The following is a 113,509-nucleotide window of genomic DNA, read 5'->3' as shown; positions in this document are numbered from 1 at the left end:
TTGGTCTAGTAAACACTGCCTTATCATCGTCCACATCGATCTCAACCACATCGGAAACGAGTCCGCTTCCCAGCTTGCTTGCCAGTTTTGGCGTCAGGTCTTTCCCGATGGAAGTATGCCCCATCACGATGCCGTCCGGAGATTCATCGTTAATGACTGCAAGTGCTGCCTGGCCGTAACCCTCGGAAGTATACGTTGTTAAGTTGTCGTGAGCAACGGTAACCACCCTGTCTGCACCATGTTTGATCATTTCCTCTCCCTGTGCTTCCAGGTCGCCTGCCCCCAGTACGACACCTACAATTTCATCTGCATTTATCTTTTTCGCTGCTGCGATGGCTTCAAATGACACATTACGCAATTCGCCATCTCTTGATTCGCCTATAACCAATACTTTATTACTCACGTCTCCTTGCTCCTTTCTGTCAGCAAAATGAATCCAAATTATTTATCTATTTAGCTGTAATCGATTGCATAATCTTATAGTTTCCTAGTTTTTATACCTATTCCGGCAACCGTAGTTTCCGATCGATAACCGGTACCATAGAAACATACTGTGCAATCTAAGCGGGCGTTGTCCCTTTACAGCACTTTTTCGTCATTTTTAAGTATGGAAACCAGTTCCTGCACCTGCTCGGACGCATCACCTTCAAGCACTCTGCCCGCTTCTTTTTCAGGAGGCAGGAATATATCGATCGTTTTTGTTTTTGCTGCTACATCATCTTCATCCAGATCGAGATCATCGATTTCCAGCTCTTCCAGCGGTTTCTTCTTCGCTTTCATAATGCCCGGGAGAGACGGATAGCGCGGTTCATTCAGACCTTGCTGGCAGGTTACGAGCAGCGGCAGGCTTGTCTCCACAATTTCCACGTCACCCTCCACGTCTTTTTCTATCGTTACATTTTCACCTTCGATTTTCAAATCCGTAATAGTCGTGACATACGGGATTCCCAGGTATTCAGCGAGTCTCGGACCAACCTGGCCGCTTGCCTCATCAATCGCCACATTTCCGCCAAGAATGAGATCCGCTTCTTTGTCCTCAAAATAGGCTTCGAGAATTTTTGCCGTTGTAAAAGCATCTCCTTCTTCCAGGTCATCTTCAGTATTAATGAGAACCGCTTTATCCGCTCCCATAGCCAGGGCAGTGCGCAGCTGTTTTTCGGAATCCTCATCACCCACTGTGACAACGGTCACCTCGCCGCCATGGGCATCCCGCTGATTGATGGCTTCTTCCACGGCATACTCGTCATACGGGTTAATAATGAATTCTGCACCATCATCTTCTATCTCGCCATTGGATACATTTATTTTTTCCTCTGTATCAAAGGTTTTTTTCAATAATACATAAATATTCATGACATATCCTCCTATAAAACTACTGATCTTTGAAGTTAGGTTTGCGTTTTTCAATAAAGGCTTGTACGCCTTCTTTTGCATCCATGGAACCGAAAATCTCTGCAAATTCCCTTGCTTCTGACTGTACGCCTGCTTTAAACCGTTCCGTTTTTGCATACGGAATCAAGCGCATGACGCTGTTAATTGTAAGCTTGCTTTTAGCTGCAATTTTTTCTGCCAGATTCATAGCTTTTTCAAACACATCATTTTCTGCTGTAACATGGTTTGCCAAACCAAACTCATAGGCTTCCCTGCCGCTGATTGGTTCACCGGTCAGTATCATTTCATACGCTTTTTGTCTGCCAACATAATTTGGCAGTCTCTGTGTACCTGCAAATCCTGGAATAATTCCCAGATTTAATTCGGGCAGTCCCAGTTTAGCATTCTCTGTTACAATCCTTATATGACAGGCCATGGCCAGCTCAAGTCCACCGCCTAAGGCAGCACCATGAATCGCAGCAATGATCGGAACCGAAAAATGCTCCATGCGATCAAATAGCTGTTGACCTCTTTCTGCCAATGACTGGTAATCGGAAGCATTTTGCAGTGAAGTGAATTCTTTAATATCCGCTCCTGCAGAGAAAAAATTTCCATTTCCCTTAATAACCACTGCTTTTATATGCTCTTCTTTCTCTATATGGTCAAGCTGCTCTGCCAGGTCATGTAACAGAGTGGAGGAAAGTGCGTTTGCAGGCGGGCTTGTAATCGTTAAATAGGCAACGTTGTTATCAGTCTCATAAGCAATTGCACCCAAATTTTCATCTCCTATCGTAAATTATTATAGTAAACACTTTCATACAATTTCTATCATACAGAAAATCCTTTTGTTAATAAAGCATGAACCTCGGATGTCTGTTTGACAATATCATACTTGTGTCCCTGCATTACCCAGTTTGTTACAGTTTCATCCAGTGTGCCAAATATCATTTGCCTTACCAGCGGCAAGTTTAAGTTATTCTTATATAATCCCTGCTTTATTCCATCCCGGATTATTGAATCAATCACGGTTAAATACGGTTTCAGGACAGCATTTATTTTTGTCCTTAATTCCGGATTTGACTGCCTTAATTCCAGCTGGGTCAGAATTGCCAGATTATGATCATCAGACAGCTGTTTAAAATGCATATGGATTAATGTAAGCAGCTTTTCATTTGCATCTTTTTTCTCTGTAATGCTCTGGGAAATTTCCTGAATGAACTGGCCCATCTTTTCTTCAAAAACGGATACGAGAATATCTTCTTTATTTTTGAAATATAGATAGATCGTACCGTCGGCAACACCCGCCTGCTTTGCTATTTTGGATATTTGCGAGTTATGGTAACCGTTTTGGGCAATTACCACAACTGCTGCGTCGATAATTTGTTTATATTTCGGTTTATACTTTTTCATAATTTCTCCTTACATTACCCATGAACTGAATGAAGCATCATTCAGTTATCATTCTACTCGGACAGCATACTTATGTCAATAAAAAGCCTGTACCATTATATTTTAGAAAAACTCGCATTCGTTTATCCTTTTGTGAATGCGGCAATTTTTCTAACACTTAAAACTTAAAAGGATTTTAGTTTCCCCCAAAAGCATTAGAATAAGTAGCTCATTTCCCCGCCAAAACAATTCTCAATTTTATCGTGTAAAGAAAGCAGACATTATTATACCGGTTCTGTTGCCGATTTTTCTTTCTCTTCATCAACCAGCTGTCTTCTTAAAATTTTACCTACTGCTGTTTTTGGCAGTTCGCTCCTAAACTCATATAACCTTGGCACTTTAAATGCTGCGAGATTTTTTCTGCAGTATTCGTTTAATTCATCCTCACTTAAATCGTATCCTTCTTTCAATACAACGTATGCTTTCACGGTTTCCCCCCGGTAAGGATCAGGGATACCTGCAACTACAGCTTCTGCAATGCCCTCATGTTCATACAATACTTCTTCTACTTCCCTAGGATATATATTAAAACCGCCGGCAATAATCATATCCTTTTTCCTGTCAACAACATAAAAATACCCTTCTTCGTCCATGTAGCCCAGATCTCCGGTAAAAAACCAACCTTCCTTTAACACATTAGCGGTTTCTTCCTCATTGTTCCAATATCCTTTCATAATTTGAGGCCCTTTAACTGCAATTTCCCCCACTTCTCCAATCGGTGCTTCTTCACCAGTTTCCATATTATAGATTTTTGCGTCTGTATCCGGCCACGGGACACCAATGCTTCCATTTACTTTTTCCCCGCCCCATACAAAATTGGCATGTGTCACTGGAGAAGTCTCTGTTAAGCCATAACCTTCCACAAGTTTTCCGCCTGTCTTATATTCAAACTGCTGCTGTACCTCCACAGGCAATGGTGCAGAACCGCTTATACAGGCTCTAATGGAGGACAGGTCATATTTGTCCACATCCGGATGATTTATAATTCCAATATAAATTGTCGGTGCACCAGGAAACAGGGTTGGTTTCTGTTTGTGAATCGTTTTAAGTACTTCCTGGGCATCAAATTTTGGTACAAGTACCATTTTGGCACCATTCATAATGGACAAGTTCATTACTGTTGTCATTCCATATACGTGGAAAAATGGCAGCACACCTAAAACAACATCCTGGGAATCACTTTTTTCAAATAGCCATGCATCAGCCATTTGGACATTTGACACCAGGTTATAATGTGTAAGCATTACCCCTTTCGGATGGCCGGTAGTCCCCCCGGTATACTGAAGCAGTGCCAAATCCTCCTTCGCATCAACATCAGCCGGCGTATATCCATCAGATGTGTTATCAATTATTTTTTGCCAGACGTGGGTATCTTCTGATTCTTCAACTTTTACAACCATATTATATTGCTTTCTTTGAATAAATGGGTAGATCAGGTTTTTTGGAAAAGGCAAATAGTCCTTGATACCGGTTACAATTGTATGCCTGATATCTGTATTCTCTCTAACATTGGACACACGAGGCAATAATATATCAAGACATATGATAAAAGCTGCCCCCGAATCCTTCATCTGATATTCCAGTTCACGTTCCGTGTACAAAGGATTTGTCTGTACGACAACCCCTCCGGCCATTAAAGTTGCATAATAACTGATGACAGCCTGTGGACAATTCGGCAGCATCACGGCTACCCTGTCCCCTTTCTTCAAACCATGTGCCTGCATAAAATTGGCCATTCTTTTTGCCTGGGTAAAAAGTTCTGCAAAGGTCATATCCTTCCCCATAAAATGAAGCGCTTTCTTTTCCGGGTAGTGATCAGCACTTTCCTTTAAAAAAACATGCAGCGGCTTTTCCTCATAGGCAATGCTCGTAGCAATCTCTTCCGGATAGTGCTTAAGCCATAACCTTTCTTCTCCCATATTTTCTCCTCCTTTTTTACTAGGTTATATTCATTATAACGATAAATTGCTATTTTTTGAAATTTTAACTTTCTCTTTTGTAAATTTTTTATCCTATTATAGTAAAAATATGCTTACAGAAAATAAATAATCCCTACAACCACGAAAACAGCAGCGACTGCAAACAAAATTTTTGCCAAACGGTCCAAAACCATTTTCTTGTTCTCCTTTTCTATATATTTGCCCCGATGACAAAGGACAGGCCAATTGATATTACCATCGATATAAATCCTACAGCAGTGTTTCCCTTGCCGATTTCTTTATCCACGTTCAGCTTCGGGGTCAGAAATTCAAATATGAAATAGCCAAAAAGCAGCAGCAGAAAGCCGAAAGCTCCCCATCCAATATTTTGGATAAGTGTGTCATTTTGTTCAATCGAAAAGCGGAAAATGTTTGCTATCCCAAATATTTTCCCCCCAGTTGCCATAGCAACTGCAATATTGCCCTTTTTTATTTCTTCCCAGTTTTTATAGGTGGTGACGAGTTCAAAAATAGCCAGAAAGACAAGCGTACATAAAATAACAACACTATATCCTGCTGCAGTCTTTACTATGATATTCTCCCAAAAACCATCCATTATAAATTTCTCCTTCTTCAGAGAGCAGACTCCTTTGGCATTTACGCGTTCATTGCCCAAGTGGTTTGTCTGCCCCCTTTTTACCGGAGTTCCAGAATAGTTACTCCGCTTCCGCCTTCTCCCATGGATCCTGTTCTGCTTGAGGCAATACGCGGGTGATTTTTCACAAATTGCTGCACCCCTTTTTTCAATGCACCGGTGCCTTTGCCGTGAATAATGGAAACTTTGGCATAGCCGGCCAAAAGAGCATCATCCAAATACTTCTCCAGCCTGATCAAAGCTTCTTCATATCTTTCTCCACGCAAATCAAGTTCGGGGCGTACATGGTAATTTGATCCTTTCACAGTAGCAAGCGGTTTTTCCTTCACCTGTTTTTGCCCGCTGAGCAACTGAAGATCCTTGCGTTTCACTTTTACCTTCATAATGCCCACTTGCACTAAGTATTCGGTTTCGGAAACTTTCTCAAGTACTGTTCCTTTTTGATTTATCGTTAACAGCTTAATATCGTCTCCCGGTTGGAGCTCTTTCTTTTCAGCAGTGCTTGGTTCTTCCTTGTTCTTATCCTTATTCGAGAGATTCGGCTGCGCCTCCGACAGCATTTTTTTTGCAGCAATCCATTCATGCTCTTTTAATGCAGAATCTGTTTTCATCTGGCGGATTTCCGCTACAATTTCTTCCGCTTCTTCCCTTGCCTTTATCAATGCTTTTTCTGCTTTTTCTTCCGCTTTTTTATAAATATTTTCCTTTTTAGAATCTAATTCCTTCCATGCTTTATCTATTTCATGACGGAGTATTTCACTTTGCTCCAATATCCGGTGTGCTTCTTCATATTCCTTTTCTGCATCGATTTGTGCCTTTTCGAGGGAAGATATCATATTTTCCACACTTGTTGAATCCACGCCTATATGACTTTTGGCCCGGTTAATTACTTTATCTGACAACCCCAATCGTTTGGATATTTCAAAAGCATTGCTTCGTCCCGGTACACCAATTAATAAACGATATGTAGGCTGTAAGGTTTCAACGTTAAATTCTACTGAAGCATTAACCACTTTATCCCGATTATAGCCGTAAGCCTTCAGCTCCGGATAATGGGTTGTTGCAATCACACGGGCATCTTTTTCCATGACTTCATCCAAAATGGACATCGCCAGCGCAGCACCCTCTTGAGGGTCGGTTCCGGCACCAAGCTCATCAAATAATACAAGTGTACGGTGATCCACTTCCTTAAGTATAGATACAATGTTAGTCATATGGGAAGAAAAAGTACTTAAGTTCTGTTCAATTGATTGTTCATCTCCAATATCTGCAAAAACATGCTCAAACACAGCAAGTTCGCAACCATCCAGTGCCGGTATTTGCAAGCCCGACTGGGCCATGAGCGTACAAAGCCCCACCATTTTTAAAGTTACCGTTTTTCCGCCAGTATTTGGACCGGTAATGACAATAGAAGTGTAATCCTTCCCAATTTCAATATCATTGGGAACCACTTCATCCTCCGGGATCAACGGGTGTCTGGCTTGTTTCATCATAATGAACCCCTGGTCATTCATTTTTGGCATGGCTGCCTTCATTTCCCTTGCAAGTTTTGCTCTTGCGAACATAAAATCGATCTGCGCAAGTACACCAATATTCTCCATCAAAAAAGCTTCCTCAAGCGCAATATGTTCACTCAACTCCCGGAGGATGCGTTCGATTTCCTGCTTTTCTTTTAAAGTAGCTTCCTGCAGCTGATTGTTTAAATCCACTACTGCTCTAGGTTCCATGAACAGCGTTTGACCGGAAGCGGATTGGTCATGAACAATTCCGCCGATGGAAGTCCTGTATTCCTGTTTTACCGGAAGCACATAGCGATCATTACGGATGGTTATGATAGAATCTGAAAGCATATTGCTCTTTGTTTTGGTTACATTGTCCAGCTTTTCTCTTACCCGGCTTTCAAAAGTGCGGATGGAAGAACGGATGCCTCTCAGTTTTCCTGAAGCGCTGTCCATGACATGGCCATGGTCGTCTATACAGCTTTTAATCTGCTGTTCCAAATCACGGAGCGGGGTAATGCGTTCGACCAGTTCCTCCAAAATAGGGAACGGCTCCTCCAGTTTTTCAATAAAACTTTTTACCTGCCGGCCGCCATAAATGGTGTTTGCAACATCCAGACATTCATTCGTTGTCAGCACACCGCCAATCACGCTTCGTTTCAGACTTGTGCGTATATCACTAATCCCGCCAAGTGGGACAGCCTGATTCAGCCGAATGACCTGTACTGCTTCATCGGTTTCCTTTTGCAGGTGAATAACCGTCTTCAGTGAAACGGATGGTCTTATCTGTTTGACTAAATCCTTGCCAAGTGAAGTTTCCGCCTGGTTATTCAGTTGTTCTACGATTTTATGAAATTCAAGTGCAGTGAGGATCCGATCGTTCATTCATACTAACTCCTTTTGATCACGGATCATTATTTATTACGCTGGAAGTATTCCGACAATCTTTCTTTTGACCAGGTATTCATTACAGTATCTTTTTCAATCCAGCCTTTCCTGGCCGAACCGACACCATATTTCATGTGATCCAGCATTTGATAGTTATGTGCATCTGTATTTATCGCCAGTGCAATACCTTTTTCCTGTGCCTTGCGTGCCCACTCAGAAGCTAAGTCCAGCCTGTTGGGGTTGGCGTTAATTTCGAGCGCCGTGTTTGTTTCCTTTGCCTTATCAAGCAGCACATCCATATCCACCTTATATCCGTCCCGGCGCCCTATCAATCTTCCCGTCGGATGGGCGATCAGGGAAACGTACGGATTTTCCAGTGCCCTGTTTAACCTGTCCATAATGATATTTTCCGGCTGGCTGAAGCTGGAGTGAATTGCACCGATAACGAAATCCATCTCTTTTAAAAAGTCATCAGAAAAATCCAGGCTGCCATCAGGCAAAATATCCATCTCCACACCGGCAAAAATATGGATATCATCATAAGCCTCGTTTAACTTTGCAATCTCTTCCCGCTGATTCCTCAGCCGCTTTTCATCGAGTCCGTGAGCTACACGCAAATACTTTGAATGATCGGTAATAGCGATATATTCGTAGCCCTTTTCCCTGGCTGCGTTTACCATTTCCCTCAGCGATTGGGCTCCATCACTCCAAGTCGTATGCATGTGCAGGTCGCCTTTCATATCCGATAGACCTATCAGAGACTTTTTATTCTTAAAAGCATCCAATTCTCCGGAATCTTCCCTTACTTCAGGAGGTATATAATGCAGTCCGAAATGTTTAAAAAATGCCGTTTCATCCTGAAATGTGATCAGTTCATCCGTCTCTTCTATCTCTATGCCATATTCATTTATTTTTTCACCTTGTGACTTAGCCAGCTCCCGTAAAGCCACATTATGTTCCTTCGAGCCGGTAAAATGATGAAGTGTAGTAGCGAATTCTTCCTGATTTACGAGACGGAAATCCACATTGATGTCATATATCTCCTCGAGGATTACGGAAACCTTTGTTTCTCCACTTGCAATCACTTCTTTTATATTCTCCATCTCAAGCAGTGCATCCTTAACGGCTTCATGCTGATCTGTTGCAATAATAAAATCAATGTCCTTGATCGTTTCCCGCATTCTTCTTAAACTGCCTGCCAGGGAAAAATTGCGAACTTCCGGTATATCCTGTATAAAGCTTTCTATTTTCTCGGCAATTGGCAGCATGATTGCAATAGGCAGTCTTTCCGGACGCTTTCCGGCTGATTCAATTGCTTTTAAAATATTTTTGGACGTTTTCACACCAAAACCTTCCAGTTTTTGCACCTGCCCGTTTTCACATGCTGTTTTTAAGGTTTCCTGGTCTGTAACCCCAAGTTCCTGATAAAGCTTGGCTATCTTTTTTCCTCCAAGTCCCGGCAAGTCCAATAATGGAATTAATCCGGCAGGTACTTCTTTTTGCAGTTCTTTTAATGTTTCAGACGTACCAGTTTCCACATATTCATGAATGACTGTACTAGTTCCCTTGCCAATGCCTTTTATTTTCGTAAAATCCTCTATATCGGCTAAAGACCGTTCATCCTGTTCCAATCCATTCGCAGCTTTTCTGTATGCTGATATTTTAAATGGATTTTCTCCCTTGATTTCCAAATAAACCGCAATTTCTTCCAGCAGTTTAATTACATCTTTTTTGTTTACCGCCATTTGTACCACCTTCTTTTCCGGCTTTGCTGTTGATTTCAAGAAATAAAATTATTTAATAAAAGCTGTTTTGTGAATCAAGCCTTGGGCATAAGACTCAGCCGCTGAACATATTTGTTATATGGGTAAACCAGAGTTCCTGAATTTTATCTGAGAAATATGGGGTGTTTTCCAGCATAAATAGTGCTATTCCAGAACCATTAATCCAGTTTTGTATCGTCTCCAGAGGGGTTAGTGCCAATATATATAAAATAATAAACAATATTAAATAAACCTCGATAAAACCGAGAACAGAACCAAGAACCTTGTTTACCGAATTTATCAATGGCAGGGAAGCAACAAAATCCAGCATGGAAGCAATAATTTGCAGAATAATTTTTACAGCAAAAAAGATAATGGCAAAAGCAATCGCGTTATAAAATGCTGCTTCCAGCGGCAAAGCCTGCAGGAAATCTGCCCATGCACTCTCATCCGATAACTCGGGATAGGGAATCCATAATGAAATTCTGGAGCCTAATTCATCATAATACATTACCGCTGCAATAAAAGCTGCAATAAAGCCTAATAAATGAAACAGCTGAAGAATAAATCCCCGTTTCAGCCCCATTAAAAAACCAAATAATAATAAGATAATTAATATAAAATTAAACATGCGCCGCTATTCCTCTTTCTTTAACGAACCGAGCAATGTTGCATAGTCCTCTTTTAGTTTCAAATAATCATTCATCGTATTTACAGCTGTCAGTACAGCTAATCTTGTCGTATCAAGATGTCTGTTAGATTGACGTATCTCACTCATCTTTTGGTCAACGAGATCTGCAACCAGACGAACATGCTCCTCTGATTCATCTCCGACAATCGTATATGATTTATTATGTATTTCTACCGTGATGCGTGATTTCTCTTCTTTCGCCACGAGCTTTTCCTCCCCATACGAGAAAATGGTTCATCTTATATTAACACGAAGTAATGCATTTAGGAAACTGTTGAGACTACAAGATAAGACTAGTTTCATCCGTCGGCTGCTCGTGATCTGCTCCATTATTTTCGCGGGGAGTCCAACCATTCTGGTGATGTCGCACGGATTATCCGGCACTTTTGTTTAATCATGCTGGCCCATTCATAATAACAAGACATAACGTGCCGTGATTAATCACAAACTGAAGAGCAGGATCAATCAGAAAATAGTGGATTATCTTAAAACAATGAAACCCGCACCATATTATCGTGGTGCGGGAATTGCTGGGTGCAAATTAAGACCGAACATGGGCATGGTATTTATTCTTTACTGTTTCGATTATTTCACTGAATGAAGCTTCTACTTCTTCATCTTTCAATGTTTTCTCCGGATGCTGATATAAAAGGCTGTAGGCGATTGATTTTTTGCCGGACTCTATATTGTTTCCTTCATACACATCAAAGACCTGCACCTGTGTTACAAGGGGGGATCCAACCTCTTCAATTGTCTCTTTTACATTCCCTGCCAATACATCCTGATCCAAAATAAATGCTACATCCCTAATAATTGAAGGATACTTTGGTATTTGCCCATATTCAGGGTCACGGTCAACAATTTTTAAGACGGTATCCAGGTTTACATCGAAAAGATAAGTGTCTTTCAGATCCATATCCTTTTGCAATAATGGATGCAGCTGTCCGATAAAACCAATTGTCCGGTTATGGACCTTCAGTGCTGCAGATCTGCCCGGATGCATATCATCCAGTTTTACCTGTTTAAATTCAATTTGTATACCAAGGTGATCGAATAACCCCTCCATTAACCCTTTAACAACATAAAAATCCACTTCTTTACTTTCCTGCTGCCAAGGATGTGCCAGCCATTCTCCGCTGAGTACACCTGAAAGCCGCAAGCGCTCTTCCGGCTGATGCGTTAATGTTTCCTCTTCCGATACAAAAATACTGCCCAGTTCATAATAAGCCACATCATTTTGATTTCTTGCCTGGTTATAGGAAACGATTGATAACAGTTCAGGCAATAAACTTAGCCTCAAGTACTTATGATCCTCGCTCATTGGCTTTGCCAACTGGACGGGAGTTATATTTTCTTCATTCACTTCCGGACTGATCAAGCGTTTTATTTTTTTCTCATCTGTCAATGAATAGGTAATTGTTTCCATTAGTCCTGCACCTTGTAAATAACTTTTCACTTTCCGCTTCAGCAATTGAAATTCTGTCAATGTACCGGCTTGCGGAGTTCCATCAGGTAATGTAAATGGCAAATGATCATAGCCATAAATACGGGCTACTTCTTCAAGCATATCTTCAAAAATAGTTATATCCTGCCTTCTTGTAGGTGCATAAACAGTAAAATAATCCCCGTCCCGGTCAAAATGAAACCGCAGTTTATTTAAAATTTGAACGATATCTTCTGCAGAAATTTCGGTCCCCAGCCGCCTATTAATTTGAGATGTATTCATTTTAACTGTCTTTTCCGATTTATCCAGTTCATCAAACTCGGCCGCACCTGCGTATACTTTGCCATTAGCATATTTTTGAAATAATTGGCAAGCCCGGAGACCCGCTTCTTTCACACGGGCAGGATCAATTCCTTTTTCAAACCTTGTGCTGGACTCACTTCTAAGTCCTGTTTGTTTGACGGTCCTTCTTACTGCTGCAGGAGAAAATAATGCCGCTTCCAGAAGCACAGCAGTTGTTCCATCATGTACCTCTGTCTCAAATCCGCCCATGACACCGGCTAAAGCGACCGACTCCTTGCCATTTGTAATAACAAGGTTTTCTTCTGTCAGCACCCTTTCCTGCTCATCCAGTGTAACGATTTTTTCACCATCGCGTGCACGGCGTACAACAATTTTATCGGAGTGAAGCCGGTCATAATCAAATGCATGGAGCGGCTGGCCATATTCAAGGAGTACATAGTTGGTAATATCCACTACATTGTTAATCGGGCGAATCCCTGCTGCCATTAAATAATTGCTCATCCATAACGGGGAAGGCTTTATTTCCAGATCTTTAATAAGAAAAGCGGCATAATACGGAGTTAAATCCGGAGCCTCTACTTCCACTTTAACATGATCATTTGCATCTTCATCCAATGTGTTAACTTCTGCCTCAGGTAATTGTATTGGCTTGTCGAGAATCGCCGCTACTTCATAGGCAACTCCGATCATGGATAACGCATCTGCACGGTTAGGTGTTAAGTCAAACTCTAAAACTGCATCATCTAAATTCAAAAGCGGTTCTACGTTTTCGCCTACCTTGACGTCATCGGGAAATACATAAATCCCATCCTCCATACCCTTTGGTATGTATTTATCATCTGTACCCAACTCCTGCAGGGAACAAATCATGCCATTGGACTCAACGCCGCGCAGTTTTACTTTTTTTATCCTGAAATTTCCGGGTAGTACGGCTCCCGGCCTGGCTACTGCTACTTTCTGTCCTTTGGCAACATTGGGCGCACCGCAAATAATTTGCAGCTTTTCATCTCCGACATCTACCTGACAAAGACTTAATTTATCTGCATTTGGATGTTTTTCACAGGACTCCACATATCCAGTTACCACACCTTTGGTTTCCTGGGCAATATATTCAATCCCATCCACTTCGATCCCGGACTTTGTAATTTTTTCAGCTAACTCCTCTGTGCTGATACCGCTGATATCCACATAATTTTTCAGCCAGTTCAGTGAAACTAACATGATTCCTTTTCCTCCTCACGATTTTACGCTTGATGAAACTGTTTTAAAAACCGGATGTCATTTGTATAAAAATGACGAATATCTTCCACACCATATTTCAGCATAGCGATCCGATCCGGTCCCATTCCGAAAGCAAATCCGGTATATACATCAGGATCATATCCTGCCATGGATAACACATTCGGATGAACCATTCCGCCGCCTAAAATTTCAATCCAGCCGGTTTCTTTACAGACTGAGCAACCTTCACCCCTGCAAACTTTACAGGAAATATCCATTTCAACAGACGGTTCCGTGAAAGGAAAATAGCTTGGACGCAAGCGAATCTCACGGTCTTCCCCAAAAGTTTTTTTTGCAAATGTATTCAGTGTCCCTTTCAGGTCACTCATCCGGACATTCTTATCCACATATAATCCTTCGATTTGTGTGAACTGATGGGAATGAGTCGCATCATCTGTATCCCTTCTGTATACTTTTCCGGGACATATCATTTTCACGGGTTTTATTCCTTGATATTCCTGCATTGTTCTTGCCTGCACCGGAGAAGTATGTGTGCGCATTAACAATTCATTTGTAATATAAAATGTATCCTGCATATCCCTGGCAGGATGTCCTTTAGGCAGATTTAATGCCTCAAAATTAAAGTAATCGGTTTCTACCTCGGGCCCTTCTCTTACTTCATAACCCATACCGATAAAAAGGTCTTCAATCTCCTCAATAATTTGGGTGAGTAAATGCGGACCACCAACCTTAACCGGCCTTCCCGGCAGTGTAATATCGATCGCTTCATTTTGCAGCTGTTGTTCCATTTCCAGTTTTTCCAGGCTGGTCGTTTTTTCTTCTAAAGCTGCTGTGATTCCTTCTCTTACCTGGTTTGCCAATTCCCCAATAACCGGTCTTTCTTCCTTGCTGAGTTTGCCCATTCCACGCAACACTTGTGTTAGAGATCCTTTCTTGCCAAGAAAAGCAACTTTAATGGCTTGCAGTTCTTTCATGTCTTCCGCATTACTTATTTCTTCCAATGCATCCTTTTGAATTGTTTTCAGCTGTTCCTTCATGTTTCCATGCCTCCTTAATTTTGGACTGGGATGAGTTCGAAAATACAAAAAGCCCCGCTCCCAAAAAAGGGACGAGGCTATTATTTCGCGGTACCACCCTAATTGACACATACATACTTATACTGTGTCCAGCTTTCATTTGGATAACGGAATGTTTATTCCGGGTCACCTTTACTTGATATAACAAGGTCCAAGTGCCAGCTCCAGAGTGAAAGGACAACGCTACAACGGAAAGAAATGCTTTCAGTCCGGGGCATTTCCTCCCTTATTCCGTATATAAAACGCTATCCGCTCTTTCAAAGCGATCAATATATTACATATATTATAGATAACTTCTATTCAGCTTGCAACCATTTATTGTTTTAAATAGTACATAAGAATTCCTGCAGCTACACTCACGTTGAGGGATTCGGCTTTTCCGTATATCGGTATCCTGACAGTTTTATCCGCAGCTGCCAGCAGCGATTCCCTTACTCCTGCACCCTCATTCCCAACAATTAGTGCTGTCTTTTCAGGTACAGGAACAAAATTAAATTGTTCAGCTCCCTGAAGCGCTGTTGCCCATACCTGAAATTTTTTCTTCTTCAGTCTGATTATCTCGTCTTTTAGTTCTTGCTGGTAAACAGGTATATGAAATAAAGAACCCTGTGTCGCCCGAATTACCTTATCATTGTATATATCCACCGTATCTAATCCTGCAATAATACCCGCAAATCCGCAGGCATCAGCTGTGCGTATCATTGTACCCAGGTTCCCGGGGTCCTGAACAGCGTCGATTAACAAAATCTGGTTTCCTTCTATCTTCTGTACTTCTTTCATTGCCACTACCGCAGCAATTCCCTGCGGTGATTCCGTCCGGGATATTTGCCGAAAAACCTGTTCACTCACTTCCACGACCGGCAATCGATTACACCAATCAGGAAGCGCTACGGTATGTTGTATAATCACTTCTTTTATAATCCAGCAGCTGTTGAACGCTTCCTCTAATAAGTGGAATCCTTCAATAAGGAAGGTTTGATTTTCCATTCGTGTTTTTCGTTTGTGTAATTTTTTCCAGTTTTTCACCTTTTCATTTTTTAATGATGTAATCATTTGCTCCATCCTTCTTTAAGATTGTTCTATTATCATACATATTTCCGACTATACAGGTCAAACTATTGTCAACATAGCAGAAAAGGGTTTGTAATTCAGGTTTCATTCGCTTCATTGTACTTGTATGGGAAACTTTCTTTCCGGGAACCCCCATTTCTGTAAAAGCATAAAAGGAGTGAAAATAATGGATTTAAATTTACGTAAGGCTATTTTATCCAATATTGCTACCAATGACCAGGAACAACTGGAGGCCACGATCGTAGATGCGGTACAAGCAGGGGAAGAAAAAATGCTTCCCGGTCTAGGGGTGCTATTTGAACTAATATGGAAACAATCCAGTGAAGAGGATAGACAGGAAATGATTCAATCTTTGGAACAGGGTGTTAAACAAGCAGCGAGCGAGTAAAAAAACTCATTTTCCATAACCTGGGTTATGAAGGCAGAAAGCTGGGCTAAACAAATCATAACAGATTCAGCTCCAGACAGATTCAGCTCCAGGAATTGCTTCGCTTCACTGTTGGCAAATTCAGTATTCAGGAAACTTGACTCCAGTGGGGCGAGCTCCTTCACTATGGCAGCATGGCATTTTCTTGAGGAAATACAATAATTTTATAAAAGCCTTTATATACTCCGGATCAGAATAGTTGTTTATTAAATTATCCCAAGTATAAGAAAGTTATACCCGCGCCTTTCTCAAATTCATAAAAACCAACACCCTCTTCAGCTGCAAATTTTTCAGCAATAACAAAATAGGGCTTTTTACCTATTAACTAAACAAAATCATGTGAATTCATAGTATATCAGGTAATAACCCAGTCTAAAAGTATGATAGAATTTACTTAAATCACTATTTTATGTGTGTAACAGCTGCTTACAGAATTTGACTACCTAATTCTTAAGTGATATAAAATATGAGGATACTTTATTAATATGGAATTTTGCACAGCAAATACATATAATTGTAAAGTGGGGAATACTGAGAGAGGGGAAATAATATGGAAGAAGCAAAAAAAAGTACACCTAAAGGACTAATTGCAATTATTATTGCGGCAGTTGTTGTGATTGGCGGGGGTGCAGCAGCACTCATGCTGGTAAACGTTGGGGAGAAGGAAAAATATTTCCTGGCCGAAAAAAATACGGTGGAATTTATGGTGGAGTCATTTGAGAACCGATATGAACCAGAGATGAACTGGCTGGAGCATACGGAAGAAAATGTTACCGAATCAACAGTGGAAGTATCAGCAGAATACAATGATCCGGCTAGTCAGCCTGGTACGATGGGAATGGATCCGTCACAGCTTATTAACAACTCCACCCTTACGATTAAAGGTGCAACTGACATGGAAAATCAGGAAATGACAGCGGAAATCCTGGCCAATATTGCCGGTATGGAGATTGACGGTATTGAATTTTACTTAACATCTGACCGTATTTTATTTGGGCTGCCATTTCTGGAAGAAGCAATGCAATTAATGGATGAAGACTTTGGTCCATTAATGCATGAATTTGATCCTGAAAACTTTACAGGAGAAGAAACATTAGGTCTGGAATCGATATTTGATGGCACTGGCGGATTCCTTTCCGAAGAAGACCTGGAGCATTTCAAAGTAGAATACTTTGAAATGGTTTATGACGAACTACCCGACAGTGCTTTTTCGAGTGAAGAAGAAGCTACCCAGATTTTGGGAGAATCCGTGGATACTGAGAAAATAACTTTACATCTTAAAGAGGATGAAATAAAAAATATCTTTAGTCAAATATTGGCCAAAATGCAAGAGGATGAGAGATTAAAAGAAATATTGCGCGATCATTTTAATTCCCAATTATTTGCTGCTGATCCAATGATGGAGCAGCAAATCGATATGATAATGGAGGAGTTTAATTCAGGGCTGGCAGATGCAGAAGCAGATGTAGAAGAATTGTATATACCGGACGGATTAACATCTACACTGTGGCTTGAGAATGATCTTGTGAAAAAAAGAGACTTTGAATTTGCCATAGGTACATCCGAGGATGATTTGGTTGGACTGCATGTGGCAGGAGAACAGTTGCTTGATACTGCAAGCCAATCACTCGATTATAATTTCAGTTTTTCCGACCCGATTGACGAAGGCACTATGAATCTCTCAGGAGAATTTACTTCTGAAGATGATCAAATTGAAGATACGGTCACATTAAATATCGCTGATACAGTTCTATTAAACTATAATGGTTCAGAAACGCTGGAAGAAGATACGCGTAACTTTGAACGCACATTTTCCATTGAGGATGAATTCGGACCCGGCGGAAGTATCATCTGGTCCGGCGCCTCAACTTATGATAATGACCAGATGAACTCAGAGCACAATGTATCCTTTGACAGTCCGGAAATTGATCAGGACATGTTTGCTCTTTTTCTTACGATAGATTCACAAACTATTGATAGCATTGAAATCCCTGCAGCTGATGATGCAAGAGATTTAGGCAGTATGAATGCAGGAGAGCTTACGAACTATTTTGAAATGGAAGTAGCTCCACAATTCCAGCAATGGCTATTTGGAATTATGGCAGGAAGCGGGGACTTTGGATTATAATTTATAGATAGGAAGTGGTCGAATGCAGTTCGTCCGAAAACTTCAGTTATTTATTTTAAATAATGTAAAGCAGCTCCGGAGGAAGTGGCTATCACTTCCTCTTCTTTTGCTTTTTCCCATGGTTATCGTTGGGTTAATTGTTGTAATTACCCTCACTTTTTTTATCCAGGATGATCAGGAAACATTACATATTGGACTTGTTGACCTGGATAAAACAACGGAAACCCAATTGGTTGTGCAGCTAATGGAGGAAGCGTCACAGCTTGGAGAATACATGCAAATACATAGTATGTCAGAGCAAGCTGCAGAATCAGCTATTCAGAATGATTCGATCACTTCCTATATTATGCTGCCGGAAGAATTTACGAATAATTTATACCAGGGAAATTCTGTGGAAATGCCAATCATCGGGAATCCAAACCAGCCAATCCAAAGCTATATTATAAAAGAGTTAATCGATAGTGTCGCAAGGCATATCCGAACCTCTCAGGCAAACATACTGACGATCAATCATTATGCTGGAGAAATGGGCATGGACAGTGAAGCGAAAAGTGATCTTCTATTAGAACAGTTCCAGGAATTTGTATTTTATACCATTGGCAAAGACAAAATTTTGACCGAGAGAGAAATAGAAAATGCTGCCACTTCTCACCCTTTGCATTATTTCAGTATGTCAGGCTGGTTCATTATACTGACAATTTGGCTCATCGTCATTTACAGTTTTTTAATCAGAGAGGATACAGTAAAAATGAAGTGCCGGATGAAGCTTTATGGCGTAATGGAAATACAGCAAATTCTTGCCAGAATCTTTGTTACACTGTCGCTGAGCATTCTCTTTGCCGGCGTGCTGTTTTTATTGTTTCAAACATTATTGGAATGGGATCTGACAGCAGCCAATTACGGAAGAATAGCGCTTGTTTCCATATTGTACAGCCTTTCATTTCTTATCTCTTTATCTATTATAGAAGTACTTATTGCCTCACAGAAACTTCGAATGCTCTTTCAGGCATTATTTACCATTGTCGTTCTGCTCCTTAGTGGTGCTGTTTTGCCGGCAATATATTTTCCGCCTGCCATTCAAGGTCTGCTTGACTACATCTTTTCTGCAGAGGCATTTTACTGGCTGCAGGAGATCATTGTGCATCAGCGTTTTTATGCTGATTATATTCCTCTTTTGATAATGAGTTGTATAGGTTTTTTCATTTTACTCGGACTTTCCATTGGAAAGGAAGGACGTGAAAAATGATCTCCATATTAAAAATGCGGCTTTTACATTGGAAAAAACAAGTATTTTCTCTATTATTCTGGCTCCTTTTACCGATCATTGCTACCCTCTTCATCATCAATTTCACAAGTACTGTGCAGGAAGAAAGTGAAATTCCGGTTGGTGTGGTATTGGAAGAAGAGTCGCAACTTGCTAATGAATTGGTGGAGTCCATAAACGAAACAAATTTTATACGTGCAGAAGAAATGTCTGAAAAAGATGCACTGCATTCCCTGGAAACCCATGAGCTGGACAGCGTATTTATCATCAGGGAGGGTTATCAGGAACAAATAGTAAACGGCAGCAGAAATCGTTTGTTATTGAGCTATCAGTCTGATTTATCCTTCGCCTACACGCCGGTATCGGAAATGATTATTTCTTATGTTCAGCAGGATACCGGCAGGTCAAAGGCAGCTTATACGGTTATGGAATTGAGTGAAGGTTATCAGCAGAAAGATAATTGGACATGGGAAGAAGTAATAGCCAAAAGCAAGGAAATTGAAGAAGAAGAAAATTTATTGCAAAGTGTATTTTCCTTTTCAGGCGACGCTCCCGCTTCTGCCGATGAAAATGCGAGCCTGTTTGATCCATGGAGTCTTTGGATGATTTTCAGCATACTGGCTGCATTCCTGCTGTTTGACTGGTTAATAAAGGAAAGGAAAAACAATCTTTATCCGAGATTTATTTTCTTCCGTATTTCTTTTAAAATTTACTTAATACTGAATGCTTATATTTATACGCTATTATTTCTTGTATTTGATGTAGTTGCACTTTTCATGTTCCATATTTTTTTTGATGAAGAACTTAGCTGGCATTTCTTGTTTTCGCTGATTACTTATCGATTCATGCTGAATGCAGGGGTTTTTGCATTCACATTGCTTTTTAGAAATGTATCCCTGTTCTATACAGTATCCTTTGCACTCACATTGCTTAGTGCCATTATAAGCGGCGCTATATTGCCAGTAGAAGGATTAACGGACAGATTTTTCTGGATGGAATTGGTTAACCCGTTCAGTTCCTTTTTAAATGGGGAAATGAGCTTATTATGGTTTGTCATCTTTCTTATTTTCATTTTTATTTGGTTTTTCAGAAAGGAGAAGCAATATGCTTGAAGTGAATGCACTATCCAAAAAATATGGCAAAAAAACCATCCTGAATGAGATTAGCTTCCGTGTGGAAAAAGGCGAAATTATTGGTCTTGTTGGTGAAAACGGAGCAGGAAAATCCACATTGCTGAATATGATCGCCACACTGCAGCAGCCGACGGATGGGCATCTTGCCATAAATGGCCTTGATTATAAGAAACATTATAAATCATTGCGGAAGCTGATCGGCTATGTCCCGCAGGATATTGCTGTCTGGGAAGATTTTTCAGTAAAAGAAAATATGCTTTTTTTTGAAAAATTATCCTGGAAAAGAAAAACAAACGAAGAGTTGAGGAAGCTTTGCACGGATATGGAATTGGATAAGTGGGAAGTGCCGGTAAAAACTTTATCCGGCGGGATGAAGCGAAAATTAAATCTGGCAATCAGTCTTATTCATGACCCTGTTGTTTTATTGCTTGATGAACCAACTGTAGGGATTGACTTAAAGTCCAGAATGGAAATAGGGAACTACTTAAAGGATCAGGCTTTACAGAATGAAAAAATAATTGTTTACACCTCTCATGACATGGATGAAATCATCTCGCTTTGTGACCGGGTGCTTTGTATTGGTGAAGATCCATTTTATGACAATATCCTGAAGAAAGCCGGTAAAGAAATTGTCTCCTTTTAATAAAATACTATTGCTTCCGGGAGATTCTATTGTAAAATAGAATGTAGAGGAGAGGAACGATATGGAAATAAGAGATTTACAGCAATTCATTCAGCATCAGGCTACGTCTATTCTTTCAGGGAATGACAATAATTCGAATACCGGACGGTCTTCTATGATGGATTTAACTTTCCAGCAGCTATTACAGGACAAAATTAAACAGGCAAAAGCACTGCAAACACCGTCCACTCAAGAATATTTCATGTCTGCGATGAATATTCCGCATGCAGCGTACAAACCTGCAATTCAATCCGAGGGATATACAACTGATGTACGAGGGTCTTTTGATACATATATTCATGAAGCGGCCAGACAATATGACATCGATGAAAAGCTGATTCATGCTGTAATTAAAACAGAATCGAATTATAATTCACAAGCCAGAAGCCATGCCGGTGCCGAAGGGCTAATGCAGTTAATGCCGGCAACTGCCCGAGGGCTCGGGGTTACTAATTCCCTCGATCCGAAGCAAAACGTACATGGCGGGACTAAGTATTTAAAACAAATGCTGAATAGATATAACGGAAATCTGGAGCTTGCCCTTGCTGCATATAATGCAGGTCCCGGCAATGTTGACAAATATCAGGGAATCCCGCCTTTTCAAGAAACACAAAATTATGTAAAAAAAGTGATGGGCTCGTATTTGGCATAGTAATGAAATATTAAACCGATGAAGAAATTATTACTTTTCATCGGTTTTTTATTTTTCATTTGCCGCATTTAACGGAGATATATAGCAACAATTCAGTGGAAATCACCTCATTCGTTCACTCATCAGGACTATGAAGCAATGAACGCGGATGATTTTCATGCAATCGTTTACTCATCGGGGCTATGAAGCATGAACGCGGATGAATTTCATGCATTCGTTTACTCATCACGACTATGAGGCAATGAATGCGGATGATTTTCATGCATTCGTTCACTCATCAGGAGTATGAGACAATGAAAGCGGATGAATTTCAAGCATTCGTTTACTCATCAGGGCTATGAAGCTATGAACGCGGATGAATTTCGTGCATTCGTTCACTCATCAGGAGTATGAGGCAATGAACGCGGATGAATTTCATGCATTCGTTCACTCATCGGGAGTATGAGGCAATGAACGCGGATGAATTTCATGCATTCGTTCACTCATCAGGGCTTTGAAGCTATGAACGCGGAAGAATTCATGCATTCGTTTACTCATCGAACGGTATAGGTGTTAGAGGGGATGCTCCTGTTAATGAAAATCTGACAGTTCGCTTCATATTTCTTAACAGTCAACTGATATAAAAAATCCCCACCTATATATGTAAGGTTGAGGATTTTAAAGGTTAAGCCAATTGAATTTCTTTCACTGTCTCGCTGTCCAGCTTTTTAATTGCTTCCACAATGAGTTTAACGGCATTTTCAAAGTCATCACGATGCAAAATTGCTGCATGGGAATGAATATACCTTGTTGCAATGGTAATAGATAAAGATGGGACGCCGTTTGCAGTCAGGTGAATTGAGCCTGAGTCCGTTCCACCGCCGGCCATGGATGTAAACTGGTACGGAATGTTATTTTCGTCAGCAGTTTTAACGATAAAGTCACGTACCCCTTTATGGGAGATCATGGAAGCATCGTATAAGACCAGCTGCGGCCCCTTGCCGAGCTTGCTGTCTGCTTCATGATTGGAAATTCCAGGTGTGTCTCCGGCAATGCCGACATCCACCCCAAATCCAATATCCGGCTGGATTTTATGTGCAGAAGTACGGGCACCTCGCAAGCCGACTTCCTCCTGAATCGTTCCCACTCCATACACCACATTAGGATGATCTGCATTTTTCAGCTGTTTTAGAACCTCAATGGCGATAGCACATCCGATCCGGTTATCCCAAGCTTTGGCAAGCAGCATTTTTTCATTTTTCAGCTGACTGAATTCAAAATAAGGTACAATAGAGTCACCGGGTTTCACGCCAAAATCATGTGCTTCATCCTTGCTTGAAGCACCGATATCAATAAACATATCTTCTATTTTCACTGGTTTTTTACGCGCTTCAGCAGATAATATATGGGGCGGTTTAGAACCGATTACACCGGTCACATCCCCTTTGCTTCCCATGATGGTTACACGCTGAGCAAGCATGACCTGGCTCCACCATCCGCCGATCGTTTGGAAATAAACAAATCCCTTGTCATCAATTCTTGTTACCATAAAGCCAATTTCGTCCAAGTGTCCTGCTACCATAATTTTCGGACCATCGGGATTGCCTGCTTTTTTCCCAATTAAGCTGCCGAGATTATCTGTATATACCTCATCTGCATGTGGAGCAAGATATTTTTCCATCACACCTCTTGCTTCTTTCTCGTGCCCTGAAATTCCTTTAGCATCTGTTAAATCTTTGAGCATGGTCAATGTTTCGTCCATTTTTGCCATATACGAAAAAACCTCCTCTATTTTATCCCCTCTTAGTATACCGAATTTTTTCAGGAGTACAAAACATTTCTGTTCTAGTAGCCCTGTTTCTGCCGATTATAATTCACTTCATTTTTTTCATAATATGAATTTTTAATATCCGTCTCGGAAAAACTTAATAATTCGCCAAGCTGCAGATAACTTTCCATCATTTCTTCATATGTTGTTATATCCGGAACCTGATGAAACAGGGTGCATTTTTCAAATACAAGATTAAATTGTGCAGTGATAGATATTTCTCCAACCTGAAGTCGTGTGTTTTTATACTGATGACCAATTTCATTTCCGAGTGACAATAGGAAATGAATTCCGTCAACGTACTCCTCTAAAATAATATCTCTTTCACTTGGCTGCTTCATACTCCAGAATTTAAAGCATCTCGTTTCATTTGCCAGTTCTCCCAGTTCCACAAGCAATGCCAGATATTTTTCCTGAAAAACATCTTTATTATGTAAATCATTATTGGCTTCAATATAGTTGTCCAATTCGCGCTGCATATCATATAATGATGACCAGTCCAAGACATCTTCCCCCTTTTTCTTTTAAACGATTGTACCACAAACAACAATAAATTTGTGAAACCTTTACCTGAAAGTATACGTATGAGATATTATCACCATATTTTGCTGTTAACCGGCCGGATTTGGGGAATAAAAAACGTGCTCCCCCTATGTATTGTAATTCCGGGCATTTTCAGGTAACTTATTATAAATTTGAGCGTATAAGGGAGACATGTTCGCTATGCTTGTTATATTATTTCGGCTTCTTATCCTTATTGCAATAATACTGCTTGTTTATACATGGGTTCAATATTTACGGAACCCGGAAAGGCGCCTGCTGCTGGCGAAAAAAACGAATGAATTTTTCTTTGTGGATGAGCCTGGAAACAGTAAGAAAAATGTGCAGTTTGTTTACAAGGGTTGTCTTTTTGACGGGGAAAAATATCTGGGTACAACGGAAAATGCTTTTGAAGTGGTGGATATTCATGTTACGGTAAGAGACCACTTGGAGTTAAAAGGCTTTACCCGGGATGATTTATACTTCATGGAAAGTGAAATTCTGAAGCGTTACCCGCATGCAAAAATTGAATGGAAGCATCCGATCAATCAGCTGCTGATTACAAGTATAGAATAAATGAGTCTGTGACAAAACAATTTTAGTAAACAGAAACCCGAATATCCTTATACACTAAGCTTAAAATCCGCTCCGGAAATATACTACGCTTTCACCATTGGCATAAGTGCGACATCCGATCAATCTCCTTTGTCGTTTTCCCGGTGTCTGCTTTGACTCGGGCGGCTGGTAAGCCTCCTCGTGTGTATCGTGTTGCAATTATATCGGTAGGTGGTGCAGCAACCCTCGCAAGTAAAGATTGCTGACTCGTCTTTAGGGGTCTCACCGATGCCTTTGCTCCCGCTGGAGTCTACGTATATTTCCGGAGCTAATATGTCAGATTGTTCGTCTTTTTTATGCTTATCCAGTGTTCTATCTCAGCCTCTGATCCTACGTACTTACCTGGAAAAAATCATTCCATTTGATATACATTTCTTTTCTTCTGAGCACGAAAATGAGCGGCAGCAGGAAAAGCAAAAATAAAAAGATATAGAATGGTGTAAGATTGGAAATCCAGCCTCCTACGGATGTGTAGACAAAAGCTAAAGGTGCGTTTGACAACAGGGACATCCGCGTATAATCCTTAAAACCTGAAGTAATTTCAATTAAACATACTGATAAAAGATGAAAATGGATAAATGGTATAAGCCGGAGAACGGCAATTTGTGAGGTGGTAAAGGCTGTATTTTTGCCAATAATTTTCTGCTTCAGGTTTGTGAATTTTTGGAGCGACTTGGGCATCCACCGGATAATAAAGTAAAAAATAATGCTTGATAACGTGATACCAATCAGGGAATAAACTGTTCCTGCCACAGGACCGAACAAGATCCCTCCTGATATACAAATAAACACAACCGGAACAAATACGAGCGGTCTAACCAGGTGAAAAATAATGAATAAGAGCGGTGCCAATAAACCGCCTGTACTGATCACAGCAATCAGGTAATCACCAATATACTCCATCCCTTACCTCCTTTATGCTTCCATTCACTCTTTGCATTGGTACATGTATATGACAAGAGACGAGCTATTATGACATGAAATTAAACAAGTATGTAAGCAAGTATAATATTTAAAATAACGATCAGCGGCATACCAATTTTAAAAGAAGTGTGCTTTGTTTTATGTCGGTATTTCTTCATACCGGAAATAACACCGATGGCACCGCCTAAAAGTGCAAGCAGCCAGAAAGTACGCTCGGGAATGCGGTATTTTTTCTTTTCCGCCTTTCTCTTATCTACTCCCATTAAAATAAAGGCGAGTGCGTTAACTCCGATTATGTAGAAAAAAAGCATGGTTATATCATTATTCATTGGATTTTCCTCCTGGTTATGGCTGCGGCTTCATTCATACTGAAAATACTTATCACGGACATTTGGATTGATTATCAGATTGTTTTGTCCTTAAGCTTGCTTATAAGACATATCAAACACTTCACTGGTTAATTTTGTCCATGAGACCGTTTCTCAAAGACACTTCTTCCACTTAACCATCTGTTTTTGTCCTTGAGACTGCTTCTCAAAGACAATTCTGGCACTTTGCCGGCTATTTCGTCCTTGAGACTGCTTCTCAAAGACAATTCTTCTACTTAACCAGCTGTTTTTGTCTTTGAGATCGTTTTTCAAAGACATTTAAATTACTTATCTGTCCTGAAAGCCAGCTCAATTTTATCCATATGCATACTATATTTATTAATCTATCTCAAGTTTTTCACCAATAAAAAAGGCCAAATCCTTCACACGCTGTCCAGAATTTGGCCTTTTTTAATATGATATCCTATTTTAAAGCTTCTTTTGCTTTATCAGCCAGCTGAGCAAAGGCTTTTTCATCATTTATGGCAAGGTCAGAAAGCATTTTGCGGTTTACTTCAATGCCCGCCACTTTCAATCCATGCATTAACCGGCTGTATGACAAGTCATTCAGACGTGCTGCTGCATTGATACGTGTAATCCATAATTTACGGAAATCACGTTTTTTCTGTCTGCGGTCACGGTATGCATATTGACCTGATTTCATTACCTGCTGTTTTGCTGTTTTAAATAACGCTCTCTTTGAACCATAATAGCCTTTAGCCAGTTTAAGGACGCGTTTACGACGTTTGCGCGTTACTGTTCCACCTTTTACACGTGCCATAATAATTCCCTCCTAATACAAATCAAAAATCTGAAACCATTTATACGGTTTAATTTATTTATAAGGCATCATTGTTTTAATGCGTTTGAAGTCACCGGATGATACGACTGCACTTTTTCGCAGTTTGCGTTTCTGCTTTTGTGATTTATTTGCAAACATATGGCTTGTATACGCATGCGAACGTTTCAGTTTTCCGGTTCCTGTTTTTTTGAAGCGTTTTTGAGAACCTTTATGGGTCTTCATTTTAGGCATGTTGATTTCCTCCTTGTTAGCTTACATGTTTCCGGTAAATTATTTTTCTTTGTCTTTAGCTGGAGCAAGCATCATAAACATATTGCGGCCTTCCATTTTTGGTTTTGATTCTACCGTTGCAATATCTTTTACTTCTTCAGCAAAACGATCCAGCACTTCTCTGCCAAGATCCTTATGGGTGATAGCACGTCCGCGGAATCTTACCGCTGCCTTCACCTTATCCCCTTTGGCGAGAAATTTCCTTGCATTTTTCAGCTTTGTTTCAAAGTCATGGTCACCGATACCAGGAGTAAAACGCACTTCTTTTACACTGATTACTTTTTGTTTTTTACGTGCTTCTTTTTCTTTTTTCTGCTGTTCAAAACGATATTTTCCGTAATCCATAATGCGGCAAACAGGCGGTTTTGCATTAGGTGCCACCAGAACTAAATCCAATTCACGCTTACTGGCAATCTCCAATGCCTCCTGTTTGGATTTTACTCCAAGCTGATCCCCTGTAGAGTCAATAAGACGTACCTCTCTCGCACGAATCCTTTCGTTGACATTCATATCTTTGCTAATAGCCAAGCCACCTCCAAAAATTTTTAAATCTGATCATGACAAGTGATATTAAACCATTAAAAAAGCGGGCACACGAATGCACCCACATATCTCCATAGCAAAAAAATCAAAGATGTGTAACCAGCCAACTGCTCATCAGCGTTGATCAGGTGAGAAGCGGGTGCTTCTACTTGTCATTAGATCATTCAGTTTTATTAACCTATACATCATACCATGTGAGATATAGTATGTCAAATAGAACCTGTATTACATCACTTATTTTAACAATGACTTTTCCACTATTTCCTTTTTAATCATTGCTTCAAAGTCACCATATTCCAGAGTCTCTGTCTCTTTCTTTCCATAACGCCGGACATTGACCGCATTATCTTCCATTTCTTTATCCCCGAGCACCAGGGTAAACGGCACCTTCTGTGTCTGTGCCTCGCGGATTTTATAGCCAATCTTCTCATCCCGTTCATCCACTGACACACGGATTCCGGAAAACCGAAGCCGTTCCTCTACTTTTTTCGCATAGTCAAGATGGACTTTTGGTGAAACAGGAATGACTTTCACCTGAATTGGTGCAAGCCAGACAGGGAAAGCACCTTTATATTCTTCAATCAGAAAAGCTACGAATCTTTCCATGGTGGATACGACTCCACGGTGAATAACAACCGGCCTGTGTTCTTTTCCATCTTCTCCCACATAGGTTAAATCAAACTGATTCGGTAAATGGAAGTCCAGTTGAACTGTAGAAAGTGTTTCATCTTTGCCTAAAGCTGTTTTTACCTGGACATCCAGCTTCGGGCCATAAAATGCAGCCTCTCCATCTGCTTCCACATATTCAAGCTCCATATCTTCCATAGTTTCCTTCAGCATGGCCTGTGCTTTTTCCCACATTTCATCATTATTAACATACTTTTCCTTGTCTTCCGGATCACGGTACGACAACCGGAAGTAATAGTCATCGATTCCAAAATCTTCATACACCCGCTGAACAAGCTCCACAACCCGGATGAATTCTTCTTTAAGCTGATCCGGCCGGGCAAAAATATGAGCATCATTTAAAGTCATCGCCCGCACCCGCTGTAACCCGGCTAAGGCTCCGGACATTTCATAGCGGTGCATGGTGCCAAGCTCGGCAATCCGAACGGGAAGATTACGGTAGCTCCATAACTTATTTTTAAACACCATCATGTGATGCGGACAGTTCATCGGACGCAGTACAAGCTCCTCGTTATCCATTTCCATTGTAGGGAACATATCATCCTGATAGTGATCCCAGTGACCGCTTGTTTTGTAAAGATCCACATTTGCCAGTACTGGTGTATAGACATGGTCATATCCCAAACGTTCCTCAATGTCTACAATATATCTTTCAATTTGCCTTCTTATTGTCGCCCCTTTTGGGAGCCACATAGGCAGTCCCTGTCCAACTTCCTGGGAAACGGTGAAAATATCAAGTTCTTTTCCAAGCTTTCGGTGATCCCGCTCTTTTCTTTCTTCAAGGATTCGCAAATGTTCTTCAAGCTGTCCCTGTTTTTCGAAAGCTGTTCCGTAAATCCGCTGCAGCTGCTGGTTATCGCTGTCCCCTCTCCAATATGCACCCGAAATGCTCAACAGCTTGAATGCTTTTATTTTATTGGTGGAAGGAACGTGAATTCCGCGGCAAAGATCATAAAATTCGCCCTGTTCATAAATGGTGACCTGCTCATCCTCGGGAATCGCATCGATTAGTTCCTGTTTTAAATGATCATCTTTAAACATCTCTTTCGCCTCATTCCGGCCTACTTCCAGACGTTTAATTTCCAATGCTTCATCCACAATCTTTTTCATTTCTTTTTCAATTTCCGGTAAATCCTCCGGCGTAATTTTATGTTCCATATCCATATCATAATAGAAACCCTCTTCAATCACGGGGCCAACCCCAAACCGTACATCTTTGAACAGCCGCTTAATAGCTTGTGCCATCAAATGGGCAGTGGAGTGACGCATGATGTCGATGCCCTCTTCATTTTTGTAGGTGATGATCTCCAGCTTTCCGCCATGAGACAGCTGCCGCCTTAAATCAATTTGCTCACCGTTAAGTTTAATCGCCAGTGCCTGCTTCTTCAGCCCCGGTGAAATGCTCGCTGCAATGTCTTCTCCTGTAGTACCTGCGGGAAATTTTTTTTCTGCACCGTCAGGAAAAATAATAGTAATTTCTTCTGCCATAGTCTTCACTCCTCATTACAATAGTGACTTTGTGTTTATGTTATAAAAAAATTAAAAACGCCCATCCCTCTGCTTTATAGCAAAGGGACGAGCGTTGAGACGTCGTGGTTCCACCCAATTTTCCGCAAAATTAGCGGCTTCATCATCCTTTAACGCCGGATTCGCGCTGCTGTTTCATCACATTCCCCAGCAGGGTTCCAAGGTGGTAATTAATTGAAAATACAGGGAAGCTTCCAGCCTCGGCTTCCTTCTCTGGACTGTATGGACTCCAATCATTTTGTCCTTGTCATTACCTTTATTTGTTCATTAGTATATATAAAATGTATTATATCTTTAGATTTGAGGAAAATCAAGTCCTATTTTTGATCATTCATTATCTTATACGGAAAAGGGAAATGCTGAATATGTTCAAAAACAGCTTTTTCCTGGAAAATATTTATTATCGTTAATGTCTTTGGTTCGAAAGGATCATTTCCATAAATTCTAATTTTCTCCGGCGCCATGGCAATAAGCGGTGCCAGATTTAGTTCATTTTCATCCAATCCAAATATATACAGCGCTTCACTTTCCATTCGTTTTCTCAAATCCTTATCGGAGAGCCGCCTTCCATTTTCATTGAAAAATATAAAGGGATCACCTTGCAGCATATAGACAAGCGGAACAGAAGGTTCTTTTTTTGTGATATAATTACGCAGCATATTAACGAAGTCCTGATGCTCCTCTTCCCGCTTAAACTCATCAATGGCCAGACCTACATAATGTATGAGAAGTTCCTTAAAAGGATTCAGGCAAAACTTTACAATGGAATCAAAATGAACCGCAGTGGTATTTTTTATATTGGAAATAAACAAGGACTGGATTATTTCACTTGGATCTTTATTTTTCCGTATTTTCAAGCTGTCTTCATCTTCTCCGGAGAAAATCCAATGTGTCAGCTCCTGTATTCGTTCTTTCTCGATAGGGTTTGTATAATAATAGTATTCCCCAATAATGCCATCGATCATTTTCCCTAAACGAAATGCCAGAAAAACATCTACCATTGCTTTAGAAACTGCATCAAGAAATTCTTTCTGCGGCATCCTCTCCTCCATTTGTATTTGATTCCCCCAAGTGTCATCCGTTTTCCAATTTATTTCAAATTCCTTATGATAGTGAAAAATTTGCTCGCAAAAACGAATGACTTCTTTATCTGATTCAAAAAAAAACTTCAGCAATAATCATCACCCTCGCCCAACACCAAACTGTTACATTATATGGACAAAGGCCGGTAAAAATGAATAAACCGAAGAAACTAGTAAAAACTTTTGAAGCTAGAATGGAAAATTGTAATTCGTAAATTTTGATAGTCAACTTCAAAAATAAAATTAATCGCTTGCCGTTCCAACAAGCGATTTTCTAATTTTTTGCTAACATCATGATTAGCACTTTAATTCCCGCATCTCTTCACTGATCTCTTCGATTGTTGCCGAACAGCTTTACTTCCTTGCTGACCTGCCTGATCCGCTCAATAATCCGCCCTGCTTTTACAGTTTCAATCCCGCTTCTTGTAGAAGCAAGATGATCCTCCAGCTGCGCCAAGTTATAGTTGGAAGTAAAGAAAACCGGCAGCCCTTCCATCATCCGGTATTGTAATATAGAGCCTAGAATTTCATCTCTGAACCAGGAAGACTGCATTTCTGCTCCAATATCATCCAGCATCAGCACATCAGCCTTTTTAAAAAAATCTATTTTTTCATTGATGGAGTCATCTTTTAAAGAGGATTTCATTTCCCGGACAAATTCCGGCATATAGATAAGGGAAGAAGAAATATTCAACTCTTTTAATTTATTTGCCAAGGCACCGAGGAAATAAGTTTTCCCTACACCAAAGGGCCCAAAGAAATAAATTCCTTTACTCGGCAGTCCGGATTTACTCTCTTCTACAAAATGAATCAATTCCCTGATGGCTTCATTTCTCTGCGGATCTCTGCTGTCAATATCCCCCAGGCTCGCTTCCAGTATTTCCTTGGGCATGTACAAACTTTGCACGAGCTTTTGCTGCCTGCGTTTATTTTCTTCATCAATCCTGTTATGACATTTTTCATAGGATAAATGAATTTCCCCGCCATTCACTTCGAGAATCGGTGAATACCCCTGGATCATATTGATGCAAGTGCCAAAAGACTTACAGGCATTGCACTGTTTGGACTGGTTTTTAAATTCATATAGCTTAATCAGATTTTTTTCAATATCAGCATCTGTTAATTCCGGGTACAAAGACAGAAATTCCTTTATCTCTGGATCTTGCAGGATGTCCTGTTTGATCTTTATATAGTTCTCCTGAAAATTCCCGTTATTTTCCATCCATTTCCTTAGCGTAGATTGTACTGGCTTCATTAAAAATCATCCTTAACTGTTACTTTTCGTTCCCGCCGGAATATTGGCGCAGCAGTGCTTCTATTTCTTTTTGGTCCTCCATTACATTGCCGGTCCGATGTTCGGCTTCGGGCATTTTTTGTTTCTGCTTACGTTCTTTAAACCAATCAGGAACTACTTCTTTTGATGCCGGTTTTTTATAGTAGTTATTTTTTCCTGCTTTTTGGCCATTCCGGTATCTTTCTTTTTCTTTTTTGGCAAAGCGCATCGCCTCTTTGGCAGTAGTTATATTTGCTCTGGACCAATGGCTGGCAATTTTCTCCATATATGCTTTCGATAACCGCATATTGGACTGCAGCAATACATAATGGATAAGCACATTCATCACCGGAGAGGGAAGGCCCTGTGAAACCATGACTTCACGAATGACTCTCATGTCCTGTTCGGATGCCTGATTTCCTTTAGATAAGTCCTCCAGCAGCTGTTTCGGGGATATGGTTTCCAATTCATGTATCAGCTGCTCTTCTTTGGTGACAGATTTTTGTGCAGGCTTTTGAACCGTTGTTTGTTGTTTTTCTGTTAATTTAATTGTTTTCCCGTTATTTTTTGCTTTAAACAAATCATGGCAGGCTGCTTTGAACTCTTCTGTATGTAAAACGTTATCTTCCGTTAATGCCCATTGCAGTGATTTTTCGATTTCAAACAATTCCAGTTCATACAGCTGCATCATTTGCGCTATTAATTTTCGGTTTTCTTTTGATAGTACACGATGGGCAGGTATCATTCTTTGTTTTAACATCTGCTCCAGCCAGGAAAAATCAACCTGGATTTCTTCTTCTGCATTCTGAACCCTGTTTTCCGTAATCATTTCCGGAGGTGTTATGGGCTGTACCGTATCAAAAACATCATGGAAAGCAGCGGTAATTTCTCTTCCCCTGTCAGAAAGAGGTTTAGCAGAAAAATGCGCTTTTAGCCTGGAGAATTTGGTCTCCCCAATATGGTGATACAAAAGCTGGGTAAGCATGGCATCGGTAAAGAAAGCTTTTGTCCCAAAAGGCGGCTGCAATTCATAAATAAATATATTTTTGTTATCAGTCTTCTTCTCATATACACTTAATAATCCGATTCCCTCGAGCTTTACCCTTGTACGGTAAATTTCATCCAGAGGCATGTTTAAATAATTCATTAATGTGTGATGTCTCTGTAATTGTTGTTTTGTCTGCAAATCTATCTCATGAAGCAGCGTCTGATATAGCGTAACAGCCTTGCTTCCAATTAAGGGCTGATATAAATGGGTTAAAGATTGGGCATAATCCAATGGCAAATCTGTATTGATGGATACAAAATATCCGTCAATAGGTAATATTTTTCCAATTTCTTTCATTTTCTCTAGCCCCTTTTTTCATTTATGATTCATTTTTATCTGTTTTGATCAAATCCTTCAATTCATCAAGAAACACACTAATATCCTTAAACTGACGGTATACAGACGCAAACCGGACATAGGCAACTTCATCTACAGATGAAAGCCGGTCCATTACAATTTCCCCGACTTCTTTACTGTCCACTTCCGCATTTCCTCTGTTGCGTAATTCCTTTTCCGTGTCCAATGCAATTTCCTCAATCTTTTCCAGCGGCACCGGTCTTTTTTCACAGGCTCTGATTAAACCGCGAACCAGTTTTTCTCTGCTGAATTCCTGCCTTGTTCCATCTTTTTTTACTACAATTAAAGGGACTTCCTCTAATCTTTCAAACGTGGTAAAGCGAAATCCGCACGCTTCGCATTCCCGTCTTCTGCGAATAGCCTGTCCTTCTTCAATTGGCCGGGAATCCAGAACTTTTGTACTTTTATTATGGCAATTTGAACATCTCAATTGGTCCACCCCTATTATTTTCTAACCCTTTCATCCACCAGGTTAAATTCTTTATTCAGCCGGTCGTAAAGCTGGCTGATTACCTTCCTGCTGTACCCGAAATCAAAAGGGAGCATGCCCTCGGAAGTCGCGGAAAAATCAATGGCTGTCTGAAAAGGCCTTACCATGATGACGGTAGCTACTATGAAAGATTTCTTCCCTTTTGTAATATAAAAACTCATTTCCCCATGTTCTTTTGATATAGCATTCATCTTATATTCCGGTGCGTTCCTCACCATTTTTTCCAGAAAATCAATCCCTTGATCCTTTGTTATTTTATAATATCTTGTTTGCAGCATCTGATCCCAGTGTTTATCTTGTGTTTCCTGGTGATTACTGAAATACTTATGCATAAATTGACGAAAAGACATAAACCCAGCACCCTTATTCCCATTCTCTTTTATCCATTTTACCATGATTTCACTGATTCCTCTATCGGTAGAATAAAATCTGTTTTTTCATGATACATTTTTTTAATTTCAGGACCGTAAAAATTTGCAAATCATGATTTGTTATGCAGGAAAGCGGCAATACGGAAACCGGCTAACCTGTATCCCGGAAGACTGGTTGCATAGTAAAAAGAAACATGACTATGTCCCTCAGCACCAAAAAAAGTACACCAGTTCCGGTGTACCTCATTTTGCCATGCTATGAAATTTTAGCTTGTTTTTGAAGAATATAACTGCCTACATATTTCGTTAAATCAAGTACGCGTCTTGAATATCCCCACTCATTATCATACCATGCCAGCACTTTGACCTTTGTACCTTCCATTACCATGGTTGACAGTCCATCGATTACCGCAGAATATTCGCTTGACGTATAATCGACAGAAACGAGCGGTTCATCGCTATAATCAATGATACCCTTTAATTCATTTTCGGATACTTGCTTGAATACCTGATTTATTTTCTCAGGTGTTACCGTTTCTTTTACATCTACCACAAGATCAACCAGTGATACATTGGGTGTCGGCACGCGCAGCGCCATGCCATGCAGCTTGCCATTTAAATGGGGAAGCACTTCACCAAGCGCTTTTGCAGCCCCTGTCGATGTAGGAATGATCGACTGTGTCATGCCTCTTCCTCTGCGCAGATCCTTATGCGGATTGTCCAAATTCTTTTGATCGTTTGTAAATGAATGTACTGTAGTCATGAGACCATTTTCGATGGAAAAATGGCTGTCCAGTACTTTTACAACTGGTGCCAGACAATTGGTTGTGCAGGATGCATTGGAAATGACATCATCTTTTGCGGGGTTATACGTCTCTTCATTTACCCCCATCACAATAGTGTTATCGACTTGTTTACCCGGTGCTGTAATTACAACTTTTTTCGCACCTGCTTCCATATGAAGCCCGGCACTTTCCTTCGTTTTAAACTTGCCGGTGGCTTCAATAACAACATCTATATCAAGTGCTTTCCATGGCAATTTATCCGGTTGTCTTGAATTAACAATAGCGACCTTTTTATTATTAATTTCCAACCCGTCTTCAAGCGCTTTCACCTTTCCCTGAAAACGTCCGTGAACACTGTCATATTTGATTAAATGAGCCAGTGTTTCTGCAGGGTAGCTTGCATTTATCGCTACAACTTCAAATTGTTCATCCACCACTGCCTGGCGAAACACCATTCGTCCAATGCGGCCAAATCCATTAATAGCAATCCGGGTTTTATTCATTGCAAATCCTCCCATTGTGTTACGCTGATTTTCGCTTTTCTATTAATTAGTATAACATATTCAAAGAAAGATGTGCATTTAATTTTCTGGTTTATATATATTTAATTTTTATGAAAAGAAAAACACCTCTCCAAGTAAAAAATCCGCCTTTACAGACGGATTTCCCTGTTGTCGTTCTATATAATCCCCCAGTCTTTCAGAATTGTTTCCAGCTGCTGATAGGATTCAAATTTACTGCCGTTGTTATCAATGACCCTATCTGCTAATTCTGCCTTTTCCTTTACAGGAATTTGAGCGCTGATCCGCTGCATGGCTTCCTCATTGGAGTAACCATTTCTCTCCATCAGACGCTCAAGCTGTACGGATTCATCCACATAGACAACCAGTGTTTTATCCACAAAATGGGTTAATTTGCTTTCAAATAAAAGCGGGATATCAAGCACTACACACTTTTTCCGATCTTTAACATAAGCATCCCGTTTCATGAGCATGCTTTCCCTGACAGCCGGGTGTACAATTTGGTTTAATGTATTTCTCTTTACCTCATCGGCAAATACAATTTGCCCTAATGCTTCCCTGTCCAGTGTCAAATCTTCTCTTAAAATTTTTTCCCCAAATGCTTCAACAATTTTTTTATAAGCCTCTTCCCCGGGCCGCACCACTTCCCTGGATAGCTTGTCCGCATCAATTACTGGTATGTCAAATTCATCAAACATTAAAGATACCGTGCTTTTGCCACTCGCAATACTGCCAGTCAATCCGATCACAAGTGTCATTTCTTCACCTCATTCAGCTTCTGGCATTTGTTGCACACGTGGGTGCCGCGTCCGCCTACTTTCATTTTTACAATAGGCTGACCGCAGGATTTACATGCTTTATTTTCCTGGCCATAGACAAAAAGTTCCTGCTGAAACATTCCCATATCCCCCTGTGAATTAACATAGGAACGTATCGTTGTACCACCCTGCTTTACAGCACCTTCCAGCGTCTCAATGGCATGCTTTCTGATAGCCGTCACCTCTTTTTGGGTCAATTTCTTTGCACGTTTTAACGGATGGACACCTGCTTTAAACAATGTTTCATCCACATAGATATTTCCCAGTCCGGCAACAACTGTCTGATCAAGCAAAACCGACTTTATCACCCTGTCCGTATGCTTTAGTTTATTTTTGAAATACGTGAGGGTAAAAGCCTCATCAAAGGGATCCGGTCCAAGTATGCTTAGCGGCTTGTTCAGAAATTCCTGTCCTTTTGGGTAGACATGCATGGTGCCGAATTTACGAACATCATTGTACCTCAGCTCATCTCCGTCCGTACATTTGAAAATAACATGGGTATGTTTTTTCACCGGTTCACTTGATGGATGCACACTATATTTTCCTTCCATCCGCAAATGGGAGATGAGTACATAATCATCAAGCTGAAATAATAGAAATTTTCCTTTTCTGCTGATATCCCGTATTGTCTGGTTCTTTAACAGAAATTTAAAATGTGCTGTATCATCCGGCTGTTTAATAATATTCGGCCAATGTATAATGACTTCTTTAATGGTTTTATTTAAAGTGAGTTGCTTTAATGTCTCTTTAATTGTTTCTACTTCCGGTAATTCCGGCATTCCCCTCAAACTCCCTTACTTAGCGTCAAACCAGCTGTTTCCGTAAGAATAATCCACTTTTAAAGGAACATTCAATTGCACTGTCTGCTCCATCATTTCCGGCACAATCTTAATCAAATGATCCAATTCCTCTTTTGGTGCCTCTATGATCAGTTCGTCATGGACTTGTAACAAAAGCCGGGCTTGAAGCTTATCCTCTTTTAATTTTTCGTATAGATCAATCATTGCCTTCTTGATAATATCCGCAGCACTGCCCTGGATTGGCGTATTCATCGCAGTTCTTTCCCCAAAACTCCTTACATTAAAGTTGCGGCTTGTGATTTCGGGAAGATATCTTCTTCTTTTCATCAGTGTGCTGACATAACCTTTATGTTTCGCTTCCTGCACGATATCATCCATGTACGCTTTCACGCCGGGATAACTCTCAAAATAGCGTTCAATAAACTGTTTGGCTTCTTTTCGTGTAATTCCAAGGCTTTGAGATAGGCCGTAATCGCTGATTCCGTATACAATGCCGAAATTAACGGCCTTTGCCTGTCTGCGCATGTTGCCTGTAACTTCTTCTTTGTTTACATGGAAAACATCCATGGCTGTCTGGGTGTGAATATCCATATCCTCTTTAAATGCCTGCACCAGTTTTTCATCATTTGCAATATGGGCAAGTACACGCAATTCAATTTGAGAGTAGTCCGCTGCAAACATCAACCAATCCTTTTCAGATGGGATAAAAGCCTGTCTGATCTTCCGGCCCTCTTCCAGACGAATTGGGATGTTCTGCAGGTTAGGTTCAATGGAACTTAATCTCCCGGTTTGGGTCAGCGCTTGGTTAAACCGGGTATGTATTTTACTTGTATCCTCATTGACTACTTTTAATAACCCTTCAATATACGTGGATTGCAGTTTGCCGAGCTGGCGGTATAAAAGCAGTTTTGGAATAATTTCATGCTCATTTTCCAGTTGTTCCAGAACATCTGCTGCTGTAGAATATCCTGTTTTCGTTTTCTTTATTACCGGCAGACCAAGCTTTTCAAATAAAATAGGACCTAATTGTTTCGGTGAATTCAGGTTAAATGTCTCACCTGCCAGATCGTGGATTTCTTTTTCCAGATCATTCAAGCGCTGTTTTAAATCGGTTCCCATTTCCTCCAGCTTTGATTTGTCGACGAGTACGCCAGTATGTTCCATGTCACCCAATATTAAAGCAAGCGGCATTTCCAGCTCTTTTAATAATTTATATTGCTCATTTTCCTTTAATTTTTCTTCCATTTTTTCCTGCAGCTCGTACAATGCAATTGTTTTTCGGACAATATGCTCTGCCAATACTTTTTCTTCGGGAAGCTTCATTTTCGCTCCGCGCCCGTAAACCTCTTCATCAAAGTGGACATCTGTCTTTCCCAATCGATGGCTGATAGCCGGAATATCATGATTGTTTTCGGCCGGATTAAGCAGATAAGAGGTTAACAGCATATCAAAGGTGATCCCTTTTATTTCAATGCCATTTCTTTTTAAAGCAACAACGGTTCGTTTGGCATCAAACACACGCTTCTTTTTTGTTTCATCTTCCAGCCATTCTTTAAAAGATGCTGAAGCAAGTGCAATTTCAGCGGGAATAAATAAAGCATCTTTTTCATTTACCACACCAATCCCATCTATGTCAGCCTGATGATAGTTTTCATCAAGCATTTCCACTACAAGTGCAGCATGTTCGGAAAACATGTCACTGTGAATTTTATCAGCAACCTTGAAATCTATTTCCTTAAGTACAGTATCTTCTGCTGCCTCATCTGATGACTCTGAATCGATCCGGTCGAGCAACGACTGGAAACCCAGATCTTTAAATATCCCGCTCACCTTGTTTTTTTCATATCCATTAAAAACAGTATCTTGAATGGTAACAGTAACAGGGGATTCTCTATTAATAGTTACTAAATCCTTGCTCATAAAAGCTTCATCTTTATGGTCGGCAAGTTTTTCTTTTAATTTCTTGCCGCTTACTTCATCCAAACGACTGTACAATTCCTCCAGTGTGTCAAATTGCTTTAAGAGCTTTACAGCTGTTTTCTGTCCTACTCCCGGTACACCGGGAATATTATCAGACGAGTCCCCCATCAGCGCCTTTAAATCGATAATCTGATCCTGGGAAACCTCCATTTTTTCTTTTAAAAAGGATGGTGTATAGCGGTCAACTTCACTGATTCCTTTTTTGGTCACGTTTACCGTTACCGCTTCGGAAACAAGCTGCAGCAAATCTTTATCGCCGGATATGACGGTTACATCCCAATTATCTTCTTCTGCATATTTGGACAGCGTCCCGATAATGTCATCCGCTTCATAATTTTCCAAGTCATAATGTTTAATATCAAAGGCATCAAGCACTTCTTTTAATAAAGGAAATTGTTCCGATAGTTCAGGAGGGGTTTTTTGTCTTCCGCCTTTATACGCTTTATATGTTTCATGACGGAATGTTGTTTTACCTGCATCAAATGCAACCATCATATGTGTTGGCTTTTCCTCTTCCAGAATTCTGAGCAGCATCGTTGTAAAGCCATAGACTGCATTCGTGTAAATGCCTTTATCATTATTTAAAAGCGGCAGTGCAAAAAAAGCACGGTAAATAATACTGTTTCCGTCAATTAAGACTAACTTATTCGTCATATATACATCCTCCGTTTAAATGGCATTTGTATTTATTTTATCATTCCGAATGTAAAAGTGAAACTTCTTTACATTGGAGTATACGGTTCTATTCACTTGGAGTTGATATGTTCCGAAAATATGGGATTCTGACTGAAAGGAAACCATCTTAATTAGAACTTTTACTAGTATGCCTATCGGGGAAGAGCGTAATGCATATACTTGAGGGTGCTTCTATCATCTGATAAGACATGAAGCTTGTACTTGAGAATGGTTCTCTAGCGTATGAGACCAGAAAATTCCTCCACTTATAAATCATAATCAGCTTCATGCTAAAAAACCGATGAAAAAAGACCCTCTTCATCGGTTTTTTAGCAGCCCTCTGCCGCTGCATGGATCATTTATTCCTTTGGCAGCAACACTCTCATTGTAGTTCCTTTATTCGGCTCACTGATAATATCAATTTTTCCTTCATGCAGTTCGACTACATGCTTTACAATAGCCAGCCCTAGTCCTGTACCGCCGGTATTTCTGCTGCGGGCTTTATCCACACGGTAAAACCTTTCGAATATACGCGGAATGGCATCACGTTCGATACCAATACCGGTATCTTCCACTTCAATAATTGCATTTTCCTCTGTTTCATAGACACGCAGATCAATTCTTCCCTCGTCAGCAGTATAATTTATTGCATTATCCAATAAGTTGATTATCACTTGTTTTATTTTTTCCTTGTCTGCGTAAAGACGGATGCCATCCTGGATCTCCGTATAAAAACCAATATTTTTTTCCTCTGCTTTATGCTCGATAATCGGTTTTACTTCCTCTGCCACTTTACTCATATCAGTATCAATCTTATCCAGCCGGAAATCTTCTCTTTCCAAACGGGATAATATTAATAAGTCTTCAATCAGCAGCTGAATCCGTTCACTTTCATTATACATAATTTCAAGAAATTCTCGGTTCGGTTCGCTTTGGTTTGCCGGGTCATCGAGCATTGTTTCTGCAAAACCTTTGATCGAGGTAATAGGTGTTTTCAGTTCATGAGAAACGTTTGCCACAAAATCTTTTCTCATCAGTTCCAGTTTTTTCATTTCCGTAATGTCATAAAGCATAATAACTGCACCTTTTAACATGTTCCGTTCATTAAATATTGGTGCTCCAACTACTTCGGTATAAACGTGATCCAGCCCCCGGTAATGGGAAAAGGAATCCTTTACGTTTTTTTCATAAAGGAAAGTGTTTTGCACTGTTTCATGAATGACTTCACTGTCAAGTACATCATAATATAAATAGCCTTTATAGTCCTTTGGCGTTTTTCCAAACATCATAATAAATTTCCTGTTAACGAAGTGAATATATCCCTTTGCATCAACTAATACTAAACCGCTCTCCAGATTATCGATGATCGTGGAAAGCTGTTCTGAATACATTTGCTCTTGCATGGACAATTCTCCAAGATTTCGGCCCAATGCATTTATTTTATTGCTTAAACTTCCTATACTATCATCTTTGGGATGATGAAACCTTGCCCGATAATTGCCTCTTACAATTTCATCCACCGTTTTAGTGGCCTTTTGAACCGGTTTAATATAAGTATCATAAAGATGAATCAAAAGTATAAGAAATATAATAAAAACCGTTAGCAAAACCGCAATAAGAATAAAATAATTGTTCACTGTAGGGGACAAAATAAGTCCGGCAGTAAAAAATATGATAAAAATAAATATTACATAAGAAAATACAGGCTTTCTGAATAATGTCTTCATCATGTTGGTTCCTCCAGCTTATAACCTAACCCGCGGACTGTCTTAATGTAAACAGGCTTTTTCGTATTTGGTTCAATTTTTTCCCTGACATGGGATACATGTACATCGACAATCCGGGTATCTCCAACGAAATCATAGTCCCATACACTGCTTAGCAATTGATCTCTTGAAATTACTTTTCCCTTATGTTTTGCAAGGTAATAGAGAAGCTCAAATTCCTTACGTGTAAATGTAATGATCTCGTCATTCATTTCTGCTTCATAACGTTCAGGAAAAATAACCAATTCTCCGACTCTGATAGAAGTGAAGTTTCCTGTCGTCTGCTTATTCGTTCTTCTGAGAATGGCTTTTACCCTTGCAATAACCTCCTTGGGACTGAACGGCTTTGTCAAATAATCATCTGCACCGAGCTCGAGCCCAAGTACTTTATCGAATTCGTCACCCTTTGCGGTTAACATTAAAATGGCAGTCTCTATTTTATTATTTCGCAACTCTTTGCAGACTTCAAGCCCATCCAATTTTGGCAGCATTAAATCAAGGATAATCAGATCATAATTTTCCATTTTTGCTTTTTCAACTGCCTCCTGGCCATCATATGCTACATCAGTTGTATAATTAGCTTTTTCCAGATTATACTTTAATAAAGTTACAATGGATTTTTCATCATCCACAATTAGTATGTGATTAGACATATATTTACCCCGTTTCCCCTTTATAAATAAACAAATATTGTCATCCTCTATTCTACAATGAATAAATCATTATGTGAACATAATAGATCATTAATAAAAATTTACATAACATAAAAAGGGATCATGTAAAGCAATCTTCCTGAGGTGCGGCCTGCACTAAGACAATTTGTTTTATGGAACGGGGAGCAGATATATAGTTAAAAAAAGTTTTCCAGTGAGGTAGCTGTTAACGAATTTGGCCTGTAGGCCGGGCACACATGCAATTTTCCGTAAACTACTTCCTCCCCTTCTATATCAAATCCATGCACTGAAACAGCGATTTGATGGTTTTTCTCATCAATATTGATAATTTCAATGGTGAACTTCACTTCAGACTGATGAAATACAGGCTTCGGGAATGTCAGTTCATGCTGGGTAATATGACTGCCCGGTCCGGGCAAATGCATTGAAATCATGGAAGATATGATGCCAAACAGCATAACAGATGGCACCACAGGCTTTTCATAAGGTGTCTGGGATGCATAATCATGCTGAATGTATAAAGGATTGGCGTCATTCGTCAACCCGAGGTACAACAGCAAATCCCTGTCTTCAATAATTTTTGCTGAAGTGTATCTGTCCCCAATTTTTAATTCATGAATTTCCTTTCCTAGCTTTCTCTTTTTCCCAATCATTAAACACACCTCCAATTATGTAAGCGTTTACTATTATAGCAAATAATAAACACAGCCGCTATTTTTAAAACTTTTCTCTGTACAAAGCTATTCACGCCCATTGAACAACGTAATAAATATACCTGTTGACTTGCGCTAAATGCTCGTCCCAACGCGAAGAGCGGTATGCCAGGTGAGCCAACGTTACGCTTTCAATGACCTGGTCGTACTGCTCCTTTAAGCATTTGCAGAACTTGCTAATCATTTAATTAGTACACCATAAGCTATTAAAATTTTTTATACATTAAGTTGAAAGCTTTCTAAAATCGCACTTATAATTTATGTTTTCTTAACCTGAAAAAAAAGAGTCTGTTAGCAACGACAGACTCTTTTTAAAATTAGGCAGAACAGGCGGGAAAGGCCTTTGTTCCAACCACTTAAACTATTCTAATATGGCCAGTATATGATTACGGATTGAGCTGATTAGGCCAAATCAGCTCTTTCTTCTCCGGTTAAACCGAGTTCAATAATTTCTTCAATGCCACCTCTGCCAAGGATGGCTGGTACACCAGGATTACTCGCCTTCCTGATAAGCAATGGGCGGAATTACCCTGCACTGGTAACGGGTAATTATGTCTTAGATCTAACGCTAATTGGATCCGCCGCTTCTGCGTTAATCCATATTCTTAATTAATTCCGAGCCAAACTCAGAGCATTTTACTTCTTTTGCACCATCCATCAGACGGGCAAAATCATAAGTAACCACTTTAGAAGCAATTGTTTTATCCATGGAATTTGTTATTAGATCCGCTGCTTCCCTCCAGCCAAGATGCTCAAGCATTAATACACCGGAAAGAATAACTGAAGATGGATTTACTTTATCCATTCCAGCATATTTTGGTGCAGTTCCATGGGTGGCTTCAAAAATTGCATGCCCTGTATCATAATTGATGTTAGCTCCTGGAGCAATTCCGATGCCGCCAACCTGTGCTGCAAGAGCATCGGAAATATAATCTCCGTTCAGGTTCATCGTTGCCACTACATCAAACTCTTTCGGACGAGTTAAGATTTGCTGAAGGAAAATATCGGCAATAGCATCTTTCACGATAATTTTACCGGCTTTTTCCGCTTCATCCTGTGCTTTGTTTGCAGCATCTTTACCATCTTTTTCAACGATGCGGTCATATTCAGCCCAAGTAAACACTTTATCGCCATATTCCTCTTCTGCCACTTCATAGCCCCATGCTTTAAATGCACCTTCTGTAAACTTCATGATGTTACCTTTATGTACCAAAGTAACATTTTTGCGGCCTTCATTTAGTGCAAAATCAATTGCGGAACGAACCAGTCGTTTCGTGCCTTCTTCTGATACCGGTTTAATGCCGATACCGGAAGTCTCAGGGAAACGAATATTTTTCACGTTCATTTCATTGTTCAAAAAGTCGATTACTTTTTTCACTTCGTCTGTACCTTTTTGCCATTCGATTCCCGCATAAATGTCTTCTGTGTTTTCACGGAAAATAGCCATATCCACATCTTCCGGACGCTTTACTGGAGATGGAACACCACTGTAATGCCTTACTGGACGCAGGCATGCGTAAAGGTCAAGCTCCTGGCGCAGCGCGACGTTCAGTGACCGGAATCCTCCGCCAATTGGTGTTGTTAAAGGTCCTTTAATTGCAATCTTATATTCGTCAATATTATCCAATGTTTCCTGCGGCAGCCATTCTCCTGTTTTGTCATATGCTTTTTGACCTGCAAGCACTTCCATCCATTCAATTTGTTTCTTGCCGTCATAGGCTTTTTCCACAGCAGCTTCAATTACTCTTTTTGCGGCTGCCCAAATATCCGGACCTGTTCCATCCCCCTCGATAAATGGAATAACAGGATGATCAGGTACATTCATCTTTCCGTTTTCTACTGTAATTTTTTCTCCTTGTGCCATTATTATAACCTCCAAATTTCTTATATAATTTCTCTATTCACAGCTGGTATGTTCTGCTATATACCGCTTAGCGGTCCTCAACAGCAACATATTCAGGAGATTCCGGACCTGTATATTCAGCCCGCGGACGAATCAGACGGTTATTTGCATATTGCTCCAAAATATGAGCTAACCAGCCGGATGTACGGCTAACAGCAAATATCGGCGTAAATAAATCATGGTCAATCCCCAGACTATGATATACAGAAGCGGAATAAAAATCAACATTTGCCGGAAGCCCTTTATTCTCTTTAATATAATCCTCAATTTTCACGGACATATTATACCATTTTGAGTTGCCTGTCAGTTCTGTAAGCTGTCTGGACATTTCTTTAAGAAATTTAGCACGAGGATCCCCATTTTTATACACGCGGTGCCCCATACCCATGATTTTTTCTTTATTTTCAAGCTTTTTCTCAATGTATGGGATCGCATTATCTTCTTCGCCAATTTCTGTCAGCATCGCCATTACCTGTTCATTTGCCCCGCCATGCAATGGACCTTTTAGAGCGCCAATTGCAGCAGTCAAGCCGGAGTAAATATCCGACAGCGTTGCTACACAAACCCTTGCAGTAAAGGTGGATGCATTCAGTTCATGATCGGCATGAAGGACCAAAGCTTTGTTAATTGCTTCTACTTCAATTGCTTCAGGCTCTTTGCCGTTTAACATGTAAAGAAAATTTTCGGCATAGCTGTATTCTTTTTTTGGTTCTACTGGGTCATTCCCGTGTCTGATTCGGGAAAATGCTGTCACAATTGTGGCAATTTTAGCCTGAATGCGGACTGCTTTTCGTTTATTTGCTTCTTCCGTCATCTCATCTGCCTCATCATCATAGAGACCAAGCAGTGAAATTGCCGTACGCAACGCAGCCATTGGATGCACCTTCGATAAATCATATGACCGCAAATGTTCAACAATACCTTCAGGAATTTTCATATTTTCTGCAAGTTCAGCTTTAAAAGCATCCAGTTCCGATTGGTTCGGCAGTTTTAGGTTCCATAATAAATATATTACTTCCTCGAAACTTGAATTTTCAGCTAGATCATCAATTTTATAGCCTACATATGTAAGCTGATCATCAATAATGGAACTAATTGACGACTGAGTTGCTACAACTCCCTCAAGCCCTTTTGCTGATGCCATAATAAACCCTCTCCTTTTCTATAATTTGTGTATGGATGTGAGTCATTAACGACAATGTTGTAAAAACAAGCATAGTCATCCCCAATGCAATTATAAAGTATTATGTATGTAATGTGAATTGAAAGCGATTATTTTTATGAAGTTTTCTAATAAAAATGGATAATTGTAGCAAATAATGTCACCTAATGGCATGATATAGCATTTACTGCATTTATGCAAAATTAGATTTCAGGGACTTCTATTTCTTGTCCAAGCTGCATAGATACATAGTAACATAGATTCTTTTCCATACTGCCTGGGGAGATTTGGAAAAAACTTAACGCTTAAATCTTAAAGTTTTGAAAAAGGTTGTATTTTTGCGGGGGGCTAATATGTACAAGCAGTTATTCTACCAATCATTACGCTTCTTTATCATCATTGCTGTCATTGCCGGCAGTTATTTACTGTTCAAACATACATGGATTTTTCTTGTTCCCATCGGACTGGCTGCAGTCTTTTCGATGTGCCTGCAACCATATGTAAGTTTTTTGGAAAACAAACTGAAATTCCCCCGCTTACTTGCAACATTGACAGTTGTTTCTGTTGTTTTTATGCTATTTGCCGGATTCCTTATTTTTATTATTACTGAAATCGTTCAAGGCACAGTGTTTTTGGCCGATCAGCTTCCGGCTCATTTTCAGCAGTTTATAAGGATCATGGAAGATATGATTCAAACAAAATTGTTGCCAATATATGAAACAATTATTTCTTTCCTTCACACCTTGGAAGCATCTCAGCAGAAAGCCATAAATGAAAGTATTGAGCATATATTAGGCCAAATTGCAGCTTTAGGTTCGCAGTTTTTACAAAATCTGCTACTTCTGATCCCTGATCTGCTGACTTGGCTTCCAGGCTCTGCCACAGTAGTTATGTTTATTATAATAGCCACTGTTTTAATGACAAATGATTGGAACAGACTGAAGTCTGGAGCCAAAAGCATTATTTCTCCTTATGTACATTCCTATCTTCAGGAGATACATTTCCATTTAAAAAAAGCATTGACAGGTTTTATGAAAGCACAGTTTATTCTTATTTTTATTACCATGCTGATTATTTTTGCAGGGCTGTCACTATTAAAGGTAGACCATGCGGTAACGATTGCTTTGCTGGCTGCACTTGTTGATCTGTTTCCATATATTGGTACAGGAATTATTTTTATTCCATGGGCGGTCTATTTATTTATCACTGGAAATTATTCACTTACTATTGGTTTAACTCTATTGTACATGTTCATTATCATTGTAAGGCAGTTCCTCGAGCCAAAAATACTTTCTTCCAATATTGGGCTTCATCCGCTGGCTGTTTTAATTGCCCTTTTTATCAGTATGCAATTATGGGGCGTCGCCGGTATTATTATCGCTCCAATCCTGGTAGTTGTGGGGATTGTCCTATTTCAGACCGGAATTTTTCATAAAGCTTTGATGTTTATAAAAGGGTGATTACCATTTACGGTATATAATTGTATTTTTATCCATAAGCCGTCTGATAAATTTTTCCATGCTTTGTTTAAACATCTTTCTTGTTACAGGTATGACGAGAAGAAAACCTGTAATATCTGTAATAAAGCCCGGTGTAAATAATAAGACAGCACCAATTAAAATACAGATTCCGTCAATGATAAAGCCTGTAGGTGCCTCCCCCCGATTTATTGAAAGCTGTGCTTTTTTCCAGGTGTCGATCCCCTGCTTTTTCGCCAGGTAAAGTCCGAACACACCAGTCATAATTATTAAAATAACGACCCACCAGGGACCGATCATATTGCCGGCCCATATAAATAATCCTATTTCAAGTGCAGATAAAACCAGGAGTATCAGCAGAATCCACCGCATGTTTTTTCACCCTTCCCCAATTTGATTGCAAAGACCCCGCTGTCGAATGCCGGGCCGATTTAAAATGCCGCTTAGCTGCGTATCATTATATCGCCTGACACAACATATCCGTCTTCAATTAACATAATGCCATCCCGGAGCGGAGTTTAGAAGCCTGCCCCACATAAGCTTTTGTTACCTGAGTCTGAATGAAGGATAAAGGCTATGCCATTCAACCATACCTTATAAAATTTATAAATTCTTAAGCTGTAGGATAAATTCGCATTTGCTTGTCTTTTAGTGAATGCGGTAGTTTATCTTATACTTTAGACATAAAGATGTTGGCTTTCCCGAACCTATTTCCCCGGGACTGCGGTACAGCAATTCTTGGTCCTACCATAAAGATTTACTGATATTTTATATTTTTCTTAAGTGCAAAGAAAGTCAGGAAGCTATGCTTCGTGACCTCCTTTTTAATTTGTTTTGCATGGTATTTTATAGTACTTTCATATGACCTTTGTAAATATCTCCTTTTGCTCCATCAATCGTAATATCCTCACCGTCGGAAATAGCTTGAAATACATCGGTCACACCTACAACAACCGGGATGCCGAGGCTCACTCCAACCACCGCCGCATGGGAAGTTAATCCGCCTTCCTCTGTAATAATACCACCGGCTTTTTCGATTGCGGGCATCATATCACGATCTGTTCCATAGGTGACAAGAATGTCTCCTTCTTCAACGGCATTAATTGCCTGTTCAGCATTTTTAACTACAGCTGCTTTCCCGTATGCACTCCGCTTGCCAATCCCCTGCCCCTTGGCCAGTACATCTCCAATCACATGTACTTTCAGGAGATTTGTCGTACCGCTTTCGCCTACAGGAACACCTGCAGTAATAATTACTCTGTTTCCATGTTCAACCAGACCTGTCTTTAAGCCGCTTTCGATTGCTATGTCAAGCATTTCATCAGTAGAATCCGCTTTGCTGCCCCGTATTGGATGTACTCCAAAAACAAGCGCGAGCTGGCGGTTTATTCTGTCATTAAAAGTAACCGCGATAATAGGTGCAGCCGGTCTGTATTTGGAAATCATCCGGGCGGTATGACCGCTCTCTGTTGGAGCAATAATCGCACTTACACCGAGATTCATTGCCGTATGTGTCACAGACTGGCTAATTGCATCGGTAATCGTCATATCTGTATCTCTGGATCTGAATTTTAAAATCGCATGATGGTCCAGGGCTGTTTCCGTCTTTAATGCAATATTGCTCATTGTTTGCACAGATTCAACCGGATAATCGCCTGCTGCAGTCTCACCGGAAAGCATAATGGCATCTGTCCCATCAAAAATAGCATTAGCAACATCCGAAGCCTCTGCTCTTGTCGGTCTTGGATTCCGCTGCATCGAATCCAGCATTTGTGTTGCAGTAATGACAGGCTTCCCTGCAACATTACATTTTTTAATGAGTTTTTTCTGTACGAGCGGAACATCTTCCGCAGGGATCTCCACACCGAGGTCGCCGCGTGCTACCATAATCCCGTCACTTACTTCCAGGATTTTATCGATGTTATCCACGCCCTCCCGATTTTCTATTTTAGGAATAATTTTAATGTGCGTGGCATCATGTTTTTCCAGCAATTCCTGGATGTCAAACACATCAGATGGTCTGCGGACAAAGGAAGCAGCGATGAAATCAACATCCTGTTCAATGCCAAACAATATATCCCGGGCATCTTTATCCGTAATTCCCGGCAGATTAACAGACACATTCGGAATATTGACCCCTTTTTTGTTAGAGATCCCCCCTCCATTAATCACCTTTGTTTTCAATTCATTATTTTCTTTATCAATTTCCGACACTTCCAATTCAATTAATCCGTCATCCAGCAGGATTTTCGAACCTTCATGAACGTCATGGATTATTCCGTCATAGGTAACCGAAAAACGTTCGGCAGTTCCTTCAACTTCATCTGTCGTAATCATAACTGAACTATTCTCTTCAAGTACAGTCTCTCCGCCTTCAAAATTGCCAGTACGGATTTCCGGTCCCTTAGTATCCAAAAGGATAGCCACTGTTTTCCCTGTCTTTTCCTGTGCCGTTCTAATGTTTTTTATTCGTTCTTCATGCTCTTTAAAATTCCCGTGGGAGAAGTTTAAGCGGGCTACATTCATTCCTGCTTCAATGAGCTGCTCCAGTTTTTCCACTGATTCTGAAGCAGGGCCTATCGTACAAACAATTTTAGTATTTCTCATGCTTTATCTCTCCTTAGAGCTTGTTGGTTTTAAATAGAAAGTTCTTTGGACAGCTGATACATATCCTCATCAATGTGGTGCTTTCTGGATAAAATCGTTGAAATATCGTGATTAACCAGCTGATTATGATGTATTCCCACCATTTTCCCAGATATCCCCTGTAATAATAGATCAACGGCATGTGCCCCAAGTCTGCTGGCCAATACCCGGTCAGAGGCGGTCGGAGATCCACCGCGCTGAATATATCCTAAAACGGAAACCCGTGTTTCCAGATTTGTTTCCTTTTCAATTTTCTTTCCAAACTCAAACCCGCTGCCTACTCCTTCTGCCACCACAATAATGCTGTGCTTTTTACCGCGTTCATGACCCCTGATAACTCTTTCGGTTACTTCATGAAATTCGTCGGGTTTTTCCGGAATAATAATACTTTCTGCACCATCAGCCAAACCTGCCCATAATGCAAGATCACCTGCATCTCTTCCCATTACTTCTATGATGTAGGTTCTTTCGTGGGATGTTGCTGTATCCCGTATTTTATCAATAGCTTCAATAATTGTATTTAAAGCAGTATCAAAACCTATCGTAAAATCGGTGCCGTAAATATCATTATCGATTGTTCCCGGAACGCCAATACAAGGATAGCCTTTTTCAGTCAATTTCTGTGCCCCCCGGAAGCTTCCATCACCGCCGATCACAATAAGTCCGTCAATGCCAAATTTCTTCAGTTGCTCGATTGCCTTCTCCTGACCCTCTTCAGTCTTAAATTCATCACTGCGGGCAGATTGCAGAATCGTGCCGCCGCGATGGATAATGTCCCCCACGGAACCGAGCTCCATTTTTTCGATGGCACCTTCCATTAAACCCTGGTAGCCCGAGCGGACGCCGTATACTTCCATCCCGTGGTAAATTGCTTTTCTCACAACAGCCCGAATGGCTGCATTCATACCCGGGGCATCACCGCCACTCGTTAAAATTCCAATTTTTTTCATTTTTTCACCTCTGATTGTGCAATTATCCATCAAAAACACTTCTATACCAAAGATAAATCTAACAAGTTAAAATAGCAATTAATAACAGTTGATTTAAATACAGCCGCATACTGCACGTGCCTGATAAGTGGTATGTTACTGAATAACCGGCAACTTATATAGCATGTCATTTATGTAAAATTGCTATATGATGCCACATTAAAAGCTCCTGTTAAAAGTCATTTATAAAAGGGGCATAAAAAGTGGATACCGTAACGGAAGATCCATTTAAAAAAATCGTATTCGCTCGTCTTTAGTGAATCTATTATTCGTATCTTATACTAAAGACTTAAATTTCAGTTTCCCCGAATCTATTTCTTTGGGACTGCGGTACAGTAGTTCCTCGCCCCACCATAAACATTTGGGACTGCGGTACAGTAGTTCCTCGCCCCACCATAAACATTTGGGACTGCGGTACAGTGGTTCTCGCCCCACCATAAATATTCGCTGTAATTTATCGCGTGAGGGAAAAAGTGATTTATCTAAAGCTTTATTATAGCTGAACAGGTAAACAATTAAAAAGAAGCTGACTGTATTCAGCCAGCCTATAATGTGTTATATTCTCCAATCTGTTTATATTTTTCCCAGCGGCTTTCTAGCAGCTCTTCCGCAGAAAGGCTGTTCAATTGTTCAAGCGACTGATTCAGTACATGATCTATATGTGCAGCCTGTTCTTCCACATTACGGTGTGCTCCGCCTTTTGGCTCCGGGATAATCTGATCAATGACCTGCAGCTCTTTTAAATCATATGCAGTAATCTTCATTGTTTCGGCAGCCCGCTGTGCAAGTGACGCATCTTTCCAAAGCAAAGCAGCCGCTCCCTCGGGGGAAATAACCGAATATGTAGAGTTCTCCAGCATATGAATATGGTCTCCAACTCCCAATGCCAGTGCACCCCCGCTTCCTCCTTCACCAATCACGATACAAATTACAGGAACCGTAAGTCCCGCCATTTCCATCAGATTGCGGGCAATGGCTTCACTTTGTCCGCGCTCCTCTGCAGCCTTTCCTGGATAGGCACCCTTCGTATCAATAAAACAAACAATTGGCCGGTTAAATTTATCTGCCTGTTTCATGTGCCGGAGTGCTTTTCGATACCCTTCCGGATGCGGCATCCCAAAATTCCGCCGAATATTTTCTTTCGTATCCTTCCCTCTCTGATGGCCGATCACAGTAATTGGTTCTTCCCTATAATAAGCAATACCGGAAACGATCGCCTCGTCATCCGCGTATAAACGGTCACCGTGAAACTCAATAAAATTCGTAAATAATAGTTCAATGTAGTCCATTGTAGTGGGCCGTTCCGGATGTCTTGCCATCTGCACGCGATTCCATGGCTTTAGATTCCCATATATATCATCTTCAAGTACAGCCAGCCTTTCCTCAAGGGTTTGAATCTCTTCGGATAAATCAATATCACTGTCTCGTGTATATCGCTTTAATTCTTCAATTTTTTCTTTTAAATTCACAATCGGTTTTTCAAATTCAAGTACATGCTTCATTCCTGATTTCCACCCTTCCTGTGCATGTGGAGCAGGGTTGTCAGTGTTCCCTTTAAATCATGACGGTGAATGACTTTATCCAATTGACCATGCTTTAATTGAAATTCAGCCGTCTGGAAATCGTCCGGCAATTTTTCGCGGATCGTCTGTTCAATAATGCGTCTTCCTGCAAAACCAATTAAAGCACCGGGTTCAGCGAAATTGTAATCTCCCAGGGAGGCAAAACTGGCAGAAACACCGCCGGTAGTCGGGTGTGTCATTACAGTAATGAGCAATCCGCCGGCTTCACTAAACCTCTTCACCGCCATGGAAGTCTTGGTCATTTGCATCAGACTTAATACACCCTCCTGCATTCTTGCACCTCCGGAGGCCGTGAAGATAATAAACGGCAGTTTTTCCTCTTTTGCTTTTTCAATCGCCCGGGCTATTTTTTCGCCGACAACCGAACCCATACTCCCCATCCGAAAGCTGGAATCCATCACGGCAATTGCTGCAGCTTGTCCATTTAGGAGACCTTTTCCTGTTACAACACCTTCATTTAATCCAGTTTTCTCCCGATCTTTTGCCATCTTTTCATCATATTCGGGAAAATTAAGGGGATTCCCGGTGATTAAACCTTTATCCCATTCTTCAAAAGTATTTTCATTAAATAAACTTTCAATCCGATTCCATGCAAGTAAAGGATGGTGATAATTACAGTTTGGGCAAACCTGCAAATTTTTGTTCATTTCTTTCCGGTAATAAATCTTATGACATGAATGGCATTTTTGCATCAGCCCTTCCGGAACGTCCGATTTTGCCTGCTCACTAGGAATAGATGCATATTTTCTTCGCTTGCCAAAAAAATCCTTAAGCAAGTTAACTCCCCCTTCTTCCGCAAAAACCAAGGCTTCATTATGGTTGATAATAGCTTATCCGACTATGTACACCATAACGAAAACCCGTTGAAAATGGTGTCAAAACAAGTCGATGAAAAAAATATTATTTTATGTCATGAATATTCAACTGTATTTTTCAAACAAAAGTTCAATTTTTTCATAATCTCTGCTGCTGTAATACTCCATTAATTCCTTATAAAAATCCACCATGTAATACTGTGAATCAATGGTTCTGGAAAACTCGTCCAACAGCTGCCATATCTTAACAAGCAGCCTGTTATCTGTTCGATTTACAAGATAATAGAAAAATTCCCTGTGTCTTTCGGGCGGTTCCATCGTTGTATGTTTGCTAATTCTGTTTAATTCTTCTATATCCTTTTCATTTAAGTTGGGATAAGCAAGCTTAGCAGCTTCTTTTTCCAGAAGCTGCTTTACTAATAACAAATCATGTCTGGTATTATGGTCCTGCAAAACAAATGAGGCCAGCAGTTCAACTGTTTTGTATGGCCGGTATGTCCGCAAAAAAGTTCCTTCACCATGCTTTGTTTCAATTAAACCCAATAATTCCATTGCCCTCAAAGCTTCCCTGACAGATGACCTGCCTCGATTCAGTTTCTCGGCCAGTTCCCGCTCAGAAGGGAGCTTATCCCCAGGCTCAAGTTCGTTGTTTTCGATAAATTTGCGGATTTCCAGCAGAACACTCTGGTATACTTTTTGTTTAGGTGACATGGGCACAGCCATGGTTCACTCCTTTAAAAGTCTTTATCAATCTGTGTTAATTGTCTTGTTTTCTCTGCTACCTCTTCCGGATCCACTTCGATTCTGGCCACTCCTGATTCCATGGCAGCTTTTGCCACACTTTTGGCAACATTTGGGGCTACCCTTGGATCAAATGGAGCCGGGATCACATAGTCTGTATTAAGTTCATCATCAGAGATGAGGGAGGCAATCGCATGGGCTGCAGCCACTTTCATGCGTTCATTGATTCTTGTTGCCCGTACATCCAGGGCCCCCCGGAAAATCCCCGGAAAAGCAAGTACATTATTTACCTGGTTCGGAAAATCGGATCTTCCTGTCCCGATCACTTTCGCCCCGACCTCTTTGGCATCATCCGGCATGATCTCCGGATCCGGGTTGGCCATGGCAAAAATAATTGGATCCTCATTCATTTTTCCTACCATTTCCTTCGTTAACGCTCCGGCAACAGATACGCCAATAAACACATCTGCCCCCTCGAGTACTTCATCAAGGCTTCCCTTTTCGTTATTAACATTAGTATACTCGGCTACTTTTTCTTTTACTTCATTCATCCCTTCAGGCCGCCCTTTGTATATTGCGCCCCTGGAATCACTCATGATCATGTCTCTGACGCCAAAATGATACAGCAGCCTGGTAATAGCTATTCCTGCTGCCCCGGCTCCGCTCACAATTACTTTAATATCGGAAAATTCCTTTTCCGTAAGCTTTAAAGCATTGATTAAACCTGCAAGTGTTACGATAGCTGTTCCATGCTGATCATCGTGAAAAATCGGGATGTTCGTTTCTTTTTTTAACCTGTCCTCAATTATAAAACAATTTGGTGCAGCGATATCCTCCAAATTGACTCCGCCAAATGTCGGTTCCATTAGTTTTACTGTTTCTACAATCTCATTTACGTCATGTGTATCAAGACAAATCGGAAAGGAATCCACTCCCGCAAAGCTTTTAAACAATACGGATTTTCCTTCCATTACAGGCAATGCAGCTTCCGGCCCAATATTTCCAAGCCCAAGGACGGCTGACCCATCACTTACAACTGCTACCATATTTCCTTTCATGGTATAGTCATAGACCGTTGATTTACGATCGTGAATTACCTTGCACGGTTCCGCCACCCCAGGCGAGTAAGCCAGGCTTAAGTCCCTTGCATTGCGTACCGGTATTTTTGAATTCGTTGTCAGCTTTCCTTTATTCACTTTATGCAGATGTAATGCTTCATCTCTTAAACTAGCCATTTATTACCTCGCTCCTTTGCCCTGAAAAAATGAAATATTACTCCCATTATCTCATTTATAATAGTTTTTTTAACCTTTCAAACATTCTCAGTCAACAGCTTTAGAATTGCAAGCATAATGCATTTACCTTCAAATTTAATTTATGTTGCAAAAGTGGTCAGACCACCCTTAACTTCTCCATTATAACAGATCAATCTCACGTGTAAAGGATGGATCCCGGCTCATTTTTGATTTATTCTTTTTCTTTCTGCAATACGACTGCATCTTTTCCGAAATGTTTGCGTAAAGCAAGCAAGCATTCAGCAGCAGGCCGGATAAAATATTCTTCTTTCAGCTGATAGGTTTTCCGCGTAGTTTCATCAAAAAGTATGATAGGTGTCTCACCGGGATGCTGATAAGCGGTTTGTTTGATAAAGTTCAGGCTTTGTTCCTGCTCATGCTCCGGCAGTTTGATAAATAATCTCTGTTTAGTATTTTTTTCAAGCTGTGCTGCTTCAAATGGTTGAATTTTTGATAGAATCCACTGCATTCGGTTATTTCGTTTTTCCGGTTTTCCCTGAACCATAATCAGATTTTCTTCTTCAAGCATCTGTTTGGTATTCCGGAAAAGATCCGGGAATACAACTGCTTCCATTTCATCCGTTTCATCACTAAGCGTAAGAAATGCCATTGGATCTCCCCGCTTCGTCCGGATCGTTTTCACTTTATCGATGATAGCCGTGCTTTTTTGTTCTTTCCCGGCTGTCCGGTATTTGGCGTGACTCATTGTAATATACCCGTTCTTTCTCAATTTGGCCCGGTACCTTTCCAGTGGGTGGCTAGAGATATAGATACCCAGAAGATCTTTTTCATCAGCAAGCTTTTTCATATCCGAGAAGTCTTCTATGTCCACATAGCTTGTTTCCAATTCCAGCTGGTCACCAAACAGGTTAGGCTGATCCTGAAATTCCCTGAACAGCTCCCCCTGTTCAATGGCGGGATCTATCGAGGCAAGCAGGCTCGCCCTGTTCGGGTGAAGCGCATCAAACGCACCAGCCATAATTAACAGCTCGATCGTCTGCCTGTTTACAATACTTGAAGAGACGCGAAGGCAGAAATCGGATAAATTCCTGTACCGTCCATTCTTCCTAACCCGGAGGATCTCTTGGATAGCTTTATTGCCAATTCCCTTGATGGATAATAATCCCATGCGAATTCCGTGATCCTCCACTGAATATTTGCCAAAGCTTTTATTTATTGATGGGGGTTTAAAAGGAATATTGAGCTCTTTTATTTCCCGTCTGTACAGCTGGATTTTGTCGTGCTGATTTGCCACTGAACTGAGTAACTCCGCAAAAAAATGGGCTGGATAATGCGCTTTTAAATAGGCAAGCTGATAGGATATTTTGCTGTAGGCTACTGCATGGCTGCGGGGGAACCCGTAATTGGAAAATTTAACGATCCATGCAAAAATCTCTTCGCCAATTCTTTTTTCATACCCATTTTGAATACATCCTTCAATAAATTTCTCCTTTTGATCATCCATTACTGCCTGTTGCTTTTTGCTGACAGCCCGCCGCAATAGATCCGCTTCTGCAAGGGTAAACCCCGCCATTCGATAGGCAATTTGTATAATCTGTTCCTGATAAACAAGCACCCCGTAGGTTTTTCCCAAAATAGGAGCAAGAGCCGGATGCGGATAGCTTACAGACTCCTGTTCATGCTTGCGCTTTATATAGACAGGAATGTTTTCCATCGGTCCCGGCCGGTATAACGCATTAACTGCAACCACATCTTCAAATTCAGTCGGTTTTAATTGCTTTAAAACATTTTGCATTCCCTGCGATTCCAGCTGAAATATGCCATTTGTCTTCCCTGAACGCAACAGCTGAAATGTTTTTTCATCTGCTGCCGGAAGCTCATGCAGTGCTATTTTTTTCTTTGTGGAAAAATAAATGGATTGGACCGTTTTTTCCAGAAAAGTTAAATTTCGAAGTCCTAATAAATCAATTTTAAGTAGCCCAAGTGCTTCAAGATCATTCATGGAAAACTGGGTTAAATTGCTCTCGTTTGCTCCAATCGTCAAAGGCACATACTCAACAAGCGGTTTTTCCGTAATGACAATACCTGCTGCATGAGTGGAAATATGCCTAGGGATACCTTCCAGCTTAGCGGCTATAGAAAGCAGCATTTTTAACTTTCGGGACTGCTTTATATATACTTTTACATCTCCATCAAATGCTTTCACCATTTCAGGAATTCGCTTGTTCGGAAAGGAAGCTGCCTGTTTTAAAATAAAATTCGCGTCTTCCTTGTCTATAGCAAGTGTTTTTATCAACTCACGAATAATCGATCTGGCAGCAAATGTGCCGAAAGTAATGATTTGGGCTACATGTGCTTCCCCATACTTCTTACGGACATACTCTATCACTTCATCACGGCGGATATCAGAGAAATCCACATCGATATCCGGCATTGTAAGCCGCTCCGGATTCAGAAATCTTTCAAACAATAAATCGTATTTAATCGGATCCACATCCGTGATACCAAGTGTATATGCCACTAAAGAACCTGCGGATGATCCCCTGCCGGGACCCACTACAATAGAATGTTCCTTTGCAAAATGGATAAAATCAGCCACGATTAGAAAATAATCACTAAACTGCATGGATCGGATGACTTCAAGCTCATATTCCAGCCTCTCTGTGATTTCGGGGGTAATTTTAACATACCGCACCTCCAGATTTTCCATGCATTTTTTCCGTAAATACTCATAGGCATCTAAACCGCCGGGAACAGGGAAAGAGGGCAGTCTTCGCCGATTGAAATCAAACGTAATGTTGCAGCGATCTTTGATCCGTTCTGTTTCTTCCAGCAATTGCGGCCAGACAGAAAAAGCCTCCTTAACTTCTTCGGTTGAAGCTAAATGATGTTCAGGACCGCTTGCGGTCTTCCTTTTCCCTTCCCATGTAATCCCCTGCTTCATCGCCTGCAGGCAATCATATGCCATGTAATCTTGATGATTTAAATAGCGTACATCTTGAATGGCAGTGAATTTCACGCCGTGTTTTCCGGAAACTGTTTTGAGCTTTTCCAGTAAATCTTTTTCCTGTTTCATCTCATGGGAGCTCACGCCAACATACCAATCAGGAAATGCCTGCTGCCGTTTATCCGCATAGGAGCGGAAAGCGTCATTTTCTTTAGTTGCCAAAATATTTTTTAAATTATCTGTCAGAGGAAAAATCGCAACCAGGTTTTCTGCATTTATTTTCAGCTCTTCCCATTCCAGGAAGGCTTTTTCATTCTTATTTAAATATGTACTGATGTTAACCAGCTCTTTATAGCCTGCATTATTTTTTGCAAGCAGAATGCAAGTTTCCTGCTGGTTATGTTGTTCTTCCAGGTTAACGGTCAAGCCGATGATTGGTTTTATGCCATTATTGACACAGGCCCTGTAAAAAGGTATGGCACCATAAAGAACCTGCTCATCTGTCAATGCAAGGGCATCGAAATTCAGTTCTTTTGCCTGATCAATCAGTTTATCAATTTGGATCGTGCTTTTCATTAAACTGTATGCACTACGGACTTGTAAATGTGTAAAAGACATGACTTCCCGCCTTTTGTTAATAATGTCTCCTTCTATTATAGCAATGAAATAAGAACATGCATACGGATTTGCTGATTACTGATCATAACTTGTCTTACGAAATCATAAAATAAATGGAATAGCCCTCAGAAGGAGTGGGTGCTTTATGATCGAAGAACGTTTTTTTGCAGCCTTCATTCATTGTTACTTTATTGCATTCGGGGTTGTAATCGGCGGAGCAATTATCGGCAGTATTGGTGATTTTGCCACCGGGGATGGCACATTATCCTCCATCGGACGCATTGCGAAAAGACTTAGAATATGGGCGATTGCAGCAGCGATCGGCGGTACATTTGACGCATTCACCAATTTTGAAAAGGGCATTTTTGAAGGCTCCACTATGGATATTTTTAAACAGGCAATGATGATTGTCTCTGCGATGGGTGGGGTAAAAACAGCCATGATCTGCATTGAATGGCTGATACAGGAGGATTTGTCCTGATGCATATTCCTCCCTTTTACAAAAAACCAACCTGGCAGCGATTTTTTGCCGGTACGCTCATTGGCGGAATTCTCGCTTACGGTGTATTTCTTTATATGTACGGCTCTATGTTTGAAGAAATGCTTGCCCAGAACCGGGCTTTCCAGGCGGAAATAAATGATTTGGAAAATCAGAATGAAGCATTGATTCAGGATATGGAAGAACTCAGCGATAATTCAGAAAAAATATTGCGGGTAGAAACCATTGAGGTAACGATCGCCAACAGTGAGCAATTGGGTCTGGACCGGCTGCTCATTCATGATTTGGAGGAAATGGTGAAACAGGAAGTAGATCATATTATCGGGCAGGATCTTTCCGTTATCGGGCAAAGTGACATGCTCCTTGAGTCCACCATTAAAAATAAGGATTATATCATTGATGACTTTCATTATAAACTGGAAGTAAAACTATTGACTATCTGGGAGACTGTCCGGATTACGGTGGAAGCAACCATGACTAATTAAGTATTACAGCCAAAACCTTGACACATCAATGTGAACAATAAATGAAACTTTCACACGGTATATAGCCAAATAGCATCATTTCCTATAAAATATAAATTAGGGAAAGCGTCAATTTTCATATATATGCATACGGTAGTAAAATGAAAGGAGAGATTTATATGTTGAATAAAAGAAGAATTCGGGATGAAAAAATCCGCCAGCTAAAAGCCGGGCGAAATGCCTATGCGGAATCACATGAACTTATCCGTTTAATCAAACGGGATATAGAACGGGAAAATTTACATGTACATTATGATACAACAAGAACCGGCTGCTGGTTTATCCCTCTGCCAAATACGGAGGACAAAAAAAGCAGCTGACATTCAATTGATAAGTGCCGATTTCCTTGGGGAATCAGCGCTTTTTTTGTAGCTAAGGAATTTATAGAAATAAGAAGCAGTGGATAAGCTCACAACGTTTTTTAGCCACGCCCGGCTCCAGCGCTCAACGATAGTAAATCTTTACAGTGGGACAGGCATATAGTGCAGTCCCGATTGGGGAGCAACGGAACGGGCGTTCAGTGAATTCCGGAAGTACTGTTTTCCTGAGCTAATATGGTAGATTGCCCGTTTTCCAGTACTTATTCAGCGTTTTGACTCAGTTTGTTTTCACCCTGGTTGTTGCTTTTTAATTTAACCTAAGTTAGCTGCGATAACGTTCCCTAATACCGGCTGAAACATTTCTTTTAATTCCTGTATTTCCGGCAAGCTTCTTCTATATCCCCCATAAGCCGATCCGCTTCCTCCCACGAATAAATTGTGGCGCCCGAAGCAAGTGGATGGCCACCGCCATTGTATTTTTCTGCAATCTCATTAATAACCGGGCCTTTGGAGCGTAAACGGACCCGGATTGCATCTTCCTCCTCAATGAAAAACACAGGAGCAAGAATGCCATCAATGTCTCCCAAAACACTGACCAATTGACCGGTTTCCAGGGAGGCCACACCATATTCATCTAAAATTTCCTGTGTGATTCTGACAGAACAGGAACCGTTCGGGTTTAATTTAAAGGACTGTAATATATACCCTTTTAACCGGGCAACATTATCTTTTATCCGGTACAGATTATTATATAAAGCAGTGCGGTCAAATTGGTAGGATACCAGTTCCGCCGCGTAAAGAAATGTTTTATTTGTGCTGCTCGGAAACAAAAACCTTCCCGTATCGCCGACAATTCCTGCATACAGCAGCCTTGCCGCTTCATCGTTTACTTGAAGGCCCGACTCTTTGCACAATTCGTAGATTATTTCACTGGTAGAACTTGCATCCGTATCAATAAAATAAATATCCCCGTATACGTCCACATTCGGATGATGGTCTATTTTAATAAGCCTTTCTCCCAGCTGATAGCGGTTATCGCTGATTCTCCCGGTATTTGCTGTGTCACAAACGATAACCAATGCATTTTCGTAAACTTTATCCTCTATTTCATCCATACGGATTAAAAAAGTAAAGGCAGGATCTTCTTCCCCGACTGCATACACTTTTTTATCAGGATACGTTTCTTTAATAATTTCCTTTAATCCTCCTTGAGAGCCGAGGGCATCCGGATCAGGCCGTACATGGCGGTGAATAATAATGGTATCATATGCTTTAATTGTGTCTATTATTTGTTTCATCTTCATATTTTTTACCCCTATCTATGTTTCTCTCTGGCATTCTCCCTTGAAAATGGTACAATATATTATGGTATTTAATTACTACTTAGGAGAGATTACATGGTTATTTTTCCAATTATTATCGTTATAAGCATTGTATTATATGTTTATTATAAAGTAGCGATTTTAAAAAGCAATGATGGACTGACTCAATCGTATTTTAATGCTAAATCCCGACTTTGTCTTGGCAGTCTGGTGTTTTTTTTCGGTATAAATCAATACTTATTCTATTTGACGCAGTTTTCATTATTCGTCGGAATAGTTCTCGTATTACTCGGGGGCTATATGCTTTATGACAGCGTCAAACAAGTAAAGCATTACAGAAATGAATGGAAAAGATTAAACGCATAGCTTCCTGCCCCCTGTTTCATGGAAACAGGGGATTTTCAATAGGAGGAGTTCAACGGAAGCTTATTCCAGGTTTTTGAGATAAGCCGGATTTACGGGAAGAAACAGACAGCATCAGCGGTCAATTAATTGAGCCATAATTAATGCTTTTCCTACCGTGTTGTCTCCATGGTATACTTCTACATCCAGTTTGGCATACAAGCGGCCAACCTCCATCAGCGTAGGTTTTATCCTAATCTTACTCTCAATTTGCACAGGCTTAATAAAATAAACTGTTAAATTCTCTGCCACGAGATCTCCCTTTTTATAATATCTTAAGAGTCTGTTGCTCGCCTCTGTAATAAGTGCCGTGAAAACCCCGTTGGACAATGTTCCGAGATGGTTTGTCATTTGCGGGGTAACCTCTGTTTCATAGATCGTTTCATCTTCGTCCGTCTCATCCAGATTTTGCGCAACAATATCCTCGATTGTTTCTCCCATTTGCGGCTGCCGCTGAAGCTGCTGCAACGCCTTTAGCACATCCTGCCTGGAAATAATACCCTTCAGCCGGGAAGACTGATCGACCACCGGAACTACTTCAATCCCTTCCCAGACCATCATTCTCGCTACCGAAGCAAGAGATGTTTTGGTTTGCACCGTCTGCGGGTTTTTACTCATTACTTTGTCAATAAATACATTACTCGGCTTACTGATAATATCCTTCGAAGTAACCATGCCGACAACCCGATTATTGTCATCCACAACAGGAAACCGGGTGTGTGTTGATTTTTCATTCAACTCGTAAAACTGCTCAATCGAATCCTTCATATGCAAATAATAAGCATCATCATATGTTGTATAAATATCATCTACAAATACAATTTCTTTTTTAATAAGCTGATCATAAATTGCTCTATTAATCATGGCAGCCACAGTAAACGTATCATAGCTCGTGGAAATGATCGGAAGCTTTTTTTCATCGGCAATTTCCTTAATATGATCCTCTGTATCAAACCCGCCGGTAATTAATACGGCTGCTCCTTCATTTAATGCCAGTTCATGCGCCTTTACACGGTTTCCCACAATTAACAGGGAATCTGCTTCTGTATAGCGCATCATTGCATCCAGCTGCATGGCACCGATAACAAATTTATTTAAAGTTTTATGCAGGCCTTCCCTGCCGCCAAGGACTTGTCCATCGACAATATTAATCACTTCCGCAAAAGTCAGTCGTTCAAAGTTCTCCCTTTTCTTCCGTTCAATACGTATAGTCCCTACCCGTTCAATCGTACTGACAAGCCCCTGATTTTCCGCTTCTTTAATTGCCCGGTAAGCTGTTCCATCACTTACATGCAACTGTTTCGCAATTTGCCTTACGGAGATTTTGTGGCCGACAGGTAAGGATGTAATATGCTGGATAATCTGTTCATGCTTTGTTGCCATTGGACGACACCAACCTTAAACTGTACTAGTACATTCAATTATTTTAATTATACAGTTTGAGGACGAGAAACTCAATTCTCAGCTGTCTGGCGTTCCCTTACCTCTTCTTGTTCCATAACCGGAGGTTTTATCATTTGCAAAAGTGTTGCAAAGTTGGCACCTGCAACAAGAAGAAAAAACATCAGCCATGCCGCCCAAAAAATATGTTCAACCATCGTGGTGGCGTAAGGAATGGCAGGCCAGGCAAAATAGAGAAAAAATCCGGCAAGCAGAATTCTTAAAATAGCGTATTGCCGCATAGCAATTACCACCTCTTTTGTTTACTTTTTAATATGGTATGTGTGCAGGTAAGATTTCATGACGGGGAAGTACATTGGTTTTTATTAATTATTTAACAGGCATCACCATATATGAAAATACCAGCTTAAGAGTTCATCACCGTGAAAATATGTAACAAGAGAGGCAATAACAATGAAAGGGCCAAAAGGAACCGGCTGTTTCCCGTTAACAGTTTTTCCTGCTAATAGTAGAGATCCGGCAATGGTGCCAATCAATGCAGAAAGAAAAAAGGTCATAAGGATCTTTTCCGTTCCAAGCACAATACCCAGCAGACCAAATAGCTTCATATCTCCTGCTCCCATACCTCCCCTGCTGATGATTATAATCAATGCCAATGTTAAAAAGCCTGTTAAAGCACCTGCCAATGATGACCACCATGGTTCAAGGGGTTCCAGTATCCGCAATATGATAAATAAAGGAAGGAAAAAGAGCAGCACACTATCAGGGATAACCATGTATTTCAAATCAGACACAAGAATGATCATGAGCATGGAAACCAACAGTAATGCAATAATTAATTCTGTTTGCCATCCAAGCAAATGAAAACTCCATGCAAATAATATTCCTGAAGTACATTCGACCAAAGGGTAAATAAAAGATATTTTCCCGTTACAGTTTCTGCACCTCCCATGCTGAATAAAAAAAGAAAAAACAGGTATATTTTCAATAAATGTTAACGGTTTTCCGCAATGAGAACACCTGGAGCGATCACTGGTAAATGAAAGTTTTTCAGGAAGCCGTAAACCAACCACATTAAAAAATGAGCCAAATACCACTCCCAATATAAAAAATAGCATGATGGACAAAACTGTCATTTGTTGCCTCCTTATGCATACTTGTTTGAAAGGTATAATTGAAATTTAAATATTCGGTTTGCAAAAATGGGAGAAAATAAACAGACGTAGTAACCCTAAGCCAATTACTCCGGGTAATACACATTGATTTACTCATGTTAAAAAGGTTAAAAAAATAAATTTGCGGGGAAATTAAGGGGGTTCTCCATATGTTATAAACTCGTGAGCCGTCCGGACCCACGAGTATGATTAAACTTAAAGTTCCATTTCGTCTCCAATTTTCATTACTTTTCCTTCTCCGGTTTTTACTTTGTTTACGAAAGCTTCAGGGTCTTGTTCTATTACCGGAAATGTATTGTAATGAATCGGCACCACTGTTTTAGCCTGGATCCAGTCAGCTGCAACAAGTGCATCCTCCGGTCCCATGGTAAAATTATCACCGATAGGAACAAAAGCTAAATCAATGTCATGCATATCACCAATCAATTTCAGATCAGAAAATAATCCGGTGTCGCCAACATGGTAGATGGTTTTTCCATCAATGGTGAGTAGAATTCCATAAGGCATACCACCGTATACTACAGTGCCATCTTCATCAGTAAAAGAGGAACTGTGAAAAGCCTTGGTAAATTTCACTGTGCCGAAATCAAATTCGTGCTTGCCGCCAATATTCATAGGATGGGCGTTTAACCCCTTTGTACCAAAAAAATCGGCAAGTTCTGGTGACGCAACGATCAATGCATTTGTTCTTTTTGCAATGGGGATTGTATCACCAACATGATCATTGTGGCCATGCGTAAGTAAAATGACATCTGGATCTACAGTATCGGCATCCAAATCACATGCTTCATTCCCTGAAATAAACGGGTCGATTAGAATGGTGTGGGATTTTGTTGCCACTTTTACTACGGAATGTCCATGATATGATACTCTCATTCATAATCCTCTCCTTACAAAGATGTTACTGTATATATTCTCTAATACCCTTGCAAATCCCTTTCCCGTTCAGCAATTTTTTTATGCTTTTTTGTTCATTTTTTCTTTTAATGCTTCCAATTCTTTATCGACCGGACTGTCTTTCAGGTTTTCTATCTCCTGATCCAAAGAACGGGAGGCATGGGAAAAGTCTTCTGAGGTTTCTGCTTCTGCTTCATATTGCAATACTTTTTCTTCCATCCGTTCAAACCCTTGGCGGGAACGGTCACTGCCTATATTCGAAAGGGTGCGGTTCATTTTTGTTCTTGTTTTGGCACTTTCTGCACGAGCTTTTAAAGAATCCTTTTTCGCTTTCATCTGGGTATATTCTTTTTTCATCTCGTTCAGTTTATCCTTCATACTGTCCGTATCCTGTTTTGCCTTTTCCCAGGATTCAAGCAGCAGCTCCGCCTGTTTCTGGTTTTCCTGCTTGCTCTCCAGTGCTTTTCTTGCGAGGTCTTCTTTATCTGCTTCCATTGCTTCTTCAGCCTGTTTTTGTCTTTTTTTCACCATGGCTTCAGCATCATTTGCTTTTCGCTTCAGCATTTTCTCACTGGCAATTTGTTTGGAAACGGCTTGTTCAGCTTCATGGATATCATTTTCCATATCACGCATAAACTGCTCCAGCATCTTCACAGGATCTTCTGCTTTATCCAGCATGGCATTCCATTCTGAGCTTACCACGGTCTTAATACGATTAAAAAATTTAAACATCTATAATCCTCCTCGTTATTTTTATGCCTATATTCTTTTAGTACGATTATTCCCCAAAAAAAGTTTCACGAAAATACAAATTTGTTTATGTTTGCTATAATAGCGTTATTACATAAATAGGGGGAATTTCATGGCAAAACGAATTAATCAATTACTTGGAAAAATGAAGGAAAGTAATATGGACAGCATGTTTATTACTTCACCCGCAAATTTCTATTATGTCAGCAACCATCTTACAGATCCGCATGAACGTCTCATTGGCATTTATATCAGTCCATCACGTGATCCATTGCTGGTCGTGCCTGCCCTGGAAAAAGAAGATGCCAAAAGTGCCGGCTGGGATTATGACATCATCAGCTACTTTGATCATGAGGACCCATGGCAATTGCTGTCGGATCAATTGCTCAGGGATGATGAAAAACCGGAAGTAATTGGCCTGGAGCATGATCATCTCACGTTGGAACGTTATTATAAGGTAAAAGAGATTCTGCCCCGTACAGCTATTACAGATGTACAGGAATTACTTGCCTCTGTCCGGGTCATAAAAACAGATGAGGAATATGCAAGGCTGAAACAGGCAGCTGAATTGGCTGACTTTGGAATAGAAACAGGAGTTAAAAGTATTCGGGAAGGCGTCAGCGAGCTGGAGATCATTGCCAACATAGAATATGAACTGAAAAAGCAGGGAATCCAGCAAATGTCTTTTGAAACGATGACATTATCCGGTGCAAAAACAGCTTCCCCGCACGGAACACCGACAATGAAAAAAATTGAGCCGGGTGATATGGTATTATTTGACCTCGGCGTAGTTTTTGAAGGCTATTGTTCAGATATTACCCGCACCGTAGCGTATAAGTCGATTTCAGATGAGCAACGAAACATTTATGAAACCGTGCTGGCTGCTGAGAAGAAAGCAATTGAAGCAGCACAAATCGGCAATGCTGTCGGCAAACTGGATCAAACAGCAAGAAATCATATTGAGCGTGCCGGCTATGGTGAATATTTTAACCATCGAATCGGGCATGGCCTGGGGATAGAAACGCATGAATACCCATCCATGCACGGCAATAATACGCTTGCTATAGAAGCAGGCATGTCCTTTACCATTGAACCTGGTATTTATGTTCCGGGTCAAGGCGGTGTACGTATTGAAGATATGGTGTTTACGACGGAAAAAGGGCCTGAACAGCTGACAAAATATCCTAAAGAACTGCAAATTATAGATGGGTAGCATTTTTTCGCTCTATATAAAGCACAGAGAATTGCAATAGAAGCTTTCTCTGCAGCAGCTCCTGCAGAGAAAGCTTCTTTATATTAATTTTTTTGGTTATTAAAAGTGTGCACGTTTTTATTGTTGTGCATTTCTTCAATCACACCGCTTTGATAGCTTTCATTTAATTGATTCTGTACTGCAGCCACTCCTTCGTTATCCTCAAAAATCTGTTGGGGTCGCTTGTTATTTTTCTTTTTTGCCATCAAATCACCTCCGTTTTTATTTTGTCCATAATGCTGTAACAATTCCATGAATTATTTTACCAATGTCAGCAAATTGTGATTGTTTCACAAAGTGTTAGGGTATATAATATAAGTGAAGGGAGAGATGTAATATGAAATACAATCAGATTATTGTTGCTGTTGACGGTTCAGAAGCATCCGAGAAAGCATTTAAAAAATCATTGGACATCGCCCGGCAATATAATGCAAGATTAATACTTACGCATGTGGTGGATTCCCGTACTTTCGCAACAGCAGAAGCCTATGACCGCACATTGGCTGAGCGTGCAGAAGAGTATGCCAAAGAGCTTTTGGACAGTTATGTGGATAACGCCAAGGCAGCTGGTGTAACAGATTTGGTTCGTGTAGTTGAATATGGCTCTCCAAAAGTAAAAATTGCAAAAGACATTGCAGAAGACTTTAAAGCAGACTTAATCATCTGCGGGGCTACAGGGATGAACGCCGTAGAAAGATTTTTAATCGGAAGTGTCTCCGAAAGCATCGCCAGATACGCAGCCTGTGACGTACTCATCGTCAGGTAATGGGACGAAGGGACAGGCACACTGTCCCTTTGTTGGGAGTGGAAATACACTATAGAATATAGTTTTATGTAAATAAAAAACGCCTTCTAAGCTTCATATTAGCTTTTACATTATTTCTCAGACTTATACAGCAATACAAACGTTTCCCCATGATGAGCAGTTGTAGAGCATGCTCTCTATTTTTTTATCTCATGAACAACATGGGTAATCTCCGGTAAGATTAATTTATCCATGGCCAGCTTGACGGCACCCGAGGATCCCGGAGTGGAAAATATGGCCGTACGATTACATACACCGGCAATCGCTCGGGACAGCATGGCAGCTGAGCCTATATCTTCTTGGTAGCTCAACATCCTGAACAATTCACCAAACCCGGGTATCTCTTTATCAAGCATGTTTCTTACCGCCTCAATTGTTACATCACGGCCGGCAATGCCTGTGCCGCCATTTGTTATAATAGCATCTATATCCGGATTTTCACTGGCCGCTTTGATTATCTGCTGAATTGTTTCTGATTCATCCATCACGATTTCCCGCTGAACCATTAGATGTCCGGCTTCAGTTAAAAGCTTTTCCATCAAATCCCCGCTTTTATCACTTTCTTTTGTCCTCGTATCACTTACGGTTAATATCATACAGCCGATAGATGCTGTACCTTTTTTATGCTCTTTTACTGACATGTTTCTTCCCCCTTCTTTATAAAATACAATTGGCCAGGAATTGGAAACTTATCCGATTCTTGGCCAATACTCCCTTTATTTTTTTTGCCCTTCTGCCAGCCTTACCGTATCTCTGGCAATCATAACTTCCTCATTGGTAGGAATAACAATTACTTTTACGGGAGAATGCGGATAGTTAATAAACTGTTCCTTTCCCCTCACTTTATTTAATTCAGGGTCCCAATAAACTCCCATAAACTCAAGTCCATTTAATACTTTAGAACGAATAACATCACTGTTTTCTCCGACTCCTGCGGTGAAAATAATAGCATCTACACCGGACATTTTTGCCGCATAGGAACCAATATATTTATGGATTCTGCCTGCAAATACATCCAGCGCAAGCTTCGCCCTTTCATTTGAATCAGCTTGTTCTTCTATATCACGAAGGTCACTGGAATAACCGGATAAGGCTAGCATACCGCTTTCCTTGTTCAAAACATTCATCACTTCTTCGGCTGTTTTTCCCGTTTTATCCATAATGTACGGAATAAGCGCAGGGTCAATATTCCCGGATCTGGTCCCCATTGTAACACCTGCCAGCGGAGTAAAACCCATAGATGTATCTAAAGATCTTCCTCCTTGAATAGCTGCTATGCTGGCGCCATTTCCGAGATGGCAGGTAATGAGCCGAAGTTTATTATAAGGCAAACCCAATAATTCACTGGCACGCTGGGATACGTATTTGTGGCTTGTTCCGTGGAATCCGTATTTTCTTATGCCGTAATCTTTATAGTAGGAATATGGCAAACTGTACAGATAGGAAGATGGAGGCATCGTTTGGTGAAATGCAGTATCAAATACGGCCACCATCGGCACATCGGGCAGCATGTCGCGAAAGGCGCGGATTCCGGTTAAGTTTGCAGGGTTATGCAATGGAGCCAGTTCAGAGACTTCTTCAATTGTTTCCATTACCTCTTCCGTAATTTTTATTGAATCACTGAATTTTTCTCCGCCATGAACAACCCTGTGGCCAACTGCCTCTATTTCGTAAAGGGATTCAATGACACCGGAACTTTTTAAGCCTTCCAACAGTTTTTTTACTGCTATTTCATGATTCGGAATATCGCCCACTTGTTTATCCTTCTCATTATTTACTTCCAAAGTAAAAACAGACTCATTCAGGCCAATTCGTTCAACCAGTCCTTTTGCTATTACTTTTTCTTCCGGCATGAGGATTAATTGGAACTTCAATGACGAACTTCCTGCGTTGATTGCCATTATTTTATTCACTCAGTCTTCTCCTCCTTATAGCGCTGAAACCACTCATTGATCTTTCCTAAACTATTGCTGATCGCATCCGTATTTTTAAATGAAGGAACCTGTGCAAGTAAAGGCTGTTTAGGTGCAATTGTATTATTCCCTTTCTTCTGCAGGATCAAAATGCTTTTTATATTCTTCTTTGTGGTAAATGCTGTCTCAGGCAGTCTCAGAACACCAATAATGTGGGCATGTTCGCGAAGATAACGGTGTAATTTGTCGGATTGATCACTGTCAAACAGGAATTCCGGAATAACAAATATTAAATATCCCGCTTCCTTTGTATAATTTATACTTTGTTCAATAAATAAATGGTGGGCATAAGAATGTCCTTCATCAGCTTTCAATTCAAAGTTACTGGCCCTGACATTATCCGGATAATAGCCGACAGGCAAGTCTGCAATTACGAGATCAACCGGGTCCATTAAAAATGGCTGCAGGCTGTCCTGATGGAAAAATTCAATTTGCCTTTCTTGTAAGTTTGCATTTAAAACAGCTAATTGTATTAATGTAGGATCCACTTCACTGGCAAATGCCTCTACAGACTGCGGCAATTGATCAAGTACAGTTGTAATGAGATTGCCTGTTCCTCCTGCCGGATCAAAAATCCGCAATGCTTTTTTTTCGGCTGTCAGCTTTTCTGCAAGATAACCTACGATCAAAGCGACTGTTTCCGGCGTCATTAAATGCTGCTGCTGGGTGGACCCCTTCATCCCTTTTAAAATTGCAAGCTGAACTGCTTTTCTAATATCCGCCTTATCCAATACATCATGTTCTATCTGCTTTAAAGCAGTGTTCAGTTTGTGGGTAATGATGTCATCCCAGTCTTCCGGTACCTCCCTGTAAAATAATATCTCCAATGTGTATGTTAAACAATCCAAATACGGCGCTTTCACATAATTTTCGATTGATGCTGTCGTATTATCCAGCCACTCATATAAAGTTTCCACATTTGATTTTTCCATTATACATCCTCCGATCCATTCAGCATGTTTATTGTACCAAAAGCCCGCGGAAACTTACAAAATAAAGCAAGGCACGTGAGGAGAATTTACTTCTTTTGTGCAGATTTTCTGAACTTTTCATCCCTAAAAACAGGAAAACCCCCTCCCAGGCTAGTTGGGAGAGAGTTTTCAATAGAAATACTAATTAAATTTTTATTCTGCCTGACCGGCTGCTTCCAATGCTTTATCATAATCAGGATGATTACCAACTTCGCTGACAACTTCCTTGTACGTTAGCTTATCGTTTGAATCCACTACAAAAATGGACCTTGCCAATAAACGCAATTCTTTAATCAGGACGCCATACTTTTCGCCAAAATCAGCATCTCGGTGGTCAGACAGTATATCCAGTTTATCCACTTTATTTTCTTCTACCCATCTTTTTTGGGCAAATGGCAAATCCATGCTTACTGTTATTACCTGGACATTTCCAATTTTCCCTGCTTCATTATTAAAGCGCTGTGTCTGCAGGGAACAAACACCAGTATCCACCGATGGCACCACACTGATCAACTTAACCTTCCCTTTATAATCACTTAAAGAAACTTCCTCGAGATCATTTGACAGTGCAGTAAAGTCCGGAGCCTGATCACCAACATTGATATCCTTGCCGAGCAATGTGACCGGGTTACCTTGAAATGTAATGTTCGCCACTAAATATCCCTCCCAAAAATAATATCTCTATTCATTATGGATTTTATTACAGTACATGTCCACCCAAATGGATTTTGGTTTATGGTTATAACCCGTTTTCTCCCGGCAAAAATTTATCCGGTGGACCCTCTTGGCAAGTGTATACTTGGATAAGGGTCACAGTGACTGAGTTAAATATCATACTGCGTCGGAGTTTCCTTTTTTTCCGGCTTCCGTTTAACTTCTTTTTTTGAAGAAGATTCCTTCAGCATTTGCTGTATTTTTTCTACAACCTGTGGAGCGTAATCAAGCATCTTCTCGTAAATATGTGTCTGCTGATCCAAATGCACCATCTTAATTCCCTTTTCACTTACTATTAAAAAGGCAATAGGAGTGATGGAAACTCCGCCTCCGCTCCCCCCTCCAAACGGAAGTTCTTCGTCTTCCGAACTTCCCTGGCTGCCCGATTTAAATTCACTGCCTCCGGCTGCAAAACCAAATCCCAGCTTGGAAACCGGAATAATGACACTGCCGTCAGGGGACTCAACCGGATCTCCAATAATGGTATTTACTTCCACAATATCTTTCAGGTTTTCCATCGTTGTTGTCATAAGTCCTTGAATAGGATGTTCTTGCATGGATGCTACCTCCCGAATAGTTAATTAAAATTATGCAGATGCTGTTTTTTCCGATTTCATGGAAAAGAACAAACGGATGATTTTACATATGATATGTATAGCTTGTGCTATTTGAATTGATACCATACAGTCGAATTTACAATGAAAGTACATTTTTTGATAATCAGGGATGATCCTGATGTCTGGCTTGCATTTAAGATGGGTGAAATTTCCGAGAAGTCCCGCTGCCATACCTTTCATGGACCAGAGTCCTCCTGCTGCTGCTCCGGTCGATGCAGCATGACCTGTTCCGCCTTCTGTCACCCAGCAAAACCGGTGCAACTTCAGTTTTTTCAATATAAGCACAAGCATCTGCTGCATTAGTTTTGCCGTCTCAAGCAGGGATTCCAATCTGGATGAAAAACTTTCAAACTCAAAACCAGAGGCTGGAAAGTTAATATTCTCCGGTATAATAGGATAAGTTTTTTTAAACAAACGAAATCGAAATAAAGTAATCTTTACAGCAACACTTTTTGTTTGACCGGTATACAACAGGGAAATGGAAATATAGATACGTGAAAAAAGCAGCAAAATAAGCAATCCTGCCGTTCCCGAGAGAAACCATACCATTTTTATGATCAACTCCTTTCTGCCGGAATCAACAGAATTAAAGGGCAGACTCCGCACTGTTTATTTTGTGACAAAATGCCGGTTTTTACTCTTATAATTATGAATTCATTAGGCGATAATTGAAGATAGTGATAAAATAATTAGTATAGCAATTTTTAATTGGAAGGAGTAAACGCAATGCAAACACGCAGAAATTTGTATTTTTATTATCCAAGACATGATGAAACACTTAAAAATAAAATGGAAGCATTATATAAAGCAGCAGAAGATAATCAATTTCACATTGTAGAAGATGCAGTAAATGCGAATATTATCGTCAGCATCGGCGGAGACGGGACATTTCTGCAGGCTGTCAGGAAAACAGGTTTTCGCAGTGACGCGCTTTATACCGGGATTACCCGTGCCAATGAGTCAGGCCATTATTGTGATTTTAATTTGGACAACTTTAATGAGATGCTTCATATTATGCAAAATGAAGAATTGGAAGTCCGACGCTTTCCTGTCATTAAAGTCACAGTGAATGATGGTTCTGAATTTAAATCTTTGAACGAAGTCAGTGTTCGTTCATCGATTATTAAATCCATCGTGATTGATGTGATTATTGATGATGAGCATTTTGAAACCTTTAGAGGAGACGGCCTGATTGTTGCGACACCAACTGGGAGTACAGGATACAACAAATCTGTTGAAGGAGCGGTAATTGATCCAAAAATACCGTGTTTTCAGGTTTCCGAGTTAGCTTCCATCAATAACAACCGGTACCGGACCCTTGGTTCCTCCTTCATATTAAACAAAAACAGAAAATTGAAGCTGTCTGTGGTTCAGGACGGAAATGATTATCCTATTATTGGGTTAGATAATGAGGCCTACTCCGTTCGCAATATTAAAGATATAACAGTAACACTTAGCGACGACGTAATTAAAACAGTTAAACTCAAAAACAACTCCTTCTGGGACCGTGTAAAACGGACTTTTTTATAAAAAAACAAAGGGACAGTTCTACTGTTTCATCATTATGAAACAAAGAACCGTCCCACCTTTTTCGGTTAGCCAATTTTATTTAATTTTACTGCTGAGTTCCGCCAAATTGCTGTTCAGCCATTTGAACAAGACGTTTCGTGATTTCACCGCCTACGGAACCGTTAGCACGAGAAGTAGAGTCAGCTCCTAATTGAACACCAAATTCCTGAGCAATTTCAGTTTTCATTTGGTCAAGAGCTTGCTGAACACCAGGGACTACTAATTGGTTTGAATTATTATTATTTGCCATGTTAGTTCACCTCCCTTGTACACCTAGATTGTGTAGTCAGAGAAAAAAACATGCACGAAATCTGATTGGAAAGTGTTGTTAATACAAGCTTTTCCAATTTACGCAGCGTATTTCCGCAACACAGCCAGTTTTACATTACACTTTTACAGCAGATCATCAAACGCTTCATCATATTTTTTGACCGGGGAAACCTTAATTGTTTCTATGCCGTCTACCGCTTCATTAATCAGACCGCTGAAATCTTTTTTTGATTCAAAGTATGCTGCTTTATCCCGTTTCGGCTTCGTTTTTGGCGATTTCGGCACAAAAATCGTACAGCAATCCTCGTAAGGCAATATAGATGTCTCATATGTGCCAATTTGTTTGGAAATATCTATAATTTCCGATTTGTCCATCGCAATAAGCGGCCGGAGAATCGGATAATTTGTCACAGCATTAATGACATTCATACTTTCCATTGTCTGGCTGGCCACCTGGCCGAGATTTTCTCCGGTAGTCATTGACAAAATACCTTCTTTTTCACACAGTATTTCACTGATCCGCAGCATCATTCGGCGCATGACTGTCATAGCATAGCCGTCAGGTATTTCCCGGAAAATTTCCTGCTGCAGCTTCGTAAATGGGACGATATGAACTTTTATAGAGCCTCCGAATGCTGTCAGCTGTTTTGACAAATCAAGTACTTTTTGTTTGGCCCGCTCACTTGTGAATGGAGGGGAATGAAAATGGATAGCTTCCAGCTGAACACCGCGCTTCATGGCCAGAAATCCTGCAACAGGACTGTCAATCCCGCCGGAAAGCAGCAGTAAAGATTTTCCAGAGGTGCCTACAGGCAATCCGCCAAACCCCGGGATCACGGCGGAAGTTATATAAGTTGCTTCCTGCCTTATTTCCACTTTAATCTCCATATCAGGTTGATGGACATCAACCGTGAAATCATCTGTATTAATTAGTAAATGTCTCCCAAGCACCTGATTCATTTCCTGGGAGCGGACAGGAAAGTCTTTATTGATCCGTTTCACCGTAACTTTGAATTTACGCACATGACTGCTTTCTTTCAAAGCGTATAATGCTGCTTCTTTTATTTTTTCCGCATCATTTTCGACTTTGATTGCAAGACTTAGGCTCTGAATGCCAAAAATATGCCTGCATTTTTCTATGATCGGATCAGGATCATGCCCATTTAATATAACAAACATTCTCCCTTGTGTTCTTTTTACCTTCACATTGGTGAATTCCTTTAATTTTTGCTGGATATTCTGCTGCAGCTGTAAAATAAACTTCTTTATATTCTTGCCCTTTAGGGCCATTTCGCCGTAACGAATTAAAATATGATCATATTGCATAATAATCTACTCCATTACCTGTTTGAATTGAATAATTGCATTCTGTAAAGCTTGTAAAAATTCATTGATTTCTTCTTTTGTTGTTTCATACGACAGACTGACCCGGAGTGCCGATATCGCAATATCTTTATTAAATCCGCAGGCAGTCAGAATTCTACTTTCATCTTTCTCTTTGGAGGAACAGGCGGATTTGGTTGATATGAATATATCCTTCTCACCGAGCATGTGGATTATGACTTCAGGCTTTGTCCCCGGAACAGAAAAATTGATGATATGCGGTGCCGCATCTTCAGGTGTATTAACGATGACACCATCCATATTTTTTAATGCTTTTTGTAAATAGTTTCTATTACTGTATAGCCTGTCAATTTCCGCTTTCTCTTTTTCCTTTACCAGCCGAAGAGCCTTTACCATCGCCACGGCTCCGGCTACATTTTCGGTACCCGAGCGAAGTGCCCGCTCCTGGTTACCTCCATGAAATAAAGGGAATATCTTTGTCCGTTTGTTTACATACAGGATTCCTGTTCCTTTCAGTCCATGAATTTTATGGCCGGAATACGTACATAAATCAACCCCGTTGCGGCGCAGGTCAAGCGGCACTTTTCCAAGGCCCTGCACATCATCCACATGGAAAAGAAGCTTTGGATGTTTTGCAGCAATATCGCCAATTTCTTTAATTGGCTGGATCGCTCCCATTTCGTTATTAACGTGTATGACCGAGATCAGAATAGTGTCCTTCCCGATTGCGCTTTTCAGCTCATCAACTGAGATTTTACCCTGTTCGTTTACTGGTAAATAGGTAATATCAAAGCCGAGCTTCTCCAGCCCCTTACAGGCCTCATAGACCGATGGGTGTTCTATCTCGGTCGTAATAATATGCCTCCCCCTATTTTGGTGTTCAAGTGCAGCACCTTTTATGGCCATATTGTTTCCTTCTGTACCGCCGGCAGTAAAAATAATTTCATTTTGATTTACTCCAAGCAATTCTGCAGCCTGCTGTCTTGCTTTCGTATACAGCTTTTCTACCTGTCCGCCCAAGGAATGAATAGACGACGGATTGGCAAAAAAAGTAGTGGATACTTGTTGAAAGCTCCTTAAAACATCAGGATCCGTTTTTGTAGTTGCACTATTGTCTAAATAAATCATATTTAGTTCTCCTTAAAATGTTGCTTCATTGGTGTTAATAAAAACCCGTATTTGATCATCTCTTAGTAAATGCGTTATTTTTTGTATCCTTTCGATACTTAAGACTTAAAAATTTTAGCGCTCATTAATTCAATTATTTTGGGCTGTGGTAAAGCGTTCCTTGTCCCAGCATAAACATTGCAGAAAAAATTACAAAATATACTATCGTAATGAAGACGATACACCTACGTATAAGCTGTTTTATGATAAATGGCGGCGGCATACTTTTGGCCGCCACGATTTTTTCTTAACGTGAAAAACATATTTCTGCTTGCATTCACACATTATAGCATGAAAAGAGGCTGTCTCAAAGAGCCGTCCCCCTTTGGTTGGGTCGGGCTTCAAAAGACAGCCTCATTATTTTTTGCCATTTTAATTCATTGCAGCTTTTTGATATTCCTCTATGCGCTTTAACGCACCCGGTTCAATTTCCTCCACTGCTTTTGCCGCATGCTCCAGTGATAATTCATATTCATAGGAGCGAAATAAACGCTCGGCTTCAGTTAATTTGGAAGCCAGCAGGGGATATTGGCTGCGGTACCGGTTTGCATACTGAATCACCTGTTCTGTTAAATACGCCTGATCAAGCATTACATCTGTCTGTTCCACCATATGTTTCACTGCATTTTCCGCTTCACCCAGCGCCTGCTGTACCTCATTCATATCTAATGGCTGCTTTTCCAGTGCAGTAAGCACCATCTCATTCTTAAAGGACGCATTCTCCAATGAATCCCAAATAAAATTAGGTACTCCCGGCACATTGCTTTTTTTTAATTTCCGCTGTGTATGATAAAGCTCATTGCGGATTTCCGTTAATTTAGCTTTTGCTTCCAACTCATCTTTTCTGAGATTTTGAATCCGTAATTTAAACCCTTCATGCGCACGCTCCAATTCTTTCACCTGAGAAAATCCTTGCTCAATTTTTTCCCGGAGCTCCGAATGAGAAACACCATTATCTCCCATATCATTTTCAAGCTCTTCCAATTCAGCTTTCAGCTTGGCAATCGCTTTATCAAGGGAAATAAATCGCTCCATATCACTGTCCTCGATATAGTATGCTTTCTGCAGTTCCTCAACTTCCGCTCTTGTATCGTCAAAAGATTGATCTATTTTGTGAATGGATTTTTTATAGCCCGGAATTTGGTTTTCCAGATAATTTTTGGCCAGCGCCTCTTTCTCCAGGAGGCCATACATTTCCTGAATCCTTTCTTCTATTTCAGGCATGATTTCCTTCGCCTGCGAGGCATCTCCTTTATCCAATTTCTCGAGACTGTCCGAAAGCCCTTCCTGATATGTACGTATTTCTTTTTCAAAAGCCAGATGATCTACACGATAGCCATCTTCTTTCATCTCTTTTAAACCTGCAAATAAATCATGCAGCTGTGAAGGCAGCTCATGCTTGCATTTTTTGTAGATCTCCGGAAATTCTTCCATTCGCTCTTCCAGCTCGGTTAAATTTACTCTCAGTTCATCAATCAACCGTTTTGCCTGGTAATAGTTTCCTGATTTGATTTCATCATTATACCCAAGGAGCTTCTCTTCCAGGAGGTCAATTCTTTCGTCAAAATAACTTTCTGCCTTGCCGTATTGATAACGCTGCTGAGAAAGATTTTTTCGCAATGATTTGATTGCTGGGTTTATTTCCTCTGCTTCTTTTCTTCCTGATTCTTCCGATTCCATCAGGTCGTCTACTTCCTTCAATATTTTTTCAATATCTGCTTCAATGGATACAAGCACTTTTTCCGTTTCATTTAACGTTTTTTTCGCTTTAGAAAATCTGTAGCGGTCCGCTGCTTCCTCTGCATCGAATAAGTGCTCTTCAATGTCAGGCAGTTCTTTAGTCACAATCTGATCCCAGCGTTCTTTCCAGGATTCAAACTTAGCCTGTGTTTCTCCGGATAAATTCAGCTCTTTAATCCGGGAAAGCTCTCCTGCAATGTTCCTTCCCAATATATCCATTTTCCAGGCTTCATACCGGTCCACCACATCATACACACGTTTCCTTAAAATTAATCCAGTGATAATCAATGCAATAATAAGTAAAATAACTCCAATAATGTACGCCATATACTGCTCCCCCACACCTTCCCAACAGAGGGTAATTTATTTATATTCATATAAAAATAAATTTCTCTAATAGACTTGATATTCTTACTTGGATGTATAGTAATTATAATACCATGTTACAGGCATTTTTGGCTAAAAATATACAAATAAATCGAGAAAACGATATTTTTTATTCTAAAGTATTGATTTCTTTCTTTTCAGCAATAAATTCAATCCACTGGTGGATGGTTTTCACATATTTTTTTACAAATATTTCACCGGTAAAGTCTCCAACCCGGTCATTTTTCCATTCATTATGCATAATATACGGGGTGACCAGCATCCCTTTCAGCTGCATAAATAAATAATGCTTTTCATCGGTATTCATTTTCCGGTTCTGTATAGTATCATTAAATGTATTCTTCAAATAATGATTTTCTTTTGCCAGATAAGTAACAGCCATTTCTCTTACAAAAACGGAATCCAGGGACAATTCCCTGTGGATGAAACAAGAAAATTGATGATTGCTTTGTTTATATTGTATAATGATCTGAATTAAAGTTTTCAGACGGTCCAGTGCTGGCAAGTTTTCTGATTTCTCCAGCTCTGCTTCCATTACTTTCAGATATTCTTCATAGTAATTGGTTACGGCATATTCCAATAAGCCCTGTTTTCCTTTAAAATAATAGCTGATCAAGGAAACATTGACAGAAGCTTTCTCTGCAATATCCCGTACACTGGTGCCATGAAAGCCATTTTGGAAAAATAATGAGGATGCTGCTTCAACTACTTTTTGTTTGGATGGATTTGTTTTCACTTTATTCAACTCCCTACCTCAAGATTACGACAAACAAGTAAATAATCCTGCATTTTTTCTCGACAAAATAATTGGCACTGTCGAAATTGGAAATTTTTTTAAGAAGGAGACGATGTAATTGTTCGAAACTGCAGTTTATTCAGGCTCAAAAGAAAAAGATTATGCATTGGTCATCAGTCAATTAAAAGCATTAAGTGAGGATGAAACAGATACAACCGCTATTCTTGCCAATGCATCCGCCCTCTTGAATCAATTTCTAACTGAAATCAACTGGGTTGGCTTCTATATTTGGAAAGAGGACGAATTGGTGCTTGGCCCTTTTCAGGGACTGCCTGCATGCATTCGAATCGCCTATGGCAAAGGGGTTTGCGGCACTGCGGTAAAAGAAAGAAAAATACAGCGCATAGCAGATGTGCATGCTTTTCCCGACCATATCGCCTGTGATGCCAAAAGCCAATCCGAAATTGTGGTTCCCATTATAAAGGACGGCAATGTATACGGCGTGCTTGACATTGACAGTCCCATTAAAGACCGCTTTGATGAAGAAGATGAAATCTATCTTGAAAAATTTGTCCGCGAGCTGGAGAAACACTTATCATAATGGATCAGCATCAAATGTATAATCATATCCCCCATATTCATTTACAGCAATGAACACAGGGGATAGTTTTATATAATCCTCTATATTTTAACGGCTGCCGCTGCGCTTTGCCTCATACAATAATTTATCTGCCCTGATAAATAAATCGCAGGCAGAATCTTTTTTCGCATGATCCCGGGAGGATACACCGGAAAACCAGGTTCATACAAATAGAATGCTGTACAGCAAGCATGAACTGTAGATTTTAACTTTTCCATCATCCTTGTCCTTATCCGGTCACATGTATCCTGATCTCTGTGATAACATTAAATTTAATGGTGTGCGCAATTGACGCAGCGCTTCTATATGTATCACCTTTCAACTCTGAAATAATTACATATATGACGAAGCCGGTTGATGAAAAAGACCATTATTTCTATTATACAATACCCGGGACTATTATCCCATACTTGAACTTGCTTACTATAGTTTAAAATTTTGGTTGACTTACTGCTGTAAACGTTATATACTATTCGTTGTGTAAAATATTAAAGTAGCCTATGTGTATTTCTATTTGCACCCATTTTGTTCCTCGATGCGGAAAAGGATTTCCCGAGGTGTATCGTGTAACTCTTAGCTGCTGGAGCGATGGTACATGAAAACATAATGGACAGGTGGGAACTCACGCACTTTTATTTTATGCAAATAAAATAAAAAGGAGGAAATGTCTTATGGCACGCTATACTGGACCGATATGGAAAAAAGCACGTCGTCTTGGCATTTCATTAACTGGAACTGGTAAGGAACTGGATAAGCGTCCTTACGCTCCTGGTCAGCATGGACCAACACAACGCAAGAAAATGACAGAATACGGACTGCAGCAACAGGAAAAGCAAAAGCTCCGTTTTATGTATGGATTGAATGAACGTCAATTCCGTACACTGTTTGATGCAGCAGGGAAAATGAAAGGGATCCACGGTGAAAACTTCATGGTTCTGCTTGAATCCCGTTTGGATAACCTTGTTTACCGCATGGGATTGGCGCGCACACGCCCTCAGGCCCGTCAGCTTGTAAACCATGGCCATATTACCGTGGATGGACACCGTGTAGATATTCCGTCTTACCGTGTAAAGCCAGGACAGGAAATCGGAGTGCGCGAAAAATCCGAGAAGCTTGATATTATTGAGGAAGCCATTGAAGTAAACAATTTTGTTCCTGAATACATCACATTTGATGAAAACAGTAAAACAGGTACGTACAATCGTTACCCAGAACGCGCTGAATTACCGGCTGAAATTAACGAAGCGCTTATTGTTGAGTTCTACTCACGTTAGGAATTTCGCTTTGCAAAGTGAAGCATTAAAAGCCTTAGAACCCTTGAAATATCAAAGGTTCGGGGCTTTTTTGTTTTTCTTGGCATTGCAAGATAAAGCATGAAAATGAACGTATTTGGGGCTAATTTTGGGGCTAATTTGGGGCTGATTAATATTAATCAGTTTAGGCGTATGTAGGGGAATGGATATATTTCAAAAAAACAATGGGTATTCGGATTTTGTGGTGGAAAAGGGCTTATAAGTCTCCCTTTTCCAATTTCTTAATAAGTGTGAAAAAATCGACACCATAGTTTCCTGTTAAAAGTGGTCTGTTACTTCATCCCAATTGAAAGTATCGTATAACATAGCTTTGTTGAAAGCACTGAATGCCACGTGATCCTTAAAAAACGTTTCTAACGGGCTTTTCATCTACACCAACGCTTTCGGCTACTTCCACAAAGGTCTTAGACATGGATTGTTCTTCAATGGAGTCTACCAACCTTTTAGTCATATTACGCTTTTCGTCAATGGATATAAGGCATTCCCAAAATGTGGAACCACACTCACGACACTTGTAACGTCTACGGTTTACTTGTAAGCCCACTCGCTTTAAACGAATAGGCAAGTCCATGATTAGTTGTTTTCGTAAACTGTGTTTGTACAATTTGTCAAATCCGCATTCGGGACAACGTTCAGTGTTTTGATTGCCTCCACTTTAAACATCATATCGGTTTTATTTTCTTGTGGGGGTTCAACTGTTTTAAGGTCTAGTAGGAATAATAGGTCTGACAAATTGTTCATCTTTTACTACTGGCATTAAGGGATCAAGTATTGATTTCAACAATCACGCCCGATTCAACATAAAGTTCTTTATCTTTTCTTCAGAATCAAACTGACCTATTATAAGCATTAAGGGGTCATACTAATACCACCTGGGGTTCTATTTAACAATTCAATATGGCCAGACGTGTTGATTATAAATTTCACTTTTAATTCATCAAATGGAATAAGGATACCTATAGAAATAAATTCAACATGTTTTTATTCCACTTTAATATTTTATCCAAATAATTTGGTTGTTCTTCACTTGTTCCAGTAACGAGTCCGTTTTCCCACACAAATGATTCAAGTATTGATTTTACTGCTGTAATTTGCTCTTCAACTTGCTGTTCGTTTATTTCAAACTCATCTATAATCTCTTTACTATATTTTTCTTTATTATTTTTAAGCTGCATGAGAAACTTCCCCGATTCCGTTGCAGTTCCTTCTCCATTTATGAATCGTTCAAAATAGTCCTCATCCATATATTTTTTAGCGAGTGTATAAAAACTTACGTCATTGTCGTTTGAAAGAGGGCTACTATAGTTTTTAAACGGTTTTAAGTCACTGTTATCAATGACAACGTATCCTTTTTCTCGTAGCACATCATTAACACTACAATGTTTAAATAAATTGCGTATCATTAAAAGCCAGGTTAATTGAGAAATGCTTTCTTTGAAGGAAGCTTTCGCTACAACACAGGAAAGCTTCCTTCACATAATATATTACTTATTTGCAAAGTTCATTTCTTATTCTATTTTTTTGATGATGACTTTTCCTTCTTTGGCCAAATGGTGTAAGAAAATGACCAAATAAAATCGATAAATAAAATAACACCCCAGACAGCATTTACTTGGTTAATCTTCGGATCCTCATAAATTTGGAAAAATTCCCCGATTTGATTAAGATTAAAATCTTGCCAACCTGTAAAGTTGTCAATGTTCCAAAAGACAATTTGGGCAATCACAAAAATGACAAGGTGGATATACCAACCTTCTCTTTCTTCCTTTGCATGAGCTCGACCATACTTTTTCTCTACAGCGCTCTCGCTTGTTTGTAAGTCAGGAACTGTTTCCCCTTTCCAACTTGCAACTTTCTTTTTAAAATAGTGGTCTAATCGTTTAAAATCCTTTTTTCCTTCAAAAATAAGATAAATATAGAAAATTGCTGTAATAATCTGAAACGAATCAAGCGTTCCAGTTTGTAAATAATCATAAATGGCCAGAAATGCTAGGAATAATTCGTTCAGAATTAATAATATAATAAAGGCAAAACCGACAGCGTTCTTTCGAAACCAGTACCTCATAATAAAAAAGAGCCCTGCAAACACTAAAAATAGAATTTCTGCGATAATCACAATTAGCCATTTATACTGCATCAAAAAGTCCATCATTTCCATCATCTTATCAATCCTTTAATTCAAGAAAATAGCCTGTTTTTAACTCATCATATTTGATTTCACGTTTACATAGCATACACAGTCATTTATTAACAGATAAAGCAGTTTAATGCCTTAATAATGTAATATGCCCACTCTCCGTAATAACTGACAGAGTTGGACTATTCGTTGCAGGTTGTCCAATCTCTCCTTTTAATACATTATCATCACTGTTTGAGGTATCGACAAACGAAAAATCAGAATGTATCTCGCCGAATTTCGCTCTTAGGTCAAATGAAAGTATTTCGGGTTCCTTCGGAAGTTTTATTTTCACATCTCCAAACTTGGCATTGATTTGATTCTTGCCTTTTAGTCCCGTATTAAGAGAGACGTTTACATCTCCCTCAGCCGTTTCGAGATCAAATGATGCATCAATGCTATGGAGTGTAATATTTCCTAAATTAATATTACCTTTTATTACCTCACCCTGATAACCGTTTAGAACAATATTCCCTTCATCAGCATTGATATTGATTCTTTTGGATAATAACTTTTGTTCAGACGTGAGATCCCCAAAAGCAGTACGCAAAGTTAATGTTTCATACATTTTGTCAGGGATATATACGTTTAACTTCGGTTCAGAAAAATTTAAAGAAATTGGAGATTTTTGATCCTGAGATAGTTTAATAATAGCAGATTTACCACTGGTATCAACTTGAAAATCAGTAACTAAATTGTTGCTGGTCTTTCCCGTTACTTCTGCTGTAATTTTATTTTGGTCATGTGTATGAATGTGGATCTCTGCCAATTCGCCATCAATCGTAATTTCATTAATCTCTTCAGCTTCAAGTGTCTCTTTCAATTCTATTTTTTCAGACTGATTCTTGAAATAATTGCCAAAACATCCCGATGCCAATACTGCTAATATTCCAATGACTAAAACAGTCAGGAATTTTCTGATAAACCATTTCATGGTACAACCTCCGTTATTTTGAGTTTAACTTGTCAGTGTTTTGGTCCCTCGTTGAATAATCAGTTGAAAATTTGTCTCTTTCTCCCCATTATTGCTATGATTGCCAGACCTGCTGTCAAAAGTAAATAGACATAAGTGAGTTGATTTCCCTGAATCCCTGTGAAGTCCAAATAGGGTGCATTTTGCACTGGACCCATAATCCACCAAACAACAAATATGGCCTCATAAAGCTTCCTAGTCCCCGCCCATATACCAGCTGCTAACGCTAAAGTAGGTGAAAAGAAAATAGCTATGAGCCAAGCACTTAGCCAACTCCAATCACCTGCTGCTATCATTTGAACTGTTCCACCACTGGTTATTAGAAACGAAACGAATACCCCTGAAAGCCAGACAGCAAATAATTGCATATAGGGAGGACAGTTGGAAAACAACAGTTGCTCTGTTCGATACATTTTTTCTTTCGCCCCTATAGGAGCCAACAAAGGGATCGGCCATAACCAAATAACATATAAAAACACTTTCGTTGAAGTCAATGGAATAAACATGGTAAGTAAAAACAAAATTATCCCTACTCCATACCACCAAAGAGAGACATCCCTAAACATGAGCTTCAGTTCAGAACGAAAGATGTAATAAAATGAATATTGTCTTTCCCCTTCAATAGTTTGGATATGGACAGATTCTATCACTTTACCTTTAGGCTGATACCTTACTAGATCCTTCTCAAGCCCACCATTTGTATTCTGAACAGATGTTTTCTTTTCTAAAGACAAAAGAGAGCCCCTTCGGAAAATCAGTACCGAGATTAGAAATAAAAAAGCACCAATCAACAACCAAAATAGACGTTCTGTAACGTAGTCTTTTGTCCATATAATCCCTGTCCAATCAAAAATTAATAGAGATTGCACTGTTTGGTATCCAAAATTCATGTTCGTCGCGTTTACCATCGGAAATGCCTCTTGTACTCCATTCAAAATTTCAGTGAACATTAATTGAGAACCAAAAATATCTATCTTTCCAACTCCTGAGAAACTCAAAGCACTAACCGCTGTCCATATACTGAAGAAAACGATATTACCTATAACGCCTTTCATAAAAGGGATAATGTCAAACAATATCGTTAGTGCACTCAAAACACATAGGGAGGGAAGAACGATCCATACATAAGGCAAAAGGTAATCATGTAATACAAACTGTGTCTCCTCAAGCCGAATATACTGCATAGTAATAAAAGCTAATTCTAATACGCCAGCCATGACAGCAAGTATTAAAAAAACACTAATCAGCTTTGTAAGCAAATAATGGAAATTACTCATCGGACTAGGTACTAGAATCGTACCGACACCTAACTTTCTGTCTTCGGAAATCTTCCCTCTTAAAAGGTAAAATCCAAAAGGCCAAAGAAACAGTGAACTGCTAAGTGCCGCAACGGCTCCTAACCATGCTGAATTGTAAATGCTGCGTGCTTCACCTACATACATGGTTTGGTAACCTGCATCAGCTGGAGGTACAAGGAAATATCCAAGAGTAATCACCACTCCAAGCATTATTAAAAATCCATAGGATCTCAATATCAGCATTAGATTGTAATGGCTGATGGTGATACAACGTTGGATTCTATCAATCATTACGCGTTCCCCCATTTCTTACAGATATATAATAAAGATAGGCATCCTCTAAAGTTGGGGATATCATTTCTGCATCTGGGAACGGACGACGATTAGAGATGATTCGCACATGCATGCCATCACTACGTTGAAATACTCGGCTGACCACATGGGACTGTTGAATTTCTGGCAATTGCCTGCTTGGAACCGTGCACTCCCATACTTTGTGCTCCACATCAATGAGAAGATCTTCCGGTAGAGCATGTTGCAACAATTTGCCTTCAGACATAATAGCAATTTGAGAAGCAATGGATTCAACGTCAGATACGATATGTGTGGATAGGATAATAATCCGCCCAGAGGCCAAATTCGCTAAGAGGTTGCGAAATCGAATACGTTCTTCGGGATCAAGGCCAACAGTCGGTTCATCAACGATGAGAAGTTTTGGATCATTTAAAAGAGCCTGCGCGATACCGATACGCTGTTTCATTCCTCCCGAAAAACCACCTATCCTTCGTTTAGCGTCCTGAGCCAGATTCAACGCGTCAAGAAGATCTTGAATGCGTTGTCTTGCTAACTTCATAGGCAATCCTTTAACGGCAGCCATATATTCAAGAAATTCAATCACGTTCAAATTCGGGTAAATCCCAAAATCTTGAGGTAAATAACCAAGGTTTTTTCTTATTTCTTTAGGATTATTTACAATGTTCATCCCATCTAATGTAACTTTTCCATCTGTTGCGCGCATTAATGTAGCGAGGATTTTCATTAGAGTAGTTTTACCCGCTCCATTGGGTCCAAGTAAACCTAGGACACCAGACTTCAAACATAAACTGAAATCAGTAAGTGCTTGCTTATTTCCATAATTTTTACTTACTTGATCAATCATTAATTCCATTAATCATTCTCCTTTCACTCAACTGGATGTTTCCAGAATAATTATAACGAATGAGAGTAAAATCTAAGTAAACAGCAAGCAAAATCGAAATTATTTCTATAGAGGCAGCAAAACTTGCATTGTAGTTCCTTCATTTATACGACTTTTTACGCGGATGTCCCCGTTATGGGCAGAAATTAACTGTTGAGCAACAGCCATTCCTAAGCCTGTTCCTTCCAATATTGCATCGGTGGATGTTCCCCGATAATATTTACGAAACAAATGGTCAATTGTTTCCTTGTCCATTCCTTTCCCGTTATCTTCGATGGTGATCTTGAGATCTGTCAACTTTTGAAGGGTTACTCTAATTCGTGTCCCTTTAGGATTATGTGTAACCGAATTAACAAGCAAATTTCGAAGAGCCCGTTGAAAAAGTTTAGGATCGATTTGCATATCAAGTTGAGTTTCAACTGTTTCAAAAGAAAGGTGATAGCCATTTGCCCACGGAGCACTGGCTACATCAGCAACAGTACGGCGAACAAGTTCCACTACATCCTTGTTCTCCGTTTCTAAAGGAAAGTGTGCCCCTTCCAGTCGGAATGACAAATTTAAATCTTGAATGAGCTCATTCATATGTTCCGCTTTTCCGTGGATTTCCAATAGGAACTGTTCTTGTTTTTCTTCACTCCATTGAAACCGGTTTGACAATAGCATGGTTGAATAACCTGTTATGTAAGTGAGTGGAGTTTTTAAATCATGAGAAATGCCGGCAATCCATTCTTTTTTCATTCGATCCAACTTTTCCCGTTCCCTATGGTTGTTTTCTAAGGTTTGTGTTAAGGTTTCAAGGTGATCAATTAATTCTTTATATACTCGATAAGGGCCCTTTAATTTATGTGTTTTTTTTGAATAGATATTATTATGCTGAACAGGCGGATAATAGTTTCCATTGGCTAAATGATGAATCCATTGAATCATATAGTAAATTGGTTTCCCTATGTACCAGCCATAAATAATAAGGGATATGAAATATATCGAACCTAAAATTACGAGAGGTGTAGCACCCTTTTCCATCAATTCTGGCAAAAGAATACTTACTACTGCCAGAACGAAACTCGTAAAAACAAACATTAACACAAAAGTTAAAATTAAATAAACGACGATACGTAGCATTACTTTCATAGTCATCAACCTTTACATGGTGGCACAAATTTATAGCCTAGCCCTCTAATATTAACAAGAATACCAGGATTGGCGGGGTCCTTCTCAATCTTTTTTCGAAGTTTGGAGATATGAATAACCACTGTTTTTTCGTCACCCTGAAGAGCGGATCCCCAAACCTGTTCATATAATTGTTGAGCGGTAAAAATTCGATTCGGATGCTCACACAAAAATACAAGCAGTTCAAATTCCTTAGCCGTGCAATGTCGATCAAAGCCATTCACAATTAATTGCCCCGCACTTTTGTGAACGGTAAAAACACCAAAATCCAGGATTTCCTCCTCCTGTCCTACATAAGAGGACTTATTCAAATTCTGTCTCCGTAGTTGGGCCCGTATCCTTGCTGCTACTTCAAGAGGGTTAAATGGCTTGGTGATATAATCATCCCCACCGATTCCAAGCCCCATTAATTTATCAAGATCTCCAGTGAGCGCTGTCAAAAACAGGATTGGAACTGATGTTATTTTTCTAATTTGTTGGCACAATTCAAATCCATCAATATCCGGCAGCATAACGTCAAGGACAATTAAATCAAAAGCCACATTCTCAACCAAATGTAAGGCTTCATTCCCAGATGATGCCGTTGCGATTTGAGTATAGCCCTCCTGATTTAAAAGATTTTCCAACATTGTCAAAATTCCTTTTTCATCGTCCACTAATAATATTTTATCATCCAAAACAGAATCCTCCTTTGTAAACTAAACTTGCTTTCTATCACTTAAAAATCACAGAAGAGAATTATTTAATACGGTTCTCCAAGGATTCGATTGCCAGTTTAAACGCAATTAAACGACGCTCATTTAATGTTTTTTGAGAACTACCTTCTTTTGCCTTTGTTATCTGTTTTTCAATAGATGGAATGATGTCTTCTAGTATATCTTTAGAAGTCAATATGATTTTTTCATCATAGAAAAAACCTCCTCCATTGCAAGCATCCTTTAGGCTTCGTAAACCGATTTTAACGGCACTTCGTCTCTTTTTGACAAGGGTTGTATTTGAACCCTTGTCGGTCAAGCTTTTATAAGCATTTGAAAGCTTATTAAAAGTAGACTCCAAGGATTTAATAGACAAATCCTGGATTTCTTGGCTAACAGTTTTCATATGTGAACCTCCCTTTTAAATAATGCAACAATTTATAAATCTCTTATACACTATCTACCCCGGTCGTATAAAAATTTTTTATTTAGGTTAATCATATATACATACGATAGTTTTTATTTCCCTGATTATCAATATAATACACCAACAAAATATATAGCACACTATCTAAAAACCAACTGAATTAGACGGCTTGTAACAAAATGAATCCTAAGCTAGGGCTAGTTCACATGTTCATAAAATGGGGATAAAATGGACTAAAGTAAAATGACTTGGAGGAACCATAACCTTCTCTTCCAAACAGATAGAGGGGGTCATCTATGTCCTAACACCACAAAAAAAGGTGCTTCCTAGTCAAAAATAGAAACACCCCATTATGCGTATAAATTCAGGAAGATTATTTGTTTTTTTACTGTGATATTCTTCCGATAGTTGCTATGTATTAATCTTTTTTTAATTGCTCCATAATCAGTCTGTTCAAAAAAGCTATTCACAGCCAAACAAAACATAATACTATTTATTTCTGTTGATACATATAAAGTGAGAAGGGACACAATAAGCAAAAATCCAACAAATGTTGATATAATCGCTTTTTTTTCACTTTTAAGGTGTGAGTTTATTACACAACTCCTTTGATTTTTCTTATGCTAATAGAGATAGAACAATATAAGGAGAATATCTCATACTGATTCAAACTATGAAATATAGTGAGAGTTTGTCCAGTAGGGGTAAATCTGGGGCTATTTCAATTTGTGAAAATGTGTTTATTATATCATACCGCCCATATTATTATCGTCTGTAATATCTATTACATATAGACACAAAATAGCGTTATATCTTATTTTTGATTGCGGTACCCTTTTGTTACCCCAATTCACTTACTATTGACTAAATTATTTTACTATTTCTTATAAGCCTCGGGATAAACATTATTCTACTTGAACATCTTTAATTTGATACTTATTTTCCGATTACCCAATTTTTTAACCCCACCATTATACTTATAGATGATAATAATTTCTGATTTTCGGAAAGTGGATGGTGACCCTCGTATATTTGCCTTCTTCCGATTGAATGGAGAGGTCATGTCCTAATTTAAGGGCCATTTGTTTTGCAAGGTAAAGGCCTATCCCGGTAGATTTGGAATGACTTCTCCCAATAGATCCTGTAAATCCTTTTTCAAATACGCGGCTGATATCTTCCAGCTTAATCCCAATGCCTGTATCTTGAATCAGCAGCCGCTTTTCTTTTCGATCTTCCTTAAATTGTACGGAGATTTCCCCGCCTTCATCTGTATATTTTAAAGCATTTGAAAAAACTTGGTCTATGATAAATCCGAGCCATTTACTGTCGGTATGGACAACCTGCTCCATATCATCCATATGAAAACGAATTTGCTTGTTAACAAAGGATTTGGCATATTTCTTTACACTGTTTTTAACGATTTGATCCAACGCTACCTCGGAAATAAAATAATCTTTGGAAAACGAATCAATGCGAGAATAATAAAGAGCCTGCTCCACGTAATTTTCGATTTTATCCAACTCATCTTCAAACTTGTCCACAAGGGATTCAACAGTTCTTCCATTACTGTTTTCCATAAGCAAGCGACCTGCCGCAATCGGAACCTTAACTTCATGAATCCAAGATGTAATAAAATCTTGATGATCGCGTTTTTCGTTATACAACTTTTGTAGTTGATCGCCATGCATACCATTTACTTTTTTTAATAATTCAAGATAAATCTGTTGTTCATTGTTTCGCGGTTTAGGAAGAGTTGCGAGAAATTCTTCATGGCTACTTTCAACCAAATCATGTAATTCCAGATAAAACTCCCTATTAAAATAGTATTCGATGATTACATAAATAGCCACAATAAAAAAGATAACCACATTGATATAGACAATATCATTGACAGCGTGTCTGGAATGTGCGCTTACAAACATCATCAAAGAAACAAAGAACATAACGATCACATATAATATAAAGAAATTCCGTTTATCTTTTAGATATTGAATGAAACTCATTGGATAATATAACCTTGTCCTTTCTTAGTCGTAATGAAGTATTCTTTTCCAAGTTCGCCAAGCTTTTTACGCAAACGAGCAATATTAACCGTCAATGTATTTTCGTCCACAAAATTTTCATCCTTCCAAAGGCTTCGCATCATTTTCCTTCGATTTACAATGGTACCTTTGTTTTGCATGAGGATTTTCAGAATAAGAAATTCCGTTTTCGTGAGATCTGATTTTTGATCTCCATGTAAGACCTCTCCGTCATCAAGGTTTAATACAATTCCGTCATGTTCCATTGTCTTAGAATGTGTTTCCAAGTATGAATAGGTCCTGCGAAGGAGCGCATTCATTTTCGCTATCAATACATCCATATAGAAAGGTTTTTGAATATAATCATCCCCACCCATGTTCATCGACATTACTATATCCATTGGTGTATCACGGGAAGAGAGAAAAATCATAGGGACCTTTGAAATTTCTCTGATTTTATTACACCAGTAAAATCCGTCAAACGATGGCAAATTGATATCCATGATGACTAGGTGAGGATCATGATTAAGAAATACCTGCATGATTTGGTCAAATTCTTCGATCTTAACGGTTTCAAAACCCCACTTTTCTAATGTTTCCCCTACCATATCACGAATGGTCAAATCATCTTCCACAATCATGATTTTCATTCCTCTTCCCTCCAAACAATCATCCTTCTTTAACATCATATTAATTGAATATCGACCAACATACAAAGAAAACATCGTGTTTAATATATTTTTTATCAATGTGACGAAAATGTAAGGTTACGAGATCAAGCTGTAAGTTTATATTAAGGTTTCCTATTGTACAATTAAATTGTAGAAAAAACAGCTCTGAATGGAGGATTTATATATGAATATTGTAGTCGAAGCAAAACAAATAAAAAAAGTCTATGGTGCAAAGGGAAATGTATTTTCAGCTTTGGAGGATATAGACTTAACGGTCATGGAAGGTGAATTCGTCGGTATTATGGGACCCTCGGGTGCTGGTAAATCAACTTTACTAAATATATTGGCAACTATTGACGAGCCGACTACGGGTAACATCGTGGTTGACGGAATCAATTTGACAAAGATGAATGAAGAACAATTATCTGCCTTTCGCCGTGACAAACTTGGTTTCCTTTTCCAAGACTATAATTTATTAGATACTTTAACTGTGAAAGAAAATATTATCTTGCCGTTAGCCTTGGCAAAATTGAACATTAAAGAATTGGAACGAAGAGCAGATGAAGTGGCAGATAAATTTGGAATTCGCGACATTTTAAATAAGTACCCGTATCAAATTTCTGGTGGACAAAAGCAACGCACGGCAGCTTCGCGAGCGATTATTTCAAAGCCAAGCCTAATATTGGCAGATGAACCAACAGGTGCGTTGGATTCGAAATCAGCAACAGACTTGTTAGAAAGTTTAAAGGATCTAAATGAACAAGACAAGGCAACCATTTTAATGGTTACCCATGATGCTTATGCGGCAAGTTATTGTAATCGCGTCCTATTTATTAAAGACGGTAAAATCTTCACAGAACTTGTGAAAGGGAAAAGATCCCGCAAAGAATTTTTCAACAAGGTGTTGGATGTTCTATCCGCACTGGGGGGTGGAGCAAATGACGTTATTTAGTTTAGCAAGGAAAAATATTAAAGGTAATTTCAATAATTATTTTGTCTATTTTGTTACGCTCGTATTCAGCATGGTTATTTATTATACGTTCACTTCCTTGCAATATAGCGAAAAAATTCAGGAAAGCATTGAATTGTCGGATACAATGAGTTTCATGTTTGGGGTATCATCAATTATCTTAATTTTATTCGTAGCAATCTTTATTTTGTACTCCAATTCATTCTTCACAAGAAAAAGGAAGAAAGAAGTCGGATTGTACGCCATACTTGGTTTACGCAAGAAAACCATTGCAAAAATGTTGTTTTATGAAAATTTGGTTATGGGAATCATTGCATTAGTCATTGGAATTATTCTTGGAACCTTACTTTCCAAATTATTTGCAATGATTTTAATAAAACTTATGGGTTCAACTGCCGATGTGGACTTCGGTATTTCCTTCCTAGCGATTACCCAAACGGTCATAGTCTTTATGGTCATTATTTTATTCACTTCCGTTCAAGGTTACCGTTTGATTTATCGTTTTAAATTAATCGAATTATTCTATGCTGAGAAAAAAGGAGAACAAATTCCAAAGGTTTCACTTATTTCGGCTGTTATCGGAGTTTTATTGCTTGTAGTTAGTTACTGGCTGATATTAAAGCCATTTCCTGACGAATTTACTACGGAATATTTAATGAAAAATTATGGTATTGCCTTTGTTGCTCTCTTCATTGGCACCCATTTATTTTTTCAATCTGTAACGGTCTATTTATTAAGATTATCACAAAGAAATAAATCACGTTATTACAGAGGAACTAGAATAATTGAAACATCTCGCTTACTGTTTCGTATTAGAGGGAATGCACGTACCTTTACAGTCATTGCATTGTTGAGTTCTGCAACGATCTGTTTCTTAGGTGCAACTTACAGTGGTTATTACAGCAACGAAAAAAGAGCTGAGGAAGTTGTTCCATTCAGCTATTCGCATTTGTCAAAAGGTCCAGAATTTGATTCGCAGGTGGAGAGCATAATAAAAGCAGATCATCGACATCCAATAAAAGCCCAACTAGACATACCCGTCATTCAGGTAAAAGGAATACTCTCATTTCAACTGGATTATGACATAAATCCTGTGCAATTGATCTCAGAAAGTACATTTAATAAAGCAGCGAATGCTTTAAATAAGGATGAAACAGTCTCACTATCAAGAAATCAAGCAGCAGTAATCCAGCCAAGGTTTACTGAATATACGAAGTCGGTTTTTAAAGGAGAAAATATAACGATTCAATTGCCTCAAGGAAGCAGCAAACTGCCATTTGTTCATATGGTTGAAAGTAATGTGCTACCTTTCGATTATCCCGATTTCTTTCTCGTAGTCAGTAACGAAATGTTTGCTGAGATAGCCAAAAAAGAGGCTCCATTAACTTATAAAGTGTATGAAGTGGAAAATGAAGTAACGGCACAAGCCACATCAAAGAAAGTAAATAAACTGGTTGGAAACGATTTTCAAGTTTCTTCATCATTTTATACGGAGTATAAGCAAGGTAAAGAAGGAAACGCAATTACTCTCTTTATTTTCGGATTTTTGGGGCTAGTATTTTTAGCAGCAACTGGAAGTATCATTTATTTCAAACAGTTAACAGAAGCGTATGAAGCAAAAGGACACTATGAAATCCTTCGTAAAATCGGTGTCAGTAGAAAGGATATACGTAAATCCATCAAAAAGCAGTCATTATTTGTGTTCGGATTGCCACTAACCGTAGGAATATTGCACAGTTGTGTGACATTGTACTTTACCAGCAACTTTATGTCTAATCTCATTGGAATCAATCTCATTGTCCCTATTCTAACGGCTATAGTCTTTTTTGTTATCATCTATGCAGTCTATTATGTATTAACTGTTAATACGTACAATCGCATTGTAAACAAATAAGAGCGAAACATCTCTCGAATGTTCGGGAGGTGTTTTGTTATATATCCTTTGTTAGGAAATTCGTTATTACTCCGGAATCTGACCCGATTGTTAAAGTATCACGCTATAGTTTAAAAAGAAAAGAGACGCTTATTAAACAACATCCTAGCTGTATTAACGGATTAACCCCCTAATTTTGGACAGTATCTATCTTAATCTAGCTTTTTCTTAGATTTTCATGGTTTTCATTGTCCTTTTGTCCTTTGTCAAGCTTAGCGATTTCTTCCATTCCATCAAGGGTAAAGGCTTCGCCCTCCTTTCGTCGCCCTTGATTCCATTCCAGAAATCGCTGAAATAATGGTTAGGACAAACGGACGAGAACATGGAAAGGGGGAATTACAGCCGTATCTCTTTGATTTTTAGGTTATCCCTCATTTGTTTTTCATAAAATTCTTTTGGGGATAAGTCCAGTATACTTGAATGCATACGTCTTTCGTTGTAAAACACCATAAAATCAGTGACCGCTTCATAAGCTTGTGCATAGGTTTCAAATTTATATCTTGATAGACAGTCATCTTCAAAGATCCTGTGAAACGATTCAATATGAGCATTCATATTTGGTGTTTTAGGTGGAATTCTCTCGTGCTCTAATTCGGCTTTTTCACAGAACTCCTGAAAGGTATGAGAAATAAACTGTGGTCCATTGTCTGTTCGAATCACAAGCTTTTCTTGTTTATTAAACTGTTGGCGTTTAAATAATGCTCGATGTAAGGATTGCGTTACATCTTTAGCTGTGCAGCTTAAGCCCATATGATAGTCCACAATGCCCCGATCATACACATCGATGATCGACATGACAAAGAAAAAGCGATCTTCCCCTTCGATAAAACCGTATTTAATGTCAGCCTCCCATAGTTGATTGGACTCAGTAATGGTGCGGTTTTTCGCTAGCTTTCTAGGGTATGAGACGTTCTTTTGACGCTGCGGTCGTAAGATGTCTAATTCCTTGCATAGACGGTATCCTTTTTTCTTGTTGATGACGATATGGTACTTCCGGCGAAGCAGCTTGGTTAACTTGCGATAGCCATAGTTATACGCATCACCTGCAATTTCTTCGAGTATGATTTCTTTAATTTGTTCATCGGATATTTTTTGACCATCCTCTTTGAAGGAGTAACCTGGTGCCGGACGTCCCTCACTCGCTTGTTTCTGTTCCACGCGGTCATTTTTTTGATAATAATACGTGGAACGTGGAATTCCGATGATTCTTAGCACCAATGAGATCGAATAGCCTTGCCCGAATGGCAATTTCAAGATCTTTCTCGCCTAGCAGTTTCTTTAGTTGTTCATTTTCATTGGACAGTTGTTTTGAATCAAGATGTGGAACAGTTGCAATGTCTACATCGCCAAATTTGCCATCTTTGTATTCTCGAACCCAGCGGCTAACCATGTTGGCATTTAATTCGTAACGGCGAGCCACGATGGATGTTTTCCCGGTTTCCAGTACTTCTTTGATCACTTGTATTTTAAATTCTTTCGAATGTTTTGTTCTTGTCATGATGAAGCCCTCCTTGGTAGCAGTATAGTAAAGATTACTCTTACTGTCCAAGTTCATTAAGGGGCTTATAAGTTAATGTTTCAAAATTTCTCCTCTGATCAAGGTTTCATTTATCTTACAATCACTATATGTATAAGATGTTTGACATTTTGTTTGCTGCATAATATAATTAAAAATGTAAAATATGTTTGACAAAAAGGAGGGAGGAACGGGCATCTAATGTTAAATCGTATCAGGGAATTACGTAAAACACAGAAAATGTCACAAGAACTTCTTGCTAATAAATGTGATGTGTCCAGACAAACAATAAATGCTATTGAAAATAATAAGTATGATCCAAGTCTTGTTCTTGCATTTAAAATCGCAGCTATCCTAGATATAACAGTGGATGAGCTGTTTCAATTTCAGTTGGCAGAAAGCAAAAGCGAGGAGGAATCTAATGAGAAATAAAAAACTAAAAGTATTAACTGGCATTGTTTTAAGTGTTATCACCCTTTTATTTTTAGGGTTATATATTATAGATTTTTTAAATGATAGTGAAAATCCAGCACCTGATATTCTGCTATGGGTTGTTGTTATTTTAACATTCTTTTATTCAGCAACATGGGGCGATGATTCAAAAGCTGAAGAAGATGAAATGGGCCAACAAATTAAGAATATAAGTGGAAAGATAAGTTACTATATTCTAATAGCTTTTCTATTTGTTCTTTGGTTTGTATACAGTCAAATAAATGAATCTGATTTAGGCAGTATCTTTTTGCTTTCTGCATTTTGTATTGGAGTTATCATATTTCCAATCGTTCAATTTATGGTTGCCAGAAGATTTATGAAAGACTAATCTTCTTTTCAAAAAGAAAATTATTTTAGAATGGTCCAAATACTTTTTTAAAATCACTCGTTCAATTTGTTTTTCCCGAATGGACGATTGGTACCGTTGGTAAAGAGGTGAATAGGTGACAATTAATTTTTGTTCCAAGTCATTTTCCTTTATGTATCGCTCTTTGTAGTACGTTCTTGTATTATTTTCTAGATGGTGAATATCATCCAAATTAACTTTTTGATTACTCACGTTAGGGAAATTGCTTTGCAAAGCACCGTATTAAAAGCCTTAGAGACCTTGTTATATCAAGGATTCGAGGCTTTTTTACTTTTCTTGATTTTTTAGGCTAAAGCATGAAAATGAACGTATTTGGGGCTAAATTGGGGCTGATTAATATTAATCAGTATAGGCGTATGTAAGGGAATGGGTATATTTCAAAAAAATGGGTATTCGGATTTTGTGGTGGAAAAGGGCTTATAAGTCTCCCTTTTCCAATTTCTTAATAAGTGTGGAAAAATCGACACCATAGTTTCCTGTTATCACGTGGTCTGTTACTTCATCCCAATATTTCAATACAAAATCCCTTTTCATAAAGTATCTTCATTCTATTGACTTTAACGTAACGTAATACTTTATAGTAGTAATTGAAGGAGGCGCAAAGTGATGGATATGAAGGTAAAAGAAGTGGCAGAATTGGTTGGTGTTAGTATTCGTACACTTCATCATTATGATCAGATTGGATTGTTGTCCCCAAAAGAAATCACTGATTCTGGTTATCGGCTCTATTCAGAAGAAAACCTTGAAACATTACAACAAATTTTATTTTTCAAGGAACTTGGATTCACCTTAAAGGAAATTAAAAAGATTATTAACAGCCCCTCATTTAACCGACAAGAAGCATTGATTTTACAACGAAAAATGTTGATTGAGAAACGAAATAAAGTCGATAAAATGATTGAAACCATTGATAAGACGATTAAACATATGGCGGGAGAAATACAAATGACGAATGAAGAGAGGTTTGAGGGAATTAATGTTGGATTCAACAAATTTGAAAAAGAGGCTCGTTGCCGTTGGGGAAATAAATCTATCGATGAGATATACACAAAACTAAAGGATTGTCCAAGATGAACAAAATGATTTACCTTATAGATGGGATATGATCTTCAATAAACTTGCATGGCTTCGTGATCAATGCCCCAAATCCTAAAAGGTACAACCAACAATTAAAGAATGGTATGACTTTTTAAATAAAAACTTTAGTAACTACTCCCTTGATACCTTTTATGGATTAGGTCAACTCTATATTAATGATGAACGTTTCACAAAAAATATAGATCAGTATGGTGAGGGTTTAGCAAAACTCATGATTGAGGCGATGAAGGTCTTTACGAATAATCAAATAAGAGGTGGTAGCAATGAAAATAATAATTGAGGATACCATTGAACAATACGAAAAATTGTTTTCAATGGAAGAAGATAAAGAAAATTTTTATCGGTACTCAATGATGAAGCCCTTTGAAAAGATGTGGAATATGATTAATGTTCCATTAAAGGCTAAGCAACCTAATGGGTATGATGTAATAATGGCTACAAATATGCTTGGTTATCTTAATGTATCAGATACTCAAATTGGAAGACAAGCATTAGAAAGTTTAAAAGAAATTCAGGCTCTTCAAACAGCACATAGCACTTTAAATCATTGTATTATTTTTATTGAAAAAAATAATATAAATATTAATGCTGATGAATTGAGATTTGGTATGTATATAGCTGACCCGAAGAAGCTCGAATTACAAAAAGGTTATTGTGGTTTTGGAGGAATTCCAGGGTTTATTCAAGTATCTATTTACCCAAACTCCTATAATATTCCAAGGATTCCTGCTGTAATTGCACATGAATTCCATCATAATATCCGTTTTTCATATTTTGATTGGGATCATGGAGACGTTACCGTTGGTGATTACTTAATTATAGAGGGTTTAGCTGAGTCATTTGCAAAAGAACTTTATGGAGAAGATCTTTTAGGACCTTGGATTACATCTTTTGATAAAGAGGACTTGGAATATTCAAAAGAAGTTATAAAGGATGCTTTAGATATTAAAGGGTTTGCTGAGGTCAGCAGTTATATGTTTGGTGATACCATTGCAAAAGAACAAGGCTATCAACCTGTTGGCTTATCACCATTTGCTGGTTATGCAGTAGGCTACCAAGCAGTACAATCTTTCATGGAAACCAATAATGTGGGGATAGTAGAAGCTACCTTACTTGGCACAGATGAAATACTAAGCAATTGTGGACTGTTTTCTAAATAACCTGTTTGTACTAATGAAGGCATTACTGCGATAGCTAAGTAATGCCTTTCTTATTTAACTGCAATTCATATGATTTTCTTATTAAATGCTCAATAAAACAAAGGGAAATGGAATAATGACAATTAATATGCTCAATCTACCAAGTTTTAAGATTCTTGATATGAAGGAGAGTGAATATGATTATAGGTTCTTAGTTGAAACTACATTGCCATCTCCTTCTTATTGCCCCAAATGTGGTACAGTTGCTAATCTATATAAGCATGGTAAAAAGGAACAATTATTCTTTGATTTGCCGATGCATGCTAAACGAGTTGGCATCTTCGTTAAAAATGTAATGGGTGTGGGGATACATTCTTTGAATGTATCCCAGATATTGATGAAGGGCGTTCTGTTACTAATAGGCTAATTTAATTGGGTTCAAGGAGCAAGCAACCAGAATTTTATATTTAATAACTAATTGAGGACAAAAAAGATGTTGTATATAGCATAAAAAGGAATTCAAATGCCTATGTGGCGTTTAAACAGAATAAACTCCCTACGAAGCGATAAATGACGTATAAATATCATATGGTACTTGCTACCTCTATCTATTACTCATTCCAGTACAGGGGAGACCAATCGATTAGTAGAATCCACTGAAGGAGAAAGATCGTTCGGTTATATCAGTTAGTAATCTTTACCTTCCGCCGTCAATGAAGGCTTATTTATGTGAATTCCCATTAAATCTCCTGTAAGCATTGCTAACTTCGGTAATCTTCTTAAGCGTGAATGTAAAAGCCAAACGATAGAAACAAATAGAAATCCTAACCCTGCAAAAGAAAATGTTAGAGTACTACTGGTTACACTAGCAACATAACCACCAACTATGGAACCAATTGGCATAGCAATCGCACTCATACTACCAGATACTGTATTTATACGACCCAAGAGTTCGTGTGGAACTACGGTTTGTAACGTTGTTGCAAAAATGACATTTGTACCACCAATGGGAATCCATGCAAGTGCAAAACATACTATAGCGATAGATGTAATCGGAAAAATTGCTGCAAGGATCCACAATAGTGCACTAAAACAAAAGGATATTGTTACAAAAATACCTAACCGAAATCTTCCCATCCACGATCCGCATAATGCACCAACTAATCCACCAACAGACATAGCTGCCAAATAAAAACCGTAAAACATCGGACCTCCTCGTACATCTGCAAGGGATGGCAAAATTGCCATAGCAGCCCCGATACAAAAATTTGCAACAATCGAACCAATTAAAAATACAGCAATTAATGAACGATAAACAACACGAAATCCTTCCTTTAAGTCAGTAATATATTGCAAAATCTTCTGTTTTCCAGTTCTGCTATCTTTTTGTTCAACCTTTCTAGGCAATTGTATCAAACTAAACAATATTGCTGCCATCGCAAAAATAATGGAATCGGCTAGATATAACAAAACTACTCCAAAAAAAGTGACAAGAATACCTGAAATAGCATTAAACACTAGATCAATTCCTTGATAGGCAAAAGCAAAATAAGAATTACCTTTAATTAAGTGCTTTTTTTCCAAAATGATAGGTAATGCCTTTGTTTGTGATGGATAAGCGAATTGCTGAATAAATGAAGCGATTGGCATAATGATTAATACAAGCTGAACTGTTAACAAGTCAAAATAGTATGTGATTGGAATTAAGAAAATCAATAATGTTTGAAGTAGTTGGGTAACGATTAACGTTTTTTTTACTTGCCATTGATCTACAAAAGGACCGGTAATAAACTGTAATGAGGCAGGCAAAAGCGTTAGAAATCCCGCAAGTCCTGTGTAAAATGCATTTCCACCCAGCTTATAAACGAGCCACATTGTAGTGACATAATACAAACTGTCCCCTATATTTGTTACAACCCTACCGATTAATAAAAGTAAATAATTTCTGTTCTTAACAATATCCATCCAACTCTTTCCCCTTATTCTTTCTCATCCGTTTGAAAACCAACGGTAGTAATATAATATTTATTTTTCTTACCCTTTGATTGTAGGCCCATATGGTGTAACTCTTTTAAAAGAGCATAATACTTTATTTTCCATTGTTTAAATTGCTCTTCCGTTGCCTCCAGTTCCCAAGTAGAAGAAATAAAACGTCGTTCCAATGGTTTTTCATTCGGTTCTCTTGTTTCGAAGGATTCGGCGGGAGCTTCCCTAATTTCTTGTTTGGCACGTTCTAGAATTCCATACATTAATTGTTTGGTTGTATCTCTTATTTCCTTTTTTCTCGGAAGAAGTTTTTCAGAAATTTGGAAATCAGCCGCCACTGCTTGGTAAAACTTCTGTACAATACCATTTTTTTCTTCCGTTTTTACGATTTGGACTAACCCATTTTTCTCCAATTCCTTTAGGTGGTAATGGATCTTCCCGCGTGGGATTGACAAAATCTCAGAAAGTTGTTGACCAGTATAAGCACGCATCACCAAATGCATCATCATTTCGGCACGTAACGGATCACTTAATGCTTTTAACTGATTAAAATCATCAATAATCAAATTATTTTTCATCTCTTTAATAACCACCCTTTGTAAAATAAACTAAAACGGTTAAAAATATTTGACTGTATTATACTATAAAAAATTAAAAAAAGGAAATGAATAACTGCAACAGAATCTGTCAAGTATTTACGGGAGCTATTCTCACCTTTAAGTTTTATAACCATATTTTTCTAAAAAAACAGGAAATATTTATTAGGAAAAATCACTTTTTCTTATCAAAGAACTTCAACTATAAATTTAATCGGAAAGACAGAAATCCCTTTGGATTTCATGATGTCTGTGATAATAAATCTTGAAGAAATTTAAAGAACTATCCTCTAACCGTCATGTGTATCCCTATCTGTATCGTCTAAAACCCTGCAAAAATAAGTAGCACTTTCCATATAGTTTATATTGATTGCTACTTGCCAGAACAGACATATGTCTCAAAGGAATATTATTATTTATCATTTTCGTTTTTTTGCTACTTCAAAGTGAAGGATTTCTTGTTCTCATAAAACTATTATTCTTTTAATAAAATATTCATTCCAATCTTTTAATCATCAACTATTTATCAAAATAATTAAACCAACAATAGCCATAATCCACGACAATGTTGCTCCCTGGTTTTTCTCTAACCTCAATTTTATTTTCATTAATGGTTCCCGAAGCCATTGTTTAAATAATAAATGTATTCCAATAAGAATGAGCGGTGGAAGTACCATAATGAAGTTATAACCTGCTAGTATGGGAATCCATTGAAATGGATTTAATTTGACTGTTGTCATGATGCCGATAGCCGCAAAATAAGGTAATGCTGTCCCGACTTCAATTAAACCAGTCATTAAGCCAAGCATAACCATGGCCAACATACTTTTCGACTTCGGTTTATATGTTTTAGGGGTGGATTTAGCTGGTACAAAAAAACTCCCAATAAATAGCCCCAAACCTAAATAAAACATAAATTGACTGAGTATAACACTTTCATCGAAACTCGGAAACTTATGGAAAATACTTCCAACCCCCATCATTAAAAATATTCCTACAGTAAAATAAAAGATGCCAACCGTTAACAGATAAGCAAATAACCTTCTGATTAATCGCTCCTCTTCCATAAGTAGCATATAAACAGTTACACTTAACGTTGTCGGACTCAATGTGTCCACTAAAGCTAATATGCCTATCGGAATTAAAAATTCAAAACTCACTTTATATCATCCTTTTCTTGCATTATTGGCTAAATATTCACAATAATGATTTTTACACAATAAACACAAAACACTTAATAGGATAGGAAAAGTACGTCAATTATCGTATAGAAATATTCCCCGAGGCTGTTTTTATTCCAATAAAATAAATTCCTTCATTTGCTTTCCCTTCAATCGATTTATCATTTTGCTTTTCTATGTCAATTGGTACAGTAATTGTTTGTAACCCACTTGCTGTCTTTGTCTGTAATTCAATGTCCGGTTGTATCGTATTCAACGATACAACTACGTTTCCGCTCGATGTTGTAATATTTACATCACTATGGAAATCCTTGAAGTCTAGTGTAACATTCCCGCTTTTCTCATTTACTTCGATATTTGTTGTTTCAAGGTCTTCCGATGTTACATTTCCGGATGTTCCATTAATAATAACTTTTCCTGTAAAATCTTTTGAAATCTTGACTATGAGTTGATTATTTAAATTAATTTTCGGACCAATGTTAAAGATCCTTTTCTCCATAGATATGGATACTTCATTTGCCTTTTCGGATACATCAATATTTTTATTTGAGTGTAACACTTCTAAATTTGACTGTTCTACACTGATTAGATGAACATTTTCACTTCCATGGTCAATGTAAATAGTATCAATACCATCAAGATCAATTGAGTGTACAACTTCTTCTTGATTAAAATTACATCCCGTTAACAATATCATGCTTAAAAAAATAGTAATCAAATATTTTTTCATCTTTATCCCTCTTAAAAATAAATTTTTATAAAAATCCATCTATTCTACCTTGAACAATTTTACAGATGAAACTTCAATGTCGCTTATTTTCATAAAAATCCCATGCCTCTTCTATTAAATTTAATATATCCTGTTCTATCGGATAAAAGCCCATCTTTGTTGATTTTTCTGGTGATTTACGTATTTCCCATAATTTATTAAAAAAATCATCATTTTCACCAAATGTATCTATTGCCTTTTCATACATACAATGTATAATTTGCTGAATTTCTGGAGAATTAGCACCCTTATGTTTGAATTTTTTCAAATCAACCAAATAGGAAATCCATTCAAGAGAGTGCGGATCATCACTGTCCATTTTCGGTAATTTGTTAAGTAATTTCCTTTCACCTTGATGAAAATATTTATCACGAAATATATTTTGTTGTTCATTTTTACTCTGATACAATTGAATTAATTTATTTATATATGTCAAATCAACCGAATTCTCAATTTTTAGGGTGTTTAAGAGTCCTTTTAGCGTTTTTTCTATTTGAATAATTCTTTGTTTTTCTTGCAAAATATAGTTTAACTGATTTTTTAGTCCGATCTCCCAATCCCAGTTTTTATCAGATAACATCTCCTTTATCTCGATTAAACGAAATCCTAAAGATTTTAAAAATTGGATTTCCTGAAGTTTTTTTATCTCCTTTTCACTATATAATCGATGCCCACCTTCTGTTTTTCCAGCTGGAGGCAATAAATTTATTTCATCATAATAACGCATTGTTCGAACAGAAACTCCAGTTTGTTTTGTTAATTCTTTAATTGAAATCATTTCCCTATCACCTCATTCTGACTATAAGTATATAAGATTACGTTACGTCACTTTCAAGTATCTCTCCTGGTCTTTGCTCAAAATATTTTTATTCCCATATAAATTGCAATGCACCAAATTAATATCGCAGAAATTTTATTTATCCATTTTAGAATAGTTCCATTTTTATTAAATCGGCCAACTCTTTTCCCAGCATAGCTAAGGCAAAGAACCAAACCCAAGAAACTACAATACACGCAATTGTAAAAATCCATTTTTCATGATTTTGATAGAGCAATGAGTTCGTCCCAATTACCCCTATCGTATCCAAAATGGCATGTGGATTTAGTAAGGACACGGAAGCAGCAAACGTAATTTGCCTTTTTGGAGAAAATTGTTTATTTTCTGCATCGTTCAGTTCAGATCTATCCTTCCACATTAGCCAACCTATATATATTAAGAAAATAAATCCTATTGTATATAATAAAACACGAACCCATTCAAAACTTAAAAATAATAATCGATACACCTGCTACTGCCAATGAAATAAGAATCGTATCACAAATACCAGCCGTTATAACAGCTGGAAATGCAGACATAACTTTTATGAGTTGCTCCTTGATTAAAAATATTTCGTACTCCTAAAGGAATTATTAATCCAAAAGCTAAAATGATTCCATGAACCAAGGCTTCCATCTTTTTCCCTCCCATCGTATTTTAGAATAAGAGAATTTACTCTGTTTGTCTCCAACCAATTGGTTGGAAAAATAGCCAACCATTTCATATAATTATTAAAAATACGAGGAGGGTTGAAAGATGGGTAATATAGAATGGAAGCCGAAAAAATCCTCATCATTACCTTTACATCTACAAATCTACAATTACATAAAAAGGAAAATTTTGAATGGAGAATGGTCTATTGGAATGAAGTTACCGTCACAAAGAAACTTAGCAAAACAGTTTGATGTTAACCGAAGTACAATTATTATGGCTCTTGAAGAACTTTCCGCAGATGGTTTAATTGAATCGAAAGTTGGAAGTGGTACAACAGTAATAAATAATACTTGGGGAGTTCTAGCATCGTCACCTCCTCCTAATTGGATTGATTATGTACGTTCTGGTATTCATAAGCCCAATAATAACAGCGTACAAAAAATTAATGAGGCTGAAACAAATCCTCATATAATTCGACTAGGAACCGGTGAACTTTCCCCCGAACTGTTATCTTGTAATCAACTAACAAAACTGTTGCAAATGGATATGAGAAGTAACCTATCTTTAGGGTATGAAGGACCTTAAGGGAGCATTCACCTCAGGGAAACAATTTGTGATTATTTAAAAGGAAAGGGCATCGAAACTTCGCCTTCATCTATATTGATTGTTTCCGGCGGTTTACAAGCTTTACAATTGATTTCAATCGGTCTGTTACAACGGGGTTCAGTTATTTTTCATGAATCACCTTCATATCTTAATTCTATTCATGTTTTTCAATCTGCCGGCATGAATTTATTCGGTATCCCTATGGATGAGGAAGGGATCAAATATGCATCCATTGGTCGTTTAAAACGACAGCACAACCCTGCTTTAATCTATACAATACCATCGTTCCACAATCCAACAGGCACTCTAATGTCTGAAAGAAGGAGAAAACAACTTTTGGAAGACTGTCAAAAAGCTTCTCTTCCTATAATTGAAGATGATGTTTATGGTGATTTGTGGTTTGAACAACCACCGCCTAAACCACTAAAAGCAAATGATAAGCAAGGTAGTGTACTTTATATTGGAAGTGTATCTAAGACATTCAGTCCAGGCCTGCGGATTGGCTGGATTGTTGGGCCCGAACCTGTTATCAACCGTCTTGCTGACATTAAAATGCAAACAGATTACGGCTCAAGTTCTATTTCACAATTTTTAGTAAATAAATGGCTTAAAAATGGGTATGAAGAGGACTTAACTTTAGTTAGGAGTGAATTAAAATGTAGAAGGGATTATATGATTGAAATTTTAAATACTTATTTTTCTAATATAGCTACATGGAATATTCCAAGTGGGGGATTTTATATTTGGCTAAAAATCACTCCTAGTATTTCCACTAGGAAGTTATTTGAAAAAGCTATTCAAGAGGGAATACTGCTAAATCCAGGTAATATATATGATAAGGACGATCATAGACATTTACGGTTGTCCTATTCCTATGCAACTTTAGATCAAATTAAAAAAGGCCTCAAAAGAATATCGGAATTAATCATTGAAATGATGTAGAATCTATGAAACGATTATAACTTATGTATTAGTGTATTATACCGGTTTAAAATCCTTAAATTGAGTTACTGGTTCGTGAAGTAATTTCAAACAATTTCCTTGGTATTAAGATAGGCAGAACAAGGACTTTCCAATTCCTACTATAGTTAGAAAGTCCTTTTCACTTATCTCCTTTCATAATATGAAAGCTATATAGTTTTCATTTAGTTAATACGAGTTACCATGGTAGAATATTCTCCAGTCTCTACAGTATAAGAATCAAATGTGGATATTAAAATCTCTTCCATAAATGAAAGGCCTGGCGCATAAATAAAACTTCCACCAATTTTTAAGGATTTTAATATCTCCATATACTTTGTTGCATACTTTTCATAATCTCCATCAGGTCTCAAGTGATGGTGCATAAAATGATTTGAAAATGCCATATGAGAAATGACGGTTCCCCAAGTGTCTGGAACGTACGTATACTCAAGCCAATCCACTTGATATATTTTATTGTTCAGATTCTGAACATTTCGATCCAACCCGTATACAACTATGTCATTTTTCCTTAAAAAGTGAACAAGGTTTGCCTGTTGTCCACATCCAATATCTAAAACAGGCTGTTTAACCTTTGACAAATAGATACCTAATAATCTCATTTGAAACTCAGAAGTATATTCAGCACATTTTATTTCAAGTACATCCGGGCTTTCCCTATACTTTTTAAATATCTCTTTACCGTTTGAATCTAATAAAAAGCTCTGTAGATTTTTATAATGGGAACGAAACAACTGATCAATTTCTTCTTCAGATACTTCCTTTTGATTACAAATTTCATATACCTGTTGAAGCAGAGCTTCATAGACTTTTTGAAGTTGAAGATAATCCTTTTGGGAAAAATTTAAATATTGATTCACCTCAACGAATAAACGAATCGTTTTATCTGAAATGTATTTTGCCAGTTTTTGAGTTGTGTCATTTAAATGTGCAGTTTCTATAAAATTTGCGATATCTTTGGATTTTTGTTTGAATAAAGCACTAGTTTCTTTGGAAGAATTTAAAACGAATCGTCCATTTGTCAACTCATAAAAAAGACTTTTATTTCGATTGTGGAATAACTGTTGTTCGATTAAATTTTGAAAATCTGATATGGTAAACATTTTCTCTCTCCTATCCAAAGCCACATTATTCATTGAACTTCTATCATGGTAAATTTGTTAACCGTATATTTAGTTTGAATAGATCAAGAAGACCTTTGTTTAATTTTCAGAATCTTGTTCATAAAGGTATTCCCTCATACTTATAATTTCTTTTTATTTTTTCACCGCATGAACATAGTGAATTGTCTCAAAGGCCGATAGGTAATCTTTTCGGTTTTCAAAGTATAGATTTTGAATTTTTGAAGGTGATAAATGTTCATAGATGAGCAAACCAGATTTTTCTAATATTCCCTTGATTTCAGAGTATGGAAAACACGATTTCATTGGCTCTCCACCTACCGCAGCCATTTTCACCATGTTTTCTACTCTATTAGAAAATCCTTTCTCCTCAAAAAGTTTTTCATCGGCATAGTCGAAAACAATCGAGCTCCCAGATGGGACTTCAGCGAATAATTTCTCAATCAAGCTTGATAGTTCATCTTTCGTTAAATAATTAGATACACCCAGTAAACTAATAAATGTTTTTTCATAGCTAAAGCCCTTCCCAAAAAGTTTTTCGTACGAAAATATTTTCGTGAAATCCATCGGAATAAAATGAAGATTCTTCGGTATTTTTAAATCAACTTCAACCAATCTTTGTACTTTAAATTCCTGTGTAAATGGATGATCAATTTCAAATATTTCAAGAGTGTTTTCCAATTCAGGGTGTCGTAAACAAAAAGTATCTAAGCCTGCCCCGAGTATGACATATTGCTTTACCCCAAATTTAATTTCATTTTGTAATACATTTTCGCAATACGCAGCACGTGCTAAAGGTGTCGGTGATAACTGAACTTGTGTAATCCATTTTAAAATTTCCTCCGGATTACCTTTATATTTTTTCGCAATTTCTTTGTTAAAGAACTGAATGCCTTGAACCATATTCTTTTTAATGTCATGATATTCTTTTTGTGAAATTAAGTCTTTAGCTATAAAATCATCAAAAATTTTTGGTGTATCGAATTGACTATGGTAAGCTCTACCAAAAGCTGATATTAATGAAGTTAAACTTGATTCATTTTGTTTCATGTAATAATCACCTCCATTAAAATAGTGATAAAACAAGACAATCTTCCATCTAAATTAATAAAAGCTAATTTCTTCATAATCAATTTCATAAACATATTGCTGAATAACTGATTTTCTACTTGGATGAATTTTGTTTATAAATTTAATAAATTGATCCTGCCATTCACTTTCAATCTCCCTTTTTCTAATATTAGGTGAAGAAAGGTATATAGAATTATTTCTTAATTCTTCATAGAACACTATTTTTGTCAAGATAGCTAGTTCTACATCACCAAAAGTCTTAAAAAGTTCTTCATATTCATCGTTCAATAAACAATCGGTATTAAGTATATCGATATAATCATGAAGGGAATGAAAATTTGTCCGAATTATATCAATCTTATCCACTGACTTTTCACAATTCATGATTTTCTCAATTAATAACCGAAATCGATGATCGCTCATTCTATCGGATGCGTTAAAGGTGGTTAAAGGAGGAGTTTTCAATTCTTGTTCTAAGATAACCACTGTTTGCAGACGGTTATGCTTAACAACACTTTTTAACCTCTTTGCCAAATTTATTCCACATTGTTTTATATAATATGACATTAGAGAATCACTAATATTAAAATGATGGAGTAATTTTTCTACAGCTTCTAAAATAATCAATTGTATTTGACTATCACTCATATTACTAAATAGATTCTTTATCTCTTTATATTGTTGTACCGAGATTCTTATTCTACTAGGTAATTCTCCTGATAAAACAGAAAAAACTGCATTATTTAACACTAACTCAAATATATTAAATAACTCAATTCGGTAGTCAAACCCACACATTCTCCCATAATTAACTAAAAGATCTCGAAGATCATCTTGGTTAAACATTTGGCAAAATTCTGTTTCAATTTTTAAATAGGTTAAATATTGTTTAAGATAATAAACACCTTGAATAGTCATATCATCAATTGCTAACGGATAATCAATGCTAGCCATTGTATTATGTGCATCAAAAACGACTTCATATTTTTTTAGAAATAAAGGTATGGATTCATCGATTGTTATATTATAAGAATCAACAGCAACATCTAATTTATTATTTCTTATCTCCTTAAAAAGAGCTCTCGTCTCCTCAAGACAATCCTTAACTATCTTTACTCCCTGTTCATATGTGATTTCCATATTATTTTTTTTAACAAAGTTGATAGCATTTTCCGGATCACCTAACTGAAACAAAAAAGCATCTACCGCATATAATATGGAAGTTAAAATTTCCTCAGCCACATCAGAACTAATTGAAGAGCTCTCTTCTCTTGTGTACCTCCTGATTGACTCCTTTAAAATCTGCATTAATTGTATTTGAACTTCATACACTTCTTGACTATTGAGTAACCCTTCCCTTAATCCTACGTTTAATAAAGATATTGTATATTGATTTCGTAATAGTTGAATGTTATTTATCTTTTTCTGTTTTACTAACAACAAATCATTATGTTGTTTTTCTAATCCCACAAATGCTCATCCCCCTCAAATACAGACTTTCTAAATCGAACATCACTTCTAAACCTTTGTGCAAATTCATCAAGCTTGCTTTTTAAAAGCTCCAATGACCCACCACAAACACCGTCGAAGTATTCCCTTATAATATCTACCAATTGAGAGTCACTGATACGATCTTCGGTTTCATTTTTCATGTAATAAAATATCTCTTGTAATTCATTAAGTGTCAATTGATAATTCTTATTATCGATATAAGGGGAAGTACAAAACACCTCTGCTAATTCTTTAATTACACTAATATCCGTTTCCACTCGACCATAGTTATAAAGTATTTGATTTCTAGAAATAATCATGTCCTTTATTTCATTACTAGTGAGCACCAATCCATATTGTTTAGTTTTTTCATTTACTTTTAATACTTTATCTGTATATTTCTCTAAAATCGATATATCTAAGGATTGAAAAAACTGAGGCAATAGCATGTGCTCTTCCTCCTTTTGATAAAAACCCACATTCAACTATTGACTTTTAATCTAAAATATGCTATTGTTATAATTGGGTTATTTTATTTTTTAAAGGAATGCTATTATATTCCTTTTTTACCCGGCTGTCAATTCTTATTTCAAAATGGGGTGAGTCAAGTTTTTGTGGGCAATGATTTTTGTTGCCAAAAATCGAGCGCCAACTTTTTGTGAATTCTGTTTTTGACATACCTGCAGAATTTTAGTGTGTTGAAAATTCCGTCACACTCCTTGTAGTCCCCTGAGAGCTTGTGTAATTGGTTTCCCAATAGACTGCGTTAAATAAGGCACGTTGTTTCGAACACTCTCTTTGACAGTCTTTCTAACTTGTTTTTTATAACTCTTTTTATTCTCTTGTTTATCTTCAATATTTACGGATTCATCGAATCCATAATTGATATGAACTGTTAATCGATCATGCTTTGATATCAATCCCCGAATCATTTGTCTCGCCCCTAAATCGCTCCAACTAGTTCCATTCTTCATACGCCTTGCCATAACACGCATAGTACTTTCTGCATTACCCATCCGACGCATGCCTTTGGTGTCTATGCCTTTGGCTTCAAGCCATTTTCGATAGTCTTTAAATGCATCTGGGTTGTTTTCAATTTGGTTTAGAAGTTTTTCTGCAGCTTCTTCCAATTCCAGGGTAGATAGTGTTCCCATCGCTGTATTTAATTCAACAATTAATTGGTCAACATTATAATCAAGAAAAGCGCGTTGGATCGCATTTTTTCTCGGGTGACCTCTAAAGATAGTTTTAATTTCCTTCGCAATATGATAACGGTCAACGATGACGTAAGCATTTTTTCCAAAGTAGTCCTTGGCATCTTGAATCCAAGAAGCTTGGTCACCATTGATAACTAGGAGATGGACCATCGGATCATACTTAAACGTGTCATAAAGAAAGTGTTCAACTGCCTCCCAAAATGGCTCGTCTGTTTCATGATGGAAATGCCGTTTATGTATCAACGATACACGCTCACCATTTACTGACCACCCTTGGTGGACGGCAACCATTTTTTCTTCCTTTGATTTTCGATGACTTCTTTGACGGGAAACATGTAATCCGTCGACTTGTATAAACAATACACGGTTTGTAATATGATCGCTTTTTGTTGGTAAAGAAATCTCCAGTAATCTTTGGCGAAGCCATTCATGCCTAACCACACGATAGCCTGCAATTTTCTCAAGGTTATCCGATGCTGAGCGATAGGATGGGCCTTCTATTGCCATTTCAATTCCCAATTGCTCTATGAACAGGCTAGCCCCTTAAGCACCATTAAAATTGAGCTGCTGATCTAATAGATGCACATACTCACCGGTATTCCGATTGAAATAATAATTGCGATCAAAGAAGACGGACCCAAAGATGGTATCAATTTGAACGTTTCGTTTTCCTACATGCCGAAGACACTTCTTATCCCGACTTTCCATTAATTCAGTATCCATGTCCATTAATAGCTTTTTCATGATTTCGGAATATTCTTCTTGTAACTGTCGAAATAATTCAGTCTGTTAGAGTAAAATGTTTGTGGGAGAACATATACCCCATTCCTGGTGTTGGAATCGTAAGATTTCAACA

Annotated in this window: 106 protein-coding genes, 5 pseudogenes and 2 other annotated features; of the genes and pseudogenes, 26 read left to right on the top strand and 85 right to left on the bottom strand. The window is 38.7% G+C overall.

The window, feature by feature from the left end; translation table 11 throughout:
• From GHD25_RS19970 to GHD25_RS11205, 13 genes and pseudogenes are all read right to left on the bottom strand, one after another.
• Window positions 1-403 (bottom strand): annotated as a pseudogene (locus GHD25_RS19970) (electron transfer flavoprotein subunit alpha/FixB family protein); the annotation flags it as partial.
• Between the two features lie 176 nt (window positions 404-579).
• A complete protein-coding gene (locus GHD25_RS11260) occupies window positions 580-1,353 on the bottom strand; it encodes an electron transfer flavoprotein subunit beta/FixA family protein (protein ID WP_164216860.1) in 774 nt (257 codons plus the stop codon).
• Window positions 1,354-1,372: 19 nt separating this feature from the next.
• Window positions 1,373-2,146 (bottom strand): enoyl-CoA hydratase, encoded by a 774-nt coding sequence (locus tag GHD25_RS11255; protein WP_164216858.1) that lies wholly within the window; start codon window positions 2,144-2,146, stop codon window positions 1,373-1,375.
• 53 nt (window positions 2,147-2,199) lie between these two features.
• Complete coding sequence (locus tag GHD25_RS11250) at window positions 2,200-2,781, bottom strand: TetR/AcrR family transcriptional regulator (RefSeq protein ID WP_164216856.1); 582 nt, start codon at window positions 2,779-2,781, stop codon at window positions 2,200-2,202.
• A gap of 263 nt (window positions 2,782-3,044) precedes the next feature.
• Window positions 3,045-4,739: a long-chain-fatty-acid--CoA ligase gene (locus GHD25_RS11245; protein WP_164216854.1), complete on the bottom strand. Its 1,695-nt coding sequence runs from the start codon at window positions 4,737-4,739 to the stop codon at window positions 3,045-3,047.
• Window positions 4,740-4,950: 211 nt separating this feature from the next.
• A complete protein-coding gene (locus GHD25_RS11240) occupies window positions 4,951-5,355 on the bottom strand; it encodes a DUF350 domain-containing protein (RefSeq protein ID WP_164216852.1) in 405 nt (134 codons plus the stop codon).
• Between the two features lie 80 nt (window positions 5,356-5,435).
• Entirely contained in the window at window positions 5,436-7,778 is a 2,343-nt protein-coding gene (locus GHD25_RS11235; RefSeq protein WP_164216850.1) for an endonuclease MutS2, read from the bottom strand.
• A 29-nt stretch (window positions 7,779-7,807) separates the two neighbouring features.
• Window positions 7,808-9,526, bottom strand: a complete 1,719-nt coding sequence (polX, locus tag GHD25_RS11230; RefSeq protein ID WP_164216925.1) for a DNA polymerase/3'-5' exonuclease PolX — start codon at window positions 9,524-9,526, stop codon at window positions 7,808-7,810.
• Between the two features lie 94 nt (window positions 9,527-9,620).
• A complete protein-coding gene (locus GHD25_RS11225) occupies window positions 9,621-10,175 on the bottom strand; it encodes a CvpA family protein (protein WP_164216849.1) in 555 nt (184 codons plus the stop codon).
• Window positions 10,176-10,181: 6 nt separating this feature from the next.
• On the bottom strand, window positions 10,182-10,439 hold the full coding sequence (gene zapA / locus GHD25_RS11220; protein ID WP_164216847.1) for a cell division protein ZapA: 258 nt from the start codon (window positions 10,437-10,439) through the stop codon (window positions 10,182-10,184).
• 337 nt (window positions 10,440-10,776) lie between these two features.
• Entirely contained in the window at window positions 10,777-13,203 is a 2,427-nt protein-coding gene (pheT, locus tag GHD25_RS11215; RefSeq protein WP_164216845.1) for a phenylalanine--tRNA ligase subunit beta, read from the bottom strand.
• A gap of 23 nt (window positions 13,204-13,226) precedes the next feature.
• Entirely contained in the window at window positions 13,227-14,261 is a 1,035-nt protein-coding gene (pheS, locus tag GHD25_RS11210; RefSeq protein WP_164216843.1) for a phenylalanine--tRNA ligase subunit alpha, read from the bottom strand.
• Between the two features lie 354 nt (window positions 14,262-14,615).
• Entirely contained in the window at window positions 14,616-15,353 is a 738-nt protein-coding gene (locus tag GHD25_RS11205; protein WP_164216841.1) for a TrmH family RNA methyltransferase, read from the bottom strand.
• Between the two features lie 184 nt (window positions 15,354-15,537).
• Here GHD25_RS11205 and sspI point away from each other — a divergent pair, with 184 nt between their 5' ends.
• From sspI to GHD25_RS11175, 6 genes are all read left to right on the top strand, one after another.
• Window positions 15,538-15,759, top strand: coding sequence for a small acid-soluble spore protein SspI (sspI, locus tag GHD25_RS11200; RefSeq protein ID WP_164216839.1), 222 nt, complete (start codon window positions 15,538-15,540; stop codon window positions 15,757-15,759).
• 589 nt (window positions 15,760-16,348) lie between these two features.
• A complete protein-coding gene (locus GHD25_RS11195) occupies window positions 16,349-17,926 on the top strand; it encodes a DUF6583 family protein (RefSeq protein WP_164216837.1) in 1,578 nt (525 codons plus the stop codon).
• 22 nt (window positions 17,927-17,948) lie between these two features.
• Window positions 17,949-19,172, top strand: coding sequence for an ABC transporter permease (locus GHD25_RS11190; protein WP_164216835.1), 1,224 nt, complete (start codon window positions 17,949-17,951; stop codon window positions 19,170-19,172).
• A 14-nt stretch (window positions 19,173-19,186) separates the two neighbouring features.
• A complete protein-coding gene (locus GHD25_RS11185; protein WP_164216833.1) occupies window positions 19,187-20,302 on the top strand; it encodes an ABC transporter permease in 1,116 nt (371 codons plus the stop codon).
• Window positions 20,295-20,966: an ABC transporter ATP-binding protein gene (locus tag GHD25_RS11180; protein ID WP_164216831.1), complete on the top strand. Its 672-nt coding sequence runs from the start codon at window positions 20,295-20,297 to the stop codon at window positions 20,964-20,966. The genes GHD25_RS11185 and GHD25_RS11180 overlap by 8 nt, the downstream gene beginning before the upstream one ends.
• A 61-nt stretch (window positions 20,967-21,027) precedes the next feature.
• Window positions 21,028-21,657: a lytic transglycosylase domain-containing protein gene (locus GHD25_RS11175; RefSeq protein WP_164216829.1), complete on the top strand. Its 630-nt coding sequence runs from the start codon at window positions 21,028-21,030 to the stop codon at window positions 21,655-21,657.
• A gap of 664 nt (window positions 21,658-22,321) precedes the next feature.
• Here GHD25_RS11175 and GHD25_RS11170 read toward each other — a convergent pair.
• Complete coding sequence (locus GHD25_RS11170) at window positions 22,322-23,407, bottom strand: M42 family metallopeptidase (protein ID WP_164216827.1); 1,086 nt, start codon at window positions 23,405-23,407, stop codon at window positions 22,322-22,324.
• A 74-nt stretch (window positions 23,408-23,481) separates the two neighbouring features.
• On the bottom strand, window positions 23,482-23,967 hold the full coding sequence (locus GHD25_RS11165; RefSeq protein ID WP_164216825.1) for a dUTP diphosphatase: 486 nt from the start codon (window positions 23,965-23,967) through the stop codon (window positions 23,482-23,484).
• 220 nt (window positions 23,968-24,187) lie between these two features.
• Between GHD25_RS11165 and GHD25_RS11160 the strand changes: the two genes are divergently transcribed.
• Complete coding sequence (locus tag GHD25_RS11160; protein ID WP_164216823.1) at window positions 24,188-24,580, top strand: sigma-w pathway protein ysdB; 393 nt, start codon at window positions 24,188-24,190, stop codon at window positions 24,578-24,580.
• A 369-nt stretch (window positions 24,581-24,949) separates the two neighbouring features.
• Here GHD25_RS11160 and GHD25_RS11155 read toward each other — a convergent pair whose 3' ends face one another.
• From GHD25_RS11155 to citZ, 20 genes are all read right to left on the bottom strand, one after another.
• Window positions 24,950-25,522: a TVP38/TMEM64 family protein gene (locus tag GHD25_RS11155; protein WP_164216821.1), complete on the bottom strand. Its 573-nt coding sequence runs from the start codon at window positions 25,520-25,522 to the stop codon at window positions 24,950-24,952.
• An 80-nt stretch (window positions 25,523-25,602) separates the two neighbouring features.
• Window positions 25,603-25,872: a DUF1294 domain-containing protein gene (locus GHD25_RS11150; protein WP_164216819.1), complete on the bottom strand. Its 270-nt coding sequence runs from the start codon at window positions 25,870-25,872 to the stop codon at window positions 25,603-25,605.
• A gap of 463 nt (window positions 25,873-26,335) precedes the next feature.
• Window positions 26,336-26,692, bottom strand: a complete 357-nt coding sequence (gene rplT, locus GHD25_RS11145) for a 50S ribosomal protein L20 (protein ID WP_164216817.1) — start codon at window positions 26,690-26,692, stop codon at window positions 26,336-26,338.
• A 54-nt stretch (window positions 26,693-26,746) separates the two neighbouring features.
• The gene (gene rpmI, locus GHD25_RS11140; protein ID WP_164216815.1) at window positions 26,747-26,944 is read right to left on the bottom strand and encodes a 50S ribosomal protein L35; all 198 of its coding nucleotides are present in this window, start codon (window positions 26,942-26,944) and stop codon (window positions 26,747-26,749) included.
• Between the two features lie 39 nt (window positions 26,945-26,983).
• The gene (infC, locus tag GHD25_RS11135) at window positions 26,984-27,493 is read right to left on the bottom strand and encodes a translation initiation factor IF-3 (protein ID WP_164216923.1); all 510 of its coding nucleotides are present in this window, start codon (window positions 27,491-27,493) and stop codon (window positions 26,984-26,986) included.
• 62 nt (window positions 27,494-27,555) lie between these two features.
• Window positions 27,556-27,683: a sequence feature (ribosomal protein L20 leader region), on the bottom strand.
• A gap of 77 nt (window positions 27,684-27,760) precedes the next feature.
• Window positions 27,761-29,701 carry a threonine--tRNA ligase gene (gene thrS, locus GHD25_RS11130; RefSeq protein WP_164216813.1) on the bottom strand — a complete coding sequence of 647 codons (1,941 nt, stop codon included), beginning with the start codon at window positions 29,699-29,701 and terminating at the stop codon, window positions 27,761-27,763.
• Window positions 29,702-29,781: 80 nt separating this feature from the next.
• Window positions 29,782-30,000: a binding site (T-box leader), on the bottom strand.
• A gap of 57 nt (window positions 30,001-30,057) precedes the next feature.
• The gene (ytxC, locus tag GHD25_RS11125; RefSeq protein WP_164216811.1) at window positions 30,058-30,915 is read right to left on the bottom strand and encodes a sporulation protein YtxC; all 858 of its coding nucleotides are present in this window, start codon (window positions 30,913-30,915) and stop codon (window positions 30,058-30,060) included.
• Window positions 30,916-31,144: 229 nt separating this feature from the next.
• Window positions 31,145-32,077 (bottom strand): primosomal protein DnaI, encoded by a 933-nt coding sequence (gene dnaI, locus GHD25_RS11120; RefSeq protein ID WP_164216809.1) that lies wholly within the window; start codon window positions 32,075-32,077, stop codon window positions 31,145-31,147.
• Between the two features lie 19 nt (window positions 32,078-32,096).
• Window positions 32,097-33,440, bottom strand: coding sequence for a replication initiation and membrane attachment family protein (locus tag GHD25_RS11115; RefSeq protein WP_164216807.1), 1,344 nt, complete (start codon window positions 33,438-33,440; stop codon window positions 32,097-32,099).
• 22 nt (window positions 33,441-33,462) lie between these two features.
• Window positions 33,463-33,930, bottom strand: a complete 468-nt coding sequence (nrdR, locus tag GHD25_RS11110; protein WP_164216805.1) for a transcriptional regulator NrdR — start codon at window positions 33,928-33,930, stop codon at window positions 33,463-33,465.
• A 14-nt stretch (window positions 33,931-33,944) separates the two neighbouring features.
• Window positions 33,945-34,340, bottom strand: coding sequence for a cytosolic protein (locus GHD25_RS11105; RefSeq protein WP_164216803.1), 396 nt, complete (start codon window positions 34,338-34,340; stop codon window positions 33,945-33,947).
• A gap of 277 nt (window positions 34,341-34,617) precedes the next feature.
• Window positions 34,618-35,649 (bottom strand): glyceraldehyde-3-phosphate dehydrogenase, encoded by a 1,032-nt coding sequence (locus GHD25_RS11100; protein WP_164216801.1) that lies wholly within the window; start codon window positions 35,647-35,649, stop codon window positions 34,618-34,620.
• Between the two features lie 176 nt (window positions 35,650-35,825).
• Window positions 35,826-36,425, bottom strand: coding sequence for a dephospho-CoA kinase (coaE, locus tag GHD25_RS11095; protein ID WP_164216799.1), 600 nt, complete (start codon window positions 36,423-36,425; stop codon window positions 35,826-35,828).
• Window positions 36,422-37,264 (bottom strand): DNA-formamidopyrimidine glycosylase, encoded by an 843-nt coding sequence (mutM, locus tag GHD25_RS11090; RefSeq protein WP_164216797.1) that lies wholly within the window; start codon window positions 37,262-37,264, stop codon window positions 36,422-36,424. Before mutM ends, coaE begins: the two co-directional genes overlap by 4 nt.
• Before the next feature lie 15 nt (window positions 37,265-37,279).
• Window positions 37,280-39,919 carry a DNA polymerase I gene (gene polA / locus GHD25_RS11085; RefSeq protein ID WP_164216795.1) on the bottom strand — a complete coding sequence of 880 codons (2,640 nt, stop codon included), beginning with the start codon at window positions 39,917-39,919 and terminating at the stop codon, window positions 37,280-37,282.
• A gap of 380 nt (window positions 39,920-40,299) precedes the next feature.
• Window positions 40,300-41,670: a two-component system histidine kinase PnpS gene (gene pnpS / locus GHD25_RS11080; protein ID WP_240452327.1), complete on the bottom strand. Its 1,371-nt coding sequence runs from the start codon at window positions 41,668-41,670 to the stop codon at window positions 40,300-40,302.
• The gene (locus GHD25_RS11075) at window positions 41,667-42,359 is read right to left on the bottom strand and encodes a response regulator transcription factor (RefSeq protein ID WP_164216793.1); all 693 of its coding nucleotides are present in this window, start codon (window positions 42,357-42,359) and stop codon (window positions 41,667-41,669) included. The genes pnpS and GHD25_RS11075 overlap by 4 nt, the downstream gene beginning before the upstream one ends.
• A 197-nt stretch (window positions 42,360-42,556) precedes the next feature.
• Window positions 42,557-43,033, bottom strand: a complete 477-nt coding sequence (locus tag GHD25_RS11070; RefSeq protein ID WP_164216791.1) for a MaoC/PaaZ C-terminal domain-containing protein — start codon at window positions 43,031-43,033, stop codon at window positions 42,557-42,559.
• Window positions 43,034-43,685: 652 nt separating this feature from the next.
• The gene (gene icd, locus GHD25_RS11065) at window positions 43,686-44,957 is read right to left on the bottom strand and encodes an NADP-dependent isocitrate dehydrogenase (RefSeq protein ID WP_164216789.1); all 1,272 of its coding nucleotides are present in this window, start codon (window positions 44,955-44,957) and stop codon (window positions 43,686-43,688) included.
• Window positions 44,958-45,024: 67 nt separating this feature from the next.
• On the bottom strand, window positions 45,025-46,140 hold the full coding sequence (gene citZ, locus GHD25_RS11060) for a citrate synthase (RefSeq protein ID WP_205601353.1): 1,116 nt from the start codon (window positions 46,138-46,140) through the stop codon (window positions 45,025-45,027).
• 371 nt (window positions 46,141-46,511) lie between these two features.
• Here citZ and ytvI point away from each other — a divergent pair, with 371 nt between their 5' ends.
• A complete protein-coding gene (gene ytvI, locus GHD25_RS11055; RefSeq protein WP_164216787.1) occupies window positions 46,512-47,618 on the top strand; it encodes a sporulation integral membrane protein YtvI in 1,107 nt (368 codons plus the stop codon).
• Here the strand turns inward: ytvI and GHD25_RS11050 are convergent, their stop codons facing one another.
• The 8 genes from GHD25_RS11050 to dnaE all read right to left on the bottom strand — a co-directional run bounded on the left by GHD25_RS11050 (window position 47,619) and on the right by dnaE (window position 59,231).
• Window positions 47,619-48,008 carry an FxsA family protein gene (locus tag GHD25_RS11050; protein WP_164216785.1) on the bottom strand — a complete coding sequence of 130 codons (390 nt, stop codon included), beginning with the start codon at window positions 48,006-48,008 and terminating at the stop codon, window positions 47,619-47,621.
• A 474-nt stretch (window positions 48,009-48,482) separates the two neighbouring features.
• Window positions 48,483-50,243, bottom strand: a complete 1,761-nt coding sequence (gene pyk / locus GHD25_RS11045; RefSeq protein ID WP_164216783.1) for a pyruvate kinase — start codon at window positions 50,241-50,243, stop codon at window positions 48,483-48,485.
• A 29-nt stretch (window positions 50,244-50,272) separates the two neighbouring features.
• Window positions 50,273-51,232 (bottom strand): 6-phosphofructokinase, encoded by a 960-nt coding sequence (gene pfkA / locus GHD25_RS11040; RefSeq protein WP_164216781.1) that lies wholly within the window; start codon window positions 51,230-51,232, stop codon window positions 50,273-50,275.
• 584 nt (window positions 51,233-51,816) lie between these two features.
• A complete protein-coding gene (gene accA / locus GHD25_RS11035) occupies window positions 51,817-52,773 on the bottom strand; it encodes an acetyl-CoA carboxylase carboxyl transferase subunit alpha (protein WP_164216779.1) in 957 nt (318 codons plus the stop codon).
• Entirely contained in the window at window positions 52,770-53,630 is an 861-nt protein-coding gene (gene accD / locus GHD25_RS11030) for an acetyl-CoA carboxylase, carboxyltransferase subunit beta (protein WP_164216777.1), read from the bottom strand. The genes accA and accD overlap by 4 nt, the downstream gene beginning before the upstream one ends.
• Window positions 53,631-53,774: 144 nt before the next feature.
• The gene (locus GHD25_RS11025; RefSeq protein WP_240452321.1) at window positions 53,775-54,392 is read right to left on the bottom strand and encodes a FadR/GntR family transcriptional regulator; all 618 of its coding nucleotides are present in this window, start codon (window positions 54,390-54,392) and stop codon (window positions 53,775-53,777) included.
• An 11-nt stretch (window positions 54,393-54,403) separates the two neighbouring features.
• On the bottom strand, window positions 54,404-55,645 hold the full coding sequence (gene ystJ / locus GHD25_RS11020) for an NADP-dependent malic enzyme (protein WP_164216775.1): 1,242 nt from the start codon (window positions 55,643-55,645) through the stop codon (window positions 54,404-54,406).
• A 232-nt stretch (window positions 55,646-55,877) separates the two neighbouring features.
• Window positions 55,878-59,231, bottom strand: coding sequence for a DNA polymerase III subunit alpha (gene dnaE, locus GHD25_RS11015; RefSeq protein ID WP_164216773.1), 3,354 nt, complete (start codon window positions 59,229-59,231; stop codon window positions 55,878-55,880).
• Window positions 59,232-59,379: 148 nt separating this feature from the next.
• Between dnaE and ytrH the strand changes: the two genes are divergently transcribed.
• The 3 genes from ytrH (at window position 59,380) to GHD25_RS11000 (ending at window position 60,574) form a co-directional block, all read left to right on the top strand.
• Window positions 59,380-59,712 (top strand): sporulation membrane protein YtrH, encoded by a 333-nt coding sequence (gene ytrH, locus GHD25_RS11010; protein WP_276207824.1) that lies wholly within the window; start codon window positions 59,380-59,382, stop codon window positions 59,710-59,712.
• Entirely contained in the window at window positions 59,712-60,215 is a 504-nt protein-coding gene (ytrI, locus tag GHD25_RS11005; RefSeq protein ID WP_164216769.1) for a sporulation membrane protein YtrI, read from the top strand. Before ytrH ends, ytrI begins: the two co-directional genes overlap by 1 nt.
• A 158-nt stretch (window positions 60,216-60,373) precedes the next feature.
• Complete coding sequence (locus tag GHD25_RS11000; RefSeq protein WP_240452313.1) at window positions 60,374-60,574, top strand: hypothetical protein; 201 nt, start codon at window positions 60,374-60,376, stop codon at window positions 60,572-60,574.
• Between the two features lie 365 nt (window positions 60,575-60,939).
• Here GHD25_RS11000 and GHD25_RS10995 read toward each other — a convergent pair whose 3' ends face one another.
• The gene (locus GHD25_RS10995) at window positions 60,940-61,878 is read right to left on the bottom strand and encodes a DHH family phosphoesterase (protein WP_164216767.1); all 939 of its coding nucleotides are present in this window, start codon (window positions 61,876-61,878) and stop codon (window positions 60,940-60,942) included.
• 93 nt (window positions 61,879-61,971) lie between these two features.
• Here GHD25_RS10995 and GHD25_RS10990 point away from each other — a divergent pair, with 93 nt between their 5' ends.
• The gene (locus tag GHD25_RS10990; RefSeq protein ID WP_164216765.1) at window positions 61,972-62,262 is read left to right on the top strand and encodes a YtpI family protein; all 291 of its coding nucleotides are present in this window, start codon (window positions 61,972-61,974) and stop codon (window positions 62,260-62,262) included.
• A gap of 111 nt (window positions 62,263-62,373) precedes the next feature.
• On the opposite strand, the gene GHD25_RS10985 is transcribed toward GHD25_RS10990, so the two are convergent.
• The 5 genes from GHD25_RS10985 to GHD25_RS10965 form a co-directional block, all read right to left on the bottom strand.
• A complete protein-coding gene (locus GHD25_RS10985) occupies window positions 62,374-63,681 on the bottom strand; it encodes a DRTGG domain-containing protein (protein WP_164216763.1) in 1,308 nt (435 codons plus the stop codon).
• A gap of 71 nt (window positions 63,682-63,752) precedes the next feature.
• On the bottom strand, window positions 63,753-63,980 hold the full coding sequence (locus tag GHD25_RS10980) for a hypothetical protein (protein ID WP_164216761.1): 228 nt from the start codon (window positions 63,978-63,980) through the stop codon (window positions 63,753-63,755).
• Between the two features lie 102 nt (window positions 63,981-64,082).
• Window positions 64,083-64,835 (bottom strand): prepilin peptidase, encoded by a 753-nt coding sequence (locus GHD25_RS10975; RefSeq protein WP_164216760.1) that lies wholly within the window; start codon window positions 64,833-64,835, stop codon window positions 64,083-64,085.
• Window positions 64,836-65,069: 234 nt separating this feature from the next.
• On the bottom strand, window positions 65,070-65,750 hold the full coding sequence (locus tag GHD25_RS10970; RefSeq protein ID WP_164216758.1) for a metal-dependent hydrolase: 681 nt from the start codon (window positions 65,748-65,750) through the stop codon (window positions 65,070-65,072).
• Window positions 65,751-65,831: 81 nt separating this feature from the next.
• The gene (locus GHD25_RS10965; RefSeq protein ID WP_164216756.1) at window positions 65,832-66,503 is read right to left on the bottom strand and encodes a PspA/IM30 family protein; all 672 of its coding nucleotides are present in this window, start codon (window positions 66,501-66,503) and stop codon (window positions 65,832-65,834) included.
• A 130-nt stretch (window positions 66,504-66,633) separates the two neighbouring features.
• On the opposite strand from GHD25_RS10965, the gene GHD25_RS10960 reads away from it, so the two are divergent.
• A complete protein-coding gene (locus GHD25_RS10960) occupies window positions 66,634-67,734 on the top strand; it encodes a M24 family metallopeptidase (RefSeq protein ID WP_164216754.1) in 1,101 nt (366 codons plus the stop codon).
• A gap of 83 nt (window positions 67,735-67,817) precedes the next feature.
• Here GHD25_RS10960 and GHD25_RS10955 read toward each other — a convergent pair whose 3' ends face one another.
• Entirely contained in the window at window positions 67,818-68,027 is a 210-nt protein-coding gene (locus GHD25_RS10955; RefSeq protein WP_164216687.1) for a hypothetical protein, read from the bottom strand.
• A gap of 83 nt (window positions 68,028-68,110) precedes the next feature.
• Here GHD25_RS10955 and GHD25_RS10950 point away from each other — a divergent pair, with 83 nt between their 5' ends.
• The gene (locus tag GHD25_RS10950; protein ID WP_164216752.1) at window positions 68,111-68,539 is read left to right on the top strand and encodes a universal stress protein; all 429 of its coding nucleotides are present in this window, start codon (window positions 68,111-68,113) and stop codon (window positions 68,537-68,539) included.
• Between the two features lie 176 nt (window positions 68,540-68,715).
• On the opposite strand, the gene GHD25_RS10945 is transcribed toward GHD25_RS10950, so the two are convergent.
• From GHD25_RS10945 to GHD25_RS10920, 6 genes are all read right to left on the bottom strand, one after another.
• Window positions 68,716-69,219, bottom strand: a complete 504-nt coding sequence (locus tag GHD25_RS10945; RefSeq protein WP_164216750.1) for a MogA/MoaB family molybdenum cofactor biosynthesis protein — start codon at window positions 69,217-69,219, stop codon at window positions 68,716-68,718.
• A 75-nt stretch (window positions 69,220-69,294) separates the two neighbouring features.
• On the bottom strand, window positions 69,295-70,479 hold the full coding sequence (locus GHD25_RS10940) for an acetate kinase (RefSeq protein WP_462943648.1): 1,185 nt from the start codon (window positions 70,477-70,479) through the stop codon (window positions 69,295-69,297).
• 8 nt (window positions 70,480-70,487) lie between these two features.
• The gene (locus GHD25_RS10935) at window positions 70,488-71,483 is read right to left on the bottom strand and encodes a class I SAM-dependent methyltransferase (protein ID WP_164216746.1); all 996 of its coding nucleotides are present in this window, start codon (window positions 71,481-71,483) and stop codon (window positions 70,488-70,490) included.
• A gap of 192 nt (window positions 71,484-71,675) precedes the next feature.
• Window positions 71,676-72,176 (bottom strand): thiol peroxidase, encoded by a 501-nt coding sequence (gene tpx, locus GHD25_RS10930; RefSeq protein WP_164216744.1) that lies wholly within the window; start codon window positions 72,174-72,176, stop codon window positions 71,676-71,678.
• A 170-nt stretch (window positions 72,177-72,346) separates the two neighbouring features.
• Window positions 72,347-72,793: a GerW family sporulation protein gene (gene ytfJ / locus GHD25_RS10925; RefSeq protein ID WP_164216742.1), complete on the bottom strand. Its 447-nt coding sequence runs from the start codon at window positions 72,791-72,793 to the stop codon at window positions 72,347-72,349.
• 30 nt (window positions 72,794-72,823) lie between these two features.
• A complete protein-coding gene (locus tag GHD25_RS10920; RefSeq protein WP_164216740.1) occupies window positions 72,824-73,402 on the bottom strand; it encodes a DUF2953 domain-containing protein in 579 nt (192 codons plus the stop codon).
• A gap of 177 nt (window positions 73,403-73,579) precedes the next feature.
• Between GHD25_RS10920 and GHD25_RS10915 the strand changes: the two genes are divergently transcribed.
• Window positions 73,580-74,383, top strand: coding sequence for an NAD kinase (locus tag GHD25_RS10915; RefSeq protein ID WP_164216738.1), 804 nt, complete (start codon window positions 73,580-73,582; stop codon window positions 74,381-74,383).
• Window positions 74,384-74,468: 85 nt separating this feature from the next.
• Here GHD25_RS10915 and GHD25_RS10910 read toward each other — a convergent pair whose 3' ends face one another.
• The 5 genes from GHD25_RS10910 to refZ form a co-directional block, all read right to left on the bottom strand.
• On the bottom strand, window positions 74,469-74,672 hold the full coding sequence (locus GHD25_RS10910; RefSeq protein ID WP_164216736.1) for an alpha/beta-type small acid-soluble spore protein: 204 nt from the start codon (window positions 74,670-74,672) through the stop codon (window positions 74,469-74,471).
• A gap of 143 nt (window positions 74,673-74,815) precedes the next feature.
• On the bottom strand, window positions 74,816-76,018 hold the full coding sequence (thiI, locus tag GHD25_RS10905) for a tRNA uracil 4-sulfurtransferase ThiI (protein WP_164216734.1): 1,203 nt from the start codon (window positions 76,016-76,018) through the stop codon (window positions 74,816-74,818).
• A gap of 6 nt (window positions 76,019-76,024) precedes the next feature.
• Window positions 76,025-77,164 (bottom strand): cysteine desulfurase family protein, encoded by a 1,140-nt coding sequence (locus tag GHD25_RS10900; RefSeq protein ID WP_164216732.1) that lies wholly within the window; start codon window positions 77,162-77,164, stop codon window positions 76,025-76,027.
• A gap of 411 nt (window positions 77,165-77,575) precedes the next feature.
• Window positions 77,576-79,270, bottom strand: coding sequence for a septation ring formation regulator EzrA (gene ezrA / locus GHD25_RS10895; RefSeq protein WP_164216729.1), 1,695 nt, complete (start codon window positions 79,268-79,270; stop codon window positions 77,576-77,578).
• Window positions 79,271-79,439: 169 nt separating this feature from the next.
• Window positions 79,440-80,066 carry a forespore capture DNA-binding protein RefZ gene (refZ, locus tag GHD25_RS10890; protein ID WP_164216727.1) on the bottom strand — a complete coding sequence of 209 codons (627 nt, stop codon included), beginning with the start codon at window positions 80,064-80,066 and terminating at the stop codon, window positions 79,440-79,442.
• Window positions 80,067-80,184: 118 nt separating this feature from the next.
• Between refZ and GHD25_RS10885 the strand changes: the two genes are divergently transcribed.
• Window positions 80,185-80,667: a GAF domain-containing protein gene (locus tag GHD25_RS10885; RefSeq protein WP_164216725.1), complete on the top strand. Its 483-nt coding sequence runs from the start codon at window positions 80,185-80,187 to the stop codon at window positions 80,665-80,667.
• A 710-nt stretch (window positions 80,668-81,377) separates the two neighbouring features.
• Window positions 81,378-81,980, top strand: a complete 603-nt coding sequence (rpsD, locus tag GHD25_RS10880; RefSeq protein WP_164216723.1) for a 30S ribosomal protein S4 — start codon at window positions 81,378-81,380, stop codon at window positions 81,978-81,980.
• A 382-nt stretch (window positions 81,981-82,362) separates the two neighbouring features.
• On the opposite strand, the pseudogene GHD25_RS10875 reads toward rpsD, so the two are convergent.
• From GHD25_RS10875 to GHD25_RS10825, 11 genes and pseudogenes are all read right to left on the bottom strand, one after another.
• A pseudogene (locus GHD25_RS10875) lies at window positions 82,363-82,751 on the bottom strand (transposase family protein); the annotation flags it as partial.
• A gap of 224 nt (window positions 82,752-82,975) precedes the next feature.
• Window positions 82,976-83,422 carry a hypothetical protein gene (locus GHD25_RS10870; protein ID WP_164216721.1) on the bottom strand — a complete coding sequence of 149 codons (447 nt, stop codon included), beginning with the start codon at window positions 83,420-83,422 and terminating at the stop codon, window positions 82,976-82,978.
• A gap of 110 nt (window positions 83,423-83,532) precedes the next feature.
• A complete protein-coding gene (locus tag GHD25_RS10865; protein ID WP_052717178.1) occupies window positions 83,533-84,180 on the bottom strand; it encodes a hypothetical protein in 648 nt (215 codons plus the stop codon).
• Window positions 84,181-84,283: 103 nt separating this feature from the next.
• Window positions 84,284-85,129, bottom strand: coding sequence for a DUF4097 family beta strand repeat-containing protein (locus GHD25_RS10860; RefSeq protein ID WP_164216719.1), 846 nt, complete (start codon window positions 85,127-85,129; stop codon window positions 84,284-84,286).
• A gap of 59 nt (window positions 85,130-85,188) precedes the next feature.
• Window positions 85,189-86,757 (bottom strand): hypothetical protein, encoded by a 1,569-nt coding sequence (locus GHD25_RS10855; protein WP_164216717.1) that lies wholly within the window; start codon window positions 86,755-86,757, stop codon window positions 85,189-85,191.
• The gene (locus GHD25_RS10850) at window positions 86,750-87,634 is read right to left on the bottom strand and encodes an ABC transporter ATP-binding protein (RefSeq protein ID WP_164216715.1); all 885 of its coding nucleotides are present in this window, start codon (window positions 87,632-87,634) and stop codon (window positions 86,750-86,752) included. Before GHD25_RS10850 ends, GHD25_RS10855 begins: the two co-directional genes overlap by 8 nt.
• A 96-nt stretch (window positions 87,635-87,730) precedes the next feature.
• The gene (locus tag GHD25_RS10845; RefSeq protein ID WP_164216713.1) at window positions 87,731-88,801 is read right to left on the bottom strand and encodes a sensor histidine kinase; all 1,071 of its coding nucleotides are present in this window, start codon (window positions 88,799-88,801) and stop codon (window positions 87,731-87,733) included.
• Window positions 88,801-89,511, bottom strand: coding sequence for a response regulator transcription factor (locus GHD25_RS10840; protein WP_276207822.1), 711 nt, complete (start codon window positions 89,509-89,511; stop codon window positions 88,801-88,803). The genes GHD25_RS10845 and GHD25_RS10840 overlap by 1 nt, the downstream gene beginning before the upstream one ends.
• 61 nt (window positions 89,512-89,572) lie before the next feature.
• Window positions 89,573-89,935: a hypothetical protein gene (locus tag GHD25_RS10835; RefSeq protein WP_164216711.1), complete on the bottom strand. Its 363-nt coding sequence runs from the start codon at window positions 89,933-89,935 to the stop codon at window positions 89,573-89,575.
• Window positions 89,936-90,933: 998 nt separating this feature from the next.
• Complete coding sequence (locus GHD25_RS10830) at window positions 90,934-91,959, bottom strand: sensor histidine kinase (RefSeq protein WP_164216709.1); 1,026 nt, start codon at window positions 91,957-91,959, stop codon at window positions 90,934-90,936.
• Window positions 91,956-92,627 (bottom strand): response regulator transcription factor, encoded by a 672-nt coding sequence (locus tag GHD25_RS10825; protein WP_164216707.1) that lies wholly within the window; start codon window positions 92,625-92,627, stop codon window positions 91,956-91,958. Before GHD25_RS10825 ends, GHD25_RS10830 begins: the two co-directional genes overlap by 4 nt.
• A 205-nt stretch (window positions 92,628-92,832) precedes the next feature.
• Between GHD25_RS10825 and drcA the strand changes: the two genes are divergently transcribed.
• On the top strand, window positions 92,833-93,600 hold the full coding sequence (gene drcA, locus GHD25_RS10820) for a daptomycin efflux ABC transporter ATP-binding protein DrcA (protein WP_164216705.1): 768 nt from the start codon (window positions 92,833-92,835) through the stop codon (window positions 93,598-93,600).
• Window positions 93,587-95,512, top strand: coding sequence for a daptomycin efflux ABC transporter permease DrcB (gene drcB / locus GHD25_RS10815; RefSeq protein ID WP_164216703.1), 1,926 nt, complete (start codon window positions 93,587-93,589; stop codon window positions 95,510-95,512). Before drcA ends, drcB begins: the two co-directional genes overlap by 14 nt.
• Window positions 95,513-95,887: 375 nt before the next feature.
• Here the strand turns inward: drcB and GHD25_RS10810 are convergent, their stop codons facing one another.
• The gene (locus GHD25_RS10810) at window positions 95,888-96,766 is read right to left on the bottom strand and encodes an IS3 family transposase (protein ID WP_462943646.1); all 879 of its coding nucleotides are present in this window, start codon (window positions 96,764-96,766) and stop codon (window positions 95,888-95,890) included.
• On the bottom strand, window positions 96,714-97,049 hold the full coding sequence (locus GHD25_RS20410; RefSeq protein WP_462943617.1) for a transposase: 336 nt from the start codon (window positions 97,047-97,049) through the stop codon (window positions 96,714-96,716). The genes GHD25_RS10810 and GHD25_RS20410 overlap by 53 nt, the downstream gene beginning before the upstream one ends.
• Before the next feature lie 219 nt (window positions 97,050-97,268).
• On the opposite strand from GHD25_RS20410, the gene GHD25_RS10805 reads away from it, so the two are divergent.
• The 5 genes and pseudogenes from GHD25_RS10805 (at window position 97,269) to GHD25_RS10785 (ending at window position 100,590) form a co-directional block, all read left to right on the top strand.
• The gene (locus GHD25_RS10805; RefSeq protein WP_164216701.1) at window positions 97,269-97,499 is read left to right on the top strand and encodes a helix-turn-helix transcriptional regulator; all 231 of its coding nucleotides are present in this window, start codon (window positions 97,269-97,271) and stop codon (window positions 97,497-97,499) included.
• The gene (locus GHD25_RS10800) at window positions 97,489-97,887 is read left to right on the top strand and encodes a hypothetical protein (RefSeq protein ID WP_040037946.1); all 399 of its coding nucleotides are present in this window, start codon (window positions 97,489-97,491) and stop codon (window positions 97,885-97,887) included. The genes GHD25_RS10805 and GHD25_RS10800 overlap by 11 nt, the downstream gene beginning before the upstream one ends.
• A 645-nt stretch (window positions 97,888-98,532) precedes the next feature.
• A pseudogene (locus GHD25_RS10795) lies at window positions 98,533-99,304 on the top strand (MerR family transcriptional regulator).
• The gene (locus GHD25_RS10790) at window positions 99,288-100,184 is read left to right on the top strand and encodes a DUF2268 domain-containing putative Zn-dependent protease (RefSeq protein WP_164216699.1); all 897 of its coding nucleotides are present in this window, start codon (window positions 99,288-99,290) and stop codon (window positions 100,182-100,184) included. The pseudogene GHD25_RS10795 and the gene GHD25_RS10790 overlap by 17 nt, the downstream one beginning before the upstream one ends.
• 115 nt (window positions 100,185-100,299) lie before the next feature.
• Entirely contained in the window at window positions 100,300-100,590 is a 291-nt protein-coding gene (locus GHD25_RS10785; protein WP_164216697.1) for a transposase family protein, read from the top strand.
• A 260-nt stretch (window positions 100,591-100,850) separates the two neighbouring features.
• On the opposite strand, the gene GHD25_RS10780 is transcribed toward GHD25_RS10785, so the two are convergent.
• From GHD25_RS10780 to GHD25_RS10755, 6 genes and pseudogenes are all read right to left on the bottom strand, one after another.
• Window positions 100,851-102,128 carry an MFS transporter gene (locus GHD25_RS10780; protein ID WP_041844656.1) on the bottom strand — a complete coding sequence of 426 codons (1,278 nt, stop codon included), beginning with the start codon at window positions 102,126-102,128 and terminating at the stop codon, window positions 100,851-100,853.
• Window positions 102,129-102,142: 14 nt separating this feature from the next.
• Window positions 102,143-102,727 (bottom strand): ArsR family transcriptional regulator, encoded by a 585-nt coding sequence (locus tag GHD25_RS10775; RefSeq protein WP_164216695.1) that lies wholly within the window; start codon window positions 102,725-102,727, stop codon window positions 102,143-102,145.
• A 533-nt stretch (window positions 102,728-103,260) separates the two neighbouring features.
• Complete coding sequence (locus GHD25_RS10770) at window positions 103,261-103,905, bottom strand: GAP family protein (RefSeq protein ID WP_033826651.1); 645 nt, start codon at window positions 103,903-103,905, stop codon at window positions 103,261-103,263.
• Window positions 103,906-104,005: 100 nt separating this feature from the next.
• The gene (locus GHD25_RS10765; RefSeq protein ID WP_164216693.1) at window positions 104,006-104,656 is read right to left on the bottom strand and encodes a DUF4097 family beta strand repeat-containing protein; all 651 of its coding nucleotides are present in this window, start codon (window positions 104,654-104,656) and stop codon (window positions 104,006-104,008) included.
• 73 nt (window positions 104,657-104,729) lie between these two features.
• Entirely contained in the window at window positions 104,730-105,473 is a 744-nt protein-coding gene (locus tag GHD25_RS10760) for a MerR family transcriptional regulator (protein WP_033826652.1), read from the bottom strand.
• A gap of 77 nt (window positions 105,474-105,550) precedes the next feature.
• A pseudogene (locus GHD25_RS10755) lies at window positions 105,551-106,148 on the bottom strand (LysE/ArgO family amino acid transporter).
• A 120-nt stretch (window positions 106,149-106,268) separates the two neighbouring features.
• Between GHD25_RS10755 and GHD25_RS20335 the strand changes: the two are divergent.
• Both GHD25_RS20335 and GHD25_RS10750 read left to right on the top strand, forming a co-directional pair.
• Entirely contained in the window at window positions 106,269-106,751 is a 483-nt protein-coding gene (locus GHD25_RS20335; RefSeq protein ID WP_320385040.1) for a GntR family transcriptional regulator, read from the top strand.
• A gap of 6 nt (window positions 106,752-106,757) precedes the next feature.
• Window positions 106,758-107,714 carry an aminotransferase-like domain-containing protein gene (locus tag GHD25_RS10750; RefSeq protein WP_320385102.1) on the top strand — a complete coding sequence of 319 codons (957 nt, stop codon included), beginning with the start codon at window positions 106,758-106,760 and terminating at the stop codon, window positions 107,712-107,714.
• Window positions 107,715-107,917: 203 nt separating this feature from the next.
• Here the strand turns inward: GHD25_RS10750 and GHD25_RS10745 are convergent, their stop codons facing one another.
• The 5 genes and pseudogenes from GHD25_RS10745 to GHD25_RS10725 all read right to left on the bottom strand — a co-directional run.
• Window positions 107,918-108,856: a class I SAM-dependent methyltransferase gene (locus GHD25_RS10745; protein WP_033826653.1), complete on the bottom strand. Its 939-nt coding sequence runs from the start codon at window positions 108,854-108,856 to the stop codon at window positions 107,918-107,920.
• Window positions 108,857-109,009: 153 nt separating this feature from the next.
• Window positions 109,010-109,924 (bottom strand): class I SAM-dependent methyltransferase, encoded by a 915-nt coding sequence (locus tag GHD25_RS10740; protein ID WP_164216691.1) that lies wholly within the window; start codon window positions 109,922-109,924, stop codon window positions 109,010-109,012.
• Window positions 109,925-109,978: 54 nt separating this feature from the next.
• Entirely contained in the window at window positions 109,979-111,415 is a 1,437-nt protein-coding gene (locus GHD25_RS10735) for a DUF6179 domain-containing protein (protein ID WP_042337476.1), read from the bottom strand.
• Window positions 111,406-111,885: a DUF6323 family protein gene (locus GHD25_RS10730; protein ID WP_033826655.1), complete on the bottom strand. Its 480-nt coding sequence runs from the start codon at window positions 111,883-111,885 to the stop codon at window positions 111,406-111,408. The genes GHD25_RS10735 and GHD25_RS10730 overlap by 10 nt, the downstream gene beginning before the upstream one ends.
• Before the next feature lie 261 nt (window positions 111,886-112,146).
• Window positions 112,147-113,424, bottom strand: a pseudogene (locus GHD25_RS10725) (ISLre2 family transposase); the annotation flags it as partial.
• Between the last annotated feature and the right edge of the window lie 85 nt (window positions 113,425-113,509).

It is taken from the genome of Virgibacillus aidingensis (assembly GCF_010994035.1).
In the GTDB taxonomy this organism is placed as follows: Bacteria; Bacillota; Bacilli; order Bacillales; family Amphibacillaceae; genus Virgibacillus_N.
This window is presented reverse-complemented; position numbering and strand designations above follow the sequence as displayed.

Coding starts and splice junctions, on each gene's coding strand:
- pyk (WP_164216783.1), bottom strand. CDS start 50,243: ATGAGAAATACTAAAATTGTTTGTACGATAGGCCCTGCTTCAGAATCA.
- dnaE (WP_164216773.1), bottom strand. CDS start 59,231: ATGTCTTTTACACATTTACAAGTCCGTAGTGCATACAGTTTAATGAAA.
- ytvI (WP_164216787.1), top strand. CDS start 46,512: ATGTACAAGCAGTTATTCTACCAATCATTACGCTTCTTTATCATCATT.
- GHD25_RS11075 (WP_164216793.1), bottom strand. CDS start 42,359: ATGTCTAATCACATACTAATTGTGGATGATGAAAAATCCATTGTAACT.
- GHD25_RS10785 (WP_164216697.1), top strand. CDS start 100,300: ATGACAATTAATATGCTCAATCTACCAAGTTTTAAGATTCTTGATATG.
- GHD25_RS20335 (WP_320385040.1), top strand. CDS start 106,269: ATGGGTAATATAGAATGGAAGCCGAAAAAATCCTCATCATTACCTTTA.
- GHD25_RS10765 (WP_164216693.1), bottom strand. CDS start 104,656: ATGAAAAAATATTTGATTACTATTTTTTTAAGCATGATATTGTTAACG.
- GHD25_RS11250 (WP_164216856.1), bottom strand. CDS start 2,781: ATGAAAAAGTATAAACCGAAATATAAACAAATTATCGACGCAGCAGTT.
- GHD25_RS10800 (WP_040037946.1), top strand. CDS start 97,489: ATGAGAAATAAAAAACTAAAAGTATTAACTGGCATTGTTTTAAGTGTT.
- GHD25_RS20410 (WP_462943617.1), bottom strand. CDS start 97,049: ATGACAAGAACAAAACATTCGAAAGAATTTAAAATACAAGTGATCAAA.
- GHD25_RS10745 (WP_033826653.1), bottom strand. CDS start 108,856: ATGTTTACCATATCAGATTTTCAAAATTTAATCGAACAACAGTTATTC.
- icd (WP_164216789.1), bottom strand. CDS start 44,957: ATGGCACAAGGAGAAAAAATTACAGTAGAAAACGGAAAGATGAATGTA.
- GHD25_RS11160 (WP_164216823.1), top strand. CDS start 24,188: ATGCTTGTTATATTATTTCGGCTTCTTATCCTTATTGCAATAATACTG.
- sspI (WP_164216839.1), top strand. CDS start 15,538: ATGGATTTAAATTTACGTAAGGCTATTTTATCCAATATTGCTACCAAT.
- GHD25_RS10900 (WP_164216732.1), bottom strand. CDS start 77,164: ATGATTTATTTAGACAATAGTGCAACTACAAAAACGGATCCTGATGTT.
- ytrI (WP_164216769.1), top strand. CDS start 59,712: ATGCATATTCCTCCCTTTTACAAAAAACCAACCTGGCAGCGATTTTTT.
- GHD25_RS10980 (WP_164216761.1), bottom strand. CDS start 63,980: ATGCGGCAATACGCTATTTTAAGAATTCTGCTTGCCGGATTTTTTCTC.
- GHD25_RS10920 (WP_164216740.1), bottom strand. CDS start 73,402: ATGGTATGGTTTCTCTCGGGAACGGCAGGATTGCTTATTTTGCTGCTT.
- coaE (WP_164216799.1), bottom strand. CDS start 36,425: ATGACACTTGTGATCGGATTGACTGGCAGTATTGCGAGTGGCAAAAGC.
- GHD25_RS11245 (WP_164216854.1), bottom strand. CDS start 4,739: ATGGGAGAAGAAAGGTTATGGCTTAAGCACTATCCGGAAGAGATTGCT.
- GHD25_RS10845 (WP_164216713.1), bottom strand. CDS start 88,801: ATGACTATGAAAGTAATGCTACGTATCGTCGTTTATTTAATTTTAACT.
- thiI (WP_164216734.1), bottom strand. CDS start 76,018: ATGCAATATGATCATATTTTAATTCGTTACGGCGAAATGGCCCTAAAG.
- GHD25_RS10935 (WP_164216746.1), bottom strand. CDS start 71,483: ATGGAAAAATCAAATGTGGAAACTTTATATGAGTGGCTGGATAATACG.
- GHD25_RS11100 (WP_164216801.1), bottom strand. CDS start 35,649: ATGAATAAAACCCGGATTGCTATTAATGGATTTGGCCGCATTGGACGA.
- GHD25_RS11240 (WP_164216852.1), bottom strand. CDS start 5,355: ATGGATGGTTTTTGGGAGAATATCATAGTAAAGACTGCAGCAGGATAT.
- GHD25_RS11190 (WP_164216835.1), top strand. CDS start 17,949: ATGCAGTTCGTCCGAAAACTTCAGTTATTTATTTTAAATAATGTAAAG.
- GHD25_RS10955 (WP_164216687.1), bottom strand. CDS start 68,027: ATGGAATTGTTACAGCATTATGGACAAAATAAAAACGGAGGTGATTTG.
- pnpS (WP_240452327.1), bottom strand. CDS start 41,670: ATGATGAAGACATTATTCAGAAAGCCTGTATTTTCTTATGTAATATTT.
- GHD25_RS10780 (WP_041844656.1), bottom strand. CDS start 102,128: ATGGATATTGTTAAGAACAGAAATTATTTACTTTTATTAATCGGTAGG.
- thrS (WP_164216813.1), bottom strand. CDS start 29,701: ATGGCAGAAGAAATTACTATTATTTTTCCTGACGGTGCAGAAAAAAAA.
- GHD25_RS10985 (WP_164216763.1), bottom strand. CDS start 63,681: ATGGCAACAAAGCATGAACAGATTATCCAGCATATTACATCCTTACCT.
- GHD25_RS11000 (WP_240452313.1), top strand. CDS start 60,374: ATGTTGAATAAAAGAAGAATTCGGGATGAAAAAATCCGCCAGCTAAAA.
- GHD25_RS10940 (WP_462943648.1), bottom strand. CDS start 70,479: ATGGCAATCAACGCAGGAAGTTCGTCATTGAAGTTCCAATTAATCCTC.
- GHD25_RS10970 (WP_164216758.1), bottom strand. CDS start 65,750: ATGAGAGTATCATATCATGGACATTCCGTAGTAAAAGTGGCAACAAAA.
- polA (WP_164216795.1), bottom strand. CDS start 39,919: ATGACGAATAAGTTAGTCTTAATTGACGGAAACAGTATTATTTACCGT.
- ytfJ (WP_164216742.1), bottom strand. CDS start 72,793: ATGCAAGAACATCCTATTCAAGGACTTATGACAACAACGATGGAAAAC.
- GHD25_RS10850 (WP_164216715.1), bottom strand. CDS start 87,634: ATGGAATTAATGATTGATCAAGTAAGTAAAAATTATGGAAATAAGCAA.
- GHD25_RS10915 (WP_164216738.1), top strand. CDS start 73,580: ATGCAAACACGCAGAAATTTGTATTTTTATTATCCAAGACATGATGAA.
- infC (WP_164216923.1), bottom strand. CDS start 27,493: ATGAATGTCAACGAAAGGATTCGTGCGAGAGAGGTACGTCTTATTGAC.
- GHD25_RS10965 (WP_164216756.1), bottom strand. CDS start 66,503: ATGTTTAAATTTTTTAATCGTATTAAGACCGTGGTAAGCTCAGAATGG.
- pfkA (WP_164216781.1), bottom strand. CDS start 51,232: ATGAAAAAAATTGGAATTTTAACGAGTGGCGGTGATGCCCCGGGTATG.
- GHD25_RS10830 (WP_164216709.1), bottom strand. CDS start 91,959: ATGAGTTTCATTCAATATCTAAAAGATAAACGGAATTTCTTTATATTA.
- GHD25_RS10860 (WP_164216719.1), bottom strand. CDS start 85,129: ATGAAATGGTTTATCAGAAAATTCCTGACTGTTTTAGTCATTGGAATA.
- GHD25_RS11235 (WP_164216850.1), bottom strand. CDS start 7,778: ATGAACGATCGGATCCTCACTGCACTTGAATTTCATAAAATCGTAGAA.
- mutM (WP_164216797.1), bottom strand. CDS start 37,264: ATGCCGGAATTACCGGAAGTAGAAACAATTAAAGAGACATTAAAGCAA.
- GHD25_RS10945 (WP_164216750.1), bottom strand. CDS start 69,219: ATGTCAGTAAAAGAGCATAAAAAAGGTACAGCATCTATCGGCTGTATG.
- GHD25_RS11180 (WP_164216831.1), top strand. CDS start 20,295: ATGCTTGAAGTGAATGCACTATCCAAAAAATATGGCAAAAAAACCATC.
- drcA (WP_164216705.1), top strand. CDS start 92,833: ATGAATATTGTAGTCGAAGCAAAACAAATAAAAAAAGTCTATGGTGCA.
- GHD25_RS11175 (WP_164216829.1), top strand. CDS start 21,028: ATGGAAATAAGAGATTTACAGCAATTCATTCAGCATCAGGCTACGTCT.
- polX (WP_164216925.1), bottom strand. CDS start 9,526: ATGGCGGTAAACAAAAAAGATGTAATTAAACTGCTGGAAGAAATTGCG.
- accA (WP_164216779.1), bottom strand. CDS start 52,773: ATGAAGCATGTACTTGAATTTGAAAAACCGATTGTGAATTTAAAAGAA.
- GHD25_RS11170 (WP_164216827.1), bottom strand. CDS start 23,407: ATGGCAAAAATGGACGAAACATTGACCATGCTCAAAGATTTAACAGAT.
- GHD25_RS10740 (WP_164216691.1), bottom strand. CDS start 109,924: ATGAAACAAAATGAATCAAGTTTAACTTCATTAATATCAGCTTTTGGT.
- rplT (WP_164216817.1), bottom strand. CDS start 26,692: ATGGCACGTGTAAAAGGTGGAACAGTAACGCGCAAACGTCGTAAACGC.
- GHD25_RS10865 (WP_052717178.1), bottom strand. CDS start 84,180: ATGATGGAAATGATGGACTTTTTGATGCAGTATAAATGGCTAATTGTG.
- GHD25_RS10990 (WP_164216765.1), top strand. CDS start 61,972: ATGGTTATTTTTCCAATTATTATCGTTATAAGCATTGTATTATATGTT.
- GHD25_RS10760 (WP_033826652.1), bottom strand. CDS start 105,473: ATGATTTCAATTAAAGAATTAACAAAACAAACTGGAGTTTCTGTTCGA.
- drcB (WP_164216703.1), top strand. CDS start 93,587: ATGACGTTATTTAGTTTAGCAAGGAAAAATATTAAAGGTAATTTCAAT.
- GHD25_RS11205 (WP_164216841.1), bottom strand. CDS start 15,353: ATGATTACATCATTAAAAAATGAAAAGGTGAAAAACTGGAAAAAATTA.
- GHD25_RS10790 (WP_164216699.1), top strand. CDS start 99,288: ATGAAAATAATAATTGAGGATACCATTGAACAATACGAAAAATTGTTT.
- GHD25_RS10730 (WP_033826655.1), bottom strand. CDS start 111,885: ATGCTATTGCCTCAGTTTTTTCAATCCTTAGATATATCGATTTTAGAG.
- GHD25_RS10995 (WP_164216767.1), bottom strand. CDS start 61,878: ATGAAGATGAAACAAATAATAGACACAATTAAAGCATATGATACCATT.
- GHD25_RS10835 (WP_164216711.1), bottom strand. CDS start 89,935: ATGAAAACTGTTAGCCAAGAAATCCAGGATTTGTCTATTAAATCCTTG.
- GHD25_RS10775 (WP_164216695.1), bottom strand. CDS start 102,727: ATGAAAAATAATTTGATTATTGATGATTTTAATCAGTTAAAAGCATTA.
- GHD25_RS10855 (WP_164216717.1), bottom strand. CDS start 86,757: ATGATTGATAGAATCCAACGTTGTATCACCATCAGCCATTACAATCTA.
- GHD25_RS10975 (WP_164216760.1), bottom strand. CDS start 64,835: ATGACAGTTTTGTCCATCATGCTATTTTTTATATTGGGAGTGGTATTT.
- GHD25_RS10870 (WP_164216721.1), bottom strand. CDS start 83,422: ATGATACGCAATTTATTTAAACATTGTAGTGTTAATGATGTGCTACGA.
- GHD25_RS11185 (WP_164216833.1), top strand. CDS start 19,187: ATGCGGCTTTTACATTGGAAAAAACAAGTATTTTCTCTATTATTCTGG.
- pheS (WP_164216843.1), bottom strand. CDS start 14,261: ATGAAGGAACAGCTGAAAACAATTCAAAAGGATGCATTGGAAGAAATA.
- rpmI (WP_164216815.1), bottom strand. CDS start 26,944: ATGCCTAAAATGAAGACCCATAAAGGTTCTCAAAAACGCTTCAAAAAA.
- ystJ (WP_164216775.1), bottom strand. CDS start 55,645: ATGGCTAGTTTAAGAGATGAAGCATTACATCTGCATAAAGTGAATAAA.
- GHD25_RS11070 (WP_164216791.1), bottom strand. CDS start 43,033: ATGATTGGGAAAAAGAGAAAGCTAGGAAAGGAAATTCATGAATTAAAA.
- dnaI (WP_164216809.1), bottom strand. CDS start 32,077: ATGAAGCCAGTACAATCTACGCTAAGGAAATGGATGGAAAATAACGGG.
- GHD25_RS11050 (WP_164216785.1), bottom strand. CDS start 48,008: ATGCGGTGGATTCTGCTGATACTCCTGGTTTTATCTGCACTTGAAATA.
- GHD25_RS11025 (WP_240452321.1), bottom strand. CDS start 54,392: ATGGCTGTGCCCATGTCACCTAAACAAAAAGTATACCAGAGTGTTCTG.
- pheT (WP_164216845.1), bottom strand. CDS start 13,203: ATGTTAGTTTCACTGAACTGGCTGAAAAATTATGTGGATATCAGCGGT.
- GHD25_RS11105 (WP_164216803.1), bottom strand. CDS start 34,340: ATGTCTTTTCGTCAATTTATGCATAAGTATTTCAGTAATCACCAGGAA.
- rpsD (WP_164216723.1), top strand. CDS start 81,378: ATGGCACGCTATACTGGACCGATATGGAAAAAAGCACGTCGTCTTGGC.
- ezrA (WP_164216729.1), bottom strand. CDS start 79,270: ATGGCGTACATTATTGGAGTTATTTTACTTATTATTGCATTGATTATC.
- GHD25_RS10960 (WP_164216754.1), top strand. CDS start 66,634: ATGGCAAAACGAATTAATCAATTACTTGGAAAAATGAAGGAAAGTAAT.
- GHD25_RS10805 (WP_164216701.1), top strand. CDS start 97,269: ATGTTAAATCGTATCAGGGAATTACGTAAAACACAGAAAATGTCACAA.
- GHD25_RS11155 (WP_164216821.1), bottom strand. CDS start 25,522: ATGGAGTATATTGGTGATTACCTGATTGCTGTGATCAGTACAGGCGGT.
- citZ (WP_205601353.1), bottom strand. CDS start 46,140: ATGGCATCAGCAAAAGGGCTTGAGGGAGTTGTAGCAACTCAGTCGTCA.
- GHD25_RS11225 (WP_164216849.1), bottom strand. CDS start 10,175: ATGTTTAATTTTATATTAATTATCTTATTATTATTTGGTTTTTTAATG.
- GHD25_RS11150 (WP_164216819.1), bottom strand. CDS start 25,872: ATGAATAATGATATAACCATGCTTTTTTTCTACATAATCGGAGTTAAC.
- GHD25_RS11195 (WP_164216837.1), top strand. CDS start 16,349: ATGGAAGAAGCAAAAAAAAGTACACCTAAAGGACTAATTGCAATTATT.
- GHD25_RS11115 (WP_164216807.1), bottom strand. CDS start 33,440: ATGAAAGAAATTGGAAAAATATTACCTATTGACGGATATTTTGTATCC.
- GHD25_RS10910 (WP_164216736.1), bottom strand. CDS start 74,672: ATGGCAAATAATAATAATTCAAACCAATTAGTAGTCCCTGGTGTTCAG.
- GHD25_RS10825 (WP_164216707.1), bottom strand. CDS start 92,627: ATGAAAATCATGATTGTGGAAGATGATTTGACCATTCGTGATATGGTA.
- GHD25_RS11260 (WP_164216860.1), bottom strand. CDS start 1,353: ATGAATATTTATGTATTATTGAAAAAAACCTTTGATACAGAGGAAAAA.
- GHD25_RS10950 (WP_164216752.1), top strand. CDS start 68,111: ATGAAATACAATCAGATTATTGTTGCTGTTGACGGTTCAGAAGCATCC.